This is a genomic window from Kitasatospora sp. NPDC058048 (genome assembly GCF_042885555.1).
Classification (GTDB): domain Bacteria; phylum Actinomycetota; class Actinomycetes; order Streptomycetales; family Streptomycetaceae; genus Kitasatospora; species Kitasatospora lactacystinica.
This window is the reverse complement of the sequence record NZ_JBHVRT010000037.1, coordinates 1-104,111: the sequence shown is the minus strand read 5'-3', so window position 1 is coordinate 104,111 and position 104,111 is coordinate 1. Positions and strand designations below refer to the sequence as shown.

Here is a 104,111-nt window from a genome sequence, read left to right as displayed (position 1 = left end):
CTTGCCCTCCGCCCGGTCGGCGGCACCGAGCGGGCGGAGGGCAAGGGTCGCCAGCCGCCGATGGCCGTCACCCCCGCTGGGTGACGGCCACCGAACAGGGCTCACACCATGGTCACTAGCACGACCACGGCGTGGTGACGTGGCCCGTCACGGTGTCCACCGCCACCGTCCTGCCCTCGCTGGGAATGCAGAAGTAGTAGGTGGGATGCGGGTTCTGCACGACGGGCTCATTGAGGTACAGGGGCTTGAACGCGCCGGTGTGCCCGGCCTTGACGGCCAGATCGTGGGCCTGGACCTCCGTCATGGTGAACGGGGAGATGGCCTGGATCCCGATCGGGACGCTCCACGGCTGCGTGCTCTGGTACTGACCGGTGGTCGAGTACTTGTACTCGAAGGACGGCTCCGAGCCCTTGGCCCGGAAGCGGATCCACCAGGCCTGGACGTCATTGGGGTTGGTCGTGGGTGTCAGCAGGACGGCGTCCGCGTCGTAGAACTGCGAGCCGGGGTGCTCCTGCTGCGCCTTCACCTTGGCCTCCCGCACGATCTGTGTGAGCGGGAGGTGGGGTGCCGCGCTGGCGGTGGACGGGGCGATCGGCAGCAGCGACAGGGCCGTGGCGGTCGCGGCGAGCCCGATCCGTCCCCGAAGGCGGCGGCGTGATGTCCGGCACCCGTTCAGTGCGGGTGTCGCGGGCGTGCGGGCGGTGCGCGTGGTGTTCATGTCCTTCATCTCCTTCGACCCGGACCCTGCGTGGTCACGGTGGAAGTCGACTGCCGGGTTCGGCGTGAGCGGTGGCCGACGGGCGAGAGGTCCTCGGCCGGGCTCCGCGGGGATGCAGCCTCCCGGGGTCCAACGGTAGGAAGGTCTCCGGGCGCCGTCTCCTGGCCGTCATCCTCGCTGAGCCGAACAGGCGAACCTCTCACCCGGAGCGATGCCCGTCCGGGGTTTCGCTGCGCGGTCCCGGCCGGTGGGCCCGATCCTGTGCCGCTCCTTGATCATCACTGACTGTTACAAGGTGGTGGCACGATCTTCTCGAAGTAGGCGTCCCAGCCGACGAGTCTGTAGATCGTCCTTCAGGCTGCGCTCCACCCACTCCAGGGCGATGTAGTACCGCTCCAGAACCGGGTCCCAGCCCGACTCCAGCATCCGCACGATATGAGGGTGCTCGACAGCTTTGAGTGCGGGCGGTCTCCCGTTCCAGGAAGACCTTGATGAATTCGTCGTCGCGCCGCTTGAGTAACTTGATCGCCGCGAACTGCCTGTCACTGTCGCTATTTGCCGTGTCGACGGCCTTGCGCGCCTTCGACAGACCGCCGCTGCGCGCGCCGTCTCCCACCAGCAGGAAAGCGATCGTTGATCACATGCGCTCCCACACATGCTCCTCGTCCAGCACCGGCGTCAACTACCGGTCCGGCCATCCTGCCGGCCCAGGACTCCTCGGTTGGATGATTCGGCAGATCCGGGCTTGATCGTGGCCAACTCCTCGATGACTACAGTGCCCGACGCTCGACCAACTTATTGCTTATCTTCGGCTTGTTGGGGAGAGCTGTAGCCGAGGACGTGGTCGACGGCATCGAAGGCAGCCAGTCCGGTGGCCCGGAGGGTGGCCACTCCGGAGTGTCAGGGTGGCGCACTCGTGGTCGAGGGCATACACGGCGGTGCTACCAGCAGCCGACGGTAGAGGCTAGCGCCGTAGCCGCTCCCCCGCACGGACGCGGCCCGTCGAATCTGTCGATGACGGCCGCCAGTTGCTCGTCCGCTTCGCGATCTACGCCGACCTTCCATCGCGTTGCAATTGCTCTACTCGCGCTTCGAGTTCGGCTGGTAGGTACCAGCCTTCGATGGTGGGTGTCATGTAGAGGCGGGCCTTGAGGCCAAGGAGGAGTTGGCGGCGCCTTTCCTGGTCGGCCTGGGCCCAGGCATCCGAGAAGGTCTGGCCGGTCTCAACTTCCACCCAGGCGGACGGGCGTTGCGGGAGCGCGGCGAGGCGGCGGCGTTCCTCGACCAGGACTTCGAGGGCTTCGGCGTACTCGTCGCCGCCGGGGTAGTCGAACAGGTTGCAGCGCTTCTCCTCGCGCGTGGGAGAAGTGCTGTGTCAGACACAGGTGCTCAACGAGGCATCGCCTGATCGGCGGTCCCGGCTCGAAGGCACGCTCACGCGCGCCTTCGAGCGCCAGGACTCCGGGCCGGCTCACAGCAGTGTGGCCTCGGCGGTGCCCATGGCCTGGGGAACCGCCGGAATCGCGCCGTCGACGTAGTCGATGTCGGCCTCGGCCGCCCACTCGGAGGTCTCCCGGGCCCGGGTGGAGCTCGCCATGGTCAGGTTGACCACGGTCCGGCGGCCAGGGAGGAGGAGGCCGGCGCCCGGCCCATCACCCGCGGTGGACGGTGCACGGCCTGCCCGCCGGGCACGACGTCATGGCCGAGGCCCCGGGGCGACCTGCTGGACGTCCTCCTCGCCACCGGCGAGCCGCCCCTCCCGGTGGGCCGCCGCTGCGAACGGTGGTCCCGTGCAAGCGCATTGGCCGGGCAGGACGAGCTGGACGGGCCGACCGGCCGGTCACCAGCCGTCGGTGAGCCGGAAGGCGTGGGAGAAGGAGGCTCCGCCCGTGTTCATCCATTCGTCGAGGACGCCGTAGGTGTCGTTGCGGGCGATGAGGCCGGCGCGGCCGGTCCCCCGGAAGTCACCGGCGACCGTCTGCGAGAACGGACCCCACCCGTCGGTGACGAGCACCCGACCGGCGAAAGTACCGTCCCCGTTACCGGGCCACATGTACAGGTTGCCCGTCGCGTCCTCCCTCGCCATCAGATCCGCGTGCCCGGTCCCCCGGAAATCACCGGCGACCGTCTGCGAGAACGGACCCCACCCGTCGGTGACGAGCACCCGACCGGCGAAAGTACCGTCCCCGTTACCGGGCCACATGTACAGGTTGCCCGTCGCGTCCTCCCTCGCCATCAGATCCGCGTGACCGGTCCCCCGGAAATCACCGGCGACCGTCTGCGAGAACGCGCCCCAGCCGGCCGTCAGGTCGGTCCTGGCCGCGAAGGACCCGTCTCCCAGCCCCGCCCACTCGTACAGGTGCCCGTCCGAGTCGTCACGGGCGACGAGGTCGCCGATGCCCTTGCCGTGGAAGGCTCCGGCCGTCGTCTGGGAGAAGGTGTGGGAGGGGCTGGTCGGGGCGGGCCGCGGGGTGAGGACCTCGGCGAGGGCCGCGTTCCCGTTGGTGGTGAAGTGCAGGTGGTCGGAGGAGACGTAACCGGCGAACGCGGCGCTCGGGTTGAGCGGGTCGCGGGTCGCCCGGTCGAAGTCGTGGAAGCCGTCGATAGCCGTCGTCGTGCGGATCCAGTCGTTGACGCACTGGCGCACCCGGTCGCGGGCGGCGGTGTAGTCGGTGTAGCCCTGGAAGGCGGGGATGGTGGCAACGGTGAAGCGCAGCCCGGCCGCGTGCGCGCGTGAGGCCAGCTGCTGGATCCCCGACTCGAGCGCGGAGTCGGAGGCGTCGTCCATCGTGATGTCATTGATGCCCTCGTAGAGCACGACGCTCCGCACTCCGGTCTGGGAGAGGACGTCCCGGTCGAAGCGGTTGAGCGCGCTCTGACCGAAGCCGACGCGTCCTCCCGTCCCGTCGGTGAGGATCCGGTTGCCGGAGATGCCCTTGTTGACGATGCCCTCGGGCGTCGGTCGGGCGCTGAGGGCGCGCCCGTAGTCATCGGTCCAGCGGGTGTTGGAGTCCTGGTTGGTGTGCCCGCCGTCCACCTGCGAGTCGCCGAGGGTGACCACCGTCCCGTCGCTGCCGGCGGCCGTGACGTCCAGGCCGTCGAGGAAGGCCCAGTAGGCGTACGGGGTGGAGAGGTTGGCGCCGCCCGTGTCCTGGGTGCGGTCGGCACCGTCGCCGGGGGCGGAGGTGTAGGAGGTGGTGAGCGTGTACGGGTGGTAGGGCGCGGTGGTGACCCCGTCGGGCAGCCAGAGGCTGACCAGCAGGTTCTCGTCTGCGGTGACCGGGAAGGCGACCGGGTCGCTGTAGACCTCGCCGCCGGGTGGGACGACGGTCCGGCCCGAACCGCCGAACGTCAGGGTGACCGGCGCGGCCGCCGCCGTGGCCGGGTTCCCGTTCCGGGCGGAAGTCCCGTCCTGGGCCGCGACGGTGACGTGCCCGATGGTCACCGGGTCCGGGCTGAAGGTGTTCACCAGGTGGATCCGGACGGAGCTGCCGCCGATGCTGGTGTGGACGACCATGCGCAGGGTCTGCCGCCCCGTCACGCCCGAGGATGCCGACGGTCCGGCCAGGCTCATGGCGGTACCCCAACTCCCCGTCCAGGCCGAGGACTCGGGGCGCGGCGCGCCCGGGCCCGACCGGAGCGCGGCGGGGACCGGCCCGCAGCCGGCGGCCGCGTTCGCCGGGGCCGCGGGCGGCAGGGCGGCGAACGCGCCGAGGACGACGGCGGCTGCCGTCATGGCGGACAGGCGGCCCCGCGGTGGGCGGTGGGCGACGTGCACAGGAGTCCTTTCGCCGGGTACGGAAAACCATTCCCGCATGGCTCGGGTGACGAAGAAGTGGCGGCGATCCGCTTCCCGAGGGAGGAGGCCCGAGAATGCGTCGAGAATTCTCGGAGCCGGCTCGCCATCCACCATGCAATCACTGCCGGCCCGGATTTCGCCAGGAGGAACATCAGGCGGAAACCATGGGGAAGTTCCAGCAGAAACCGCGCTGCACAGGCGAGATCGGCGGGAAGCAGACGGAGTGGCTCGATTGTCCGTCAGTCGACTGTCGTACCTGACGGGATTTGCGATATACCGTCTCGGGCACTTCTCGCCCTGCAATCCGCCAATCTCCTCCTGGCGTGATCACCTGCCGACCTCAAATCTCGAATGAGGGGAAATCACATGGCAATCGGACGACGGCAAATCCTCACCTCCCTCGCGCTGACCGCCCTCGCCGCACCCGTCCTGGCCAAGGGGGCCGCGACCCGCGCCTCCGCGGCCACGGGTACGGCCACGGGTACGGGTACGGCCGCACGTATGGCCGCCGGCTCCGGGCCGCTGTTCATGCAGGTCGTCGCCCACGAGGACGACGACATCCTGTTCATGAACCCGGACCTGTCCAACGCACTCGCCAACGGCACGCCGTCCGTCACGGTGTTCGTCACCGCCGGAAACATCACCGGTGACCCGTGCGTGGGCGGCTGCTGGGACCCCGCCGGCGACCCACTGCGCACCTGGAACCGCCAGATGGGCGCCGTCAACGCCTACTCCCGGATGACCGGGGTCGGCGACAACGACCCGGCGACCGACGAGATCGGGCACTGGACGGTCGAGGCGTGGACGGTCGCGGGCAAGCAGGTCGAGCGGTACATGCTCAAGGACCGGCCGGTGCACCTGATCTTCCTCAACCTGCACGACGCCGGGCTCGCCAACGTGCTGAACGGCGGCACCGACACCACGGTCGTCCCGAAGGACAGCCCGCTGTCCGGGCCGTCGACCTACACGGCGGCGGACGTCGTCGAGGTGCTGCGGCAGATCATGGTGACGTACCAGCCGACCGTGCTCCGGGCCCAGGACGAACTCCCGGACACCCGGTACAAGGACGACCACTCGGACCACATCTCCGCCGCGAAGTTCGCGGGCGTGGCGGCGAGCCAGTACGGCGGCTCGCTGATCCAGGTGAACTACCGGGACTACAACATCAGCGACTGCCCGGTGAACCTCGACCCGGCGACGACCGGCGCCAAGGGCGTGTTCGTCTCCGAGTACGCCAGCCACGACCACTCGGGGAACTACGAAACCGCCTGGTTCTCCCGGATGTACTACCGCTGGTCGCGGGGCACCTCCTGGGCCGGACTCAACCAGGACGGCCGGCCGCAGGTCTTCGTCGTCCGGGCGGGCTCCCTCTACACGTACTGGCGCCAGGGGGACGGCAGTTGGGGCGGCCCAGCACGGTTCGCCGACCCGGGCGGGCGGCTCGCACCGGGTATCGCCGTCGGCACCAACGCCGACGGCCGGATGGAGGTCTTCGCCCGCCGCCTCACCGACCACCACATCGTCTCCGTCCCGCAGACCACGCCCAACGGCGTGTGGCGGGACAGCTGGGCCGACCTCGGCAACCCCAACGCCGGACTCGGCAACGAGGCCCAGGTCGGCGTGCCCGCGGTGGTCGCCTCCCAGGACGGCCGACTGGAGCTCTTCGTCAAGAACGGCGGCGGCGGCCTCAGCGCGATCCGGCAGACCAGCCCGAACGGCGCCTGGACGACCACCTGGGATGACCTGCACGGCACCGACATCCAGGACCCGGTCACCGCGATCCGCAACGGCGTCGGGAGGATCGAGGTCTTCGCCAGCACCCGCGACGGGGTCGTCAACTGGTGGCAGACCGCTCCGAACGACGCCATCAACGGCCCGGGGCCGATCCCGAACTCCCGGCCGGCCAGCCCGCCCAGGGCCGCGCTCGACCAGGACGGCCGCATCGAACTCGCCTACCGCGAGGCCGGCACCGGCGCGATGCTCGTCAGCTACCAGACCCAGCCCGGCGGACCGTGGAGCCAGTCCCCGACCGACCTCGGCGGCCACAAGGGCGTGGGCGAGCCGGCGATGGCCAACCTCGGCGGGCGGGTCGTCCTGTTCGAGCGCAATGCCGGCGGCGGCGTGAGCACCACCGCGCAGACCGCCCCGAACGCCGGCTACGGCGCCTGGCAGGACCTCGGCGGCACCGTCCTCGACCACCCGACCGCGATCGTCGACGGCGGCGGTGTCCTGTACGTGTTCGCCATCGGCACGGACGGCCGCGTCTACTACCGCACGGGCACGACGCCCACCAACCTCGGCGGCTGGCAGGGCATGCCCCTGTGACCGCCGGTCCCGTCGGCCGGTCGGACACCCTCCCGACCGGCCGACGGGCCGGGCCCGTGGGAGCGCCGGTGGAAGCGCCGGTGGGAGCGCTCTCACGGCGTGTAGGATGGCCACTCCCGAGAGTGAGCCACACCGGAGTGTGATCATGACCCGAACTGACAGGCCGGGCCCCGGTAGCACCCGGTCTGCCGCGCGACCGACGGTGGAGGACGTGGCCGCCCGCGCGGGAGTCAGCCGGGGAACGGTGTCCCGGGTCATCAACGGTTCGCCCAAGGTGAGCGCCCGGGCGAGGGAGGCCGTGGAGCACGCCGTCGCCGAGCTCGGCTACGTACCCAACCAGGCGGCACGGTCCCTGGTGACCTCGCGCACCGACGTCGTCGCCCTGGTCGTCCCGGAGAGTCTGGCGCGGCTGAGGTCGGAGCCGTACTTCGCGGATGTCATCACCGGGATCTCCGACGAACTCGCGTCGACCGACCTTCAGTTGCTGCTGACCCTGGTCCGCAACGAGGACGAGCGCGAGCGTCTGACGCGCTACCTCACCGCGCGTCGGGTCGACGGGGTACTCCTGGTCTCGGTGCGCCAGGACGACCTGTTGCCCGACCTGCTGGAACAGCTCGGGATGCCGGCCGTGCTGGGCGGTCGCCGGTCCGAGCGCGAATCGCTGAGCTACGTCCACGCCGACAACGCCGGCGGGGCCCGGGCGGCCGTCCGGCACCTGGTCGGGAGCGGCCGCACCAGAGTGGCCACCATCACGGGGCCGCTCGCCATGGAGGCGGCCGGGGCACGCCTGGCGGGGTACCGGGAGGCGCTCACGGAGGCCGGCCTCGCTCCGGAGGACGCGCTCGTCGCCCACGGCGACTTCACCGAGGCGGGCGGCTACGCGGCGATGTGCGAGCTCCTGGCCGAAATGCCCACCCTCGATGCCGTGTTCTGCGCCTCCGACCTGATGGCCGTGGGCGCATTCCGGGCGCTGCGCGAGGCCGGGCGACGTGTGCCGGGAGACGTCGCCGTCGTCGGCTTCGACGACTCCGTCATCGCCCGTAGCACCGAGCCGCCTCTCACCAGCGTTCGCCAACCGACCGAGGCGATGGGGCGGTTGATGGTTCAGCTGCTGATCGAGGAGATCGCCGAACCCGGGCGGCCGCGTCGCCAGGTGATCCTTCCGACCGAACTGACGGTCCGCGCCTCGGCCTGACGGCCTCGGACGGCTTCGAACTGAACGGCCGTCACGTCCCGTTGTTCCGGTATGAGCCACTGCCGCGTGTCGCGGCTGACCTGGGCATGAGGTGCTGCTACGCTCCCGATGGGTGTGGGAGCGCTCCCACGCGCCAAGATCCTGGGGGGTGACGTGTCGAAGGCACAGCAAGGGGATTCGGCATTCGGGGGCATGCTGAGGACGCTTCGTCGTGAAGTGGGATTCACGCATGAGGAACTCGCCCGGCGTTCCCAGGTCAGTGTGAGGACGATCAGCGACATCGAGCGGGGCCGGGTGCGCCGACCACAGCGCCGCTCCGTCCAGCAGCTCGCGGAGGCGCTCGGCCTGGGGACCACGCGATTGGAATGGTTTCTCCGTGCCGCGCGAGCCGTTCCCGACAGCGGGCTCGATCAGCCGGACGGGAGCCGTAGCGAGACGCCGGCCGACGGGGAGGTGGACGGGAGCCGTAGCGAGACGCCGGCCGACGGAGAGGTGGACGAACAGCCGTCCGCGGTGGTCGTGATGGTCCTGCCGTTGACCGCGATCGGCGAAAACGGTCCGTGCTGTCGGCGCCGCCGACGCTGTCCGCAACCCCGCCCGACCGGGCCCCGACACGTGCGCCGGGCCGGTTGACGGCCGTCACGTGCGGCGGGCAGGCGCCGGCGGCCACGCGTCCGCCACGAGGACCCCGAACGCGTACGCCCGCCCCACCAGCGCGGTCCGGTTGGGGACGCGCCACCGGCGGCTCAGCCGGTCGAGGTGGTAGTTGACGCCGCCCGCGGTCAGGCCGCCCTCCCTGCCGATCCGGGCGGTGGTGTCACCCCAGGCGGCCACGGCCAGGATCCACGCCTCGGTCGGGCTCGCCTCGGCACGCGGCGCGGACGCCGGGGCCGGGGGCTCGGCTCGGGAAACGTCCCGAGGCCTCTGAGATCACCGGGTCCGGCTCCAGCGTTCGCCCGCCACCGGGCCGGTCGGCGATCCGGTACCCGTACGGCGGCTGCCCGCCCGCCCACCGGTCCGTCTCGCGCAGGTGCTTGTGCGCCGCGGTGACGCGGGCCTTGATCCGCTTGAGCTCCATCTCCGCGAAGATCGAGGCCAGCATCAGGAAGACCTCTGCCTGGATCAGGTCCGAGACCTTGCCCTCGTTGCCGTGCGTGTCCGAGAGCCGGGGCCAAGGTCTACGTCTGTGGCGATGGCGCCCGCATGGCCTCGACGTACGGGCCGCGTTCCACGCCCTCTACCTGAGCCACACCCCCAACGTGCGGGAGGACGACGCCGAGACGTGGCTCAGTCACTGATCGACGCCGGCGATACTTCCAGGGCGTGTACGCCGCTCGCTCAGGCACGAGGCACCGGCGCACGGTGACATCGGCGGGAGGTGAGTGCGGGGGTGGTCGGCCGGGGACTTGTCAGTGGGACTCACTAACGTTCGTCTCCTGATCATCAGTGCGAGGAGAGGGGCGGGGCTGTGCGGCGCTGGGAGTTCGTCGAGGGCGGCTCGGACAAGTTCTGGGAGGCCGCGGTCGACGGTGTCGCGGTGACTGTGCGGTACGGGCGGTCCGGTACGGGCGGTCGGGAACAGGTCAAGACGTTCCCGACCGTGGAGGAGGCGCAGGCGCACTTCGCCAAGGTGGTCGCCGAGAAGGAGCGCAAGGGCTACCGCGAGATCTGTGCGGGGGCGGATACGGAGCCGGGTACGGCCACGGATTCGGTGCCCGTGGCGCAGCCCGTCGTATCCGCGCCCACGGCCGAGGCTGCCGGTCCCGAGGACGAGGACGTCTTCGTCATGCCGGACGCCTGGCGTCGGGCCCTGATTCCGCGCCGGGGCGGCATTCCCCGGAAGCCGTCCGCGCCGGGGAAGGGCCCGGTGACCTCGTACCGCGACGGGCTGCGGCAGATGGGGGACTGGCTGGAGCAGACGCTCTCCTCGGAGCGCAGTGACCCGGAGCTGGTCGCGGCCGCCCGCGCCCACCAGTCCGGCAGCCGGGATCCGCTCGGTGCGGCAGTGCTCGCCTCCGTGTTCTCGTATCCCGGCAACAACGGGGTCCGCGTGGCCGTGGACGCCTGGGTGGCGGAGTTCGGCCTGCCGTTCGCGGCCAGGGCCACCGTCGAGCTGTTCACGACGGCTGTCGAAACCGACTGGATCCACCAGAGGTCCGTCCACCCCCGCGTCCGGCGCGGGGCCAACCAGAGGCACGGCGCGTACCGTCCCGCCGCGGACCGGGTCCGGTCGCTGCTGGCGGCGTGCGACGAGGAGACCCACCGCGCGGCGGTCGAGGCCCTGGCGGGCTGCCGGAACAATCTGACCCGCCTGGTGGTGGCGGCGTACCTGGTGCCGTCCGAGACCGCCTGGGTCGAGGAGTGCGTCGCGTCGGGCTCCCGTCTGGCCGCCGTCGAGTGGTCCATGTTGCTGTGCTCGCTCTCCTCGGCGAAACCGCTGGAGAATCTCCCCCCGCTGCCGAGCCTGAGCTATAACGGTTGGTCCACCGAGATCATCGCGACCGTGGCCGAGGGCCTCGGCGGCGACGCAGCACCGGTGATGCTGCACGACCTGACCACCAGCTACCACAACAAGGACGGCAAGAAGCGGATCCTGGACGCGCTCGCCGAGCTCCCCTCCGACGAGGGCTTCCGGGGGCTACTGGCCCAGCAGGACGGCATCAAGTCCACCCGCGCCGCCCTCATGGCCGGTCTCCGCCGCTTCCCCCGGCGTGCCCTGCGCCTGCTCGCCGAGGCCGCGGCTACCTCCACCGACCCGGCCGCGCAGCAGCTCGCCCGGCAGCTCCTCACCGGCCACGTCGCCGTCCACCGCGCGACCGCGCTCGAACTGCTGCCGGAGCTGACGCCGGAGCAGGCAGCCCTGGTCGAGCCGCTCACCGACCTCGGCGAGCGGGTGCCGGAGGTCGGCCCCGACTCGCTGCCGGAGCTGTTCACCAGCCCGCCGTGGACGCGGCCGCGCTCCGTCGGCAAGCCCCGCGTGCTGACCGGCCTCAGCGCGCCTCGGGAACCGCAGATGCGGTGGCTGCCGGGTGAGCGCGAGGCGTGGGCGGCGACCTCCGAGTCCTGGTACACGAGCTGGTCGGACGACGACTGGCAGCGGGTCGCGGCCACGATCCGGGCCAGGATCGGGCAACCCGAGGACGCGCGGCTGCGCGGCGGACAGCACGCCGAGCTCGCGCTGTTCGCTTACGGCGACGAGGAGTTGGCCCGGCCCCTGCTCGCGCAGTGGCGCGCCGGTGAGCGTATCTGGCACTCCGGGGACTCCCTGCGCCGAGTCGCCGCCCGCTTCGGGACGGACGCCGTCGACCCGATCCGGGCCGCAGCGGTCGGGAACCCGGCCACGCACGCGTCCCTGCTGCTTCCGTACCTGGACGCCCGGGTGGCCGAGACCATGGCGGACTGGCTGGTGCGTCTCAAGTCGGCCGGGAGCACAGCACGTTCCTGGTTCACCCGGCACGGCGTGGACGCGGCCCGGCTGCTGGTTCCGGCCGCGGTCGGGAAGGCCGGAGCGGCCCGGCGCAACGCCGAGCAGGCCCTGCGAGTGATCGCCGAGGCGCACGGCGCGGCGGCGGTGCACGCGGTGGCCTGCGAATACGGGCCGAAGGCGGAGGAGGCCGTGGGCGCACTGCTGTCGGCCGACCCGCTGGTGACCGCGCTCCCGGCGAAGCTGCCTCCGCCCTGCGACTGGACGGAGCCGGTGATGCTGCCGCAACTGCTGCTGTACGGCAGCGAGGGCGCCCTGCCCGCCGAGGCGGTGCGGCACGTGCTCACCATGCTCGCGCTGTCCGCGCCCGGGGCGGTCTACCCGGGCCTCGACGAGGTGGCCCTGCTGTGCGAGCCGCGGTCGTTGACGGAGTTCTGCTGGGCGGTGTTCGAGCAGTGGCGGATGGCCGGCATGCCTGCCCAGGACGGCTGGGCGCTGCACGTACTCGGCCGGTTCGGTGACGACGATACGGTCTGCCGGCTGACGCCGGTGCTCCGCGCCTGGCCGGGCGAGGGAGCGCACCACCGTGCGGTGGACGGCCTGGAGGTGCTGGCCGCGATCGGCACCGACGTGGCCCTGCTGCACCTGCACGGCATCGCGCAGCGGGTGAAGTTCAAGGCACTCAAGGCGCGGGCGCAGGAGAAGATCGCCGAGGTGGCGGCCGGGCTCGGCCTGTCCGGGGAGCAGCTGTCGGACCGTCTGGTGCCGGACTTCGGGCTGGAGGCTGACGGGACCACCGTCGTCGACTACGGCAGCCGGACGTTCACGGTCGGCTTCGACGAGCAGCTCAAGCCGTACGTTCGTGACGCGGACGGCGCCCGCCGCAAGGATCTTCCGGTCCCCGGGGTGCGGGACGACGCCGAGCTGGCGCCTGCCGAGCGCAAGCGTTTCGCCGCGCTGAAGAAGGACGTGCGCACGGTGGCGGGGGACCAGATCCGCCGCCTGGAGGAGGCGATGATCACCCGGCGGTCGTGGACGGCGCAGGAGTTCGACCAGCTGTTCGTCGGGCACCCGCTGCTGTGGCACCTGGTGCGCCGCCTGGTGTGGCTGTCCGAGACGGGCGGCACGGTGACGGCGTTCCGGGTCGCCGAGGACCGCACCCTGGCGGACGTCCGGGACGAGGCGTTCGCGCTGCCGGCCACGGCCTCCGTCCGGCTGGCGCACCCGCTCCTGCTCGACGACGGCCTCGCCGACTGGTCGGAGCTGTTCGCCGACTACGAGATCCTGCAGCCGTTCCGCCAGCTCGGCCGCCCGGTCTACTCGCTGACCGACGAGGAGCGGGCCAGCCACCGCCTCACCCGCTTCGAGAACGGTCCGGTGCTGCCCACCACCCGGCTGGTCGGCATGGAACGGCGCGGGTGGCGGCGCGGCGAGCCCCAGGACAACGGCGTCGAGCAGTGGCTGTCCCGCCGGGTCGGGCCCGACCTCTACGTGGTGATCGCCCCGGAGGACGGCATCGCCGCCGGCATGTTCGACTCCTACCCCGAGCAGCGGGTGGAAACGGTGTGGCTCGACAGGCGCCCGGGCGACTACTGGACCCACAACCGCACCTTCCCGACCTTCGCCGAGCTCGACCCGGTGATCGCCTCCGAGGTGATCGCCGACCTCACCGAGCTGACCACGCTGTGACCCCTCGCCACCTCACCGACGACCACCCGGGAAAGGCCGCGGTGACCACGACCACCACCGAGGAGGAGCTCCAGCGCCCGCCTGCCGAGGTCCGGTACGCCGAGGAGCTGGCCGCACTGCGCGCCGAGGACCGCGACCACCGCCCGCCGGGCTGGGAGCTTAGCCTGCGCGCCGCCAGCCGGTTCATCGTCGGCGACGAGACGGCCGGCATCGCCCGCAAGTTCGTCGGCGATCCCGTCAGTCCCGCGCATCACGCACCCGACGCCGAGCTTGCAGCGCACTCCAGCTGTCCTGCGCGTGCTTGGAGTTCGGCGGGCAGGTACCAGCCTTCCGTGTCGGGTGTCATGTAGAGGCGGGTTCTGAGGCCGAGGAGGAGTTGGCGGCGGTGTTCCTGGTCGGCCTGGGTCCAGGCATCGGCGAAGGTCTGGTCGGTCTCGGCCTCGACCCAGGCGGAGGGGCGTTGTGGGAGAGCGGCGAGGCGGCGGCGTTCGTCGACCAGGACTTCGAGGGCCTCGGAGTCCTCGTCGCCGCCGCCGGGGTGTGACGGTCGGCCGCCTCGCGGGCGCCGCCGCCTCCTCGGCGATCCCCTCCCGGTCCGCCGCCGTGGACCTGCCCGACCTCGGACTCGCCGCCGCCGGCTACGGCCTGCCCCTGCAACGCCTCGTTGTCGCCGACCGGGTGGGCGACCACGACTTCGGCGGAGCCTGGTTGGCGGACTGCTGCGGCGGGCCTCGGTTTCGGCGGTCGCGGGGCCGGTATCGCTTCCTGGCCGCGTGCCGCTCGGGTGCGCCGTACGCGGTGGCGGTCGACGAGACTGTGCTCGCTCTCGTCCTCGGTTGTTCCGGTCGAGGTCCGCGGCGACGACCCGGCCCGCCCCGGCCAAGAGCTGTCAGCCCCGCAGGATCTCGTACGCGGCCCAGGCGTCCAGCAGGGGCGGCACCACCGAGCGCCGCGCGGATGTGCGGGTGGCGCCGCGGAGCACGGCCGCGCGGACCTCGGCCGGGGCGGCCCGTGGGAAGCAGGACAGCAGCAGGGCGAGGGTTCCGGTGACGAAGGGGACGGCCACGCTGGTGCCCGAGAGCAGGAGCGGGCGCTCGCCGGGGTTCAGGTGCACCACGGCCTGTCCCGGTGCGCCGACACCACGGGCGCCGATCGAGCCGCCGAGGTTGGACAGGCCCATCGGGCGGCCCGGGCCGTCGTACCCGACGACCGGGATGGTCCAGGGGTGCCGGGTCAGCACGGAGCCGCCCAGCCGGCCCTGGTTGCCGGCCGCGACGACGGTGAGCACGCCGCGCGCCGCCGCGTGGTCCAGGGCGGCCGTCAGCTCGCGGTGCCCGCCGCCGGACGGCCGCGCGGGCGCGACGCTCAGGTTGAGCACCCGGGCTCCGGCGTCGACGGCCTGGACTACGGCAGCGGCCAGCTCCTCGGCCGAGGCGCTCAGCGGGGTGGGACAACCGGCCGGTACGGCGGCCGGGTCGGCGCGGTGGCCGGCGAAGACGGGACGGATCAGCAGGGTGCAGTCGGGGCAGATGCCGGGCGACGGCGAGGCGCGGTCGGCGCTCAACACGCCGGCGACGAAGCTGCCGTGTACGCAGGGACCGTCGCCGGCGGTCGCGCAGACCGACCCGGCCCCGGCCGGCCCGCCGGTGGCGTCCGTCCGGCCGGGCAGAACGCGCAACCGCCGCCCGGCGAAAGCGGGTTGTCCGACCGCGACCAGGCCGTCGAGCACCCCGACGGCGACCTCCGGCCGCCCGGCACTGCGCGCCATCAGCGGCGTCAGCCCGACCAGGTCGAGCGGTCTCACGCGCTCGGGTACGGCGGGCAGAGGGCGTAGCAGTCGCTCATGCAGTCGCGGCACTTGCGGCCGAGAGGGTCACGCACGCAGTACGGGAAGCAGGCCCCGCGGCACTCGGGGATGCAGATCGGGTCGATCACACTCCGCGAGCCCCTGCCCGCCCGTGCGGACGGCACCAGGACGTTCGCACGGGCCGGCCCGCCCCGGGACGGCCCCGGGCGGTAGTGCCCGCGGCTCCGGTAGACCGCCGCGTCGGCGGTGAAGCCCGGCGTCCTCATCGGTACACACCTCCTCAGAACGGGCCCACGTCGTCGACGGGGCCCGTACAGGCATCGAAGCAGGGGGAGTAGCACACGTCGCACCCCTCGCTGAGCGGGTTGTGGCAGAACGGTCGGCACCGGTTTTCGCACAGCACGGCGCACCTCTCCCACGTGGCGATGCCACCGTCCCGTCGGACGGCCCGGCCCTGTGGCACCACGCCCGCCCTCCCCCGTGCCGGGGCGCCGCGCCCCGGCCGATACCCTCCACTGCCCCGGTAGGTCACCGTGTCCGCGGTGAATCCCGGAATGCTCATCGTCGCTCACCTCACTTCGGCCCGGAGGCCGGTCAGTGGTCGTAGTAGGGCGCCAGCTTCGTCACCACGAAGGGGAACTCCTCGGTGCAGTCGAGCCGCACGAAGAACTTCTCGGTGACGTCGCTCTGGCGGTGCGTGTAGGAGAGCACCACGTCGAGGATCCGGCGGGCGCCGCTCAGTCTCGAGTCGCAGACCTCGACGGCGCTGAGCGCGGAGTTGGCCGCGAACGCCTCCACGGTCTTGTGGTAGATCCCCTGGTACCGGACGGCCAGGTAGTTGAGCGCGCGGTGCTCATCGGTGTCGCCGGCGTTGTCGCCCAGATGCAGGATCCGGCTGAGGAGTTCGTAGGAGGCGGACTCGAACCGGTCGGCCGGGATCTGTTCGGGCCGCTCGATCGCGCCGATCAGCTCAGCGCTGTCGAAGGAGTAGAGCTGGTCGAAAAAGACCACCGGGAGCGTCAGACCGTTGCAGAGCGACGGCGGCGCCAACGGCCCTCGCAGGCCGATCACCACGTCCAGGTCCGTCGGGCGCGGGTCGGGCCGGACGGCGTCCACCAGCAGCGCGATGTCGGCCGGATCGCGGGGGCGCAGCAGGTAGGTGTCGATGCCCTGGATGTTCAGCACGTAGCACAACTGCCGTGCGAGGTAGCGGTTCTCGGGCTGGGAGATGACCGAGTGCACGGTCTGGCGGTCGTTCAGCCCCGAGGCCTCCATGCGGCCGACGGCCTGCGCCAGCTCCTTCTCGATCCCCAGGCTCGGCAAGCGGAAGTCGATCTGGCCGATCGCGTAGACGAAGGCGGGCTGGTCCGGTGCCGAACCGATGGCCTCCGCCTGTGGCCCTTCGGCCGCGCCGGCGCCCGGACCGCCGCACCCGCAGGCCGGGGCGACCGGCGCGGACGCGGGTTCGAGGTGGCCGGGCGGATCCGTCCAGGCTCCGCCGTAGCCGGGGTCCGGTGCTGACTGCCCTCCGTCCGGCGGCGCTTCCGGCACCGGCCGCTCCGCTCCCGGTGGCTCCACCGCTCCCGTCGCGCGGGCCTGCACCGGCCCCGTCGCGCGGGCCTGCACCGGCCCCCTGACGTCCTGGTCCTGTTCCATCGCTGGCTCCTCGGAGGTCAGTTCCGCTGCCGTCGGCTCGGCCCGCCGGACACGACCAGCCGGCGGTTCAGCGCGGCGGCGCGCCGCTCGCACCCGCCGCAGGGCCGGATGCCCAGCGTCGACGTGACCCGCTTGACGGCGTCGCCGAGCCCGATGTCCTGGTCCGTGACGAAGCCCGGCAGCCGGACCCGCCGCGGCGCACTCCCGGCAGCCCCCTGTTCGCGGCCATCACGCGTCTCGCCCGTCGTCATGCCGGATGCTCCTCACCTGGTGTGGGCGCACGGCGGACCCGCGCGCCGAGACCGCTGCCGAAGACCGCGCCCCGCCGCACCGCACCGCACCGCACGAGCGCGCACCCGCGGCGTCCCGCACTTCCAGGCTGCGCCCGCGCCGCCGCCCGCGCACCCCGGCGGGGCCCGGTGCCATGGCCTGGAAGGTGAGGGGACCGGGCCGCCGTGACGGAGCCGACCGGCTTCGGCCGCACAGCCGCACAGCCGCGCATTCGGTCGTACACCATGGGACGCTCGACCGGTTCCACCCGCACCATGGATGAAGAGCGCCCCTGCGGCAAGGTTCCGCCCGTCCGTGACGAGGGCGAGGGCGAGGGCGTACCCATCCACCCCGAGCTCGGTCGCTGCTGGGTCCGGTCCGCGCACGGGCTCCTGCGTCCGTCACTCCGCGTTCCAACCGGCGATCAGGCGCACCAGAGAGGTACCGAGTGTGACCACGATTGCCTATGTGAAGATCCACCCCGCGATCGGTATCGCGCGGGTCGGCAACAGCGAGGAGTTCTTCTACGGGCCGGAAACGCCGGACGAGGATCCCAGGACCCCGGGCTCCTACAAGGAGGGCACCGGCAAGATCAAGCGGCAGGCGGCGCGCTTCCGCGCCTACGGCTACGACAAGGACGGCAACGTCGTCAGGGAGATCCTGCACGGGCAGGACAAGGCCAGCATCGACTGGACGGTCCAGCTGGCCAACCACAAGGCCGCCTGGTACCAGTTCTCGCTCGCGCTGGACATCCCCGAGGCCCAGAACCTGGCGAAGGACCAGTACGGCCGACGCAATGCCACCTACAAGGGCAAGGACAGGGACAAACTGCGGATCACCCCTGATCCGCGAACGATCTCGGGTACGGGCCGGAGCGGCCAGAAGTTCGACACCGGGAAGATCGCCGGCAAGACCGTCTACCTGGGGGAACTGAGGACCGACGAGAAGGGGCGTCTCGTCGTCCTGGGGGGCAGGGGCGGCTCGGCCTCCTTCACCGACCCCCCGTCCGAGCTCACCACCTTCGGCAACAACGAGGGCTGGCACGACGACATCTCCGACGGACCGGTGACCGCCACCGTCACGATCGACGGCAAGGCGGTCGAGGTGAAGCCGGCCTGGGTGGTGGTCGGGCCGCCGAACTACGCACCGGACGTCAAGGGCATCGTGACCCTCTACGACCTGCTGTACGACCTCTTCGCCCAGGGCGGGTACCCGACCGTCCCCCTGCCCTCCACCGTCGTCTTCGACGAACACATCAAGCCCTTGCTCCAGCGGTTCACCGGTCACCAGTGGGTCAACCAGGGATTCGCCGCGGAGTTCGGCTGGCAGGGTCCCAACGACTTCACCTCGCCCCGACTGCTCGCCGTCCTCGGCAGCAAGAAGGAGCAGTACCGGGAGCTGAGGCAACGCGTGTACTACCAGATGCGCAGCTACGACCGGGACGGCCTGTCCCCGCTGCCCTGGCCCTGGCTCTACGGAGACGCGATGGCCGTCCCCGCACAGTCCCCGCGCCAGTACGGTGTCCTGACCCGGACCCAGGAACAGATGCTGGAACAGTGGGTTCAGGGGAACTTCGACGACAAGACCAAGCACACCACCTACACGTCGCTGGAAGCCGCGCCCCTCGCACAGCAACCCGGGCTGCTGGACCGGGCCGCCCTGGACTACTGCCTCGCCGACGCCTTCCACCCCGGCTGCGAGGTCACCTGGCCGATCCGCCACGACACCCTGTACACGGAGCCGTTCCGCATCCGCCACCGCGCGGCCGGCGAGACCGAACACGACTACGGCGACCACCTCACACCGCAGCTCGCTCTGTCGGCCCATGGCCCCCTGCACGGCCAGGGCCCCGGCGGCCTCACCCGCTGGATGGGCGTCCCCTGGCAGACCGACACCGCCAGTTGCCGCTCCGGCTACGAGCTCCGCGCCAACATCGGCCCCCGCTACAGCCCCTACCTGCCCTCCTTCTGGCCGGCCCGGGTGCCCAACCACGTGCTGAAGAAGACCGACTTCGACACGGTCAACCAGAAGCCCAACGGCACCGTCACCGACGACCGGCGCGCCGAGGCCTTCGAGAGACGCGCCGTGTGGCTGCGGTTCCTGTCCCCGGACAAGAAGACGGGCCTGAAGGACATGGTCGCCGGCTGGTCCAAGTTCGGCGTCGTCGAGACCAACGCCTACACGGTGGACGACAAGTTCCCGGCCGCGATCCTGGTGGAGTCCACTCCCGACCCCTCGCTCCCCAAGGTCGACGACCACCAGAACCGTGTCAACATCCACGTGCGCGAGTCCGGCCACCCCCAGCTCTCCGAGACCCAGCGCACCGCGGTCGACGAGCGGGCCGCCAACGAGATCGCCCGGTCCACCGGGTTCCGGCCCGAGGAGATCTCGGCCGGCTACATCGCCAAGGTCGACCCCTTCCGGGACGCCGGATGACCACGGCGGCGCCCACCGACGACCACTGCGCGCGGCAGCACCCGAGGTACGACGCCGTCGTCGCGGGCGGCGGCCCGGCGGGCGCCGCCGCCGCCCTCACCCTGGCCCGGGCAGGCCGCACGGTGCTGCTCGCCGACGCCGGCAGCGGCCCCCCGAAGACCGGCGAATCCCTCGTCCCCGTCGCCCAGTTGATCCTCCGAGACCTCGGCGTCGACATCCGATCCCTCGACGCGGACCACCGCCAGTGCCACGCCACGCTCTCCGCCTGGGGCTCACCCCACCTGCACCGCACGGACTTCCTCACCGACCCGTACGGGCACGGCTGGCACCTCGACCGGCCCGTCTTCGACCGCCTGCTGCGTACCCACGCCGAGGCCAACGGGGTAAAGGTCACCGAACGGACCACGGTGAGCCACCCCGTACCGCAGCCGGACAGCGGATGGCAGGTGACGCTCCGGGCCGACGGCGCGGAGCACAGCGTGCGGTGCCGCTGGCTGGTCGACGCCACCGGCCGCCGAGCCTCGCTCGCCGCCCGCTGCGGGGCCCGTCGCCGCCGCTACGACCGGCTGGTCGCCGTCCACCTGAGACTGGCTCACGACGCCTCCGACATCGAGGAGGCCTCGCTGGTCGAGTCCGGCCCTGACGGATGGTGGTACACCGCGCCGCACTCCCCCGCCCACCGCCTGGTCACCTACTTCACCGACACGGACCTCTCGCCCCCCGGCCTCCGGGCGACCCGGACGTTCCTCGACCGGCTCGCGGCCACCCGGCACACGGCCGAACGCGCCCGCGGCCGCCAGGCCCTCGCCGGGGCGTCCCCGCGCCGGTGCGCCGCGCACACCGCGCGGCTGGAACCGCTGGCGGGCGAGGGCTGGATCGCGGCCGGGGACGCGGCGATCGCGCTCGACCCGCTCTCCTCGCAGGGCGTCCTCACCGCTCTCTACTCGGGCCTGTGCGCCGGCCGGGCAGTCGAGGCCCTGTTGTGCGGTGAAGCCGACGCGCTCGACACCTACACCGCACAGCTCGGCGAGACCTTCGAGGCCTACGCGTACGGCCACCGCGAGATCCACGTCCACGAAGACCGCTGGTCCGACCGCCCGTTCTGGCAACGCCGCCGATCACCACTGCCGCTCAACGCACTGTAGAGGGCATGTCCTCGCGACGGCTCAGTATTCCGTCAGGCTCTGGTAGTCGAGCCGGCGCGACCTCCCGCCGATCCGTCCGATGACGTGCACGTCATCTCGGTCCTTCGCCCCCAGGAGGGCCGGTACACCGGCGCCCGACCGCATCGACGTTTGTGGCCGGCCGTGATGGCCGCCCACGTGCCGTCCCGGATGACGGTCGCCCGCAGGGCGCCCGGCCCAGGACAGCGCGGCCGATCGGCAGGACGGATGGGCGAGGCCTCACCCTGGTCGACGAGCTGGCCGAGCCCACCGGGGATGCCGGCTCTCGACTCACTGACGCGGGCCGGAAAACGCCTCGTACGACCGGCGTCCCGGAAGCGACCGCTCCGCCGCGAAGGCGGTGGAGGCCCATGTCGCGCGCGCCGCCACCCATGCCGGGCGCCGGTCCGACCCCGCACCCGGCCACCGCCCCGGCCACCGCCCTGGCACGCATGGCTTCGCACGCCGCGAGGCTGGATCGCCTTCCCGCCAAGGGAGATCGGGCGAAGCGACCACCCGCGCCTACAGCCTGCGACCCACGACCCACGACCCGGCCGCGCCCGGCCGCGACCCGCCTCGGCCCGGTAACCACCGGGGCGGCCTCGCCGTCGAGCCGTTCGAGCGCAGAACGACGGAGCAGGCGCACACCCCGACCACGACGGAATCCAGCCGAGGCCTCGGCATGGCGTCGGACCGAAGGTAGTATCGGTTCCCGCACTGACTGACTGTCAAGTGCACGCTATTCATCGGAACTTGCTGGCGGGGGCGTCAGCCGACCCCTCAGGTGGGAGCGACGTAGGAAGTCGCGCCGAGCCGCGCCCCCCCTGTTCCCCACCCTCCGCACCGGAACCGGCCACCGAATCCGGTAAGAACCAGAAAGCGTCCATTGGTTGCCATCGCACATTCCGAGCTCGACGTCTTTCCACTCTGCCTCGGCGGCAGCGTCTTCGGATGGACCGTCGACGAGCCGACATCCTTCCGCGTCCTCGATGCCTACGCCGCCGCGGGCGGGAACTTCATCGACACCGCCGACTCCTATTCCCAGTGGGCCCCCGGAAACACCGGCGGGGAGTCCGAGTCCATCCTCGGCAACTGGCTGGCCGCGCGCGGTCAGCGGGACCGTTTCGTCATCGCCACCAAGGTGGGCCGACTGAACGGACTGTCCGGGCTCACGGCGAAGGTCGTCCACCAGGCGGTGGAGGAATCCCTGCGCCGTCTGCGGACGGATCATATCGACCTCTACTACACGCACGCGGACGACCCGGAAACTCCCCTCGAAGAGACCCTCACCGCACTCGACACGCTGATCACGGCAGGGAAGGTGCGCCACATCGGCGCCTCGAACATCAGCGGCCCCAGGCTGGCCGAATCCCTTGAGGTCTCGAAGAGTTCGGGGCTCGCCTCGTACGTGGCGGTCCAGCCTCCCTACAACCTCATGGAACGCGAGCCCTTCGAGAGTGGGATCGCCCCGGTCTGCGAGCGCGAGGGCGTCTCCTGCGTCCCGTACTTCGCCCTGGCGCAGGGCTTCCTGACGGGCAAGTACCGCGAAGGCGCACCCGCCGTTCCCAGCGTCCGCAGCGACGCGGCACGACCGTACGGCGAAACGCCCCGCGGCCGCGCGGTGCTCCGGACGCTGGACACGATCGCCGCCGAGCACGGCACCGCCCCCGCCGCGGTGGCCCTGGCCTGGCTGAGGGCGCAGCCCCATGTCGTCGCTCCGCTCGCCAGCAGCAGGACGCCCGAGCAGCTCGCCGAACTGATCCCGGGGGCGACCCTGGAACTCTCCCCGGCCGAGGTTCACTCGCTGGATCTCGCTTCACGGACCACCGCGTCGGACCACAGTGCGCATGTCGGCTGAAGGAAGAGGAGCCGCCGTGAACGTCACCCCCCATACCGCCCTGATCGGATTCGACGCCCTCAAGTCGTTCATCTCAGTAGCGCGCGATGAATACGAGGCCTGTACCCCGCAGGAACCACCCTCCTGTTTCGCCCTCCTGCTCGGCACCGTCGACGACGGTGTCGCGGCCGTCACCTCGGTCCAGTTCGCGACCAACGTCCGTGCCACCGACCCGATGGCGCTCGAAGAGTTCTCGAGCTCCATAGCGCCGTGCTTCGGAAGCGCCTACCGAAACCCCCGCCGGGGATTCTGGTGCAGCTCGAAGGATCTGATTCGTATTCACCGGCAGGCGGACCGTGACGGGGCCGAGATCCTGGGCTCCATCCATCTGCATCCCGACTGGCACCGGATCGGCCCGCCCGAAGAGCGAGGGCTGCGAATAAGCGAGGAGCCGACACCGATGGACCGCTACATGTTCGACAACAGTCGGTACCCGGTGAACATGATCTGCTATCTGGAATCCGGCCCGCAGGGGGTTTCCGCCGCGCTCGCGGCCTGGGGCCCTCCTCCTGAGGACGAGGTCGCGGCGCCGTGCCCCCGCCTCCTTCTGAGGTTCAGCGTGTCCTGAGGAACGGCAGGCTCACCCCTCACCACCGGCGGGACTCCGCCCCGGTCACGCTCGCGGATGTGACCGGGGCGGGGGCCGCCGGCCACCCCTGGGCGAGTACCGCCGGGGCGGGGCCGTCGGGGCGGGGCCGTCGGGGCGGACGGCGGTGCTGCTGTAGGCGGCGCTGGTGGGGGTGGGGGAACAGTCCGGTCGGCGTGGTCGCGGTGGCCTCGTGCCCGGCGACCGGCAGGGTGACCCGCTCGTCCCGGATGAACGTGTCGTGCCAGAGCATCATGGCGAAGAGCTGCCGCTCCGGGTCGTGGGAGACATCCAGTATCTCGGAGACATCGATCAGGACCCGGACGGCGGGGTCGTCGACGAAGCCCTCGAAGCAGTGGCCGCCGCTGCGGACCGCGATCCGCTTGCGGCCCCGGGCGGCCCGCTCGACCGCGGCGACCACCTGGCCGGGCGAGCCGACCAGGTGCACCACGTCCGGGGAGCCGGTGAAGCGGCCGTTGTGCCCGCGGGTGGTGAGTTCGGTACAGCGGGGGTCGTCCGGGCTGAGGACCACCGGCCCCAGGGGGCGGGCGCTCCGGCCTCCGGAGTGGCGGCGGCCGGGACACCGAGCAGCGTGGCTCCCCCGGCCATCGCCGATAGCTCCATCAACCGTCTGCGCGTGAGTCCTGCCATGAGGTTCACCGACCTTCCCGTGCGGCCTGCGGCCGATCGTCCGTCGGCGATCAGCCTGGGGTCCGTCGCTGGCCGGGCCGATGGAGGGTCGCTGGTCCGCGGCGCGCTCGAACGGGGTTCCGGAGGCGGGAAGAAGACTGTCAGCAGCACTGACAGTGACGTTATTGACGCTTCTAAGCTCTCAGAAGTCAAGAGCCCGGAGCAGCCGACTTCTCCTCCGCCTGGCCGGGGCCGCTCCGATCGGCCGCCGGCAGCCGTGGCCTCCGTTCCACTCCCCGCTCCGCCCTCCACGCCCCCGTACGGGAGACCTCATGATCCACACCCGCGGACTCACCCGAAGTTTCCGCGCCAAGGGAGAGACGGTCGAAGCCGTCCGCGGTCTCGACCTCGACATCGAGGCCGGCTCCGTGGTGGCCTTCCTCGGCCCGAACGGCGCCGGGAAGACCACCAGTCTGCGGATGCTGACCACACTGCTCCCGCCGACCGCGGGCACCGCCACCGTCGCCGGGCACGACGTGGTGGCCGACCCGGCCGGGGTGCGCCGCCGGATCGGCTACCTCGGCCAGGGCAACAGCGCCGGCACCGGGTTCCGGGTCATGGACGAACTCGTCACCCAGGGCCGCGCCTACGGCCTGAGCCGCGCCGAGTCGCACGCCCGGGCCGAACGCCTGCTGGACGCCCTCGAACTGGAAGGGCTGGCCCGGCGGACGGTCGGCACCCTCTCCGGGGGCCAGCGCCGCCGGCTCGACATCGCCATGGCCCTGGTCCACGAACCGGACCTGCTCTTCCTCGACGAGCCCTCCACCGGGCTCGACCCGCACAGCCGCGCCAACATCTGGGAGCACGTGCTGCGCCTGCACAAGGACCTCGGCACCACCATCGTCTTCACCACCCACTACCTGGAGGAGGCCGACCTGTGGGCCGGGCGGGTGCTGGTCGTCGACCACGGCCGGGTGATCGCCGACGACTCCCCGGAGCGCCTCAAGGCCGAACTCACCGGCGACCTCATCACCTTCACGACCGCCGACCCCGCCGACACCGGCCCGGCCGCCGCCCGGGCCCGCACCCTGCGGGCCGTTCGGGAGGTGACCGTCGAGGACCGGGAGGTGCGGGTCCGGACCTCCGACGGCGACGTCCGGCTGCCGGAGCTGCTGCGCGACCTCGACGCGGCCGGGATCCGGGTGCACAGCACCCGGATCGCCCGCCCCACCCTCGACGACGTCTTCCTCACCCTGACCGGACGCACCCTCCGGGAGAGCGCCGACGCCGGCATCCCGACCACCCCCCACCAGGGAGCCTGACCATGAAGGTGCTCACCGACACCCGCACCGCGTTCGCCCGCGAACTCAAGCCCGAACTGCGCCAACCCGTCGGCCTGCTCTTCACGATGATGCTGCCGTTCCTGCTGCTCGCCCTCTTCGCGCCGCTGCTCTCCAGCTCGGGCCCGGGCGCGGGCGCGGGCGGCGGGCCGGCCGGCGCGGGCTCGCCCTGGCAGTGGTTCGTCCCCGGCATGCTCGTCCTGCTCGGCCTGTCCGCCACGGCGGGAGCGGGCGCCTCGCTGCTCAACGAGATCTCCTCGGGCGCCTTCGAGCGGCTGCTCGTCACCCCGCTCAACCGGGCCGCCATGCTGGTCGGCCGGACGCTGAAGGAGGTCGTGGTCCTGCTCGTCCAGGCCCTGCTGATCCTCCTCCTGCTGCTGCCGACCGACTTCCGGCTGCACCTGCCGGGCGCCCTGGCCGGGCTCGTGCTGCTGAGCGTCTTCGGCGTCGGCATCGGCGCGCTGTCCTTCACCCTGGCGCTCCACTCCCGCCGCCGGCAGACCCTGTTCTACGGAGTACAGCAGGTGGTCTTCTTCCCACTGCTGCTGCTCTCCGGGGTGCTGCTGCCGATCACCGAGGCGGCCGCGCCGACCTGGCTCTACGTGCTGAGCCGGATCAACCCGGTGACCCACGTGGTCGAGGCCGAACGCGCTCTGTTCGACGTGCAGTTGACCGAATCGGTGGTGCTGTACGGATTCCTCGCGGCCGGCGCCGTCGCGACGCTGGGCGTCGTGGCCGGGATCCGCGGCATGCGCAACGCCTCGACTTAGTACCACTTCCGACGGAGCATCGAGTCCTCTGAAGGAGCCACCGTGACCGACCGGAGCGCGCCGGGCCCCGGCGCCCGCACCGTGGACGTCCGGTTCGACCCCGCCTGCCCGGCTGTCCGCCGACCACCTGCACGGCGTCTTCACCACCTGGACGCCGCTGGTGCACCGCAACACGGTGCCGGACCGGATGATCGACGACCTGGTCGCGTTCGCCCGGGACTGGCGGCCGGACCTGGCGGTCTGGGACACCATGACCTTCGCGGGACCGGTCGCCGCCCGGGCCTGCGGCGCCGCCCACGCCCGGCTGATGTTCGGCCTCGACCTGGTGGCCTGCTCCGCGAGCGCTGTCTGGCCGTGCTCGGCCGGCGGCCGGCCGAGCTGCGGGACGATCCGCTGGAGGAGTGGCTGGGGCAGGTCCTGGGGCGGTACGGGATGACCGGTCCGGGCCGCGGCTTCGACGAGGAGCCGGTGGTCGGACAGTGGACGATCGACCCGGTGCCCACCTCCCTGTCCCTGCCGCTCCGTACGCCCCGCGTCCCGGTCCGCTACGTGCCGTACAACGGCCCTTCGGCGGTGCCCGGTTGGCTGGACGAGGCGCCCCGCCGGCGCCGGATCTGCCTCACCCTGGGCGTCTCGTTCCGCGAGGTGGTCGGCGGGGACCAGGCGTCGGTCGGCGACCTCCTCGCGGCCGTCGCCGACCTGGACGTGGAGGTGGTGGCCACGCTCGACTCCGAACAGCTGGCCTCGATCGGGCCGCTGCCGCCGAACGTGCGCGCGGTGGACTTCGTCCCGCTGAACGAGCTGCTGCCGAGCTGCTCTGCGGTCATCCTGGAACACCTGGTCGCCGAGCACCGCTCCGGTCGGAGCCGCAGCAGGACATGACGTACCGTCGGAGGGGAAACGATCACGACACCCCCCGGTTGAGGTGAAACGCCCTTGAGGACCCACATCCCCTATCTCCTGGCTGTGGCCAGCACGGTGGCGACGCGCCGGGTGGACGATCACCTGCACGACTACGACCTGACGGTCCGTCAATACGGCCTGCTCACCCAGCTGTCCCAAGAACCCGGGCTGACCATGGCGGACCTGGCCCGTCAGCTCGGCATCGCCCGGCAGTCGGTGCACCGGCTCGTCGACGAACTGGTCGAGGCCGACCACGTGCGCCGCCGGCCCGGAGCCGACGACCGCTCGCGCCGGCTGGAACTCACCGACACGGCCCGCTACATGCTGACCCGGATCGACGGCCCGCTCGCACGAGTGGAGGCGGACCTGCTCGGCGACCTCGACCTGGACGAGGTCGAGACCCTGCGCGAGCTCCTCCAGCGGGTGCTGGCGCACGCCACCGACGACGAGGCGTGGCTGCCCGCCCGGTGACGTCCCCGACGGACGGAGGCCGGGAACGGGGGTCGAGAACGCGTCGAGGAGGGGTCGAGGCCGCCTTCCTACGCTCGCCCCCAATGGAGGCGGGGCCCGCGATTCGTCCTCGCGAGCCCCGCCCGGTATCACGCTGTCACCTGCACTGGCGGCCATGCTTGTTGCGGTTGACGAGGGTGTGCCCCTCGGTGCCGCTGCGGCATTCCGATCAGGGGGTCACCGTCACGGTGATGGTCTCGGGGTTGGCACTGTTGTCCTGGTACACCGAGTCACCGCTGTAGACGGCGGTGATGGTGTGGGTGCCTACGGTGCGGAAGGCGGTGACCGTCCCGGCGGCGGCGCACCTGCCGAGGGAGAGGGACAGGCGTCCGGTGCCGAGGGTCGTCCCGGTGGTGGTGTCGGTGAAGGTGACGGTTCCGGTGGGCCTGGTCGTGGAGCCCGCGCCGGGGCAGACGATGTCGCTGAGCACGACCGGCGAGCCGATCCGGGTGCGCTGGGGCATCGCGCTCAGGGTCGTGGTGATCGGCTTGCCCACGGTGTAGCTGATGATCACCTGGCCGTTGTGGTTCGCCGTCCCGATCGTGGACAGCGCGGAGGACGTCCCGGTGCCCGACGGGGTCGCGAAGCTGCTCCCGCCACCGCCACCGCCGCCGCTTGCCAGGGTGCCGGTGTTGTTGACGGCACCGCTGCCGCCGCCCCCGCCGGCGAAGTACCCGCCGCCCCCGCCGCCGCCCGCGCCGGTGGCAGTGGCGGCACAGCCGCCGTCGATCGCTCCGCCGGTGCCGCCGGTGCCGATCGTGGTACCGGCGAACCCGCCTCCCGGCCCACCCGCCGTGGCACTGCAGGGCGCGGCGGCGCCGGCGGCCCCGCCCGCACCACCCGTGGTCGTGCTGGTGCTGCCGCCGCCCCCGCCGTGCCCTGCCGCGGCCCCGGGGCCGGTGGCGCTTCCCGTGGTACCGCCGGTGGCATCGGGCGTTGTCCCGCCGTTGCCCCCGTTGCCACCCGTCAGGCTGCCTCCGGTACCCCCGGCGGCACCGCCGCCCCCGGCGACCACCAGGAAGGAGCCCGCGCTGACGCTGGACGCCCCGCCCCCACCCGGCCCTTCCGCCCGGAAACCGGTGACCGGGATGCCCCCGCCCGAAGCGCCGCCGTTGAACCCGCCGGCACCCCCCGTGCCCGTGCCGTTGCAGCCCTTGCCGCCTGTGCCGCCGACGTTGACGGTGACCGTCGTCGGGGCGGTGGTCTGCGGGAGGGTGGTGACGACCCGCGCCCCCGTTCCGCCCGTCCCCGTGACGGAACAGGAGGTGCCGGTGTTGTCGGCGCCGCCCGCGCCGTCGGCGGTGATCGTGACCACCGCCTGGGCCGGGATGGTGAGGCTCTGCGGCGCGCCGGTGTAGCCGAAGGTGAACACCGGGTCGGCTCCTCGGGTCCGCACCGGGGTGGTGGCCGGCGCGGACCCCGGTGCCGCGGCGGTCGCGGGGATCAGCCCGGTACCGGCCAGCGCCACGCACACCCCTGCCACGACCCCGGCCCGCCACCACCGCGCACGAGCCTGGAGGCCTGCCTCTCCTCCGGCGACGGGATGTCCTGGGGCGCGGTGTCCGATCACTGGTGTCTCCCGGTGTGATGGCTTGAGGTGAGGCTTCGGGGTGCTGGATCACGCGACCCGTACGGCGGTGGATCCCTGGTCCGGAGCGTGATCGACAGGCACAGCGTGACAACCGGACGGCCCTTGTGCCCCGATTGCTCCGACAGCGGCGTGCCGCACACCATCGCACTGGGCGGCACACGAACTCTCCGCCCGGGGTTCGACGGCCGGAGTATGTCATCATGTGATGACATCGCATGATGACAACGGGTGGCACCTCCCATCGGACACGGCTGGATTCCGGGGACTTCCAGCCCCCGGTCCGACCACTCGATCTCCGACGAAAAGGACACCCCGATGGAGACCCTGTCGACGCGCCGTGAACGGGCCCTGGTGCCCGTCCTGGTGTTCCTCAGTGCGGTGGTGGCGGTGATCAGCAGTCTCGGCGCGCCGATGATCCCCACCATCGCGGCCGTCGACCACGTCTCGCTCTCCGAGGCCCAGTGGTCCCTGACCATCACCATGCTGGTCGGAGCGGTCACCACCCCGGTGCTCGGCCGTCTGGGCGACGGACCGCACCGCCGTACGGTCACCCTCACCGCCGCCGCCGTGGTGGTGCTCGGCAGCGTGCTGGCCGCGCTGCCGCTCGGCTTCGGCTGGCTGGTCGCGGGGCGCGCGCTGCAGGGGGTCGGGCTCGGACTCACCCCGCTGGCCATCGCCACCGCCCGGGACAGCCTCGGCCCCGCGGCCTCCCGCTCGGCGGTCGCGCTCCTGTCCATCACCACCGTCGCCGGCGTCGGCCTCGGCTACCCGATCACCGGCCTGATCGCCGAATCCTTCGGCATCCACGCGGGCTTCTGGTTCAGCGCCGTGATCAGCGCCCTGGCCCTGCTGCTGGCCGCCCTGGTGCTGCCCCCGACCACGGACCGCGAGAGGCGCCCGCTGGACGTGCCCGGCGCGGTGCTGCTCGGCCTGGCCCTGGTCGGCCTCCTGCTCGTGCTCAGCGAGGGCGAGACCTGGGGCTGGGACAGCGCACGGCTGCGGACGGTGGCGGTCCTCTCGCTCCTGCTGCTGGCCGGCTGGCTGTGGCACGAGCTGCGCACCGCCCACCCGCTGGTCGACCTGCGCGCGCTGCGCAACCCCGTCGTCCTGACCGCGGACGTGGCCGGGCTGGTCGCCGGCGTCGGGATGTACCTGCTGATGTCACTGGTGATCCGCTACGTCCAGACCCCGACCTCCGCCGGCTACGGCCTCGGCGCCTCGGTCGTGGTCGCCGGCCTCGTCCTGCTGCCGTTCTCGGCGGCCAGCCTGCTGTCCAGCAAGGTGGTCCCCGGGCTCGCCCGGCGCACCTCCTCCGCCCTGGTGCTCCCACTGGGCTGCGCGGTCTCGCTGGTGTCGGTGCTGCTCTTCCTGTCCGCCCGCGACCACCTCTGGGAACTCATGGTGGTGATGGCGATCGCCGGACTCGGCGTCGGCTGCACCTTCGCCGTGATGCCGGGGCTGATCGTCAACGCGGTGCCGGCCCACGAGGTCGGCAGCTCGGTCAGCTTCAACCAGGTGCTGCGCTACGTCGGCTACTCCACCGGCAGCGCGCTGTGCGGCGCCGTGCTCCAGGCGCACACCGCGCCGGGACGGCAGCTGCCCACCGACAGCGGCTACCAGGACGCGGCGCTGATCGGCTGCGCGGTGTGGGTGGTGATCGGCCTGGCTACGATCGTCCTGCCGCGGCTCGGTGCCGCGACCGGCTCCCGGAGGGGTGCGCGCGTGGACGAGGGGCTGATCGTGGAAGAGAGCATCGACGACATGGTTGTCGGCGGGAGCGAGGCACCCGTCCTGCGGGCCGGGGCCGAGCGGTGAGCGACGCCACCCCCGAGGCCGGCGCCACCCCCGAGGCCGGCGGGTCCCCCGAGGCCAGCGGGTCCGCCGCCGCGACCGGCAACGGACCGGGGCCCGCGGCACCCCGGCGCCGCGACGCCGCCCGCAGCCGGGAACTCCTGATCCGGGCGGCGACGGAACTCTTCGCCGAGCGTGGATTCGAACGCACCACCATCCGGGAGATCGGCGACCGGGCCGGCGTCGACCCGGCGCTGATCGCCCGGTACTTCGGCGGGAAGACGCAGCTCTACCTGGCCGCCGTCCAGATGGAGCTGGGCGACACGGCACCGGCCGACCTCCTGGAGGAGGACCGGCTGCGCGGCCTGCTGGAACGCTTCTCCCGGCGCGGCCCCGGCCCGACCTTCCAGGCCGCGGTGCTGCCCGGCGACAACACCGAGGTGCAGCGGGCAGCGCGCACCTACCTCCACGAGCGGCTGGTGCAGCCGCTGCAGGACCGCTTCACCGCCGAACGGGCCGACCGGCCGCGGCTGCGGGCCGAACTGGCGGCGGCGGCCTTCGCCGGGATCGTCCTGGCCCGCACCAGCGGCGCGTTCGACGAACTCGCCGAGGCCGACTCCGAGGACCTGCTCCCCCTCCTGCACGACCTGCTGGCCGCGAGCCGGCCCGCCCGGTAGGCCGTCCGCCGCTCCGGACCCCGCCGCTCCGGACTCCGCCGCTCCCTCGCCGCTCCGAACCCCGCCGTGGACGGCCTGCCGGGCCGCCGCGACAGGCGGTCCGGCGGTCGGCCTGTCGGTGGGCCTCGCTACTGTTCCTTCCCTGATCAAACGTGTCGAGGAGAGGGGCGGAGCTGTGCGGCGCTGGGAGTTCGTCGAGGGCGGCTCGGACAAGTTCTGGGAGGCCACGGTCGACGATGTCGCGGTGACCGTGCGCTACGGCCGCTCCGGCACCGCCGGGCGGGAGCAGAGCAAGGAGTTCCCGACCGCGGAGGCCGCGCAGGCGCACTTCGCCAGGACGGTCGCCGAGAAGGAGCGCAAGGGCTACCGGGAGACCGCGGCCGGCGCGGCGCCCGTCCCGCAGCCCGTCGCCCGGCCCGTCGCGTCGACCCCGCAGGCCCCGCAGGCCCTGCCGACCCCGCAGGCCGCCGCCCCCGAGCCGCCGGACGCCCCGGTCGACGAGGACGCCTTCGTCCTGCCGGAGGCCTGGCGGAGGGCCCTGGTCCCCCGCCGGGGCGGCATCTCCCGCCCGCCGGCCGCCGCGGTGAAGAACGCGGTGGACGGGTACCACGCCTCGCTGAGGCGGATGGACGACTGGCTGGAGCAGGCGCTCACCTCGGACCGCAGCGACGCGGACCTGGTGGAGGCCGCCCGCGCCCACCGCTCCGGCAGCCGGAACCCGGTCGGCGCGGCGGTGCTGGCCGCGGTGTTCGCGGTCTCCGCCGACAACAAGGTCCGGACGGCCGCCGACGCCTGGGTGGCGGAGTTCGGCCTGCCGTTCGCGGCCAGGGCCACCGTCGAGCTGTTCGCGGTGGCCGTCAAGACCGATTGGAACGGCTCACGCGCCCTGAACCCGCGCGTCCGGCGCGCGTCCGGCCGGACGGTGGCGGCGTTGCGCCCCGCCGCGGATCGCGTCCGGTCGCTGCTGGCGGCGTGCGACGAGGAGACCCACCGCACGGCGGTCGAGGCCCTGGCCGGATGCCGGACCGACCTGACCCGTCTGGTGGCGGCGGCGTACCTGGTGCCGTCCCAGTCCGACTGGGCCGAGGAGTGCGCGACGTCGGGCGCGCGGCTGGGCTCGGCCGAGTGGTCGATGCTGCTGTGCTCGCTCTCCTCGGCCGAGCCGCTGGAGAAGCTCCCCCAGCTGCCGAACCTGGGCTGGGACGGCTGGACCACCGAGATCATCGCGACCATGGCGGAGGGTCTCGGGGGCGGCGCCGCACCGCTGCTGCTGCACGCCCTGACCAACAACTACCTCTACAGCGACAAGCAGAAGCACCTGCTGAACGCGATCGCCGAGCTTCCCTCCGACCAGGGCTTTCGGGGGCTGCTGACCCATCAGGAGAACGGCAAGGCGGCCCGTGGAGCCCTGGTGGCAGCCATGCGCCGCTTCCCCCGGCGCGCGCTGCGCCTCCTCGCGGAGGCCGCGGCGGCGTCCGCCGATCCGGCCGCGCAGCGGCTCGCCAGTCAGCTCCTCACCGCCCACGTCGCCGCCCACCGCGCGACCGCGATCGAGCTGCTGCCGGAGCTGACGCCGGAGCAGGCAGCCGTGGTCGGGCCGCTCACCGATCCGGGCGACCGGGTGCCGGACGTCCCGGCCGGTTCGCTGCCGGAGCTGTTCACCAGCCCGCCGTGGACCCGGCCGCGCTCCACGGCCAAGCCCCGCGTGCTGACCGGCCTCACCGCGCCGCAGGAGACGCAGCTGCGGTGGCTGCCGGGTGAGCGGGAGGCGTGGGCGGTCTCCGAGTCCTGGTACGCGAACTGGTCGAACGCCGACTGGCAGCGGATCGCCGGCACGATGCGGGCCGCGGACGGGCAGTCCGGCGCCGCACGGCACCGCTCCAACCGGAACGAGGAACTGGCGCTGTTCGCGTACGGCGACGAGCAGCTGGGCCGGCCGCTGATCGCGCAGTGGCGGGGCGAGGAGTACATCTGGGACGCCACGGGCGCGCTGCGCCGGGTCGCCGCCCGCTTCGGCCCGGACGCGCTCGGGCCGATACGGGCCGCCGCGCTGCAGAACCCGGCCGCGCACGCGGCGCTGCTGCTGCCGTACCTGGACGTCCGGGTGGCCGAGACGATGGCGGACTGGCTGGTGCGTCTCAAGTCGGCCGGGGACACCGCCCGTTCCTGGTTCGCCCGGCACGGCCTGGACGCGGCCCCGCTGCTGGTTCCGGCCGCGGTCGGGAAGGCCGGAGCGGCCCGGCGCAACGCCGAGCACGCCCTGCGGCTGATCGCCGCCGCGCACGGCGCCCCGGCGGTGCACGCGGTGGCCGGCGAGTACGGGCCGCAGGCGCAGGAGGTGGTGGGCGCGCTGCTGTCGGCCGACCCGCTGGTGAACGTGCTGCCGGCGAAGCTGCCCCAGCCCGGCGACTGGGCGGAGCCGATGATGCTGCCGCAGCTGCTGGTCCGCGGCGGCGAGGGCGCGCTGCCCGCCGAGACGGTGCGGCACGTGCTCACCATGCTCGCGCTGTCGAAGCCCGGGGCGTTCTACCCGGGCCTCGACCAGGTGGCGGAGGTGTGCGAGCCGCAGTCGCTGACGGCCTTCGGCTGGGCGGTGTTCGAGCAGTGGCGGATGGCCGGCATGCCGTCCCAGGACGGGTGGGCGCTGCACGCGCTCGGCCGGATCGGTGACGACGGGACGGTCCGCCGGCTGACGCCGGTGCTCCGGGCGTGGCCGGGCGAGGGGGCGCACCACCGCGCGGTGGACGGCCTGGAAGCGCTGGCCGCGATCGGCAGCGACGTCGCCCTCCTCCACCTGCACGGCATCGCGCAGCGGGTGAAGTTCAAGGCCCTCAAGGCGCGGGCGCAGGAGAAGATCGCCGAGGTGGCGGCCGGGCTCGGCCTGTCCGGGGAGCAGCTGTCGGACCGTCTGGTGCCGGACTTCGGGCTGGACGCCGACGGCACCACCGTCGTCGACTACGGCAGCCGGACGTTCACCGTGGGCTTCAACGAGCAGCTCAGGCCGTACGTTCGTGACGCGGACGGCACCCGCCGCAAGGACCTGCCGGTCCCCGGGGTGAGGGACGACGCCGAGCTGGCGCCTGCCGAGCGCAAGCGTTTCGCCGCGCTGAAGAAGGACGTCCGCACGGTGGCGGGGGACCAGATCCGCCGGCTGGAGGACGCGATGGTCACCCGGCGGTCGTGGACGGCGGAGGAGTTCGATCAGCTGTTCGTCGGGCATCCGCTGCTGTGGCACCTGGTGCGCCGGCTGGTGTGGCTGGCCGAGGCGGACGGCGCCACGACGGCGTTCCGGGTCGCCGAGGACCGCACCCTGGCGGACGTCGCGGACGAGGTGTTCGTGCTGCCCGCCGGGGCCACCGTCCGGTTGGCCCACCCGCTGCTGATCGGTGCGGAGCTCGCGGCGTGGTCGGAGCTGTTCGCCGACTACGAGATCCTGCAGCCGTTCCGTCAGCTCGGCCGCCCGGTGTACGTGCTGAGCGACGAGGAGCGGGCGGGTCACCGCCTGACCCGCTTCGAGAACGGTCCGGTGCTGCCCACCACCCGGCTGGTCGGCATGGAGCGGCGCGGCTGGCAGCGCGGCGAGCCGCAGGATGCGGGCGTGGAGCGCTGGCTGTCCCGCCGGGTCGGGCCCGAGCGCTACGTGGTGCTCGCACCGGAGCACGGCATCGCGGTCGGCATGCACGACGTGTATCCCGAGCAGCAGGTGGAGACGGTGTGGCTCGACACCCGCCCCGGCGACTACTGGACTCGCAACCGGACCTTCCCGACCTTCGCCGAGCTCGACCCGGTGATCGCCTCCGAGGTGATCGCCGACCTGACCGAGCTGACCGAGCCGACCACACCGTGACGGCGCACCACCTCACCGACAGCCACGCGAACCACCCCGGGAGGGCCGCCATGACCGCCACCGCCGAGGAACAGCTCCAGCGTCCGCCCGCCGAGATCCGGTACGCCGAGGAGCTGGCGGCGCTGCGCGCCGAGGACCGCGACCCGCGCCCGCCGGGCTGGGAGCTGAGCCTGCGCGCCGCCCGCCGGTTCATCGTCGGCGACGAGGCGGCCGGCATCGACCGCAAGTTCGTCGGCGATCCGGCGCTGGTCGAGCGCGCCCTGGTGACCCTGGCGACCAACCGCGGCCTGCTGCTGGTCGGTGAGCCGGGCACCGCCAAGTCGCTGCTGTCGGAGCTGATCGCGGCGGCGGTCAGCGGCACCTCCCGGCTGACCGTACAGGGCGGCGCGGCGACCACCGAGGACCAGATCAAGTACTCGTGGAACTACGCCCTGCTGGTCTCCGAGGGCCCCTCCACCCGCTCGCTGGTGCCCGCGCCGATGCTGCGCGGCATGGCCGAGGGCCGGGTGGTCCGGTTCGAGGAGATCACCCGCTGCCCGCTGGAGGTGCAGGACTCGCTGCTGTCCCTGCTCTCCGAGCGCGTGGTGGCGATCCCCGAACTGGACGGGCCGGAGGGGATGGTCTTCGCCAGGCAGGGCTTCAACGTGATCGCCACCGCCAACACCCGTGACCGCGGGGTGAACGAGATGAGCGCGGCGCTCAAGCGCCGGTTCAACTTCGAGACAGTCTTCCCGATCCCCGACCTGGACACCGAACTCGCCCTGGTGGAGGCCGAGTCCGCGCATCTGCTGCACCGCTCCGGGGTGGCCGCCGCGCCCGACCGGGACCTGCTGGAGGTCCTCGTCACCACGTTCCGCGAGCTGCGGGCCGGTGAGGGCGGTGACCGCCTGTCCGCGGTGATGAGCACCGCGGAGGCGGTCTCGGTCGCCCACGCGGTCGGACTGCGCGGCTGGTACCTGCGCGGCGAGGCCGGCAACGCGGCCGACCTGGTCGCCAGCCTGGCCGGCACCGCCGCCAAGGACAGTCCGGAGGACCTGGCCCGGCTGCGCCGCTACCTGGAGCAGCGGGTCCCGCGGCGGCGCGGCCCGCACTGGCACGCCGTGCACGAGGCCCGCCACCTGCTGGCCGGCTGATGCCCGCGGTCTTCCTCGGGGTCCGCCACCACTCCCCCGCCTGCGCCCGTCTGGTGGCGGACACCGTCCGACGGCTGCGGCCCGCGTACGTGCTCGTCGAGGGGCCGGCCGACCTCAACGGCCGCCTGGACGAGCTGGCCCTCGGCCACGAACTGCCGATCGCCGTGTTCAGCCACTACCGCGACACCGAGCGCACCGCCACCACCTGGACGCCGCTGTGCGACTACTCGCCCGAGTGGGTGGCGCTGCGGGAGGGCCGGGCGGCCGGCGCGGAGGTGCTCTTCGTCGACCTGCCGTCCTGGCACCCGGCGTTCGAGCTGCGCGCCAACCGGTACGCCGACGCGGAGGCCCGGTACGCCGAGGCCACCGCCCGGCTGTGCGGGCGCTTCGGCACCGGCTCGGTGGACGCCCTGTGGGACGGCCTGTTCGAGGTGGCACCGGCGGACGGGCTCGCCGAGCGTCTGGACGCCTACTTCGACCTGGTCCGCGGGGACGCCGAGGCGGACGAGGGCGACCGGGCCCGCGAGGCGTACATGGCGGCCTGGATCCGCGCTGTCCTGGCCGAGGCGGGAACAGCGACCGTGCTGGTGGTCACCGGCGGCTTCCACACCCCCGCGCTCCGCACCCTCGCCGAGCGGCCTGCCCAGGTGCCCGGCCGGCCCGCGCTGCCGGCGCCGCGAGCCGGCGCGGTGTCCGGCAGTTACCTGGTGCCCTACTCGTTCCGGCAGCTGGACGCCTTCGCCGGCTACCAGTCGGGCATGCCCTCGCCCGCCTACTACCAGCGGCTGTGGGAGGACGGCCCCGAGGCCGCCGCCGACCATCTGCGGCAGTCCGTGGTGTCGCGGCTGCGCAAACGCCGCCACCCCGTCTCCACGGCCGACCTGGTCGCCGCCGCCGCGCTCACCGGCGGCCTGGCCGCGCTGCGCGGCCACCCGGTGCCGGCCCGTACCGACGTGCTCGACGGCCTGGCCGGCGCGCTGGTCAAGGACGACCTGACCCAGCCGCTGCCCTGGTCGGAGCGCACCCCGTTGGCGCCCGGCAGCCACCCGGTGGTGGTCGAGATGGTCGCCGCGTGCAGCGGCTCCCGCACCGGGCGGCTGCACCCCGGCACCCCGGCACCGCCGCTGGTCCACGACACCGCCGCCCGGCTCGCCGCGATCGGGGCCACCGGCACCCGCCCGCTGACCTGCGAGCTCACCACCGAGGACGGTCTGACGGCCAGCCGGACCCTGCACCGGCTGCGCGTCCTCGGCGTGCCCGGCCGCCACCGCACCGCCGGACCCGCCCACGGCGCCGACCCGGTCACCACCGAACGCTGGGAAGCCGGACCGGACACCGGTCGCGACGCCGCCCTGATCGAGGCGGGCGCGTACGGCGCCACCCTCGACGAGGCCGCCGTCAGCGTCCTCGCCGAGCGGGCCCGTACCACCGGGCCCACGGACACCGAACTCGCCGCCCTGCTCCTCGACACCGTGCTGTGCGGCGCCACCGCCCTCACCGACCGCCTCCTGACCGCGCTGACCGCCGTCCTCGCCCGCCACCCCGACCCGGCTGCCCTCGGCTCCGTCCTCGCCACCGCGCTCGGCCTGTGGCGGCACGACCGGGTGTACGGCACCGCCCGCAGCCCGCTGCTGGCCGCCGTCATCGACGGCGCGGTCGCCCGCATCCTGTGGCTGGTCGAGGGCGCGCACGGCCGCTCCGGCACCGATCCGGCGCGCCTCGCGGCCCTCGCCGCCGTCCGCGACGCGCTGTGCCACGCCCCCGACCTGCTCACGGTCACCCCCGAGGACGCCGCCGCCCTCGCCCTCCGCATCGCCCGCGACCCGCACGCCCCCGCCGACCTGCGCGGCGGCGCCCACGGCCTCCACCTCGCCCTCACCCCCACGGCCGATCCCGACCTCGCCTCCGCCGCCCTGCACGCCGCGGGCGACCCCGGCGCGCTCGGCGACTGGCTGGCCGGCCTGTTCGCACTCGCCCGGGAGGAGGTCACCGCCGACGCGGGCGACGGCTCCCTGCTGGCCGCCGTGGACTCCGTCCTCGCCGAGCTCACCGACGCCGGGTTCCTCGTCGCCCTCCCCGCCCTGCGCCAGGCCTTCGCCTGGTTCCCGCCGCGCGAGCGCGAGCGGATCGCCCGCCGTCTGATCGAGCGTCGCGGCCTGCGCGGCTCCGCCCGCGCCCTGCTCCGCACCACCGCCGACCCCGCGCACCTGGCCGCCGCCCGCGCCCTGGAGGAGAACGTGACCGCCCTGCTCGACCGCCACGGCCTGCGGAGCGCCCGGTGACCGCGCCCGAGCCCACCCCCGCGACGGCACCCGACCCCGCCCTGGAGCGCTGGCGCCTGGTCCTCGGTTCCCCCGCCGATCCCTGGACCGGCAGCCCGGGCGCCGACGGCGCCGCCCGCGACGCCGCCCTGGAGTGGCTGTACGGCCGCGACGAGGACCTCGACCGCCGCGGCATCCGCGGCGCCGGCGGGGAAGCGTCCCGGGTCACCGCGGTCGACTGGCTGGACGACATCCACCGGCTCTTCCCGCGCGAGACGATCGAGCGCCTGGAGCGCGACGCCGTCGAGCAGTACGGCATCGACGAGATCGTCACCGACCCGACCGTCCTGGAGCGGGTCGAGCCGAGCGCCGCCCTGCTGCGCGCCGTGCTCCGCACCAAGCACCTGATGAACGAGCAGCTGCTCGGCCAGGCCCGCCGCATCGTGGCCGCGGTGGTCCGGCAGCTGATGGAACGCCTCACCCCGGAGCTGCGCCGGGCGTTCACCGGCGCCCGGTCCGCCCGCCCGAGCCGCCGCCCGCTCGCCCGCGACTTCGACTTCCGCCGCACCGTCCGGGCCAATCTCGGCCGCTACCGTCCCGCCGAGCGGCGCATCCTGATCGAACGCCCGCACTTCCACTCCCGCACCCGCCGGCACCTGGAGCAGTGGCAGCTGATCCTGCTCGTCGACCAGTCCGGTTCCATGGTCGGCTCGGTGATCCACTCCGCGGTCACGGCGGCCTGCCTGTGGAGCCTTCCCGGCCTCAAGACCCATTTGGTCGCCTTCGACACCCAGGTGGTGGACCTCACCTCCGACGTCACCGACCCGGTGGAGCTGCTGATGCGGGTCCAGCTCGGCGGCGGCACCGACATCGCCCGGGCCGTCGACTACGCGGCCGGCCTGGTGGAGAACCCGCGGCGTACCGTCCTCGCGGTGGTCAGCGACTTCTACGAGGGCGGCGACCGGTACCGGCTGCTGCGCACCGTCCGCTCGCTGACCGGGCAGGGCGCCACCGTGCTCGGACTCGCCGCGTTGGACGAGGAGGCCGCCCCCGCATACGACCGCGAGCTGGCCGGGCAGCTCGCGGACGCCGGCGCGCACGTGGGCGCGATGACACCGGGAATGCTCGCCGAGTTCGTCGCCGAGCGGCTCGGCCGATGACCGCCGCGACGCGGGCCGATCTGCTCGCCCTGGACACCGACACGCTCGCCGCACTCGCCAATCGCGGCCTGGTGAAGCGCGCCGCCCGCGAAGTCGCCGCGGGCGACGGGCCGGTGCCCGGCCTCGACCTCGACGGCACGCTCCGCGGCACCTGCCCGGACGGCAACTCCGTCGTCCTGCCGCCCGGCACCGGGCTGGACGGTGGCAGCTGCACCTGCGGCGCCCCGGGCGTGTGCCGCCACCGGATCGCCCTGGTCCTCGCCCATCAGCACGCCGCCGCCGACGCCCCGCCGGGTCCTGCCCCCGGCCCCGCCGCTTCCGGCACCCCCGGCACGCCCGACGCCCCCGGCGCGCCCGGCACCCCCGCGCCCGCCCCCGCGTGGTCCCCCGGCGCGCTGGACGACGAGGCGCTGACCGCCGCCGTCGGCGCCCGCGCCGTGGCCGCCGCCCGCCGGACGCTGGAGCGCGGTTATGCCGCGCGGCTGCACCACGCGCGCCCGGACGATCCGCAGCCGGTCGCCGAACTGGCCTCCTGCACCGTCCGGTTCCCCGTCCCCGGCGAGCTGGGCTTCGCGGTGACCGACGCCGCGCAGGACCGCCGCGGCGAGATGATCGCCCTCGCGGTCTGGGCCTTCCGGGCCGCCGACGGCCGCCCGGCCGTCACCCTCGGCGGCCGTCCCGAGCCTGATGCGGGCATCCCGCCGGTCCTGGACGCCGCCCTCGGTCTCGCCCGCGAGCTGCTGCTCGACGGCGCCGTGCACGCCGGGCCGGTCCTCACCGCCGATCTCCACCGGGTGCGCGACGAACTCGCCGACCGTTCCCTGCACTGGCCGGCCGGCCTGGTCGCCGACCTGATCGGCCAGCTCGACGCGTACGCCGCCCGGTCCGCCGACCACCGGCCCGAGGAGCTGGCCCTGCTGCTGGCCGAGCTCCACGCCCGTCACCACGCCGCCGCCCGCCCCGGCGCGTCCCGGTCGGAGGTACTCGGTGTCCGGGAGAGCGCCGAGACCCCACTGCGCCGGATCCGCCTGACCGCGCTGGGCTGCCGGATCCGCGGCACCGCGACGACCCGGTCCGCCGAGGTGTACCTCGCCCACCCCGCCGCCGGCACCGTCCTGGTGCTCCGCCGCAGCTGGGACGTCCCGGCCGACGGCCGTCCGCCGACCGGGCACGCGCCGGCCGCCCGCCGGATCGCCGGCCACCGCCTCGACGCCCTCGCCGCCGGCAACGTGGTCAGCGAAAGCGCCGTCCGCAGCGCCGCGCGTGAACTCCGCCTCGGCCGCGGCCGGACCGCCGCCACCACCGTCACCCCGGTCGGCGGCGCCTGGACCGACCTGCCCGCCCCGCTGCTGCTCACCGACCTCGACGCCCACCTGCGCACCCTGGAGGGCCGGCCGCCGCGGCTGATCCGGCCCCGCATCGCCGCCGAGTCCCTGCACGTGGTGCGGCTCTCCGCCGTCGAGGGGGTCCGGTACGACGCCGCCGAGCAGCGCCTGGAGGCCGCGGTCCGCGACGCCGCCGGCAACCCGGCCACCCTCGCCGCCACCTACGACCCGGCCTGCCCCGGCTCCCTCGACGCGCTCGCCGCGGCGCTCGGATCCGGCGCCGTCACCCACGTCAGCGCCACCCTCCGACGGGCGGCGGGCCGCACCGTCCTGGAGCCCGTCGCACTCCTCGCGGGCGACACCGTCGTCGTCCCCGACCTCGCTCCCGGCTCCGCGTCCACCACCCTCGGCCCCGCCGCGCCGCCGTCGGCCGACCCCGTCGCCGCCGACCTCGCCGAGGCGCTCGCCGCCCTCGCCGACACCGCCCACCGCGGCCTGCGCCACCCGGACGGCCCCACCCTGACCCGCCTGGACCGCACCGCCGCCCGGCTGGACCGCGGCGGCCTGGCCACCACCGCCGGGCTCCTGCGCGCCCTCGCCCACGCCGTGCGCGCGGGCGACCCGGACGCCGCCGCCCGCACCTGGTCGGACGCGGCCGTCCGGCTCGCCGTCACCGTCGAGGCACACCGGGAGACCGCCGGCCGCCCCTGAGCACCTTCGCCGAGGACGCCCCCGAGGTCCGCACCGGACTTCGCACTACCCCTGGGCCCTCCACAGCCTGCGAGTCGAATCGTCCAGCCGCTCCCATGAGCGGAGAAGGCCGGCCCTCGAAGGCCTGTGCGCTGTGCGGGCCCGGGGTCAGAGCCTGGCGTGGGTGCCGATGTCGGCGTGGAAAGCCTCGACCATGGCGGCCGTCACCGTCGGGCGGCTCGCGCCGATCGCGGCGAGGTGGTCCGCGGTGGTCGCCCCCGGTACGGCGTCGTCGCGCTCGAACGCGGTCTGCGCCGCCAGGCGTGCGGCGTGCTCGATGTCGGCGGGGGAGAAGTGCTCGCTCGCGGCCACCAGCGCGGGAACGTCCACGTCGAGGCGGTCGGTGCCGAGCGCGTAGCGCGACCAGATCGCGGCGCGGGCGTCCGGGTCGGGGGTGCCGATCGGGATGACGTAGTCGAACCGGCCGGTGCGCAGGAACGCCGGGTCGAGCGAGCGGACGGAGTTGGTCGCGCAGACCAGCAGTCGGCCGTCACGCTCGCGGAAGCCGGGGATCAGCTTGAGCAGTTCGTTGGTCACGCCGTGCATCGTCCCGGTCCGGCCGGCCTCGCCGCGTACGGGGGCGATCTCCTCCACCTCGTCGATGAAGACCAGCACCCGCTCCAGCTCGCCGATCCGGGCGAAGGCGCTGCGCAGCGCGGCGGCGAGGTTGCCCTCGTCGGCGAGCCGGGAGGGCAGCAGTTCGACGAACGGCCAGCCCAGGCGGGAGGCGATGGCCCGGGCGAAGGTCGTCTTGCCGGTGCCGGGCGGCCCGAACAGGGTGATCGCGCGTGGCGGCCGGACCCCGTGCCGGGCCGCCCGCTCGGGCTCCGCGAGCGGCAGCACGACCCTGCGCTCGATCAGCTCCTTCTCAGCGGCCATTCCGGCCACCCGGTCCCACAGGTCGCCGCTCAGCACCCGCCCGCCGAGCTCGTCCAGCGTGCCGGCCGCGGAGCCCGCGGCGGGCTCGGTCTTCTCGAAGTACGCGGCGGCGGGCCGCCGTTCGTAACCGGCGTTGTGCAGTCCCTCACCGAGCAGTTCCTCCTCCGGCAGCACATAGGCGATCCGCCGCACGCGTGCCTCGACCAGCCGTCGCTCCAGTTCCCGCAGAAGCGCGCTGGCCAGGCCCCGTCCGCGCCACGCCGGGGCGATCGCCACCCGCATCACCCACGCCCGCTCCCCCGCCACCTGCGCGAGCGCGGCACCGATCGGCGTACCGTCGTGCACCGCGACGACGGCGGGCTGGCGCGCGGTCAGCGCGGCGATGCACTCGGCGAGCGAGAACACGGACTCCTGCCCGAGCCCGGCGGTGCTGTCGATCAGGTGGACGACGGCAGCCAGGTCGTCCTCCCGGTAGTCGTGGATCAGCCAGTTCACGTGCGTCGCTCCCTCGGGTCTCCGGTCGTGCCGGTTGCGGAGAACGTAGGCGCGCCGGGCCCGGCCCGTCGTGCACCGCTCGGGACAACGCGGCGTGGACGAACCGTACGCGGCAGCGGGTTGCGCGCCGGGGCTCCGCGGGCCGTCGGCACTCGGGCCCGCCCGCGCTCGGCCGCGGCCCGTCGGTACTCGCACCCCGGCGCTCGGGCCCGGGGACGCTCAGGATCCGCCGCTCCCCCGGCGCCACGCGACGCCCGACCCGGCCCCCTCCCGGTCCTACGCCGTCCGGCGCTCGACGCCGTCGAGCAGCAGGCCGAGCCCCAGCTCGAACCCGCGGTCGTCGAGGCCGGTCGCGCCGCCGCCGCGGGCGAAGGAGCCGTCCAGGGCGTCCGCGAGCGCCGGGTACTGCGGCCGGTACGCGGCCGGTGCGCGGGTGAAGCTGGCGGCGAAGGTCTCCATCGCGGAGCCGAGTACCAGGTAGTCCAGTGCCGCGGCGACCTCGGCCGCGTCCGCGGGGCCGAGGCCGGCCCGGCCGAGGAGGGCGAGCAGCGCCTCGTAGCCGCGCAGCGCGCTGGCCGCTTCGACGCGGCGGCGGGCGAGCAGGGCGACGGCGTTCGGGTGCCGCCGGAAGACCGCGCGGTAGCCGCGCGCGTACGCCGCGAGGCCGGCCCGCCAGTCGGGATCGCCCAGCGGCGCGTGGTCGATCTCGTCGTTGACCAACTCCGAGACGGTGTCGACCAGTTCGTCCTTGCCCCGGATGTGGTTGTAGAGCGACGCCGCCTTGACCCCGAGCCGCTCCGCCAGTGCCCGCATGGTCAGGCCGTCGGCGCCGTCCTCGTCCACGACCTGAAGCGCGGCGCGCGCGATCCGCTCGCGGGTCAGCACTGCCCTGCTCGGTCGGCCCACCGAAATCCCCTCTTCCGCTCTCCGCGTCCGGGAGCTATCGTGCCAGACCGAGAGCAGTTGCTAACAAAGTTAGTTTTATCAGGAGGGCGCAGCCCGTGGCCGAGAGCACCCCGGCCGGCGCCGACCAGGACCATGGAGGCACCCGCATGACCCGCGCGTTCGACGTCGTCGAGACAGGTATCGCCGACCTGCGCACGGCGCTGGAGAAGGGCGAGACCACCGCGGTCGGCCTGCTCGACGCCTACCTCGCCCGGATCGAGGCCTACGACCGGCCCGGCACCACCACGGCACTCAACTCACTCGTCGTGATGAATCCGGACGCCCGCACCGACGCCGAGGCCTCCGACGCCCGCCGCGCCCGCGGCGAGACGCTCGGCCCCCTCGACGGCATCCCCTACACCGCGAAGGACAGCTACCTCGCCAAGGGCCTGACCGCCGCCGCCGGCTCGCCGGCGTTCGAACACCTCGTCGCCCAGCGCGACGCCTTCGCCATCGAGCGGCTGCGCGCCGCCGGTGCCGTGCTCATCGGCCTGACCAACATGCCCCCGATGGCGAACGGCGGCATGCAGCGCGGCGTCTACGGCCGCGCCGAGAGCCCCTACAGCGCCGACTGGCTGACCAGCGCGTACGGCTCCGGCTCGTCGAACGGCTCGGGCACCGCCACGGCGGCCTCGTTCGGCGCGTTCGGCCTCGGCGAGGAGACCTGGTCCTCGGGCCGGGCGCCCGCCTCGTACAACGCCCTGTGCGCCTACACCCCCAGCCGCGGCGTGATCTCGGTGCGCGGCAACTGGCCGCTCGTACCGACCATGGACGTCGTGGTCCCGCACACCCGCACCATGGCCGACCTCCTCGAACTGCTCGACGTCGTCGTCGCCGACGACCCGGACACCCGCGGCGACCTGTGGCGGTCCCAGCCCTGGGTGCGACTCCCCGCGCCGTCCCGGGTCCGTCCGGCCTCCTACCCGGCACTGGCCCCGGCGGACGCGGCGGCGGCGCGCGCGACGCTCGCCGGCAAGCGCGTCGGCGTGCCCGCGATGTACATCAACGCCGACCCCGACGCCGGGACCAACCCCGACGGCGGCATCGGCGGCCAGACCGGGCAGCGGATCGACACCCGCGCCTCGGTCATCGCCCTGTGGCAGGCCGCCCGCCGCGACCTTGAGGCCGCGGGCGCCGAGGTCGTCGAGGTCGACTTCCCCGTGGTGACCAACTACGAGTCCGACCGCCCCGGCGCACCCTCGCTGCCCACCCGCGGCCTGGTCGGCCGCGACTTCCTCGCCGTCGAGATCGAGGACCTGTCCGCCTGGGCATGGGACGACTTCCTGCGCGCCAACGGCGACCCGCGGCTCGCCACCCTGACCGAGGTCGACGGCGACCGCATCTTCCCCAAGCACCAGGGCGAACTCCCCGACCGCTACGCCGGCTTCGACGACACGATCGGCGACTACCCGCGCTTCGTCCGCGAGCGCCCGTACGCGTCCTTCACCGACATGCCGCACCTCGAGGAGGGCCTGCGCGGCCTGGAGGAGACCCGCAGGATCGACCTGGAGCAGTGGATGGACGGACTCGGCCTGGACGCCGTGGTCTTCCCCGCCGTCGCCGACGTCGGCCCGGCCGACATGGACGTGAACGAGGCCTCCGCCGACCTCGGCTGGCGCAACGGCGTGTGGGTCGCGAACGGCAATCTCGTCCCGCGCCACCTCGGCATCCCGACCGTGACCGTGCCGATGGGCACCATGACCGACATCGGCATGCCGGTGGGGCTGACCTTCGCGGGCCGCGCCTACGACGACAACCTGCTGCTCCAACTCGCCGCCGCCTTCGAGACGACCGGGCACCGCCGCACGGAACCGCCGCGCACCCCGCGCCTTCCGGTCGCCTGACGATTCGTCAGAACTGCTTGAAGGGGCCCCGGTTCACCTCTTCGTAATCACGGGATGACGGACCGGGGAGGCCGCTTCCACCAACGGTGGAGGCGGCCTCCCGGGCCTCCCTGGCCTCCCCGCCTCCCGGGAGCCGCTCGCCCGACCCGCTCACAGCCCCGGGACTCCGGCCCGCCGCACATGCAGTTCGGAACGGACGAGTTCGAGGAGGCGGCCCGTCCAGTTGCGGCCCCGGCCGGCGTTGTCGCCCCAGAAGTCCGAGGCCATGTCGTCGTAGATCACGGTGGCGTCGTCCGTCGCCAGGAGGATCTCGGCCAGCTCGGGATGCTGGTCGTACTTCGCGCGCAGCAGACGCGTCATGACGGCGGTCCGGGCGTGCTCCCAGCCCTCGCGGCGCGGCGCCCCGGCCGCGAGCCTGCGTGCCGCCGCGGAGTCGTCCGCCGTCGCGATCGCCGCCCGGACCTCGGGCCGGGCCGCCGACAGGGCCCAGTAGGCATGGGCGACGGAGGGGTAGGTCACGTCCGCCACGGTGATCGGGGCGGGGTAGTCGTTGCGCAGGCCGCGCTTGCCGGGGTCCTCCACCGGCTCCCCCGGGTACCACTGGTAGAGCTGGACCGCCGGGGCGTGCGGGGCCGCCGGTCCGTCCGCCGGGACACGGGTGGGCCGCTCGGCCTGCCGGCGGGCCCGCTCCTCGAAGTACGCGAGGGCGCCGTCGTAGTCCTCCTGCGTGACCGTTCCGTCGAACGACAGGTAGGTCCGGCCGCCGGGCCCGGCCACCAGGATCCGCAGTGGCCGGTCCTTGCTGTCCATGTCGCCCAGGGCGTAGCGGCGCTGCGACTCCGGGACGGCCAGGAAGGCGGCGCGGGCCGCGGCCCGGTTCTCCTCGGTCCGGTCGGCGAGGAAGGTGTCGACGGCGGCGAGGCAGCGGTCGGTCGAGTCGGGGCGCCCGTTCAACTGGTCGATGGTGTCGCGGATTTCGGCGAGCAGCAGCTCGGGTGTCAGCCAACTCTCCGGCTCGCCGAACTTCCAGTCCGCCAGGTCGTGCGCGGAGGCCTCCCCGCCCTCCGGGAGGGTGGTGGCCACCCAGCCGGTGCGCAGCTTCTCCTCGAACTCCTCGACCGTGACGAGTTCCCAGCAGTCGATGAGCCCGTCGGCGTAGATGAAGAGGTCGGTGAGGAAGTAGCGGCCGCCGTTGTGGATGAAGGCGTGCCGCCAGGTTCCGGGTATGCGGACGCCGTCCGCGGTGCGATGGGTGATCTGCTTGCCGATCATCCCGTGATTGTGTCGCGGTGGACGCCTAACGGCTCCCGGTTTTCCTCCGGGCCGGGTGGAGGCCGGGTCGGCGGCCGCAGTCCCGCGCGGGCGACGCGGGTCGGTGTCGGGCCGGCGGGTCAGCGTCGGGCCGGGGCTGCGACCGCCGCGGGCCGGTCGTCGTCGCCCTGCCAGGTGGGCCAGCCGAGCAGGCGGGGGCGCTCGGTGACCCAGGCGCGGGTGTCGGTGCCGATCTCGGCGGTGATCAGGTCCTCCAGCAGGGTGCTGTAGCGGGCGACCAGTTCGCGGTGGGCCGGGTCTGCGGCGAGGTTGCACGTCTCGGTGGGGTCCTCGGCGCGGTCGTACAGGACGACGTCGTTCTGCGCGTACAGGGCCTCGGGGCTGGTCGGTCGGTTCGGGTCGAGCGGGGAGAAGTAGCGGCCGAAGGTGTACCGGATGTCGGTGTAGCCGCGCAGGAACCCGCGCTTGCTCCAGTCCGGCCGCAGGTCACCGGACTGGATCCGCTGGGGCGCCTCGGGGTCGGCGAACTCGAACCAGAAGGAGGCGTCCAGGGCGGTGACCGACTCGATGGCGGTGAGCACGCCGTCGCGGACGGTGCCGCCTTCGAGCACCGGGCGCAGGGAGCGGCCCTTGAGGGCCGGGTGGCGGGTGGCCAGCTCGGACGGGTCGACGCCGGCGAACTCCAGCAGGGTCGGGGCGATGTCGACGGCGGAGCCGAGGGCCTCGGTGCGCGCCCCGCGCGGGAAGTCGGGGTGGCTGAGGACGAAGGGGACGTGGAGGTTCTCGTCGTAGACCAGACCGCCCTTCTGGCGCAGCCCGTGGGAGCCTGCCATCTCCCCGTGGTCGGACGTGAAGAGGACGACGGTGCGGTCGGCCTGCCCGGAGGCCTCCAGCGCGTCGAGGACCAGTTCGATGCTGCGGTCCACGTCGCGGATCGCGTTGAGGTAGAAGTTCAGGCCGTCGTACCAGTGCCGGTCGTCGGCGACCGGGCCGAAGACGGTGTCGAGCATCCGCGCGAACTCGGCCACCGCCGGAGCCGCGCCGGACAGGTCGTCGCGCAGGCTGGCGGGCAGGTCGAAGTCCCAGCGGCGCCGGTACACCGGGATGTCGGGGGCCGGCTTGGTCACGACGGCGTGGGCGAGGCCGAACGGGAGCCGGACCCGGGACGAGCCGCCGGAGTCGAAGCTCATGATGTCGTGCGGATTGACGAAGTTGACCGCCATGAACCAGGGCTGGTCCACCGCCACGGCCGGGGCCCGGTTGCGCAGCCACTTCACCGCCCGGCCGGCGATGACCGGGTCGATCGCGGCGAGGAGGGGATCCCCGGGGCGGCCCGGCAGGCGAAGGAGCCCCGCCGGGGAATCCGGCGGGGCTCCTTCCTTTCCACGGTGGGTCCCGTGCGGCCCGGTGGTCCTTTCCGGCCCCTGGGACGGTGCACGACGGCCGGCGGTTGCCTCAGCCCGCGGTTCCGGTGGGGCCCCCGATTCCAGTGAGGCCGGTGAGGCGTTTCGCGACTGCCAGCGGGCTCGGCATGGCCGCGATCTCGGCGCTGACCTCTCGCGCGGCCCGGGTGAGCCCGGTGTCGGTGAGCAGCCGGGTGAGCAGGGCCGGGCCGATGTCCTCGGCGGCGGCGCGGAGGCCGGCGCCCCGGTCCCGTACCGCGTCCGCGTTGATGAAGCGGTCGGAGCCGTCGGGGAGGACGAGTTGCGGGATGCCCGCGTCCAGTGCGCCGAGGGCGGTGCTGCTGCCGCCGTGGTGGATGGCGGCCGCGCAGGTCTCCAGCAGCGCCCGCCACGGGACCCAGCCGTAGGCGCGGACGTTGTCCGGCAGGGTGTCGAGCGTGCTGAGGTCGAGGTCTCCGGTCGCCAGCACGAACTCCGCGTCGATGTCGGCCGCTGCCTCGATCACCCGCTCGATCCTGGTCAGGCCGTCCGTCTTGGGCGGAACGGTGCCCAGCGTCACCGCCACGCGCGGGCGGTGGGCGGGCACGGCCAGGTCGGCGGGGAGGTCGCCTTCGCCGTTGTAGGCGACGGGCCGCATCGAGCAGCCGTACCGCTCGTCCCCGGCCATGCTCGGTGGCGCGAGGTCGATGACGTCGGCCGGCTCGGGCAGCCGGTCGATTCCGTGCCGGGCGAAGGTGTCCGCCATCTCCGCGAGCATCAGCGCGCGCAGCTTCGGGGTGCGGACGAACCCGAGGTCGTGCTGGACCGCGGGCACGCCAAGGCGGGTCGCCGCGAGCAGGGCCACCGGGAACTGGTAGTCGTACACCACCAGGTCCGGCCGCCACCGCGCGGCGAGCTCGACCACGTCGTCGGCCACCCGGTTGTTGACGAGGGCGGCCAGCGGGACGAACGCCTCGCGATCGGCCGAATTGCTCTCGACCACCCGCTGCATCAGGTCGGGCCGCTGGGTGCGGCCGGCCTCCCTGATCACCTTGCGCCAGTCGAGCCCCGGCGCGATGGGCAGGTACGGCAGACCGGCCCCGGCGACGTCTTCGCCACCGTCCATCGAGGCCATCGCGACCTCGTGGCCGAGCTCGTGCATCGCCCTGGCCAGCGGGACCAGCGGGAAGAGATGGCCGATGCCGGGTACGCCGGCGAACAGTACGCGCATGGAGGAACCTCGCTCGGAGGGATGGGAGTTGGGGACGAGGGGGTTGGCGGGGTTCAGGAGGCGGCCCGGTGCAGGGCGGCTTCCATGCCGTTCAGCACGGCGTTGCAGTCGCGCTGCAGGGTGGCGGCGTCGACGGCGCTCAGCAGGTAGACCCCGAGCCAGTTGCGCGACCCCGCGGACGGGTCGAAGGCGGGGACCGTCCGGCCCGCGGGCATCGCGAAGGCGGGTACGGCCTCGATGGTGCTGCCCGGGGAGAGCAGGCTCTGCCAGTCCACGGCCTGCGGGTTCCAGACCGGGCTGCTCCGCCAGGGCGCTCCCGACGCGTCGGCCGGGACGACGGCCAGCGACGCGGCGGCCCTGACCCCGTCGGTGAGCATGGCCGCCGGGTAGTCCACCCGCTCGCCGAGCAGTTGCCGGACCAGCATGCCGATCGGGTCGAGCCCGAAGACCTCGTGGACCTGCCTGGTCGTCAGCAGGCCGCCGAACCTGGCCGCGGTCTCGATGACCACCAGCTCGCCGTCCTTCATCAGCTTCAGCTCGGTGTGAGTGCCGCAGTTCTCCAGCCCGAGCGCGTCGACGGCCTGCCGCGACACCTCCTCGATCCGGCGCTGCAGCGGCACCGGCAGGACGGAGGGCGAGGTGCTGGCCACCTCGACGAAGGACGGCACGGTCGGCAGCTTGGCGGTCATGGCCAGCGGACGGTAGACGCCGTCCGCGACGATCCCCTCCACGCTGACGTAGTCGCCGTAGCCGGGCTCCTGGTACCAGCCCTCGGTGGAGCCCTGGGCGATCGTCTCGACCAGGCGGTCCCGGTCGGTGTCCTCGGCGTACAGCTCGTTCATGCCGACCTGGCTGCCCGCCCGCAGTCCGCTCTCGATCCCGGCCCATGCCGGGGCGGCCTCCTCGACCGAGTCCAGCACGATCTGGGCGACCGACCCGGCGCCCCAGGCCGGCTTGAGCAGCAGCGGGGTTTCGAGTTCGGCCAGTGCGGAGGTCAGGTCCCCGAGGCTGTCGACCCGGCGGAACGCGGGTATCGGCACCCCGGCGGCGGCCCAGGCCTCCCGCATCAGCCGCTTGTCCCTGGCGCGGACGATCCCCTCCCCCGGACCGGCCAGGTGGAGACGGCTCGCGGCGTGCGCGACGGCCAGGACCGCGAACTCCGAGAGGGTCAGCAGCGCGTCGGCCCCGATGGCCTTCGCGTACTCCACGATCAGCTCGACCAGTTCGTCGCCGCGCGGCGCCTCGGGCACCAGCTCGATGCTGGTACAGCTGGGCCGCCACACGTCCTCCCCGGACGTGGGCAGCGGCGCCAGCGCGAGGACGTGCAGCTCGCCGCAGGCGGCGATCCTCGGGAAGGCGTACTCCAGCGGGGCGCCGCCCTTGACGTAGACGTACAGAATCTTGTTCAACGTACTTACTCCTGAAGGAAGTTCAATCGTTCGCGGGCGTGCCGGAGCCACGCCGTACCGGTCCGCGGCAGGTCTGCCCGCGGCGCGTCGGCCCATGACAGGCCGGGCCGCGGCACGCCGGGCCGGGCCGGTGCGGTGCTCCGGCAGCGTCAGCCGGCGGTGCGGAAGGGGCGCAGCTGCAGCAGGCTGACCCGGTCGCCCTCGATCGCCCACTCGATGTCGACCGGGGCCCCGTACGTCTCGTCGGGCGAGAAGTGCGACTGCAACAGCCTGCTGATCAGGGCCAGTCGGCGCACGAGGTCCTTGGTCGCGGCGTCCAGGTCGGTGGCGGCGGTGCCCAGCGAGACCGTCCGGCTTCCGCCCTCCATGGTGTTGCACAGGTACTGGAGCGGTGCGCCCCGGCCGGTCACCACGTCGGCCACCGAGCACGGCGAGATGTTGAGGTAGACGTCGCGGAAGTCCTGCGGGCTCAGCGGGTTGCAGGTGACCAGGACGCCGCCGACGGTGGATCCGACCTGTTCCTGGACGACCACGCCCATCCGGCAGTGGTCCAGGGCGATGCCCGCCTGGCGCCGCAGCAGCACCGCACGCGGCGAGAACAGCGAGGCCCAGACCTCCCGGACGGCGTCGAGGACCGCGCCCGTGCCGCTGACGTGCGCCACCGATTCGTAGAGTCCGGCGGCGGAGAAGCCGGACAGGTCCTCGGCGTTGGAGGAGCTGCGGACGACCTGGACGGTGGCGCCGTACAGGTGGCGGTCGATCGCCCGGTCGACCTCGGCGCGGATCGGGTCGGGCAGCGGGGTGCTGCGGATCAGCCGCTGCACATCGAGGCAGAGTTCCTCGATCCGCGGCGTCTCCGTGTGGAGCGACGCCCGGCGCGAAGCCCCCTCCCGGGGTGGCGTCCCCTCCTGGGGCGAAGTCCCCTCCCGGAGAAGGGAGTCCAGCCGGTCGACGGCGTCCCGGAGCTCCGCCGAGGAGTCGAGGAAGCGCTGCTGGAGGGAGAACGGCAGCACGATCCCGCGCGGCACCTCGGCGAACTCCTTCACCAGGAGCTGCGCGGCGGCGTTCAGCTCGGCCCCGTCCGCGTCCTCCGGGAGGCCGAGCTGCCTGGCCAGGTAGCGCAGCAGGTCGGCCCGGGGCGGCCGGGGCACCTGGTAGAAGCCGAGCCAGCGGGGAGAGCCGTGCTGCAGCAGGTGGGTGAGTTCACCGAGGTTGGCGGCCTTGGTGCCGAACCGGACGTGGTCCCCCGCGCGCAGTTCGGACAGCGGGGTGATCGGCGTGGGCGTGAGGTCGGGCCGGTCGACGACGATGTGATCGGCCGGCGGAGTTGGCCGGACTCCCCCGTGGCCCTCGCGGCCCTCGCCGCTGCCGTGACCCTCGCAGTCCGCAGGGCTCTCGCAGCCCCCGTCGCCACCGCGGTCCTCCGGCCGGGCGGCCTCGAGGAGGAGGTCCCCGCCCTCGGCCTCGACCCGGTAGCGCACCCACTGGCCGTCCAGCCCGGCGCGGTCGATCCGTTCGACGGCGCCGATGCCGACGGCGTTGGGGATCCGCCACCCGGCGGCCATCACGTTGATGTGGGAGAGCGGCGTGGTGTGCTCGGTGTGGATGATGCCGGACACCCGGGGGATGTCCTCCGGCACCCGGGGCATCACCACGATGTCGTGCCACTCCAGCGGTTCGGCCTCGGCCCGGTACTCCTCCTCCGAGCGGAACACCCGCAGCCGTCCCTGGGTCTCCCCGGGGTTCAGCGGCACGAACGAGGCCACGGAATAGAGCTCGTGGGACAGGATGCGCGGAATCTCGCTCTCCGGAATTCCGGCGAGGTAGCCCTCCTGCTGGTGGCCGGCCGGCTTCAGGACCAGCCGCAGCGAAGGATCGACGTGCTCGCGCACCCGGTGATAGAAGAAGCGCAGCATGTCCTGGGACATGGTGTCGACGTCGACCGTTTCCAGGGACAGGAAATCCTCGGCCTCGTGGCCGCTTTCCGTGGACCGGCCGGCGCGGCCGGTATGGCGGGCGAGCGTGCCGAGATAGAAGCGGCGGTCGGGATTCCGGTAGACGTCGTCGTTGAACGAATCGAGCCTGCCGGCGAGTTCGTCGATCGACATGCCGAGGATCTCGCACGCGATGTAGCGGACATGGAGAGTGCCGTCGGCACTGTCGATGAAGTGAAGCACCGACTCGTCGCAGTCGAGCACGATCTTCACATAGGGATAGCCGCCGACCTGGCCGGCGAGCTCGGAGAACTCCTCAAGGGTGAGCTTTTCGTCCAAGAAGCGGGGCCGCGTGGTCGCGTCGTTGCGATCCGAACGGGTCATGCGCACAGAGTTCAGCCATTCGTCATCGTGTACACGATCCGTGCACACCTGTTGCAGAAGGGTCGGGTACGACCACGCCCACACTGCCATTGGGTATGAACGTTTGACGAATGATCATGCGACATCTGGCCATCATGCATCGATCCGGCCATAAGAATCCCGTCAAGGAAGCCACGACTCCGCATAAAGCTGTGGCAAAGGTCACAGGCCGAGAAGGCGGGCGCATGACGGGCAATCGGGGATTTCCGGAAGTGTTGATTCCTGAACGACTGCAGGACCTCGAAGGGCCGCATACTCGCCCACCTCACCCGTCGGCAATGCCGACAAGTGGATCGAATCATTCCCCCGAATTCCGGGCTTCCCGCCGCGCCGAATGTCCGCCGTTCCGGACGGGACGCCGCATTCGTCAACCGAGCGTGCGGTCCAGGTTGAACGCGGCGCTGATCAGCGCGAGATGGGTGAAGGCCTGCGGGAAGTTGCCGAGCTGCTCACCGGTCGGCCCGATCTCCTCGGCGTACAGGCCGAGGTGGTTGGCATAGGTGAGCATCTTCTCGAAGGCCAGCCGGGCCTCCTCCACGCGTCCGGCGCGGGCGAGGGCCTCGACGTACCAGAACGAGCAGATCGAGAAAGTACCCTCGGCCCCGCGCAGACCGTCCGGGCTGGCCTCCGGGTCGTAGCGGTAGACCAGCGAGTCGGAGACGAGTTCCGCGCTCAGCGCGTCCAGGGTCGCCAGCCACTTGGGGTCGCTCGGCGAGATGAACTTGGCCAGCGGCATCATCAGCACGGAGGCGTCGAGGACGTCGCCGCCCAGGGTCTGGGCGAACGCCCTGCGGTCGGCCGACCAGCCGCGTCGCATGATCTGCCGGTAGATCGCGTCCCGGCTCCGCTGCCAGCGCGGGAGGTCCGCCGGCAGCCCGCGCCGGTTCGCCAGCCTGATGGCCCGCTCGATCGCCACCCAGCACATCAGCCGTGAGTACAGGAAGTCCTTCCGGCCGCCCCGGGTCTCCCAGACGCCTTCGTCGGGCTGGTCCCAGTGGTCGCAGAGCCAGTCCACCACGGCACCGACCTCGTCCCAGTGATCGCTGCTGATCGGCCGTCCCCACTTGTCGTACAGGTAGACGGAGTCGATCAGCGCTCCGTAGATGTCCAGCTGGAGCTGGCCGGTGGCCGCGTTCCCCACCCGCACCGGGGCGGAGCCCAGGTATCCCTCCAGGTGGGACAGTTCGCGCTCGGGCAGGTCGCCGCGCCCGTCGATCCCGTACATGATCTGCAGCGGTCCCGTGGCGCCGGCGCCGCCCCGCAGGATGCCCCGGTCGGAGAGGAAGCCCATGAAGGCCTCGGCCTCCGCGGTGAAGCCCAGCCGGAGCATGGCGTAGACGCAGAAGGCCGCGTCCCGGACCCACACGTACCGGTAGTCCCAGTTGCGCTCGCCGCCGATCCGCTCGGGCAGGCTCGTCGTCGGCGCGGCCACGATCGCACCGGTCGGCGCGTAGGTGAGCAGTTTCAGCACCAGCGCGGAGCGGTGCACCATCTCGCGCCACCGCCCGTGGTAGCGGGACCCGGCCAGCCAGCGGCGCCAGAACCGCACCGTCGCCTCGAACTGCTCCTCCGCCTCGGCCCGGGGACACGCCCGCGGGGCCAGGTCGCCGCCGACCCGGTCGAGGGCGAACACCGCCGACTCGCCTTCGAGGAGCTTGAAGTGCGACCCCACGTCCACGCCCTCGCGTTCGAGCGGCACGGTGGCCGTCAGCGCGAGCGCCATCGAGGGGGACTCGAAGACGGCCTCGTGGGCCCGGACACTCACGGTGTGCGGTTGGGATCCGTAGTCGAAACGGGGAGCCACCCGCGCCCGGAACGGAAGCGTTCCCCGGGCGCAGACCACCCGCCGGATCAGCCGGTGCCGACCGGCCTCGCGCGACTCGTCCACGACCGGCATGAAGTCCTGGATCTCCGCCACCCCGTCGGTGGCGAAGAACCGGGTGATCAGGACGTTGGTGTCGGGGAAGTAGAACTGCCGGGTGCGCGTCGGCACATCGGCGGCCAGCTCGAACGACCCGCCCCGGTCGGCGTCGAGGATGGACGCGAAGACGCTGGGGGCGTCGAAACGCGGGCAGCAGTACCAGTCGATCGTGCCGTCGGTCCCCACCAGCGCGGCGGACCGGAGATCGCCGATCAGGCCGTGCTCGGCGATCGGCAGATAACGCGAGCCGTCCGCCGGCCCGAATCCGGTGCCCTGCAGTGCCATACCGGCCTCCCTACCGCCGCGGCGTGGACGCCGGGCAGAGCCGTGCCCGTTGACGGTGGAACACCGTCGTCGCGGACCTTGTTCCGGCTCACCCTGCGTATCGGGGGGCGGGAGCGGCCACGGGCCGGTCCCCAGGGGTCCACTCACGCAGGGGTCCACTCACGCAACGGTCCGCTCACGCAGGGTCGGTGAACACCGCGAGCGCGGCGTCCCGGACGTCCGGCCGCGGGTGGCGGCGCAGCACGTGCAGCACCTCCCGCCACTCGGCGGGCCAGCCGAGCTGCGCCCCCGTGTTCGTCAGTGCGACGGCGAACAGGCCGGGCGCGAGTCCGTCGTCGGCGGCCAGTCGGCGGGCGGCCGCCAGCGCGTGCTCCGGTGCCTCCCGTCGTCCGTTGCCCTGGCGGTTCAGTGCGTCGGCGGCGGCCACCGCCAGCACCGGACGGTCGGCGACCAGGACGGCCAGCTCGGCGGCGCGCTCGCCCAGGTCCGGTGCGTCGAGGTCGAGCGCCTCGACCAGTTGGCGGCTGGCCTCGGGCAGCAGCGCGGGTTCGGTGAGCAGAATCGCGGCGACCTCCCGCCGGGTGGCGCGGACGGCCCGCTCGGTGGCGTTCGGGCTCCACATCCAGCCGGTGAGCGCGTCGATCCGCCGCCGGGCCGGCTGGTCGCGGCCGGGAAACGCCGGTTCCCCGGCGCGCAGGGTCTCGATCAAGGCGGTCAGGGCGTCCGCCAGGACGCTGCCCGGCGCGCAGCCGCCGAGCGGGTGCGGGGCGTCCGACAGGGCCGTCCCGGTCAGCGCGCGGGCCGCTCCCCGGCAGCGGTCCTGCTCGGCGAGGTCGGTCACCAGCGGGACGAGTGCCCGCACCGCCTCCGGCGCGTACCGGCCCCAGGAGACGAGCTGCCCCTGGGCGGGTGAGGCGGTGAGGAGGTCGGCGTCGACCGCCAGCCGGGCCATCAGGCCGGCGAACGCCGGGCGGTGCTCCGCGGCTGTCCGTTCCCCGCTCAGGTGCAGGACCAGTGCCTTCCGCAGTCCCTCCGGCCCGTCGGCCGCGTCGGTGAGCACGTCCCACAGCGGCAGGTCGGCGATCCGGTCACCGACCGTCGCCGGCACCGCGGCGCGGACGTCGTGGTGCTGCCCCGGCGCGGTGTACACCTCGCGCAGCAGGGCGGCCGCCTCGTCCAGGACCAAGTGCGCGGCGGCGAGCCGGACGGCCTGCTTGCGGCTGGTCACCTTGGCCGCCGGATCGAGCGCGATCCGCCGCAGCGCGGGGCCCAGTTCGGAGCTCCGCGCGAACCGGGCGGCACGGCCGGCCGCGTGGAGGGCGACCCGGGCGCGGTCGTCGGCGGCGTGGGACAGCAGTTCGGTCAGCGCCCCGGCGGGGCGCTCGGTCCAGGGCAGCGCGGCGAGCGCGGCCTCGGCGAGGACGGTGTCGGCGGAGCCCGCGTACCGGCGCAGCAGGGCCTCGCCGTGGACGGGGATCTGTGCCGCGGCGCGCAGGGCGGCGGCACGCTCGGCCAGGGCCCGGTTCGGGTCGCCGACCGTGCGGGCGAGCTGTTCGGCGGCCGCGTGCTGCTGTGCGGGGAGCCAGCGGTCCGCGTCGGCCAGGTCGGTCGCGGTCAGGGGGGTGTCGAGCAGGGGCCCGAGCAGATCGGTGCGGATCCGGGTCAGGACGGCCCGCACCGGGGCCAGGGTGACGGCCGACGGCCTGAGCGCGAGCAGCCGGGCCACGCGTTCGCCGCCGGTGGCGGGGTCGCGCAGCAGCGGTGCGGCGGCCCGTTCGACGGCACGGTCGCCGCCCGAGTGCAGGACGCGCTCCAGGAGTTCGGCGAGGGCGGGAGCACGTCGTGCCCGGTCGCCGAGCGTCCCGGCCAGCGCGAACAGCAGTGCGGCGTCACGGGATCGGGCCGAGCGGTCCAGGGCGGCCCACAGCGCGTCGACCACCGCCGCCTCGCGCCGGGGCGGGACGGTGAGGCCGGCGCCGTCGGTCCGTTCGAGGGTGCGAACGGCCCAGGCGAGCAGTTCGCGGGCCGGCCCGCCCACGTGCTCGCCGAGGACGGCGCCGGCCAGGCGGCCGAGTGCGGTGCGCGTGCGCGCCGAACAGTCCCGGGCGGCCAGGGCGTCCTCGGTGAGCCGCTCCAGCGGGCCGGCGGTGGCGTCGTCGAAGAGCCGCGGCGGCACGTCCGCGACCTCCTCCAGCGCCGTGCCGCGGACCGGGTCCTGCTCGTTGCGCAGTCGGGTGAGCAGTTCGAGCGCCTCGGGCAGGGCGCCCGGTTCGCCGGAGAGTGCGGCCTGCCGGACCAGCTGTGCCCAGGCCCAGCCCCGGTCCCAGGCGTCGGCCACGCGGGTCTCGGCCAGCAGCCCCGGCCGGGCCTCGGCGACCGGCAGCAGGACGAGCGGGACGACGTCCTCGCTGTCCGCCGCCAACCGGGCCCGCGCCCGCACGTGCCGCTCCTTCGCGGGCAGCACGGCGAGGACCTCGACGGAGTACCAGGAGCGGTACGGCCCGGGCTGCGCCGCCACCTCGTCGTAGAAGGCGGCCCGCCGGGCCAGGGGCAGCTGCCGCAGCAGCGCGAGGTGGCTCCCGTGGTGGCGGTGCGCGAGCGCGGCGAGTCCGTCCGGCCGGGCCGCGGCCAGCCGACGGGCCACGCCGGCGCGCAGCGGCGGCTCGTGGCGGTGCCGGTCGATCGCGAGCAGCAGGCGGACCGTCCGCTCGGCGGAGACGGCGGCGAGGCCGGCGAGCCGGTCGCGCAGCGGGCCGGGCAGGCCGGCCACGGGGTGGCGCTCCAGCAGCTCCAGCATCCGGGCCGGTTCGCGGCCGGCGGCGGCGGCCAGGCCGAGGGCGTGCCGCTGCCAGAAGGCGCTCCTCAAGCCGTAGGGCAGGTCGGCGAGTTGACGCTCGGCCTCGTCCAGCACCGCGCCCGGGTGACGGTGTCCGAGCGAGGTGGAGAAGGCGATCGCGTGGGCCAGCGCGGGCAGTTCGGCGGCGACGACCTCGGCCGAGCAGACCGGCAGCAGCCGAGCCGCCTCGGCGGCGCCCCAGCGCTCGCGGACGACCGGCACCAGCCGCTCGGCCACCGCTGTGCGCCCGGCCCGCAGGACGGCGCGGGCCAGCTCGTCACGGACCGCCTTCGGGGCGGTGAGCATCGCGGCCTCGAGGTCGCCGTCCGGGAACGGCAACTCCCCGATCGCCCGGTGCGCGTAGCGCCGCACGACGGGGTCGGGGTCGTCGATCCGGTCGATCAGATGGCGCGCCTGCCGTCCGGCGAGGGCGGCCAGCGCGGCGAGTCGGCGTTCGTACGGGCCGCGGCCGTCCAGCTCGGCGAGCAGGGCCGTCAGGTCGGAGGGGGCGAGGGCGGCGGCGGTACGGGCCGCCTCGCGCAGCCGGAGCGAGTGGGGCAGTGGTTCGACGGCGGCGAGCAGCCGGTCGGCAGTCAGGTGAGGCATCGGCGCCGATTGTGCCCGACGGACGCGGCCCGGGCATCCGGTTTTGCACGGCGGTGCGCCAGCCGGCGGCCCGGACCGGTCCGGGTCGGGTTCGGGCCGGGTTCAGGCCGGCCCGGGTTCAGGCCGGCCCGGGTCCGGGGCGGTTCGGCGGGGGTCGGTTCGGTCCGGGGCTGCACGCCGACGGGCGTCCGGTCATTCCGGCTCGGTCGGCAGGGTCCGGGCGAGCCACTCCCGGACGGCCTTCGCCGTCGTGCTCACGTGCTCGTCGAGGATGGAGTAGTGGTCGCCCGGCACGTCGCCGACGCGCAGGTGCAGGGTCGGGACGGTCGGCTCCGGCTCCTGGCGGTCGAGGAAGATGCGGGCGTAGGCACCCATGGCGGCGAGGGCGGGCTCGTCGAGCCTGGTGGCGCTGCGGACGGCCAGTTCGGCGAGCCGGCCCTCGTCGCGTACGGGGTGGGTGTCGAGCAGGACCACCGCCTCGGCGCCGACGCGTTCCGCGACGGCTCGGGCGACCAGCCCGCCGGTGGAGCGGCCCAGGAGCACGACCGGGCGGTCGAGCAGCCCGATCGAGGCGGCGTGCGTCCGGACGAGGCTCTCCACGTCCTCGGGGACGGGACCGCCGTCGTACCCCGGGTGCGGGAGCAGCCACAGGCCGGGCAGGTGCCGGGCGAGGAGGGCGTACTCCCCGGGCGGAGAGGCGAGAGCGGGGAAGCAGACGACGGCCGGGCCTTCGCCGGCGCTGAGCCGCTGCGGGGCGACCGACGGGAGGGTCGCCGCCGACGGCAGCGCCCAGGAGGCGGAGACGAGCAGGTGCATGGCCTCCCGGGGCCGGCCCAGCTCGCACAGTGTGCGGTACAGGTACGTGAGCGTCCCCGGGGCCGGCGGTGGGCGCAGCTGCTCGGCGAGGGCCCTGGGCGTGGCGGCGTCGAACACCACCGTGGCGGGGAGGCGCAGGCCGGTCCGTTCCTCCAGTCGGTTGCGCAGTTCGATGGAGGTCAGCGAGTCGAAGCCGAGGTCGGGGATCGGGGTGTCCGGGTCCACGTCCGGGTAGCTGAGGACGGCGGCGACCTCGGCGCACACCATCTCCAGGGTGCCGGCCGGCGGGGTCGGTTCCGGTGTGCTCCGCGGTTCCGCTGTGCTCCGCGGTTCCGGTGTGCTCCGCGGGTCCGGTGTGCTCCGCGGGTCCGGTGTGCTCCGCGGTTCCGGACGGTGCGATCGGTATGGGTGGTGGGGATGCTCGGGCTCGTTCGGACGGTTCGGGTGGTCGAAGGCGATCGGCACCAGGACGGGTTCGTCGGTGCCCAGTGCCGCCTCCAGGAGTGCCAGGCCCTCGGCGGGCGCGAGGGGCAGCAGGCCGGCGGCTGCCGTCCGGTCGGCCATCATGCCGATCGTCCAGGGGCCCCAGGCCAGGGAGAGCGCGGGGAGGCCCAACCGCCGCCGGTGGCGGGCGAGTTCGTCGAGAGAGCTGTTGGCCGCCGCGTAGTTGGCCTGCCCGGCGTGGCCGAGCACACCGGACGCCGAGGAGAACAGCACGAAGGCGTCCAGGTCCCGGTGTGCGGTCAACTCGTGCAGCTGCCAGGCGGCTTCGGCCTTGGGGCGCCACACCGTCGCCAGGCGGGCCGGGGTCATCGATGTCAGGACGCCGTCGTCGAGCACCCCGGCGGTGTGCACGACGGCCCGCAGGTCCTCGATGGAGTCGACCAGTGCGGCCAGCGCCGCCCGGTCGGTGACGTCCAGGCGCGTCTCGCCGCTGCGGCAGGCGACGACGACACGCACTCCCCTGCCCCGCAGGTGCTCGGCGACCGCCCGGCCCAGTGCGCCGCCGCCGGTGACCAGCACGGTGCCGCGCCAGGTGAAGGTGCCGCCCGGCACGGGGACCAGGTCCGCGCGTTCGGCCACCATGTCGGTCTGCCCGTCGCCGAGTTCGGCCAGGGTGAACCGGCCCGGGTGCTCCGTCTGCGCGACCCGCACCAGGCCGGCCACCGCCGCTCCGGCCGGATCTCCCGGCCGTACCAGGACGGTGAGGTGCTCGTGGTCGGCCTGCAGTTCCCGCAGTGCGAGCGCCAGGGCGGCGGGGGCGTCGCCGGGCCGCACCTCGTGGACCCGACCGTGCGGCCGGCCCGGGGTCCGCTGCCACTCCGGGCGGAACAGCGCGCCCCGGCCGGCCCCCGGCACGAGGTGGCCGGTCGGACGCGGTCCGGTCGGACGCGGTCCGGTCGAGCCGGTACCGAGCGGACCGGTGCCGGCCGGAGGGATGCTCGTCGAACGGGGCCCGAGCGCGCGCACGGTGAGTGATTCGACGCAGGCCACCGGCCGGCCCTCGTGGTCGGCGACGGCGATCCGCCCGTCGCGGATGCGGACCCGCAGCCCCGTGGCCCCCCGCGCCAGCAGGTGCACCCCGCGCAGGGCGAACGGCACTCCCCCGCCGAGCAGCCGCGCCGGGTGCAGCGCCGCGTCGAACAGGGCGGGGTGGAGCGCGAAGCGCCCCGCGTCCGGGAAGTCCCCGCGCACCTCGCCGAAGAGGTCGTCGCCGCGGCGCCACACCCTGGACAGCCCGCGGAACGCCGGTCCGTACTCGGCGTGGTCGACGTCGAGCTCCTCGGCCTCCGGCGGGGGCCACGGGCCGATGTCCACCGGCGGCACGGGGCGGGAGTCCAGCCGGCCGCTGGCACAGAGGACGCCGTTCGCGTGCACTTCGAACGGCCGTACGCCGTCGGTCCCGGGACGTACGACGATCTCGGCGCGCCGAGTCTCCGGCAGGCGCATCACCGTGTGCAGGACCAGGTCGTCGACGGTGCCGCAGCCGGCCCGCTCCCCCGCGTACAGCACCAGTTCCAGGATCGCCGTGGCGGGCACGACCGCCGTTCCGTCGACGACGTGGTCGAGCAGCCACACGGGGGTGAGGTCGGCGGTGCACACCACCTCGCCGGAGCCGGGCACGACGACGGTCGACTCGATCAGGGGGTGCTCGGCGGCGCGGTCGAGCCAGTAGCGCCGGCGCTGGAAGGCGCGGGTACCCCGAAGCCGGGCCGCCGTCCGCTCGGGGTCGGTGGTGGGGATGACACCCTCGATGCCCTCGATGCCCTCGACGTCCTCCATGCCCTCCAAGTCCCCGACGCCCGGGCCCAGGTCGACGAGGGTGACGCCGTCGACCGCGGCCACCTGCTCGGCGAGGCCGACCGTCTCGTGCCGGCGCCGCACCCAGTGCTCCGGATCGTCCGGGCGGGCGCCGATGACCGGAATGAGCGGCGGGCGGTACGTCAGGCTCCGTGCCGTCTCCGCGAACTCCTCCGGGCCACGGGCGGTGAGCAGCCTCGCCGCGTCGGGCAGGGACAGGACGCCGGCCACGTGAGCCGCCGCGATCTGCCCGGCGCCGTGCCCGATCAGCGCGTCCGGACGGTACCCCCAGGACTCCAGCAGGCGGAACAGCGCCACCTCGTGGGCGAACAGGGCCGCCGGGGCGAGGTCCGTCCGGTGCGCCGGGTCCGGTGCCGTGTTCAGCACCGGACCCAGCCGGGCGCGCGCCTCCTCGAACGCGGCGGCGAACACCGGGTACTCGGCCGCCAGGTCCCGGGTCGTCCCGCGCTGCCGCGCCCCCTGCCCGGGGAACAGGAACGCCACGCGCAACTGCTCGTACTCCTCGACGATCACATGCGCGTTGGTCCCCGAGATCCCGAAGGCCGACACCGCGGCCCGGCGCGGACGGTTCTGCGTCGGCCGGGACGCCGACCGACCCACCGACCGGGGCGCCGACCGGCCCGTCGGCCAGGGCGTCGGCTCGGTGACCAGACGGACGGCCCCGGCGGACCAGTCGACGCGGGGGCTGGGCTCGTCGACGTGCAGCGTGGCGGGCACGGTGCGGTGCCGCATCGCCATCACGGTCTTGATCACGCCGGCGACCCCGGCGGCCGCCTGGGTGTGCCCGAGGTTGGACTTGACCGTACCGACCAGGAGCGGCGCCGACCGGTCCCGGTCCTGGCCGTAGGTGGCGAGCAGCGCGGCCGCCTCGATCGGGTCGCCCAGGGCGGTGCCGGTTCCGTGGGCCTCGACCACGTCCACGTCGGCGCCGGTCAGCCCGGCATCGGCCAGGGCCTGCTGAATCACGGCCGCCTGGGCGGGGCCGCTGGGCGCCGTGAGGCCGTTCGACGCCCCGTCCTGGTTGACCGCGGAGCCGCGCAGCAGGGCCAGGACCGGGTGACCGTTGCGCAGCGCGTCGGACACCCGCTCCAGGACCAGCAGTCCCACCCCCTCCGACCAGGCGGTGCCGTCGGCGGCGGCGGAGAACGGCTTGACCCGTCCGTCCGGGGCCAGGCCGCGCTGCCGGCTGAACACGACGAAGCTGTCCGGCGTGGCCATGACGGTCGCGCCGCCCGCCAGGGCCAGGTCGCACCGGCCGTCGCGCAGGGAGTCCGCTGCGAGGTGCATGGCGACCAGCGACGAGGAGCAGGCGGTGTCCAGGGTGAGCGCCGGGCCGTGCAGCCCCAGGTGGTAGGCGATCCGCCCCGAGGCCACGCTGCCCGCCGCGCCCAGCGCGATCTGGGCCTGGAGAGGGTGGGCGCTGCCCCGGAAGCGGCCGGCGTAGTCGTTGTACATCAGGCCGACGAAGACGCCGGTGTTGCTGCCCCGCAGCGATTCCGGCGCGATGCCCGTCCGTTCGAACGCCTCCCAGGCCGTCTCCAGCAGCAGCCGCTGCTGCGGGTCGGTGGCCAGGGCCTCGCGCGGCGACATGCGGAAGAACGCCGCGTCGAAGTCGGCCGCGTCCTGGAGGAAGCCGCCGCGGGTGACGTAGCTGGTGCCGATGTGGTCGGGGTCGGGATGGAACAGCTCGTCCAGGGGCCAGCCCCGGTCGGTGGGGAACTCCGTGATCGTGTCCTGGCCGGCGGCGACCACGCGCCAGAGGTCCTCGGGGCTGCTGATCCCGCCGGGGTAGCGGCAGGCCATGCCCACGATCGCGATCGGCTCGGTGGCCGTGGCCCTGCGGGCGGGCGGTGGCGGGCCGGCGGCCGCGCCGGTGAGGTAGTCGGCCACCGCGCGGGGCGTGGGGTGGTCGAACACCAGGGACGGCGGCAGGGCGACACCCAGGTCCGCGCCCAGCCGGTCCCGCAGCCGTACGGTGCCGAGCGAGTCCAGGCCGGCTTCGGCGAACGGCTGGTCCGCCCCGGGCGGCCGGCCGGTGATCCCCGCGGTCTCCCGCCGGACCACGTCGAGCAGGTACTGGTGGCGCAGCCGCCGCCGCGCCGGCTTGCCCGAGGAGGTCTGCGGGATCCGGCTGACGGGACGGATCTCCTGCGGCACCCGGTGCGGTGGCAGCAGGCCGCGGCAGAAGGCCAGGAGCGCCGCCGGATCCGCGTCGCCCACCACGTAGGCGACCGGCACCTCGCCGAGCACCGCGTCGGGCTCTCCCGCCACGGCCACCTCCCGGACGCCGGGGTGGCGGGCCACGATCTGCTCGATCTCGGCCGGGTGGACGTTCTCCCCGGCCCGGATGATCACGTCGCCCGCCCGCCCGGTCACCACCAGTCGGCCGCCCTCCTCGTGGCCGAGGTCCCCGGTCGCGTGCCACCCGTCGGCGCCGGGCATCCGCAACCACAGCTCGCCGTCGACGAACCGGGTGTCGATCCCGGGCAGCACGACGCCGTCGACGGCGACCTTCCCGGACGCCTCCGTGCTGCCGTAACCGTCGTGCAGCTCACGCCCGAACGTACGGCGGAACCGGTCCCGCAGCTCCTCCGGCAGCGGGGCACCGGCGGACAGGCAGCGCGGCGGCAGCGGCGCCCCGGCGTCCAGGAGCTGGGTGAAGACCGTCGGCACGCCGCCCAGGGCCGTGAACGGCGTCCGGCGCAGCAGGGCGGCCGCCCGGTCCGCGGAGAAGCGGTCCATCACGTAGGCGCTCGCGCCCAGGGCCAGCACGCCCACCACGCACATCGAGTGCCCGAACGCGTGGAACAGCGGCAGCGGCCAGAGCAGGCGGTCGTCGCCGGACATGCCCAGCAGGCCCCGGTAGGCGAGATCGGCCGACCGCAGCCAGGCCCCCTGCGCCGACAGCACGCCCTTCGGGTCCCCGCCGGTCCCCGACGTGTAGTGCAGCCAGGCGGGCTCGTCCGGTCCGAGGTCGTCCCGTGGCGGCGTACGGGTGGCCCCGAGCAGCTCGTCGACGGTCACCGCGCGGGCGCCGGCCACCCGCCGGACCCGCGCCAGGTGCTCGCGGTCGGTGACCACCAGCTCGGCGCCGCTGTCCGCCACCCGGAACCGGAGGTCGTCCTCGCCGCTTCGCGGGTCGAGCAGGACGCCTACCGCGGCCGCGCGGGCGACCCCGAGGGTGGCCGTGACGGCGGGCACCCCGCCGGCCAGGCACAGCGCCACCCGGCCGCCGCGCCCGACCCGGAGGTTGCCCGCCACCCGGGCGGTGCGGCGGGCGAGTTCGCCGTAGTCCACCGAGCCGTCGGCGTCGGCGAAGGCGGTCTTGGCCCCGCGATCCGCTGCGTGACGGAGGATCAGTTCATGCACCTTGCACCCCTGCGGTCGGTCACGTGGCTACTCCGTCACTCGGTAACCCGGTGACGCGGCAACGGTGTTCACCGTAGCGAATTCGGCGTCCTGGTCACTGCGCACGCCGAGCCCGTGTCTCCCGGCGGCCACCACGACGACATACGGGAAGGCGAAGCCGTCGGCCCCGCGGCCCGATCAGGCCCGCAGGCCCGCGAGTTCGGCCGCGACCGACGGCGCCTCCCGGGCGCCGCTCCGCCCGCGACGGGGCGGACGGGGTCAGGGGGCGCCGCCGGCCGATCAGCCTTCGCCCCGGGCCCAGGTGCGGTAGGCGGCCACCGCCGTGGGCAGGGTGGGGAAGATCCGGTCGGCGCCGACGGAGGTACTCAGGCCGTACGCGTCGAGTTCGTCGCGCAGGTCCTGCTTGACCCGGGCCAGGGCGAACACGATGCCGCGGGCTTCGAGTTCGAGGCGCAGGGCGTCCAGCGAATCCAGCGCGGTGATGTCCACCTCGACGTTCGCCTCGGTGTTGAGGACGAACCACCGCACCGGCTCCGGCTGTTCGGCCAGGGCGGCGAGCGCCCGGCGGCGCAGGTTCTCCGCGTTGGCGAAGAACAGCGGGGAGTCGTAGCGGTAGACGAGCAGGCCGGGGACGGTCCGCGCCTCGGGGTAGTCGTCGACGTCGTGCATCCCGGCCACGCCCGGCACCAGGCCGAGCACCGCGTCGTGCGGCCGCGCGACCCGGCTGAGCAGCTCGATCACCGACAGTCCGACCGCGACCAGGACGCCGTAGAGGATGTCCAGGGTGAGCACGCCGACCATGCAGCCGAGCGCCAGCAGCAGTTCGCGGCTCCGGAAGGAGGCCAGCCGGCGGAAGCCGGCGAGGTCGATCATCCGGAGTGCGGCGAAGACGACCAGGGCCCCGAGCACGGCGTCCGGGGTGTCGTGCAGCAGCGGGCTGAGGAACAGCAGCACGGCGACCACGCCGAGGCCCGCCGTGAGCGCGTACAGCTGGGTGCGTCCGCCGGCCGACTCGGCGAGCGCGGTACGGCTGGCGCTGCTGCTCACCGGGAAGCCCTGGAAGAAGCCCGCGCCGAGGTTGACCGCGCCGAGGCCCAGCAGTTCCTGGTTGGCGTCCAGCCGCCGTTCCTCCCCCGATCCTTCGAAGGCGCGCGCGGTGAGGATGAAGTCGGTGTAGCCGACCAGGAGGATCCCCAGTGCCGGCAGCAGCAGCCGGTCCAGCTCGGTGAGGTCCGGCAGCACGGGACGGGGCAGCCCGGCGGGGATCTCGCCGATCACCGCGAGGCCGTGGTCCTTGAGCGAGAACGCGGCCGAGACCGCGGTGCCGAGCACGACGGCCAGCAGCGGGCCGGGCAGGCGCGGGAGGAAGCGGGCCACCAGGAGGAGGAAGAGCAGAGTGGCGGCGCTGAAGGCGACCGTCGGCAGGTGGGCCTCGGTGAGGTTCGAGGCGAACGACGTCAGCTGCGGGAAGAACCCCTCTCCCCGCACGTCGATCCCGGTGAGTTTGGACAGCTGGTCCACGATCATGATCAGTGCCACGCCCGCGAGGTAGCCGATCAGCACCGGTCGGGAGAGCAGGTCGGCGACGAAGCCGAGCCTGGCCAGCCAGGCCAGCACGCACAGCAGGCCGACCACCACGGCCAGGCTCGCGGCCAGGACGGCGTAGCGGGCGGTGTCGCCGCCGGCCAGCGGGCCGATCACGGTGGCGGTCATCAGCGCCGTGGTCGACTCGGGCCCGACCGACAGCAGCCGGGACGAGCCGACCAGGGCGTACAGCACGATCGCGGGCAGGATCGCCCACAGCCCGGTGACCGGCGGCAGCCCCGCCACGCTCCCGTACGCCATGACCTGGGGCACCAGATAGGCCACCACCGTGGCGCCGGCCACCAGGTCGCCCCGCAGCCAGTCGCGCCGGTAGGCGCGGAGCACCGCGAGTCCCGGCAGGGCCGGCACGACGCGATGCCGTCGTCGTTCGGGGGGAGCACCGGCGGCCATGGATCTCCTCAAGGGCTCCGGAACGCCGTCACGGACGCGGGCCGGCCGTCGCGGCGCCGCGGGCGGCCGCCGCCCCGCCGCCGGCGCCGGACACTCTGCGGGCGACGAACTTGCCCAGTTCCCAGAGCAGCAGGAGCGCGACGGCGGCCAGCAGGGCCCAGCCGAACTGCCGGGCGGTGATGTCGGTGGTTCCGAGGAGGCGGTGGAACGCGTCCATCTGGGTGACCAGCACCGCCAGGACGAACTCGCCGAGGGCCGCCCTGTTCATCTGCTTGCTGTCGAAGGTGCTGACGCTCAGCGCGGAGCCGCGCTCGCTGCGGCACTCGAAGGCCGCCACGATCAGGCAGAGCGCGAAGGCGGTGAACGCGATCGAGTTGCCGGTCTGCGCACTGTGGTAGTGCGCCTCGCCCAGCTTGGTCAGCCCGAGCAGGGCGACCGTGACGGCCAGCCCGGCGAGCCCGACAGTGATCATCACCGGTCGGGTCAGCACCGTCTCGCCGCGCGGGCGCGGGGTGCGCCGCATCAGGCCGGGGCTCTCCTGGTCGAAGCCCAGGGCGAAACCGAAGGGGGCGTTGACCACGAAGTGGACCCACAGGACCTGCGCCGGGGTGAACGGCTCGCCGGCGGCGATGTTCAGGAGCGCGGCACCGAGGAAGGTCAGCACGAACGTCACCAGCAGCACCAGGACGAACCGGATGTACTTGGTGAGGTTGTCGTAGAGCTTCCGGCCCTCCTCGACGGCGTACACGATGGTGGCGAAGTTGTCGTCGGCGAGGACCATGCGGCTCGCGTTCTTCGCCGCGTCGGTGCCGCTGCCCATGGCGATGCCGATGTCGGCGGCCTTGATCGCCGGCGCGTCGTTGACGCCGTCGCCGGTCATGGCGACCACGTCGCCCTTGCGCTTGAGCGTGGCGGCGAGCAGCACCTTGTGCTCGGGCGCGACCCGGCCGAGGACTCCGATGCCGTCGATCCGGGACAGCCGCTCCTGCTCCGGCAGGGCGGCGAAGTCGGCACCGAGGACGGCCTCCCCGTCGATGCCGAGCTGACGGGCGATGGCCGCTCCGGTGGTGACGTCGTCGCCCGTCACCATGCGGACCCGGATGTGGGCGGCCTGCGCGCTGGCGATCGCGGCCCGTGACTCCTCGCGCGGCGGGTCGACCATGGCCACCAGGCTGGTCATCCGCAGGTCCTCGACGAACGCCAGCAGGTCGCCGTCCGGGTCGAAGTCCGCCGGGTCCAGGTCGCGGACGGCCCCGGCCATCACCCGCAGCCCTTCGCCGCCCATCCGCTCGGTCTGCGCCCGGGCGCGTCCGCCGAGCTCCGCGTCCCAGGGGACGACCACGCCGTTCGAGTCGGCCGAGGAGGCCCGGGCCATGACCGCGGGGGCCGCGCCCTTGACGAAGCACCGCACCACCGCCCGGCCGTCCGCGTCCTTCGCCTCGTTGAAGCTGGCCATCAGCTTGTAGGTGGGGTCGAACGGCAGTGTGGCGAGCCGGGGGAAGCGCTCCCGGGTGGCCTCGATGTCCAGCCCGGCCTTGTGGCAGAGGACGAGCAGCGCGCCCTCGGTCGGGTCGCCGACGACCTCGCCGTCGACCAGTTTCGCGTCGTTGGCGACCAGGTGGGGCAGGACGGCGTCCTCGATGCTCGGGGCGGAGCCCGCGGCGTGGTGGATCCGCCCGTCGAGGCGGTAGCCGGTGCCGGAGACGGTGTAGCGGTCGGCGGGGGTGAGCACCTCGACGACCGTCATCTGGTTCATCGTGAGGGTTCCGGTCTTGTCGGAGTTGATGGCCGAGGTGAAACCGAGGGTCTCGACGGACGGCAGTTCCTTGACGATCGCGTGCCGTTTGGCCAGGTTGAGGCTGCCGACGGAGAGGATGACCTGGCTGACCGTCGGCAGCGCCTCCGGGATCGCCGCGATGGCCAGTGAGACCGCGCTGACGAAGAGGGCGTCCCACGCCTGGTCACGGCTGCGGCCGAGCGCGAACATCACGACCATGGTCAGGCCGGCCGCCGCCGCGATCCACAGCGTCAGCGTGTTCAGCTCCTTGGTGAGCGGCGACTGCTCCTTCTCGGTGGCCGACAGCATCCCGGAGATCTTGCCCAGTTCGGTGCCGGAGCCCGTCGCGGTGATGACGAGCAGTCCGCTGCCGTGGGTGACCGGGGTGTCCATGAACGCCATGTTGGTCTGGTCGCCCGGGCTCAGCGCCCCGGCCGGCAGGGTGCCGGTGTCCTTGGCGGCGGGGACGCTCTCGCCGGTCAGCGCCGACTCGTCGATCTGCAGCGCGCTGGCCTCGACGATCCGTCCGTCCGCCGGGACCTCGTCGCCCGCCCTGACGAGCACCACGTCGCCCACGACCAGCTGTTCGGCCGGGATCTGCGCCTCCGTCCCGTCCCGCCGCACCCGCGCGGTGGCCTTCATCATCGACCTCAGCGCGTTCATCGCGCTCTCGGCCTTGCCCTCCTGCCGCAGGCCGACCACGGCGTTGAGCAGCGTCAGGACGATCAGCAGGATCCCGGTGGTCCATTCCTTGATCGCCAGGGAGACCACCGCCGCCGCCAGCAGGATGATCTGCATGTAGCTGCGGTACTGGTCGAGGAAGCGCAGCCAGTCGGGCCTCGACTTCTCCTCGGGCAACGCGTTCGGCCCGTTCGCGGCGAGCAGTTCGGCCGCCCGGGCGGCGCTGAGCCCGGTCGCCGGGTCCACCCCGAGCGAGGACGCGACCTCGCGGGGAGGTCGCGCGTACCACGGGTCCGGGGACTCCTGCGGGCCGGACGGCCCAGCCTGCTCCGCCATTCTTCACTCCTCGGGATCCGGGAACGTCCCCCCTTGGACGTCGGACGGTCCGACGCGTCGACACGGACGGGTCACGCCCGGACGGGTCGCGTCCGGACGGGCCACACGCGAACGGGTCACGCGCGGCCGCCGGATCACGTGCGGCCGCCCCGGGGGGCCTCCGCCTCCAGCAGGCGCTTGGCCGTGCGCAGGTCCTTGCGGATCCGCTCGTCGACCGTGGGGAACTGCGGATCGATCCCGATCAGCGTGTGCGCGAGCACCGCCGCCGCGCAGATGCGCGCGAACCACTTGCGGTCGGCCGGTACGACGTACCAGGGCGCCCACGGCGTGCTCGTGGCCGACAGCATGTCGGAGAACGCCTCCTGGTAGTCGTCCCAGCGCTCGCGCTCGCGGATGTCCGCCTCGGAGAACTTCCAGTTCTTCTCGGGCAGGTCGATCCGCGCCAGGAAGCGCTTGCGCTGCTCCTCCTTGGAGAGGTTCAGGAAGATCTTCACCACCTTGAACCCGTTGTCGGTGAGGTAGCGCTCCCAGTCGTTGATCTCCCGGTACCGGCGGTGCCAGACCCCGGGGCCCTTCGCCTCCTCCGGCAGCTTCTGCCGGTCGAGGTTCTCCGGGTGGACGCGCACCACGAGGACCTCCTCGTAGTGCGAACGGTTGAAGATCCCGATGTCCCCGCGCGCCGGGAGTCGCTGCGCGTACCGCCACAGGAAGTCGTGGTCGAGCTCCTCCGAGGAGGGCACCTTGAAGCTGCTCACGTGGACGCCCTGCGGGTTCACCCCGCTCATGACGTGACGGATCGTTCCGTCCTTGCCGCCGGCGTCGAGCGCCTGGAGGCAGAGCAGCACGCCGTAGGTGTCCTGGGCCGCCAGCCGGGCCTGGTACTCCGAGAGCAGCGACACGCCGGTGCGCAGCAGTTCGACGCCCTCGCGCTTCTTCATGCCCGCCTTGTACCGGGGGTCGAAGTCCTCCGCGAGGTCCACCCGCGACCCCGGTTTCACCCGCAGCGGCTTGATGAACTTCGCAATGCGCCTGGCCGACCGTCCGTCCGACATCGCCTGCTCCTCTCGGGTCCGGCGGGCATCGGGAGGCCTGCCGTGCGTCCCGTCCGCGCGGGCGTCCTCGACGCGGCGCGGACCGGGACCGACCAGCACGGAAGAGTGCTACCTGCCACGCTGTGGCCGCCGGTCGGCCGTGTCAATCCGACGGTGTCCTTCCGGGGCGGGCCCACCCGCGCCGCCCGGCCGGGGCGGCCGGCCGGGACGCTTGCGGCCGGTTCGCCCGTCCGGCGTCCGCGTGTGGCAGCGCCCGCGGCCCGTGCCGACGATGGGGCTGCCGGTGCAGTACCCCCGCGATCGGAGGCCGTGATGGCGACCCTGACGGTATGGCGCTTTCCCACCGCGAACGGAGCCGACGAGGCCCTCGCCACACTGAGGAGGCTGGGGCGCCAGGAGCTGATCAAGGTCCAGGACGGAGCGGTGGTCTCCTGGCCGGAAGGGGCCAGGAAGCCGAAGACCCGCCATCTGAGCGACATGACCGGCATGGGCGCCGTGGGCGGCGCCTTCTGGGGCTTCTTCCTCGGAATGGTCTTCTTCGTGCCCGTGCTCGGCGCGGCCCTGGGCGCGGCCGGCGGCGCGCTGGGAGGCCACCTCGCCCATGTCGGCATCGACGAGGACTTCGTCAAACGGCTGCGGGAGAAGGTCACCCCCGGCACCTCGGCCCTGTTCGTGCTCAGCTCAGACGCCGTGCTCGACCCGGTCAGGTCGGCGTTCGAGGGCCTGCACGCAGAGCTGCTGGAGACGAACCTCTCCGCGGACGAGGAGGCCCGGCTGCGCGAGGCGTTCACCGAGGGCGAGTGAAACGGTTGGCGCGCCTTCGGGAACGGCCCTGACCACTCGGAGAATCGAGCAGACCTGTCCCCGCGGCCGTGACCGGCCCGGTCAGCCGTTCCAGGAGCCGGCCGTGGTGGTCGTCCCGGAGGTGCCGGTGGTCCGGCTCGCGCCTCCGGTGCCGGTGACCCGGCCGCCCGGGGCGGCGGCGGGCCGCAGGAAGTCCGCCCCGGCGCCCGAGGTGGTCGTCCGCACGCCCGGCGACGAGTTGCCGGTGGTGCTCGTGGTGCCGCTCGCCGGACCGGCCGAGGTGCGCGGCGCCGAGCCGGCCGGGACCGCCGGAGCGAGGTGCGCCGCGGTGGTCCGGCGCGCGGCCGGGGCGGCGGGGGCGGCCGACGGGTCGTCACCGGCCGGCGAGACCCGCTCGATCCGCAGCACCAGGTTGCGGTCCTGCCGGTCGCCGGCCAGGTCGCGGTTGCGGCTGTGCACGACCTGCGTCAGCACACCCCGGATCTCCTGCCACCGCCCTTGCACCGCACGGATGTTGGGGCACCACTCGCCCTGGTCCAGGTGCTCCAGGTCGAGCTGCCAGCGCTCCGCCTCGACGTGGTGGACGGCGCCGACCTCGCAGGGGATCTCCACCGGAGCGGCGCCCCGGACGGTCACCACCGCCCGCTGCGGAAACCTTCCCTCCACCGCCGTCACCGTGATCCGGCTCGACCCCTGGTACCAGGCCATCGCTGTCCTCCCTCGTCCGTGCTCCGGGCCGGCTGCCGACCGTCCTCACCGGTAGCACGGACGGCGCACCCTCCGGGGTTCGATCCGCCCGTGTGCGGCCTGAACCCGGCGGCCCGCGCCTTCCGTTCAGCGGGGCGGGTCCTGGCCCGGGCACCGCCGCGGCTCCGGCCTCCGGAAACCGGCGCGGGCCGGCCCCCGGGTGGGGCCGGCCCGCGGACGGGGCGGGGTGCGGACGGGGCGGGGTACGGCGCGGTGGTCCGACGGTCAGTCGGCGGCCCCGACCCGCGGGGCGGAGCCGCCCGGGCGGGCGTCGTCCCGGCCCTCGACCCGGCTCTCGTCCCTGCCCTCCACCAGGACGGCGGGCTCCAGCGGCGAGGCGATCTCCTGCGGCTTGCTGCGGGACGCCCAGTCGCGGATGCCGAGCAGCACCATCACGAAGAAGATCCCGTAGACGATGCCGGAGAAGTACAGCTCGGAGTGGACGGCGAGCGGCACCCCCACCAGGTCGACGGCCAGCCAGACGAACCAGAACTCCACGTAGCGGCGGGCCTGGCTGTACATGGCGAGGATCGAGCCGACGAAGATCCAGGCGTCCGCGAGGACCATCCACCACGGCGCTCCGGGGTAGAACGAGGCGTCCGTCCCCTTCAGCACCGCGCCGAACGCGGCCGTCCCCGCCACCATCGCGGCGACCAGCACGGCGCGTTCCCGCCCCGACGCCCAGCGGACGTTGATGGTGCCTTCCTGCTCGCGGCTGCGCTTCCAGGTCGCCCAGCCCCAGGACGCCGAGACGATGATCACGATCTGTCGGGCGGCGTTGCCGCCGAGGTGCACGTTCAGGCTGGCGATCAGCAGCAGCACCGAGCCGAGGATCTGCACCGGCCAGGCCACCAGGGACCGCCGCAGGGCCAGCCAGACGGTGGCGAGCGCCAGGATGTTGCCCAGGAAGTCGGACCAGTAGACGGGGAGACCGAAGAAGTCGAACTGCTCGTTCAACCAGTGGAACGCGCTCATGACTCACACCTTTGTTCGTGCGGAGCGAGGTGGGGGAAGGGGCGGTCGGCCCCGCCGAAGCGGGGGGTGCGGGGCCGACCGGGCTCGGGGCGCAGGGCGCGCGGCCGCGTGGGGAGCGGGTGTGCGCGCCGGCAGGTGAGGGCGGTGCCGGTGGATCGGGAGGGGAACGGCAGTGCCGGTGGGTCAGGAGAGGGCGGCCAGGACGTGCCGTCCGCGCGCGGAGTCCAGCAGGGCCTCGGAGCGGCGGACGTCCTCCCGGGCGGCGAGCAGCAGCTCGTCGACGGAGGCGAACCTCTCGGTGTCCCGGATGCGGGCGACGAACCACAGGTCGACGCGCTCGCCGTACAGGTCGCCCGGGGCGTCGTGGCAGTACACCTCGGTGTGGATCTCGGAGGTGTCGCAGAAGGTGGGGTTGGTGCCGATGCTGATCGTCGCGCGGTGCACGGTGCCGGTCGCGCGGCGGGCCAGCCAGCCGCTGTAGATCGCGGGCGGCGGGACGGGCGTGCCGGGCTCGGCGGCGATGTTGGCGGTGGGGAAGCCCAGCCCCCGCCCCCGGCCGGCACCGTGCACCACGGTGCCGGACAGGGGGGTCGTCGGAGCGTCAGCCATGGGGGGTGAGCTCACGGAACTGGCTGGTGTGGAAGACCAGCGGCTCCACCCCGGGGAACAGCTCGACGGTGAGCAGCTCCATCAGGACGATCTCGTGGTCGCCGCCGTCGTAGACCGCGCTCACCCCGGCGGTCAGCCACAGCGCCGCGTCGTGGATCAGCACCGCGCCCTCCGGCGTGGCCTGCCACCCGGTGCCGTCGAAGCGGTCGCCCTCGCGGGAGGCGAGCCGCCGGCAGAGCGCGCCCTGGCCGTGGCTGAGCACGCTCAGCCCGAGTTCCGGTGCCTGCGTCAGCCTGGGCCAGGTGGTCGAGGTGCGGGCCACGCTGACCGCGACCATCGGCGGCTCCAGCGAGATCGACACGAAGGAGCTCACCGCGAGCCCGACCGGTTCGCCGTCGCGCAGCGCGCCGAGCGCGACCACTCCGGTCGGGTAGGCCCCGAACGCCTGGCGCAGCGCCGCGGCGTTGGGCTCCGCCCCGGTCGGCCGCTCGGTGTGCGGCCGCCCCGCGGTCGGCGGCTGCGCGGACGCGGCGGCGGGCGGGTTCGGGTGGTGGGCGGGAGTGACCATGGTCGTCGCCGTCCTCTCGTCGCGAGTGTGGTTCAGTGCCGGTACTGCGCGGCCGGGTGGCTGGCCGGCAGGGCCCGGTCGGACGCGCCGGTGAGCCGCTCGCGCAGCGACTCGCCGTCCGCGTACGCGCCGCGGAAGACGCCGCGGGCGCGCAGGATCGGCAGCACCGATTCGACGAACTCCGTGGTGGAGGCCGGCTGGACGGTCGGCGAGAGCAGGAAGCCGTCCAGGTCGGCGCCCTGCGCCAGGGCGCAGATCTCGTCGGCGATCTCCTCGGCGGTGCCGACCACCGGACGGGCGCCGACGCCGTGGGTGTGCCAGTCGGCGAGCACGTCGCCGACGGTCCGGCCGGCGAACCGGGCGACCTGGGTCTGGGACATCTCGGTGGACAGCTCCGACATCGGGGTGTCCGGCGCGTACGAGGACAGGTCGAGGCCGGTGAACATGGCGTAGCTGGCGACGGTGACCTCCGGGCGCTGGGCGTCCAGGACGCGCTGCCAGCGGCGCTCGGCGTCCGCGGTGGTGGCGCCGACCACGCAGGAGAACGCCGACATCACCTTGACCTCGTCGGCGCGGCGGCCCGCCCGTACGGCCTCCTCGCGGATCGCCGCGGTGTGCCCGGCGAGCTGTTGCACCGAGCCGCTGCCGACGAACATGCACTCGCCGTGCCGCCCGCCGACCCGCCGCCCGGCCGGGGAGGCGCCGGCCTGGAACAGCACCGGGGTGCCCTGCGGGGAGCGGGCGGTGTTGCCGTAGCCGTGCGAGCGGAAGTACGGGCCCTCGTGCTCGACCGGGTGCACCTTGGCCGGGTCGGCGAAGCGGCCGCCCTTGTCCTTCTCCAGGGCGTCCGGCTCCCAGGCGCCCTCCCAGTACTTGTAGACCAGGTCGAGGAAGTCCTCGGCCATCTTGTACCGGTCGTCGTGCGCCACCATGTCCATGCCGAAGGCCTTGACCGCGGTGTCGGCGGTGCCCGTGGTCACGATGTTCCAGCCGAGCCGGCCGCCGGACAGCTGGTCCAGGGTGGCCAGCCGGCGGGCGAAGGCGTACGGCGGCTCCACCAGCACCGAGCCGGTCACCACCAGGCCCAGGTCGGTGGTGCTCGCCAGCAGCGCCGAGGCGATCACGAACGGGTCCAGGCGCGGCAGGTCCAGGGTCTCCTCGGTGGCGATCGGCGGACGCACCCCGTCGATCTCCGACCAGCCCCAGGCGTCGGCCAGGAACAGGAAGTCGAGCTTGGCGTCCTCGCAGACCTGCGCGATCTCGCGCCAGTACCCGAGGGTGTCGAACAGGTGCCGGCGGCTGTCGGGGTGGCGCCAGGTGGCGGTGCCGCTCGCGTTGGTCTGGGCGTTCTCGAACAGGCCGAGCTTGAGGTTGCGCATGGGGTGTTCTCCGTTGAACTGGTGATGCGGGGGGTGGGGGGGACCTGGGGTCCGTCACAGCACGGGGGAACGCGGGGGGAACAGGGGGACGGCGAGGGGTCCGTCAGGATGCCGCGGGGACGGCGGGGGTGTCGAGGACCGCGGCGGGAGCGTCGAGGACCGCGGCGTCCGCGTCGAGCTGCGCCGCGGAGGGCATGGAGGACTGGGCGCCGAGTCCGGTCACGGCCAGCGAGGCCGCGCGGACGGCGCGTCGGGCGGCGGCGAGCAGGTCGGCGCCCCGGGCGAGGGAGTCGGCGAGGGCCCCGCAGAAGGTGTCGCCGGCGCCGACGGTGTCGACGGCGTCCACGACGGGGGCGGGCAGGTGCACGGCCGGGCGGCCGGGCTGTTTGACCAGCGCCCCGTCCGCGCCGAGCGTCACCACGACCGCCCGGCAGGGCAGCGCGGCCCGCTCCAGCAGCTCGCGCGCGCCGTCCGGGCCGTCCGGCGGCTCCGCGCCGAGCAGGGCGGCGAGTTCACCGAGGTTGGGCACCAGGACGTCGACGGCGGACAGCACCTCCGGGGCGACCGGCCGGGCCGGCGCCGGGTTGAGGACGACCGTGCCGCCCTGTTCCCGGGCCCGCAGCACGGCGGCGGCGACCACCTCGGCGGCGATCTCGTGCTGCACCAGGACCACCTCGCCGGCCGAGCGGGCCAGCCGCTGCGGCAGGTCCGCGACCGTCAGCGCGGCGTTGGCTCCCGGGTTGACCACGATGGTGTTCTCGCCGGCCCGGTCGACCACCACGGAGGCGATCCCGGTGGTGCTCTCCGGCGCCGGGCGCACCGCCCCGACGTCCACCCCTTCGGCGGCGAGCGCCCGCAGGATGGGGGCGGCGTCCGTACCGACCCGGGCGACCAGACGCACCCGCGAGCCGAGCCGGGCGGCCGCGACGGCCTGGTTGGCGCCCTTGCCGCCGACGCCCTCCACGAAGCCCCGCGCGAGCACGGTCTCGCCGGGTCGCGGCAGGTCCCCGACGGTCAGGACGAGGTCGCGGTTGATCGAACCGACGACGGTGATGAGCGGCATCCGCACTCCTTGGGAGATCGATCTCCCACACTGTGGACCAGCCCCCGGAAACCGTCAAGTACCCTCGTGCTGCGCATTGCGCCAGCTCAGCCGAGCCCTCTCCGACCGCGAAGGACCACCCCACGTGACTGCGCCCCGACTCCTCGACGTGGCCGCGGCCGCGGGCGTCTCCCGCGCGACCGCCTCACGCGTCCTGGCCGGCACCCCGCGCAACGTCGACCCCGAACTCGCCCGCCGCGTCGAGGAGGCCGCCCAGCGCCTCGGCTACCGCATCAACCACTCCGCGCGGGCGCTGCGCACCGGCACCACGGGCACCATCGGCGTGGTCGTCCCCTCGCTCGCCAACCCCTACTTCGTCCAGCTCGCCGACGCGCTCGCCCAGCAAGTCCGCGCCGCCGGAGGGCAGTTGGTGGTCTCCGACGCCGCCAACGACACCGCCGTCGAGGCCGAGCAGATCGAGACCCTGCTCGGCGGCCGGGTCGACGGACTGCTCGTCGTCCCCGTCTCCGCCGGCGCCTCCGGCCCCGCCGTCCGGGCCGCCGCCGAACGCACCCCCGTCGTCCTCTTCGACCGCTGGGCCACCGGCTCCGGCACCGTGGCCGTCACCCTCGACAACACCGCCGCGATGCGGCTGCTCCTCGACCACCTCGAAGGCCTCGGCCGCCACCGGATCGCCCTGGTCGCCGCCGACCAGGCCTCCTCCTCCGGCGCGGAACGCCTCGCCGCCTTCACCGAGGCCCGCGGCGCCGACGCCACCACCGTCCTGCTGCCCAGCTTCACCACCGACGCCGGCCGCACCGCGGGCCGGCGCATCGCCGAGCGGCACACCGGGATCGACGCCGTCGTCTGCGGCGCGGACGTCCTCGCGGTCGGCCTCGTCAGCACGCTGCAGCGCTCGGCGGTCCCCGTCCCCGGGCGGATCGCCGTCACCGGCTTCGACGACACCGAGATGCTCGAACTCCTCGACCCGCCCATCACCTCCATCCGCCACCCGCTCACCGCCATGGCCGAACGTGCCCTGACCCTCCTTCAGGCCCCCGCCCGCGAACGGACGGAGCGCGTGGAGCGCTTCGCCCCGCAGCTGGTGGTGCGCTCCTCCACCGACGCCGACGCCTGACACCTGGTACCCGGCGCCGGGAGTCCGGGAACGGCCGACGGCCGGCCCCGGGCGGACCTGAGTCCGCCCGGGGCCGGCCGTCGGGTACGGCTCAGCGCTCCTTGTCCACCGCCGGCAGCCCGGCCTGACCGGCGGTCAGCCGGCCCTCGGCGTACAGCCAGCGCACCGTGTCCGCCATGGTCTCGGCGGTCGGCCTCGGCGTCAGCCCCCCGGTGCTCGCCGCCGGGTCGACCGGGGTCGCACAGGCGCAGGTGTAGACAGCGCCGTACTCGGCGGGGATGTGCCAGGGCCATCCGCGCTGGAGCAGGGTGGCCAGGGCGCCGACCGGCAGCATGGCCCGGGCGGGGAGGAAGGCCGCGGGCAGCCGCCGCCCGGTGACCTCCCGCAGGGTCCGCACGTACTGCCGGGTTGGCAGGTGGTGGCCGGGTCCGAAGTGCCGGTCGGAGCCCGCCCTCGGCGTGGTCAGCAGCCGGGCGTGCAGCTGCGCGGTGTCCCGGACGTCGCCGACCGGGAAGCCGCCCAGCGGCCAGATCGGCATCAGTCCGCGCAGGGTGTTGCGCAGCCGGGCGTTCTGGTCGCCCAGCCCCGGGTCCTGCGGGCCGAGCAGCGCGGGCGGGTAGCTGATGACCACCGGCGCGCCGTCCCGCTGGTGGCCCCGCGCGATCCGCTCGGCCGCCGCCTTGGTCGCCATGTAGGTGTCCCGGGGACGGCCGACCGGGGAGTGCTCCCCGAGCGGCCGTCCGGGGGACGGCAGCAGCGCGACGATGCTGGAGACGTGGACGACCGGGTCGGCGCCCGACCGTCGGGCGGCGGCCAGCACCAGTTCGGTTCCCCGCTCGTTGGTCCGGCGCATCTGCGCGTTGCGCCGGCTGTCGAAGGAGTACACCGCGGCCGCGTGCAGCACGGCGTCGGCGCCGCGCACCGCGCGGGCCGCGTCGCCCTCGTCGGTCACGTCCCCGACGACCAGGTCGACGGCGCCCGGGTCCACCTCCAGCAGGCCCAGGACCCGCCCCGCGGCGGCCGGGTCGCGGACCAGCATCCGCACCCGGTGGCCGCCGCGGACCAGCGCCGCGACCGAGTGGATGCCGACGAATCCGGTGCCGCCGGTCACGCTCACCAACATCGGACCATCCCCCCGCTCAGCCGATCTCTTCCGGTTTCCCGCCGATGCCCCGGTGGAAGGCGCCGCCGTAGAACAGCAGCGCCTCCCGGTGGTCCGCCCAGTCCGAGGCGAGCACCTCGCCGAGGAAGATGGAGTGGTCGCCGCCGTCGTACTGCTCGGCGAGCTTGCACTCCAGCCAGGCCAGCGAGCCCGCCAGCAGCGGCGCCCCGGTGAACGGGCCGGGCTGCCAGTCGAGGCCGTCGAACTGGGCGGCCCCGCGCGGCCTGCTCCTGTTCGCGAAGTACCGTGCCAGGTGCTCCTGTTCGGAGCCGAGCACGGAGACCGCGAAGGACCTGGTCGCGGCGATCGCCTCGTGCATCGTCGCGGAGCGGGCCACGCAGCACAGCACCATCGGCGGTTCCAGGGAGACCGAGCTGAACGCGTTGGCGGTCATCCCGTGGACGTTCTCGCCGCCGGTGGTCAGGACGGTGACCCCGGTGGCGAAACGGGCCATCGTCTCGCGCAGGGCGCCCGGCAGGACGGCGCGGTTCGCCGCGGCCGCCGACGTCGCGCCCGGCGCCTGGGCGGGGGCCGGGGACCGGCCGTTGCCGGTCACAGCGCCCGCCCCGTACCGACCGGCCCGCCGGGCAGGGCCTGGGCGGCGAGGGCCCGCGCGACGGCCGGCCCCTCGGCGTACGGCACCAGCGCCAGGCGCAGCTCCTCGGGCACCCGGGCGGGGACGGTGGCCGTGTTCGGCCCGCGCATGCACGCGATCCGCTGCCGGCCGCGGGCGACCAGGTTCTCCTGCTCGCCGTCGATCCGCAGGTAGTCGAAGCTGAACTGGATCTGGGTCTGGGTCAGCTCCTCCAGCCGCATCCGGACCGACAGCTCGTCGAACGAGGTGATCTCGGCGAAGAAGTCGCACTCCACCTTGAGGGTGAACAGCTTCAGGTCGTCCCGCAGCTCGGCGAGCACCCCCGGCGCCTTGTCCTTGAGGAACATCTCCCGGCAACGCCCCTGCCAGCGCAGGTAGTTCACGTAGTAGACGTTGCCGACGAGGTTGGTCTCCTCGAAGCCCACGGTGTGCCGGATCTCGTAGTAGGCCGACATCAGTTCTCCTTCCCGACGAGCACCGCGAACAGCACCGGCTCCGTCCGGTCGTTGACGGTGGTGACCCAGGTGGCGACGGCCGCGTCGCCGGCGGACAGGACGACCCAACCGCCCGGGTGGACGCGGTCGAGCGTCAGCGCCTGGGTGGTCGCACCGGACTTGCGCAGGCACTCCAGCGCGCTCCAGACCCTGGTGCCGGCCACCGCCGGGCTGCAGCCCGCCTCGGCCACCAGCAGGTCCCGCAGGGCGAGTTGACCGGCGCCCAGCAGGGCGTCCCAGTCCTCGGCGCTCCGCTCCAGGACGGTCTCGACGTCGCAGGCGAGCCGCCCGGGTCCGGCCACCGCCAGGGTCAGGCCGGGGCCGTGCGAGGCCGAGACCGTGATCCCGTCGAGTCCGGGCCCACCGGCGAGTTCGGGCTTGCCGTCCGGCCGGTGGCGCAGGTCCACCGGCCGTCCCAGCGCCCGGCCGAGAGCGGTCGCGGTGCGGGCCCGGCGGTCCCCGTCGGCGGACTCCGCGGTGGAGTCCGCGGCGGGCTTCGCCGCGGGCTCGACGACCACCGCGCGGCTGCCGCCCAGCACCCGCTCCAGGCCGCGTTCCAGGTACGAACCGAGCATCGCGGGCACCCACGGTCCGGCTCCGTCGCGCTTGCGGACGGCGACCAGGGTCAGCCCCTCCCAGCGCTCGACGACCTTTCCGGCCGGGGTGCGCACGTCGAGGTCGTAGACGTAGCTGTCCCCGTCCTGGGAGCGCTCCCTGGCGTCGAGCACCACGTACTCGGCGTCCTGGTCCGCCGGGTCGGCCAGCCAGAGCCGCTCGATGCTCTGCGGCAGCAGGGTGGCGTCCGGCACGCAGCACTGGATGGCGTGCATCATCGCGTCCCGGGTGCCGGGGTCGGCCAGTTGCTGGTCCTGCGGCAGGAAGGCCGCGAACCACGGCGCCGGGGCGGTGGTGGAGATCTCCGCCAGCGCGTGCCGGGCGCTCGCCCGCCGGTACTCCAGCAGGCGCTGGAACCGCTTGCCCTGGAAGAGCACGCTGCCGTACAGCTCGGTCACCGGGTCCACCGGCACCGCCGGCAGGCCGAACTCGACCGGCACCGGCGTCCCGGGCAGCTCGGGCCGCGGGTAGCGCAGCCGGGCCCGGAAGTGGTCGGCCGCGAACTCGGTGCCCTCGCTGCGCAGCACCACGTCCACCGTCCCGGGCTCCCGGACCAGCGCCGCGATCCGGATGGTGGTCGAGCCGCCCGGCCGGACCACCACGGGCCGGCGGAACTCGACGTCCTCCAGCAGCGGCGGACCCTGGTGCCCGCTCACCGCGGCGGCGACCTGGGCCATCGCCTCCATGCCGAGCACGGCCGGGAAGAGCAGGTCGTCCTGGAGCCGGTGGTCGGTCAGATAGGGGTCGCCGCCCTCGGTCAGCTCGGTCTCGGTGATCAGCTCGATGCCCGGGTGGTGCGCGACCACCCGCTCGACGAACCTGGTCAGCGGCAGCTCGCGCCGCTCGGTGGTGAGGGTGGGCAGGCCGCCGGCCCGCCCGCTGACCACCAGGACGGGGCCGGCCGAGGGGTCCGCGAGCACCTCGCGGAGCGCCTGGATGCCGTTCTCGGTGGAGATCGGCGTGATGCCCTCCCGGATCAGCGCCTCGACGACGCCGAGCCGTTCGCCCATGCCCGCGCCCGACCAGACCGACCACTCCAGCGCGACGGCCCGGGCCCGCGGGTACCGGTCCTGGAAGCGGAGGGTCAGCTCGGTCATCCAGTCGTTGGCGGTGGCGTAGTGCGCCTCGCCGCGCAGTCCGGCCCGGCCGATGATCGAGCCGAAGGTGATCAGCAGCTTCAGGCGTTCCGGTTCGACGGCCGCCAGGACCGCCTCCAGGCCGTCGGTCTTGGGCGCCAGGGTCCGGCGGAAGTCCTCGGCGCTCAGCGCCTCCAGGGCGGCCGGCTGGTTGAAGCCCGCGCCGTGCAGCACGGCGGTGACCGGGCCGAGGCCGTCCTCCAGCAGGGCCACCGCGGCGGCGATCTGCTCGGCCGAGGTCACGTCGGCGCGGGCGTAGCGGTGGCGCAGGCCCGCGGCCTCCATCCGGGCGAGGTTCCCGGCGAGTTCGGGGTCGGTGGCCGGATCGGCGCGGCCGATCAGGGCCAGGGCCGCCCCGGAGTCCTGGGCCATCGCGATGGCGCACTCGGCGGTGATGCCCTTGCCGCCGCCGGTGACCAGGAGGACGTCCCCGGCGTCGAGCGGGGACCCGCCCTCGGTCGCGGGACGCAGCTGCAGCGGCCGGAGCACCGGGACGGTCCGGCGCCCGTCCGGCTGGTAGCGGACCTCCGCGAAGCCGGCCGTGGCGGCGGTCTCGGCGACCACGCGGGCCACCGCCTCGTCACGGGCCGCGCCCTCGGGGGCGGTGTCGGCCAGCTCGACCACCGTGACCGGGACCGACGGGTGCTCCAGGTGCAGGGTCTTCGCCAGGCCGGAGGCCCCCAGCCGGTGCTGGACCACGACCAGCCGGGTGCCCTCGGGGGCGGCCAGGACGGCCCGCCCGGCGGTCAGGAAGAGCTCCGCCTCCTGCGGTCCGCACGCGTCGGGGAGGCAGAGCAGCACGCCGTCCCCGACGCCCGCCGCGGCGAGCGCGGTGCCCAGCGGTTCGGCGAGCGGGTGGCCGGGGGTGCTGTGCACCGTCCAGCGCCCGGCCGGGGCGGGGTCCTCGGCGGGCCGCGGCCGGGCCGGCAGGACGGCCTCCCGGTGCTCGACCGCGAAGGGCCGCACCCACGGGGCCACACCGGCGACCTCGCCCGCCGACTGGCCGCCGTCCTGCGCGGTGTCCGCCAGCTGGTCGATCAGTTCGGCGATCCCGCCCAGGTTGACGGTCGCGTAGTTGGGCGTCGCGGCGAGCACGGGCCGGCCGAGCGCCCGGGTGACGTCGTTGACGATCTGGCCGATGGTGATGGAGCTCAGGTGCAGGTCGTCCATCGGGTGGGTCTGCGCGGTGACGGAGTCCAGCGGCAGTTCGACCCGCTCGGCCGCGAGCCTGCGCAGCAGTTCCAGGGTGGAGTCCGTGCCCTCGCCGGTGTCCGCGGACACCGCCGCGCCGGCCCGCTCGTCCCGGCCCGGCCCGCCGTCCGCCGCCAGCTCCGCGTCGATGGCCGGGGCCGCCTCGCAGGGGTTGGCCAGGAAGGTCATCGCACCGTCCGCCGGCAGCTGCCGGATCAGGCGGTCGCCGAACAGGACCGCGGTCCGCAGCGGTACGCCGAGCACGAACGCGGCGCCGGCGACCCTGAGCAGCGGGCCGAGCGAGGCGCTGTCGGTGTCCACCGCCAGGGTGGTGAGGTTCGGGGCGATCTCCGCCAGCAGGCCGGACAGCACCCGGCCGGGGCCGACCTCCACGACCAGGTCGGCGTCGGCGACCGCCACGGCGGCGGCCTCCTGGAACCGGACCGGGAGCAGGACCTGTCCGCGCAGGACCTCGCGCAGGTCGGCGGACGGGTCCAGGAGCCGTCCGGTGACCGTGGAGGCGATCGGGCGGACGGGTTCCTGGAAGTCGAACCGCGCGAGCTCGGCGGCCATCGCGACCGCGGCCGGCTCGACCAGCGGCGAGTGGAAGGCGTGCGACACGTTCAGCCGGGTCGCCGTGACGCCCTCGCCCGCGGCCCGGCGGCAGACCTCGTCGACCGCCTCGGCGGGGCCGGACAGCACGGTCTGCCGGGGCCCGTTGTAGCCCGCGATCACCACGTCCTGTCCGGCGGACAGCCGGGTGGCCTGCTCCGGGGTCGCCGCCAGTCCGGCCATCGCGCCGCCGCCGTGGCTGGCCTGGGCCATCACCCGGCCGCGGATCGTGGCGAGGCGCACCACCTGTTCCTCGGTCATCGCACCCGCCCAGTGCAGGGCGGTGAGCTCCCCGAGGCTGTGGCCGACGGCGGTGTCGGCCCGGATGCCGACCGCGTCCAGCACCCGCAGGGCGGCCAGGGAGCCGGTGACGATGCGCGGCTGGGCGACCTGGGTGGCGACCTGGTCGTCGCCGGTGGGCAGGGCGGCGGCGCGGAACACCTCCTCCGCCGCGGCGAACCGGCGCCGGATCGCGCCGACGGCGCCGCGGCCGGAGCCCTGGCCCGGGAAGAGGTAGGCGATCCGGGGGGCGGTCCGGGCGTGGCCGAGGAAGATCCCCTCACCGGCCGAGGACACCTCCCGCGCTCCGGAGTCGAGCAGGGCGAGCAGCCGTTCGAGGCCGCGCACGGCGTCGTCCGGGCCGGTCGCCACCACGGCGGCCCGCACCGGGCCGTCGGCGAGCCGGTCGGCCAGGGTGCCGGCCAGGTCCGCGAGTTCGGCCTGGGCCAGCTTGGGCACCAGGTCGAGCAGCCGGGTCAGCTCCGCGCGCAGCGCGGCCGTGTCCGCCGCGTCCAGCAGCAGGAGTTCGGCGTCCTGGCGGCCGGCGACCAGCCGAGTGGTGCGCGCGTCGAGCGCCTCGCGCCGGGTGCTGCCGGGTGCCTCGGCGAGGGTGACGTGGGTGTTGATCCCGCCGAAGCCCATGGCCGACACCCCGGCCCGGACCGGGTGGCCGGCCGGCCAGAGTTCGGCCTGGCGCGGAACGTACATCGCCGCCTCGTCACCGAGCAGGCCGGGGTGCGGGTCGACGTGGCCGGTGGCCGGGGGGATCACCTGGTGGTGCACGGCGAGGGTCGCCTTGATCAGGCCGGCCACGCCCGCGGCGGCCTTGGTGTGCCCGAAGTTCCCCTTGACCGTCCCGAGCGCGGCCGGACGGGCCGTCGGGTCCGCGGCGCGGCGGGCGGTGGACAGCGCCTCGATCTCGGTCGCGTCGCCGAGGGCCGTGCCGGTGCCGTGGCCCTCGAAGTACGAGACCGTCTCGACGCCGTAGCCGGCCCGCCGGTAGGCGCGGGTCAGTGCCAGCCGGTGGCCGCTCGCCTCGGGCCGGGTGATGCCGCCCTTGCCGTCCGAGGAGACGCCCCAGCCGCTGATGCTCGCGTAGATCCGCCGCCCCTGCGCCAGCGCGTCCCGCTCGCGCATCAGCACGAGCATGCCGGAGCCCTCGCCGGGCCAGAAGCCGTTGGAGTCCCGGTCGTAGACCTTCATCTCGCCGGTGGCCAGCGCGCCCGTCTTGGCGAAGCCGATCACCTCGAACGGGTCGATGGACAGGTCGACGCCTCCGGCGACGGCCACGTCCAGTTCGCCGTCGGCCAGTGCCTTCGCCGCCGTGACGACGGACAGCAGGGAGGAGGAGCAGGCCCCGTCGACCGTGTAGCCGCCGCCGCGCAGGTCGAAGTGGTTGCAGATGCGGCCGGCGATGGTGTTGGCGAGGCCGCCGGCCAGCGAGTCCTCGTCGATGGCCGGGAAGGGCGCCTTGTACTGCGGCTCCAGCTCCTGGAGGAGCTTCGCGACGTCCTCCTCGGACCAGCCCTGGCCGGTGAGCGCGGCGGCCACCGTGCGGCGCACGTAGGGCCACCGCAGCCGCATGATGTTGGCCCGCGAGAATTCCCCGGTGAGGCTGTTTCCGACCACCACGCCGGTGCTCTGGTGGGGAAGTCCCGAGCCGTCCGGGAATCCGGCGTCGGCAAGTGCCTCGGCGGCCACGTCGAGGGCCAGCCAGTGCGTCAGGTCGGTCGCCCGGTACGTGCTTCCGGCGACGCTGTATTTGATGCGGTCGAACGCGTAGTCCCGCAGGACCGCGGCCTTTTTCGTGTAGTGCCGGTCCGGCGCACTCCGGTCCTCCGACCAGTAGTCCGCCTGGTTCATCCGCTCGTCCGGCAACCGCCGGAAGGCTCGACGGCCGCCCAGTACGTTGTCCCACAGTTCGCTCGCCGAATTGGCGTCCGGATAACGGAGGCCAATTCCTACGATAGCGATCCGCTCACTGCTCACGTATTCACCACCCATGGAGATGAATTGACGGCGAATCTCCTCGCCGACTCGACTCGCCTGCACTGTCGTCAAGAATGCATCTGCGGCCGCCCCGATGTCTTCTCCGAGTTTGCTTTCCGCCTGGTGGGGGGCGCTGCTTTTCCATAACGGTGTGATTTCTCGGCGCCGCTGTTCAATAACGCCGTCATTTCCGGAACGGGCCGCGCCCGTACGGGCGGCCGTACGGACGACCGTGCCGGTGGATGTGCCGGTGGACGTGCCGATGCCCGTGCGGACGGCTGTGCGGGCGGTCGTGCGGACGGCTGGGCGGGCAACCGTGCCGACGCCCGTGCCGATGCCCGTGCGGGCGGCCGGGAACGCGCCGAGGCTCCCGCCGGTCGGCGGGAGCCTCGGTCGTGCGGGGCCGTGCGCGGGGTCAGCCGTCGGCGGCCTTGGGCAGGCGGGCACCGAGCCGGGCGCCCAGCTCCCGGGCTGCCGTCAGGGCGGCCCAGGAGGTGAGCTCGATCAGCGCGGTGTCGCCGGGCCGGTCGCTGCGGAACTCGGCGACGAGGCCGTCGTCGACCTGATAGGAGGCCTGGGCGGTCAGCAGGGCCAGCCGGCCCGCCGCACGCTGGTCCCCGGGCAGGGCCGACACCGCGTCCTCGACCCAGGCGCGGCTGATCCCCGGCGGTCGGCCGTCCCACCCGGCCAGCCGGTCCGTCACCAGGGCGCGGACGCCGTCCGGCACCGACCGGGCCCCCGCCGCGTCGATCGCGGCGGCCGCCCGGGCGAACGCGCCGGCGACGCTGGGGGTGCCCGCCGCCCAGCTCAGGTCCCCGGGCAGCGGCGCGGAGGGCAGCAGGTCGAGGGAGGTCCCGGCCGGCGGGGCGAGGCGCGCGCTGCGGCGCATCAGCCGGCCGAGGACCGCTCTCGCCGCCGACCGCGCGGCCGGCGGCAGACCGGCCGGCAGCGGGCTCTGCGCGAGGAACAGGTTGACCATGCGGTTCAGGTAGTGGAAGGTGACGGCCACCCCGACCAGCTCGGGCGCCGCCTGCGCGGGGAACGGCGGCCCGTCGTCCGGCGCCTGCCCCCGGTCGCCGTCCGACCGGAACCAGTCGGCCCACCCCTCGGCCGTCGCGCGGGCCGTGCCCGGGGCGGCGGCCCCGGGCAGCAGCGCGGCCAGCGCCGTGCCGTGCACCTCCACGCAGTACGGGCAGGCGTTGGCGGCCGAGACCGCCGCGGCCACCGCCTCCTTGGTCGCGCGGTCGACCCGCCCGCCGGCCACCAGGGTCTCCCGCAGCATCACCCAGGAGGCGGCGAGCACCTCCGGCGCGGCGGCGTGCAGCCCGATCGGCGGGGCAAGCATGCCGAACTCCCGCTCGACCTCGGCGAAGACGCCGGCCACCTCCTCCCCCGCGTCCGCCGGCCGCACCGCGGCGACCCGGCGGATCTGCGCCATCGACCTCCGCAGGGCCGGCCGCAGGAACGGTGTCGTCATGTTCCCCCTCCTCGATGGCTCGATCCGGTGCCGGGTCCGGCTACCGGCGCATCAGGCCGGGCAGCTGCACCTGCACGCCGCGCCGTCCGCTGGTCGCACCGTCCGGCGCGGGAGCGCCGTAGACGACGTCCACGCCGCGCTCCCGCGCGGCCCGCACGATGCCGGGGATCGCGCGTTCGGCGAGCGCGGAGATGGTCAGCGCGGGGTTGACCGTGAGCGCTCCCGGGACGGCGGAGCCGTCGGTGACGAAGATGCCCGGGTGGTTGCGGAGTTCCTGCCGGTCGTCGAGCGCCGAGGCCTGCGGGTCGTCGCCGATCCGGCAGGACGCCAGCGGGTGCACGGTGTAGGCGCCCACCAGGTCGTTGGTCCACGGCATGACGCGGGCGAGTCCGTCGCGCTCCAGGATGTCCTTCACCACGGCGTCCGAATCGGCCCAGGCGCGCAGGGTGTTGGCGGTCGGCCGGTACGAGATCGACCCGCGCCCGAGCATCTGCTGGGAGATCCGGACGGCGTTGCCGGTGGGCGGCGGCGGCCCGAAGACGCCCTCGTTGTCGTCCTCGATCATGGTGAAGACGGTCAGCCAGGACTGCCACTGCCGGACCAGTTCCTTCTTCTCCACGCCGAACCAGCTGGGCCCGGTCGCGTCGGGCACCTGCGCCAGGATGGTGCCGAAGCCCGGCGGGAAGTAGAGCTGCTCCAGGGAGAACCGGGAGTGCTCCGGCAGCGATCCGTCGAGGTTGTCCCAGCTCGCCACGACCGGGCCCTTGCCGATCTGGTTGGCCTTGAACGCGCGGCCGTCGGAGCGCTTGAGCCCCAGCAGGTCGCGGGCCTTCTCCTCGTCCACGATGGCCGTGTTGAGGCGTTCGCCGTTGCCGGAGAAGTAGCGGCCCACGGCGTGCGGCATGGTGCCCAGGGTCGCCTCGGAGCGCTGGAGGATGACCGGGGTGGCGCCGGCGCCGGCGGCGAGCACGACGATCTTCGCGTCGATGGTGCCGCTGCCGACGTGCACCCGGTAGTCCACGTCGTCGACGACGTCGTAGTGCACCCGGTAGCCGCCGTCGTCCGTCCGGGACAGCTGCTGCACCTCGTGCAGCGGCCGGATCTCGGCGCCGTGCGCGAGGGCCGCCGGAAGGTAGTTCAGCAGCAGGGACCGCTTGGCGTCGAAGCGGCAACCGGACATCATCCAGTTGCAGTTGGTGCACTTCGCCCGGTCGATGGCGGCCGGGACGGGGTTGGCGGTGCGTCCCGCGTGCTCGCAGGCGGCGGCGAACAGCCCGCCCGCGTACGTGACGTCGTTCCAGTCCTGCTGGGTGATGGGCAGCGCCTCGGCCACCCGGTCGTACCAGGGGTCGAGGACGTCCCGGTCGATGGCGGCCGGCCACATCCGGCGGCCGATGCTGCCGCGGCGCTCGAAGACGAACTTCGGGGCGCGCGGCATCGCGGCGAAGTACACCACGCTGCCGCCGCCGACGCAGTTGCCGCCGAGCAGGCTCATGCCGTCGCCCACCACGAAGTCGAAGATCCGGGTGTACGAGGAGCCGAGCAGGAAGTCGTGGTCGAAGTCGTCCGCCTTCAGCCACGGGCCGCGCTCCAGGATGGTGACCTTCGCGCCGCCGGCCGCCAGGTGGTACGCCGCGATCGCGCCGCCGAAGCCGCTGCCCACGATCAGGACGTCGGTGCTCTCGGTACTCGTCATGCGGGACTCCCTGAAGGCGTGGTGTCCGGGTGGGGGTCTGCCAGTTGCTTGCCGTACGAGAAGTCGGGGAACCGCCACAGGCCGTCCTCGTCGGGCTTCATGAACCCCATCGCCGTGAGGCCCGGGTGGCCCGACGCGAGCGCGTCCGCGGTGGGCATGTGGGCGGCGGTGTCGAAGGCCATGTTGGCGAACAGCGCCAGCAGGACCCACAGTTCCCGTTCCTGGTGCTCCGTTCCGGTCAACTCCTGCACCAGCCTGGTCCGGTCCGCGAACGGCAGGGCGACGAACGGCGGCACCGAGTCGTCGAGCCGCAGGCCGTGCTCGTCCGCGTACGTGCTCGCGTGGCGGTTGAGTGCCTGCTGGTAGTCGTCCAGGGCGTCCGACAGTCCGGTCGCGGGGGTTTCGAGCAGTTCGATGGCGCCCGCCTGGACGGCCCCGCCGCCGGTCGAGGCGCCGGCGACCGCCCGGTCGTCGGGCGAGCGTTTCTCGCCCGGGACGATCGTGTCCGCGAAGGCTTCGAGTGTCATGGTCCGGTCATGGTTTCGATCTGAGGCAGGCGATCCCACCGGCATCTCCTCAGCTACTTGTCGAAAAGCGGGGACGGCGCACACCGGCCGATCCCGATTCGCATACGCGACTGTGGCATCGTGCGCCCAATGCGCTCCCGCCCGCATCTCTCGCGTTGCTGAGCGCCCCCACCGCCGTTCAAACCCGACTTCCGGGATGTCTCACCGCTCGGGCATGCCAACGGCACGTGCCGCCCGGCCCATTGCGGCTGTCATGTGCCTGCTGCTACGGTCGTCACTTGCTATGGCGGCGACACTTTTCAGCTTCGCCTTCCGAAGGGGGTTCTCCCTTCGCTTGCCCTGGCGCCTTCGACAGTCGGCCTGTCACCGCGGCCGTGACTTTCGTTCCCGATCATCGCAAGGGTGGAATTCTGTTCATCCGCAGGTGCGGCGGAGAAGCTGGAGTCTAAAGATGACATCTGCCATCGAGCAGGCTGTTTCCCGGGCCATCGAAACCATGCACGACAACATCGGCGAGTTACTGACCATCGACGATATGGCGCAGGCGGCCATGTACAGCAAGTTCCACTTCTCCCGGGAATTCCAGCGGATGACCGGGGTGTCACCACGGCGGTTCCTCTCCGCCCTCCGGCTCGAAACGGCCAAGCGCCTCCTCGTCGAGACCTCGTTCACGGTGACCGAGATCAGCCACCGCGTCGGGTACAACAGCGTCGGCACCTTCAGCTCACGGTTCGCCAACAGCGTCGGCGTGCCCCCCACCACCTACCGTCAACTCGGGGGCTTCACTCCCCGGATCGAGATCGACGCGCGCGGCCTGGCCCGGAGCACCGAGCTCTCGACCTTCCGCGGCGAGGTCCGGGCCCCGGTCGCGGGGCACCTCGGCCTCGTGTACATCGGACTGTTCCCGACCCGGGTCCCCGAGGGCCGGCCCGCCGCCTGTACCGTCCTCCCCCGCCCCGGCGTCTTCTTATTCGACCAGGTGCCGGCCGGCACCTGGTACCTGCTGGCGCACTCCGTCCCGGCCGCCTTCGACGAGGTGCTGACGGGTGACCATCCCGTCTCGGTGGGATCGGTCGGACCGATCGAGGTGCGGCCGGACGTGCCGCTGCTGCCGATCGAACTGCGCCTGCGCCCGGCCCGCGTCCTCGACCCGCCGGTCCTGCTCGCGCTGCTGGACGCGCGGACGATCGCGCAGACCGTGCGGACCCCGATCACCGACACCGCCTGATCAGGCCCGGGCCCCGGCGGCGGGCCACAACGACAGGGGCCTCCGCCGCGGCGGAGGCCCTCCGCACGAAGCCCCCGCGACGTCGTCGCGGGGGCTCTGCCGTGTGCCGGGCGGGTGGCCGCTCAGCCGGCGGAGTGCACCGTCATCGGCAGGCCGCCGCGCACCCGCAGCGACAGCATCGGCTCGGCCACCACCCGGTACCCGGGCACCTTCCTCAGCCGCAGGTCCCGGGCGACCATGGCGATCGTGAACGTGGCCTCCAGCAGCCCGAGGTGGTTGCCGATGCAGAAGCGCGGACCCGCCCCGAACGGGATGTAGGCGTAGCGCGGCCGGTCCGAGGCCCGGTCCCGGTCGAAGCGCTCCGGGTCGAACTGCTCCGGGTCGTCCCAGAACCGGGAGTGGCGGTGCAGGGTGTACGGGCAGATCAGGACGTCGGAGCCGGCCGGGACGTGGTACCCGCCGACCTCGTCGTCCGCCTGGGCCTGCCGCGGCAGGATCCACACCGGCGGGTAGAGCCGCATGACCTCCTCGACCACCATCGAGGTGTACCGCAGGCGGTGCAGGTCCTCGAACTCGGGCAGGCGGTCGCCGAGCACCTCGACGGCCTCGGCGTGAAGCCGGTCCATCACCTCGGGGTGCCGGTCGGCCAGGTAGAAGGTCCAGCCCAGGGTGCTCGCCGTGGTCTCGTGGCCGGCCAGCAGCAGGGTGACCAGTTCGTCGCGCATCCGCTGGCGGGCGACCTTGTGGTCGGGCTCCTGCCGGGTGGCGACGATCAGGCGGGACAGCGCGTCCTCCCCCACGATCTCCCCGGCGTCGCGGGAGACCCGCTCCGCCACCAGCCGGTCGACCACCCCTTGCAGGTCCTGCCGGGCCTGCCGGAAGCGGAGCTGCTTGGACAGCGGCACCCAGCCGGGCACCATGCCCATGGTGACCATGTCGAACATCGCCTGGTCCTGCACGGCCTCGAAGTCGTGGCCGACCGCCTCGAAGGCGCTGAGGTCGACGTCGAGCAGGGTGCGGCCGAGCACCCCGAGGGTGAGGGCCGTGACCTCCTTGGTCACGTCGACCGGCGCGCCGCCCTCGTGCGCCCGCAGCCGGCCGACCAGCTTGGCCGCCTCCTCCGCGACGGCACCGGCCTGTTGGACGATCCGCTTGTGCTGGAAGGCGGGCTGGATCTGCCGGCGCTGCTTGCGCCAGAGCTCCCCCTCGCTGGTCAGCAGGCCGTTGCCGAGGGCCCGCCGGGCCTGGGCCAGGCCGATCCCCTTGTGGTAGTTGGCGGCGTTGTCCGCGAGCACGTGCTTGGCGTGGTCGGGGTGGTTGAAGAAGTAGAGCGTCTTGGGGCCCATCGAGATCCGGACCGCGTCGCCGTACTCCGCGGCGGCGGAGCGCATCATTTCGAGCCGGTCTCCCACCAGCCTGCGCAGCAGGACGGGGGCGGCCCGGCGCGGCGGGCCCGGCGGCACCCGGCGGGTGGCGGCCACGGTCAGCACCCCCCGACGGTGGCGAAGCGGTCGGCGATGGCCTGGCGCCACACCTCGTACGCGGGCAGCGCGCCGGGCACCGGCCCGCCGGGCCGCACCTCCTGGGTGACCGCGGCGGCCTGATCGGGCGTCATGCCGCAGAAGACCCGGGTGGCCAGCTCGGTGTGCGGCACCAGCAGTCCGGCCCGGATCCGGGCCTCGGCGGCGAACGCGCTGCCCTGGGCGACCATCGGCGCGTGGATGCCGGCCCGGTCGCGGAACGCGCACAGCTCCGACTCGTCCTCGCCGCCGGCGTAGGTGGCGGCCAGTCCGGCGCCGCCGTAGAGGTCGGACCGCCGGGACTCCGGGAACTTCTCGATCATGGTCGCGACCAGTTCGGCGTCGGTGCCGCCGACGAACCACAGGGCCCGGCCGATGCCCTGGTCGATCGCGCGGCCGGCGTACGACGGGGAGTCGTGGGCCGGCCAGGGGAAGGCCGGGTCCCGGTACTGCTGGTGGACGTACCGTTCGGTGCGGAAGTACGCCTGGTGGAAGCCGTACCCGTCGAGCACCAGCCAGCGCAGCAGCGGGTCGAGCTTGTCGATGTCGGGCCAGCAGAACCTCGGCAGCCGGGCCATCGCCCAGCCGATGCCGACGTAGACCATGTAGACGTGGTCGGCGCCCCGGCCGGTGAGGCAGCGGGCCACCGAGTCGCGGCCGGACAGCCGCAGCCCGTCGAGCATGGCGAACCCCATTCCTGCGCCCTCGTAGGCGAAGCCGCGGAACCGGTCCGGGATTTCCTCCAGCGGGTATTCCGCCTCCGCCGGGTTCCGGGCCTCCACGGCGTGGGCGTAGCCCTCCAGGAACCGCGCGCCGACCGTCTCCAGGAGGTCCTGGGCGGCCGGCGACTTCCGGTGGAAACCACGCGTTTCCAAGAGCGTTTCAGAGGTGCTCGGAGTGAGAACTCGACGTCGGAGCGTCCGCCATGCACTGGACACGCCATACTCCTCTCGGGTTTCCCGCGGGGCGGCCGGTCCGCCCCGCGGATGACTTCGCACCGGTCCGGCCCGGGGCTCGTCGGGAAAGCACTCAGGCCGCCGGCCCCGGCGCGGGCCGGGGCGAGGGCCCGGCCTCGCGGAAGTGCTCGCGCACGTTCGCCCGCCAGAGCTCGTACGGGGGCGGCCCGCCGGCGGCGCCCGGGGTGCGGTCGTCCACCGCGCAGGCGTCGGCCACCTTCGCCGCCGCCTCCACCGACAGGCCGGTCAGGCCCGTCGAGGCGACCTCGGAGTGCGCGGGCACGAAACCCGCGTACGCACGGGCCTTGGAGGCGAACACCGACCCCTGGGCGAGCTCCGCCCGGTGCGGGCCCGCCGCGTCGCGCAGCCCGGCCAGGCCCTCGGCCGTGCCGCCGCCCGCGAAGGTCGAGGCCAGCCCCACGCCGCTCCACAGGTCGCCCTGCCGGTCCGCGCCGAACCTGCGCACCGCGGCCGCGACGTTCGCCGGCGATCCGCCGTGGATGAACCACAGCGCCCGTCCGACGCCCTGGTCGACGGCCCGCTGGAAGTACTCGGGCGCGCCCTGCCACGGGTACGGCTTGGGCCTGCGCTGCCCGTCCACCCAGCGCCGGGTGTGGAAGTAGGCGAGGTCGAAGCCGTAGCCGTCGACGGCCAGCCAGCTCATCGTCGGGTGGTAGGGCGTCCCGGTGAGGTCCGGCAGCACCTTGGGCCACAGCGACCTCGGCAGCCGCGCCATGGCGAAGCCGATGCCGATGTACGCCAGGAAGATGTGCGGCTGCCCGGACCCGGCCAGCAGGTCACGGGTGCGGTGGCCGCGGCCCATCGCGTCCAGGACGGTGAAGGCCATGGTGGCGCCCTCGTACGCGAATCCGCGCTGTTCGGGTTCGACCAGGCCGAGTCGGCGCTCGACCTCCCACTGGCTCCGGGCGTCGATCCCCCACTCGAAGCCGCAGACCACCGCCTGGGGCACCGCCTCCAGCCGTTCGGTGCTCTCCGTCGGTGTCACCGGGAAGCCGCGTCCGGCGAAGGTCACCGAGGCCAGTGACGGTGTCAGTACCAGTCGGCGCAGCGATCCGAAGGTCGTCGGCACGATCCCTCCCAGGCTCACGTCCCGCAATTGACGGTCCTCCCCATGGTCCTGAGGTGGCGTCACGGCCCGCATCTCCACGGTTGCGTTTCTGAACCCGCCCGGCCGCCGGGCGTCTTCGGGCGTGCTCCGCCCGCCGTCCCGTCGGCCGTCGCCCGGAACCCGGGCGCCACAATGGAACCGGCCCGCGCGAGACCGGGGTTCCGGCACCGTCGGTCCGTCCCCGCAACGTCGTCCAACCGAAGGAGAGCCCGTATGAGCACGTATCAGCGCAACGCCGAGGCCACGACCGGGTCGCTCTGGGACCGCTCACCGGACCATCTCGCCTACCGCGGCTCCCGGGAGAACATCACCGGGCTGCTGGGCGGCCGGCCCGCGGTGGCCGACGTCCCCGTGCCGGCCTGTCCGGGGTGGACGGTCCTGGACCTGGTCGGCCATCTGCTGGAGGTCTGCCGCACGGTGGCCGCCGACGCGCCGGGCAACCTGTGGGAGGTGCCGCACGCCGACTCCGGCGACGGCCTCGCCGGTCTGCTCACCGAGTGGTCACGGCTGGACGGCGGGGTCGAACGGGTGCTCACCGAGTCCCCGCAACTGCGGCACACCATGCTGATGATGGACGCGTTCACCCATGAGATCGACCTCCGGGTCGCACTGGGGGAACCGGTGCTCCCGGACCACCCGTCCTACCCCTCGTCGCTGGACCTGGTCGTCCGGGGCTTCTCCGCCGCGGTGCGCACGCTGGGGCTTCCGGCGCTGCGCATCGAGACGCCGGGCGCCGAGTGGCGGGCCGGTGACGGCGAGCCGGCCGCGGTCGTCCGCGGGCACCGGCACGACCTCCTCCGCTCGCTCACCGGCCGGCGCTCGCCGGGGCAGATCGCCGGACTGGACTGGAGCGCCGCGCCCGAGGCCTGGCTGCCCGCCTTCACCTGGGGCCCGTTCCGGCCGCCGGCGCAGCCCGTCGAGGACACGGCCGCCGGGCGGTAGGCCCCGGGCCCGACCGGTCCTCGGCGGGCCGGGAAACGGCGCTGTGGCGCTGCCCCGAGCGGGCAGCGCCACAGCGCCGTTGCGGTGTCGTGCGCGGTGTCGCACGCGGGTGCCTCAGGCCGCGACCGCCCCGACCTGCTGCGGCTGCGCGGCCGTCCCGTCCGGGGCGCCCGCCCCGGCGGAGTCCGCCTGCCGGGACCGCTTGATCAGGTGCGCGACCCACCATCCGATCCCGCGCAGGGCGCAGACGATGGTCGTGGCGTAGAAGAGCGTGTAGACCACGTTGAACACCATCAGGACCGCGTAGACCATGGCGACCGAGGAGCCGAACATGAACTGGGCCTTGGCCTTCATCGGCGTCGTTCCCGGGTCGCTGATCATGTAGTTGGTGAACAGCACGAAGGCGACGCCGGTCATCGCGCCGAGCGCGGAGTACAGCGAGACGTCCCAGATCCAGTGCCGGACGAACGCCTGGATGGCGAACGCGCCGAGCCAGCCGACGATCAGCGGCGTCCGCTTGGTGAGCAGCGCGTTGATCACCGTTCCCGCGGTGGCGATGATCAGCGGGATCATGACCCGGAAGAAGGTGTTCGCGTTCTCCGTGAACTGGTACGGCGGCGCGATGCTGAACCAGGACCCGAAGCACACCAGCGACATCGTGATCCCGAAGTTGGACGGGTTCATGTAGTGCCGCATCCGGCCGGCGATCGGCGCCTGCAGGGCGTGCTTGCCGCCGACGCCGATGACCACCCCGAAGAACATCGGCAGCAGCTGGTTGTTCCCGTAGGTCAGCATGTTGACCGCGAGCGCCGTGATGTGGGCGGGCAGCAGGAACTCGTAGACCCCGCGCACCCCGTTGCCCAGGAAGCGCGGCGGGCGCCGCTGGGCCCAGCCGCTGACCAGCTCGAAGCAGATCTCGCAGGTGTAGGCGGTGATCACCGCGATGAACGGCCACAGCCAGGGCTGTTCGAAGCCGAGCAGGGTGTAGCCGAAGGTGTTGAACACGCTGATGGAGATCGCGAAGTTGCGCAGGGCGAGGTAGCGCGGATCCTTGGGCTTCGCGGGGGCGGCGGGCGCGGAGGGCGCGGCGGCCGGGGCGCCGCCGGGGCGGGACTGCGCGGTGGCGCTCATCGGTTCGGGACCTCCTGGGCGTCGCTGGTCAGCATCAGGGTGTGCGTACCGGCGGTGAGCTGCTCGGTCTTCTTGTGCATCCCGCCGTTCGCGTCCCGCCACCGCAGCTCGACGGTGACCGGACCCTGGTGGGAGCCGAGGCCGAAGCGCGTGTCGAAGCTGCGGAAGCCGCCGTGGCCGCCGCCGCCGTCGAGCTGGGAGATCTGGGTGCCGTCCGGGGTCATCACGCACACGGTGGCGCCGTACGCCGGCGACCCGGAGTTCACCAGGCCCTCGCCCGCCCCGCCCTCGGCGGTCGGCCGGTAGAGCCGCAGGTTCAGCTGGTTGCCCAGGTTGGGCGAGGTGTTGGCGTAGAAGGCGGGCGGGCCCCACTGGCGGGCCACCGCGAAGTCCAGCCGGCCGGTCCCGGTGGTGTCGCCGGTGGCGAGGCCGCGGGTCGGGGTGGGCACGGCGATGCCCAGTTGCTCGCTGATGTTGACGTACGGGCCGTCGGGGGTCTTGGCGTAGAAGGCGATCGCCTCGTCCCCGGCGATGTCGTCACCGGGCTGGACGTTGGGCCACATCGCGGGGTTGGACAGCAGGTCGTCGTTGGTCATGGCCATCTCCTGCAGCCACGGCCAGCGGTTGATCTTGCCCTTCACGAAGCCGGTGGCCTGGAGGACGTTGAGGTCGCCGCTGTTGAGGAAGTCGCCCATCTTGGCGTCCCAGCCCCAGCCGGTCCAGGCCATGCCGTGCTCCTGGGCCTCCTGGGTGAACGGCGCGATGCCGGCGTCGAGCTTGTTCCGCATGTCGGCTTCGTCCTTGGCCTTGTTGATCCAGACGAAGTTGCTCTCCTCCAGGCCCCAGGCGACGGTGATGTTGCTGACCATCATGTCGAACTTGCCGTCGTGGCCGAGGTCGCCGAAGTCGACGCCCATGCCCTTGAAGGAACCGTTGCCGAGCACGAAGGACTTGGGCGTGGTCGGGGTGCGCTCGCCCTTGGCCTCGGTGAGCTCGATGTGCCCGGGCGTCGACCGGTTGTACAGCAGGTGCCCGTGGCCGAAGTCGTTGGCGACGTACAGCTCGGGCAGTCCGTCACCGGTCAGGTCGGCGCCGGAGATCGCCAGGGTCCATCCGGTCGACGCGTCGAAGGGGATGGCGCCCTTCTCCTCCACGTACGACGCCGTGGGCTCGGGCCCCGAGGTGCTCTGCTGCCAGCGCAGGACGTGGTCGCCGCCGGCGTTCTTGGCACTGGACAGCGAGTCGTTCATCACGACGTTCTTCAGACCGTTGGGGTCGAGGACGTCGGAGTCGGGGAAGTAGTTGCCGATCACGATCGACGGGTGTCCGCTGCCGTCGAGGTCGCCGACGTAGTCCGCGTCGGTGTTCCAGCGCGGGCCGTGGTACTTCCCGTCCAGCGACTCCGAGGGCACCAGCTCGCGCGGCACGTAGGAGCTCGCGGCGGGGGTCGTCGCGTCCGACTTGGCCATGAACAGGATGGGCGTGCGGCCCCAGTACGTGACCAGGAGGTCCATCCGGCCGTCGCTGTTGAAGTCGCCGGGTGTGCAGCCGGTGGGCGCCATGGTGTCGTCCATCGGCAGCGGCTTGCCGTCCAGCACGAAGGGCGTGAACCGGTCGGCCTCCCGGGCGGTCGGCGTGTACGTCACGACGACGCTGTCGGTCCTGGTGTCGACGATGCACATGCTGTTGGCCACACCGTGCCCGGTGAGGTCGTTGATCGCGATGCTGGCCCCGACCGAGGAGATCCACGAACGGATCTTCTGGTAGGCCGGGTTCACCTTCCGGACCGTCTTCATCGGCTGCTGGTCGTAGCCGGGCGGCATCGCGATGGGCATTTCCTTGAAGCCGTACTGCTTCGCGACCCCTTCCGCCCCGGCCACCGCGACCGAGCTCCGCGCCGCGAAGAACAGCGAGGCGGCCACCATGATCACCACCAGGCCCGGTACCAGTCTGCGGAATCGTTCACGGTTTGTCACCGAAATTCCCCTCTCGGCAGATCGCGTACGACCCTGCTTTCGCATCGAGTGCACTCCCGCGGCCGACTCCTGCGGGCCGAAAAGGCCCGGGGTCCTGGTGCCGCGGTCCCGAAATGCGACGGTGAATCCCACTTCACTCGCAGGTCTACTGCACGAGCATGAACGCCGGACGCCCGCAAAGGCATCTCTCACATTGCTCACCGGCCGGGAACGGCTTTTGCCAATTGTTTTCTCGCCGAAATAATCTCCGGCGGCGTGATCGGAAACGGGTGATCCGCCGTCCGCGATCGGCGAGTGGCGGACGGCGGACGGCGGACGGCGGTCGGCGGTCGGCGGGCAGCGGGCGCCGGCCGGCCGGGAACACGCCGAAGCGCCCTCCGAACGGACGACGGAGGGCGCTTCGACAGCAGGTGGTTCGACGGCGGGCGCCCGGGCGGGCGCGCCCTGGACCGCCGGGCGGCGCGCGCCCGGCGGCGGTCAGTAGCGGGCGGAGGCCCCCGGTGGCACGTCGTGGCGCAGCCACCCGGCGGGGTCCACCCGGCGGCGCACCCGGTCCACCCGTTCGACGTCGGCCGCGGACAGGTGCCGCTGCGGCTGCTCCAGCCGCTCGACCAGGGTCGGCGCGGTGCGGCCGGTGTCCCAGGGCGTCAGGGCGGAGCGGACCTCGGCGCAGTGCGCCCGGGCCGCCGCCGTCGCGGCCGGGTCGAGCGCCAGGCCGCCGGCGGTGAAGGCGAAGGCGGCGTCGAGGTGGCTCAGAGCCCCGCCGTCCGGATCCGGAACCGCGAGCGCGCCGCCGAGCTGCCGGAGTTCGGCGTTGACCAGTGGCGATCCCGAGCCCTCGCCGAGCACCCGGAGGAACGCCTCCGCGCCGTCCGCGCCGAGGTCGGAGAGCAGCATGTGGTCCCCCACCACCGGCACCGGATCGGTCGGGTCCATGTGGGTGCGGACCACGGCCGGCGGGGTGGTGGTCTCCCAGGTGTCCAGCACCGGCTCGGCCACCGAGCGGAACCGGCCGAGCAGGTCGGCGGCCTGGCGTTCGGCGGTCGCCAGGCCGTCCTCGGTCGGGCTGAGCACCACCCCGGCCAGGCACAGCACCGGACCGCCGGTCAGGACCGGCGGGATCTCCGGCACGGCCGGCAGGTTCATCACCCGGAACACGGTGGTGACGGCCTCCGGGGCGTCCCGGGTCCAGCCCAGCCAGCGGGACAGCAGCTCGGGGCCGTACGCGGCGGGCCAGAAGGCGGCGCCGGTGACCACCCGGGCCGCCGGGAAGAGCGCGATCTCGATCGCGGTGACGACGCCGAGTCCGCCGCCGCCCCCGCGCAGGGCCCAGAACAGCTCGGGGTCGGCGGTCGCCGAGACGCGGCGGAACTCGCCGTCCGGGGTGACGAGTTCGATCGCCCGGACGCTGTTCACGGCGAGCCCGGCGCGGCGGCCGTAGAAGCTGATCCCGCCGCGCAGCAGGTAGCCGACCACGCCGACCGTGGGCGAGGTGCCGTGCGGCGCGGCCAGCCCGTACCCGGCGGCGGCCTCGACCACCGCGCCCCAGCGCGTTCCCGCCGGCACGCGGGCGGTGCGGGCCACCGGGTCGATCACGACCGGGCCCGCGGGCTCGGTGCGCAGCAGCAGGGCGTCGTCCATCGGGCGGGCCGAGCCGGAGGCGTGCCCGGTGGTGTGCACCCGGACCCACCGGCCCGCGCGCTGGGCGTGGCGCAGCGCCGACCGGACCTGTCCGACGGTGCCGACCGTCACCGCCGCCGCCGGCCGCACCGGCGCGGCCAGGTTGAACACGGCGGTCGCGGCGGCGAAGGCGCGCTCCCCGGGCAGCGCGACGGCGTGCTCGGTCTCGGTCATGGCAGGAGCTCCTCGGCTCGTCGACGGGTCACTTGACACCGAACCGGGCACGGGCCAGCTCCCGGGTGGTCACCGCGGACAGGAAGACCCCGATCCCGGAGTGGCTGTGCAGGGTGGACAGGTCGCGCCAGATCCGCTCGATCCGCTCCCCCTGCCGCACCGCGCTCGAACCGGCCGTCGGGAAGAGCTGCCCCTCCACGGCGTGCCAGCACAGCCGGATCACCTCGCGGCAGATGGTGGCCAGGCGCAGGTCGTGCTCCCGGGTGAAGGCGCCCGGCCCTGCGGCGCACAGCTCCTGCCACTGGGTGATCGCCTGCAGCACGGCCGCCTCGGCCGTGGCGATCATGCCGGCGGCCTCGCCGTACCAGAACTGGTAGTCCGGGTCCTCGGCGCGGGTGACCACGGGCGGGAACAGCGTCGTGCGGGAGAGCATCAGCTCCTCGTAGGCGTCCAGCGCGCCCTGGGCCATGCCCACGGCGAGCGAGGCCACCTCCAGCACCATGAAGCTGAGCGAGCCGCCGCCGTACTCCGGGTTGCCGTGCAGCCGGTAGCCGGGCGTTCCCCCGTCGACGACGACCTCGCTCATGTGCGTCCGCGGGAGCGTCAGGTGGTCCGGGACCCGGCCGTCCTCGATCACGATGCTGTGCGAGCCGCTGCCCTTGAGGCCCAGCTGGCCGCCCCAGTCGTCGAGCCGGCGGAACTCGGCCCGCGGGGCGACGAAGAGCATCGGCGCGGGCGGTTCGCCGTCCTCGCCGGGCACCGGGACGTGACCCATGAAGTGCGTCGCGTACGGCGAGCCCGAGCAGTAGTTCCAGGTGCCGTCGATCCGCCAGCCGCCGTCCTCGGCGCGCTCGGCCTTCCCGTTCGGCACGATGGTGGCCGGGCAGATGAAGTCGCCGCCGGCGAAGAGCTCGGCCTGCGCCCGCTCGTCGAACAGCGAGGCCGCGGGCAGGGCGTGGGTGGCGCCGAGGCAGTACATCCACCCGGTCGACGGGCAGCCGCGGGCCAGCGTCATCGCGACCCGCAGGAAGGTGTCGATGCCGAACTCGTAGCCGCCGTAGCGCTTGGGCACGAGAATCCGGTAGAAGCCGGCCCCGGCGAACGCCTCGTGGGTGTCCTGGGCGTAGTAGGTGCGCTGTTCGGTCTCGGCTTGCCGGGGCACCAGGAGCGGCGCGATGGCCTCGGCCCTGGCGATGATCTCCCCGGGTGTCAGACCGGGCTCGGGCGGCTGCGGCGAGCCGGACCCTGCGGCGTTCATGGCGACCGTCATTGCGGCGCAGCTCCTCTACGGTTCGGGCGGGCGTTCCACCGAAGCTGGACGGACTTTCCCGGCCAGCCTGGCCCGCGGCCCGGCCGGTTCGCATCTCCCGGATTGCCAGCACGATCGAAGAACCCACGGCCGCGGGGCCGTTGCTACGGTTCCGGGGCGAATTCGCCCCGGACTCCGTGAGAGGAATTCCCCATGAGCCCCAATGGAAAGCCGCAGTCGAACGCGCCGGCGAACAGGACGCCACTCTCCTTCAACCAGGAATTCCTCTGCGGCTTCGACCGCGGGGACGACGAGGGGCCGTTCGGCCCGAGGTTCCACATCGTGCACGGCTGGCGCCTGCGCGGGAAGGTCGACGCCGCGACGCTTCAGCTGGCCCTGGACGACGTGGTGGTGCGGCACGAGGCCCTGCGCACGGCCATCGTCCGGGGCGAGGGCGAGCGGTACCAGGAGATCCATCCGCCGACCCCGGTCCGGCTGGAGCTGCGGGAGCTGGCCGGGGCGGATCCGGCGGCGCGCGAGCGGGCGGTGGAGGACCTGATCACCGAGGTGGAGTCGGGCACCATCAGCGCGCGGGAACTCCCGCTGCTGAAGGCCACCCTGCTCCGCTTCGACGAGGAGGACGCGGTCCTGGCCCTCGTCGTGCACCACACGGCGGCCGACGGCTGGTCGGTGCGGCTGATCATCCGCGATCTCGCCGTCCGCTACGCCGAGCGCCGCGGGCACACTCAGCCGGAGCTGCCGGTGGCCCTGCCGTACCACGAGTTCTCGGCGTGGCAGCGGGAGTACGCGGCGGATCCGGCACTGGAGGAGTCGCGCGCCTTCTGGCGGGAGCAGCTGGCCGGCGCCGAGATCTACTCGGTGGCCACCGACCGGCCGAAGTCGGCCGGCCTGCCGGAGTCCACCGCCATCCACCGCTTCACCGTCGACGCCGAACTGACCGCGCGGGCGGTGGAGATCGGCCGGGCGCTGCGCAGCACGCCGTTCATGGTGCTGATGGGCGCGTTCGCGGTGATGGTCGCGCGCTCCTCCGGAACGACCCGGGTGGTGGTGCCGACCTTCTCGCCGGGCCGCGGCGAGGACCGCTTCCACCACACGGTCGGGCCGTTCTTCAACTTCCTCCCGCTGTGCACCGAGCTCGCCGGGTCCCGCGACTTCGCCGAGGTGGTCGCCCGGATCCGCACCACCAGCCTGGAGGCGTACGCCCACGACATCCCGTTCGGGCAGATCCTCGCCCAGGCACCGGAGTTGATGCTGCCGACGCTGGAGGACGGCCGGGCGGCCTGTGTCTTCCAGGTCTTCCCGTTCCCGTTCCTGCTGGACGGGGAGCTGATCGGGGACCTGGAGTACACGGAGGTGCGGCGCCGGCTCACCTCGCAGCCGGTGGGCTCGGACGTGCCCAACGGCGCGCTGTGGACGCTCAACCTCGACCCGGCCGGGGACGTGGTCGCGGGCATCCAGTACAACAGCAACCTCTACGACGAGAGCTCGGTGGCGGAGCAGGTGGACCGCTTCCGCGCGGTGCTGCGGGAGCTGGTCGGCGCGCCGGACGCGCCCCTGGACCTCCGTACCGGGCGTTCCTGAACCACTGGGGCCGACGGTCCCCGCCG

Annotated in this window: 71 protein-coding genes and 1 pseudogene; 28 read left to right on the top strand and 44 right to left on the bottom strand. The window is 73.6% G+C overall.

From position 1 onward, the window contains the following. Nucleotides 1–115 precede the first annotated feature (115 nt). The 3 genes from ACFVVA_RS31595 to ACFVVA_RS31585 form a co-directional block, all read right to left on the bottom strand. Nucleotides 116–718, bottom strand: a complete 603-nt coding sequence (locus ACFVVA_RS31595) for a hypothetical protein (RefSeq protein WP_387694183.1) — start codon at nucleotides 716–718, stop codon at nucleotides 116–118. A 1,471-nt stretch (nucleotides 719–2,189) separates the two neighbouring features. Further along, the gene (locus ACFVVA_RS31590) at nucleotides 2,190–2,315 is read right to left on the bottom strand and encodes a hypothetical protein (RefSeq protein ID WP_387694182.1); all 126 of its coding nucleotides are present in this window, start codon (nucleotides 2,313–2,315) and stop codon (nucleotides 2,190–2,192) included. Between the two features lie 243 nt (nucleotides 2,316–2,558). Next, complete coding sequence (locus ACFVVA_RS31585) at nucleotides 2,559–4,454, bottom strand: SGNH/GDSL hydrolase family protein (RefSeq protein WP_387694181.1); 1,896 nt, start codon at nucleotides 4,452–4,454, stop codon at nucleotides 2,559–2,561. A gap of 429 nt (nucleotides 4,455–4,883) precedes the next feature. On the opposite strand from ACFVVA_RS31585, the gene ACFVVA_RS31580 reads away from it, so the two are divergent. The 3 genes from ACFVVA_RS31580 to ACFVVA_RS31570 all read left to right on the top strand — a co-directional run bounded on the left by ACFVVA_RS31580 (nucleotide 4,884) and on the right by ACFVVA_RS31570 (nucleotide 8,670). Continuing rightward, complete coding sequence (locus ACFVVA_RS31580; protein WP_387694180.1) at nucleotides 4,884–6,842, top strand: PIG-L family deacetylase; 1,959 nt, start codon at nucleotides 4,884–4,886, stop codon at nucleotides 6,840–6,842. A 145-nt stretch (nucleotides 6,843–6,987) separates the two neighbouring features. Further along, complete coding sequence (locus ACFVVA_RS31575) at nucleotides 6,988–8,037, top strand: LacI family DNA-binding transcriptional regulator (RefSeq protein ID WP_387694179.1); 1,050 nt, start codon at nucleotides 6,988–6,990, stop codon at nucleotides 8,035–8,037. A 153-nt stretch (nucleotides 8,038–8,190) separates the two neighbouring features. Next, the gene (locus ACFVVA_RS31570) at nucleotides 8,191–8,670 is read left to right on the top strand and encodes a helix-turn-helix domain-containing protein (RefSeq protein WP_387694178.1); all 480 of its coding nucleotides are present in this window, start codon (nucleotides 8,191–8,193) and stop codon (nucleotides 8,668–8,670) included. A 6-nt stretch (nucleotides 8,671–8,676) separates the two neighbouring features. On the opposite strand, the gene ACFVVA_RS31565 is transcribed toward ACFVVA_RS31570, so the two are convergent. Then, nucleotides 8,677–8,871 carry a hypothetical protein gene (locus tag ACFVVA_RS31565; RefSeq protein ID WP_387694177.1) on the bottom strand — a complete coding sequence of 65 codons (195 nt, stop codon included), beginning with the start codon at nucleotides 8,869–8,871 and terminating at the stop codon, nucleotides 8,677–8,679. Next, a complete protein-coding gene (locus ACFVVA_RS31560; RefSeq protein WP_387694176.1) occupies nucleotides 8,855–9,139 on the bottom strand; it encodes a hypothetical protein in 285 nt (94 codons plus the stop codon). The genes ACFVVA_RS31565 and ACFVVA_RS31560 overlap by 17 nt, the downstream gene beginning before the upstream one ends. Before the next feature lie 366 nt (nucleotides 9,140–9,505). Between ACFVVA_RS31560 and ACFVVA_RS31555 the strand changes: the two genes are divergently transcribed. From ACFVVA_RS31555 to ACFVVA_RS31545, 3 genes are read left to right on the top strand one after another with little or no spacing between them, the layout of a single operon-like run. Next, nucleotides 9,506–13,150, top strand: a complete 3,645-nt coding sequence (locus tag ACFVVA_RS31555; RefSeq protein ID WP_387694175.1) for a DUF4132 domain-containing protein — start codon at nucleotides 9,506–9,508, stop codon at nucleotides 13,148–13,150. Beyond that, nucleotides 13,147–13,500 (top strand): hypothetical protein, encoded by a 354-nt coding sequence (locus ACFVVA_RS31550; protein ID WP_387694174.1) that lies wholly within the window; start codon nucleotides 13,147–13,149, stop codon nucleotides 13,498–13,500. Before ACFVVA_RS31555 ends, ACFVVA_RS31550 begins: the two co-directional genes overlap by 4 nt. A 35-nt stretch (nucleotides 13,501–13,535) precedes the next feature. Next, nucleotides 13,536–13,694, top strand: a complete 159-nt coding sequence (locus tag ACFVVA_RS31545) for a hypothetical protein (RefSeq protein WP_387694173.1) — start codon at nucleotides 13,536–13,538, stop codon at nucleotides 13,692–13,694. Nucleotides 13,695–14,039: 345 nt separating this feature from the next. Here the strand turns inward: ACFVVA_RS31545 and ACFVVA_RS31540 are convergent, their stop codons facing one another. The 4 genes from ACFVVA_RS31540 to ACFVVA_RS31525 all read right to left on the bottom strand — a co-directional run bounded on the left by ACFVVA_RS31540 (nucleotide 14,040) and on the right by ACFVVA_RS31525 (nucleotide 16,864). After that, nucleotides 14,040–14,954, bottom strand: coding sequence for a S8 family serine peptidase (locus tag ACFVVA_RS31540; protein WP_387694172.1), 915 nt, complete (start codon nucleotides 14,952–14,954; stop codon nucleotides 14,040–14,042). After that, nucleotides 14,951–15,223 (bottom strand): hypothetical protein, encoded by a 273-nt coding sequence (locus tag ACFVVA_RS31535; RefSeq protein ID WP_387694171.1) that lies wholly within the window; start codon nucleotides 15,221–15,223, stop codon nucleotides 14,951–14,953. The genes ACFVVA_RS31540 and ACFVVA_RS31535 overlap by 4 nt, the downstream gene beginning before the upstream one ends. A 328-nt stretch (nucleotides 15,224–15,551) precedes the next feature. Beyond that, the gene (locus ACFVVA_RS31530; protein WP_387694170.1) at nucleotides 15,552–16,613 is read right to left on the bottom strand and encodes a hypothetical protein; all 1,062 of its coding nucleotides are present in this window, start codon (nucleotides 16,611–16,613) and stop codon (nucleotides 15,552–15,554) included. A gap of 17 nt (nucleotides 16,614–16,630) precedes the next feature. After that, nucleotides 16,631–16,864 carry a hypothetical protein gene (locus tag ACFVVA_RS31525; RefSeq protein WP_387694169.1) on the bottom strand — a complete coding sequence of 78 codons (234 nt, stop codon included), beginning with the start codon at nucleotides 16,862–16,864 and terminating at the stop codon, nucleotides 16,631–16,633. A 469-nt stretch (nucleotides 16,865–17,333) separates the two neighbouring features. Between ACFVVA_RS31525 and ACFVVA_RS31520 the strand changes: the two genes are divergently transcribed. From ACFVVA_RS31520 to ACFVVA_RS31505, 4 genes are all read left to right on the top strand, one after another. Further along, nucleotides 17,334–19,319: a LodA/GoxA family CTQ-dependent oxidase gene (locus ACFVVA_RS31520; protein WP_387694168.1), complete on the top strand. Its 1,986-nt coding sequence runs from the start codon at nucleotides 17,334–17,336 to the stop codon at nucleotides 19,317–19,319. Further along, nucleotides 19,316–20,464, top strand: coding sequence for an NAD(P)/FAD-dependent oxidoreductase (locus tag ACFVVA_RS31515; protein WP_387694167.1), 1,149 nt, complete (start codon nucleotides 19,316–19,318; stop codon nucleotides 20,462–20,464). Before ACFVVA_RS31520 ends, ACFVVA_RS31515 begins: the two co-directional genes overlap by 4 nt. A gap of 904 nt (nucleotides 20,465–21,368) precedes the next feature. Further along, nucleotides 21,369–22,340 carry an aldo/keto reductase gene (locus tag ACFVVA_RS31510; RefSeq protein ID WP_387694166.1) on the top strand — a complete coding sequence of 324 codons (972 nt, stop codon included), beginning with the start codon at nucleotides 21,369–21,371 and terminating at the stop codon, nucleotides 22,338–22,340. Between the two features lie 16 nt (nucleotides 22,341–22,356). Then, nucleotides 22,357–22,947, top strand: a complete 591-nt coding sequence (locus ACFVVA_RS31505; protein WP_387694165.1) for a hypothetical protein — start codon at nucleotides 22,357–22,359, stop codon at nucleotides 22,945–22,947. Between the two features lie 19 nt (nucleotides 22,948–22,966). Here ACFVVA_RS31505 and ACFVVA_RS31500 read toward each other — a convergent pair whose 3' ends face one another. After that, nucleotides 22,967–23,497, bottom strand: a complete 531-nt coding sequence (locus ACFVVA_RS31500; protein WP_387694164.1) for a hypothetical protein — start codon at nucleotides 23,495–23,497, stop codon at nucleotides 22,967–22,969. Between the two features lie 430 nt (nucleotides 23,498–23,927). Here ACFVVA_RS31500 and ACFVVA_RS31495 point away from each other — a divergent pair, with 430 nt between their 5' ends. The 5 genes from ACFVVA_RS31495 (at nucleotide 23,928) to ACFVVA_RS31475 (ending at nucleotide 27,079) form a co-directional block, all read left to right on the top strand. After that, on the top strand, nucleotides 23,928–24,917 hold the full coding sequence (locus tag ACFVVA_RS31495) for an ATP-binding cassette domain-containing protein (RefSeq protein ID WP_387694163.1): 990 nt from the start codon (nucleotides 23,928–23,930) through the stop codon (nucleotides 24,915–24,917). Between the two features lie 2 nt (nucleotides 24,918–24,919). Continuing rightward, nucleotides 24,920–25,705 (top strand): ABC transporter permease, encoded by a 786-nt coding sequence (locus tag ACFVVA_RS31490; RefSeq protein WP_387694162.1) that lies wholly within the window; start codon nucleotides 24,920–24,922, stop codon nucleotides 25,703–25,705. A gap of 160 nt (nucleotides 25,706–25,865) precedes the next feature. Next, nucleotides 25,866–26,141 carry a hypothetical protein gene (locus tag ACFVVA_RS31485; protein ID WP_387694161.1) on the top strand — a complete coding sequence of 92 codons (276 nt, stop codon included), beginning with the start codon at nucleotides 25,866–25,868 and terminating at the stop codon, nucleotides 26,139–26,141. Beyond that, nucleotides 26,060–26,587, top strand: coding sequence for a nucleotide disphospho-sugar-binding domain-containing protein (locus ACFVVA_RS31480; protein WP_387694160.1), 528 nt, complete (start codon nucleotides 26,060–26,062; stop codon nucleotides 26,585–26,587). Before ACFVVA_RS31485 ends, ACFVVA_RS31480 begins: the two co-directional genes overlap by 82 nt. A 54-nt stretch (nucleotides 26,588–26,641) precedes the next feature. Further along, nucleotides 26,642–27,079, top strand: a complete 438-nt coding sequence (locus ACFVVA_RS31475; RefSeq protein ID WP_387694159.1) for a MarR family winged helix-turn-helix transcriptional regulator — start codon at nucleotides 26,642–26,644, stop codon at nucleotides 27,077–27,079. Between the two features lie 208 nt (nucleotides 27,080–27,287). Here ACFVVA_RS31475 and ACFVVA_RS31470 read toward each other — a convergent pair whose 3' ends face one another. Next, on the bottom strand, nucleotides 27,288–28,586 hold the full coding sequence (locus tag ACFVVA_RS31470) for an Ig-like domain repeat protein (protein WP_387694158.1): 1,299 nt from the start codon (nucleotides 28,584–28,586) through the stop codon (nucleotides 27,288–27,290). A 438-nt stretch (nucleotides 28,587–29,024) separates the two neighbouring features. On the opposite strand from ACFVVA_RS31470, the gene ACFVVA_RS31465 reads away from it, so the two are divergent. The 7 genes from ACFVVA_RS31465 (at nucleotide 29,025) to ACFVVA_RS31435 (ending at nucleotide 41,614) form a co-directional block, all read left to right on the top strand. Beyond that, complete coding sequence (locus tag ACFVVA_RS31465) at nucleotides 29,025–30,524, top strand: MFS transporter (protein WP_387694157.1); 1,500 nt, start codon at nucleotides 29,025–29,027, stop codon at nucleotides 30,522–30,524. Next, nucleotides 30,521–31,177, top strand: a complete 657-nt coding sequence (locus tag ACFVVA_RS31460; RefSeq protein WP_387694156.1) for a helix-turn-helix domain-containing protein — start codon at nucleotides 30,521–30,523, stop codon at nucleotides 31,175–31,177. Before ACFVVA_RS31465 ends, ACFVVA_RS31460 begins: the two co-directional genes overlap by 4 nt. A gap of 175 nt (nucleotides 31,178–31,352) precedes the next feature. Next, nucleotides 31,353–35,024 (top strand): DUF4132 domain-containing protein, encoded by a 3,672-nt coding sequence (locus ACFVVA_RS31455; protein WP_387694155.1) that lies wholly within the window; start codon nucleotides 31,353–31,355, stop codon nucleotides 35,022–35,024. 50 nt (nucleotides 35,025–35,074) lie between these two features. Next, on the top strand, nucleotides 35,075–36,157 hold the full coding sequence (locus tag ACFVVA_RS31450) for an AAA family ATPase (protein WP_387694154.1): 1,083 nt from the start codon (nucleotides 35,075–35,077) through the stop codon (nucleotides 36,155–36,157). Beyond that, on the top strand, nucleotides 36,157–38,439 hold the full coding sequence (locus ACFVVA_RS31445) for a DUF5682 family protein (protein ID WP_387694153.1): 2,283 nt from the start codon (nucleotides 36,157–36,159) through the stop codon (nucleotides 38,437–38,439). The genes ACFVVA_RS31450 and ACFVVA_RS31445 overlap by 1 nt, the downstream gene beginning before the upstream one ends. Then, nucleotides 38,436–39,578, top strand: coding sequence for a VWA domain-containing protein (locus ACFVVA_RS31440; RefSeq protein ID WP_387694152.1), 1,143 nt, complete (start codon nucleotides 38,436–38,438; stop codon nucleotides 39,576–39,578). Before ACFVVA_RS31445 ends, ACFVVA_RS31440 begins: the two co-directional genes overlap by 4 nt. Next, on the top strand, nucleotides 39,575–41,614 hold the full coding sequence (locus tag ACFVVA_RS31435; protein ID WP_387694151.1) for a hypothetical protein: 2,040 nt from the start codon (nucleotides 39,575–39,577) through the stop codon (nucleotides 41,612–41,614). The genes ACFVVA_RS31440 and ACFVVA_RS31435 overlap by 4 nt, the downstream gene beginning before the upstream one ends. Nucleotides 41,615–41,761: 147 nt before the next feature. Here ACFVVA_RS31435 and ACFVVA_RS31430 read toward each other — a convergent pair whose 3' ends face one another. Further along, nucleotides 41,762–43,027: an ATP-binding protein gene (locus tag ACFVVA_RS31430; protein WP_387694150.1), complete on the bottom strand. Its 1,266-nt coding sequence runs from the start codon at nucleotides 43,025–43,027 to the stop codon at nucleotides 41,762–41,764. Between the two features lie 276 nt (nucleotides 43,028–43,303). Continuing rightward, nucleotides 43,304–43,933: a TetR/AcrR family transcriptional regulator gene (locus ACFVVA_RS31425; protein WP_387694149.1), complete on the bottom strand. Its 630-nt coding sequence runs from the start codon at nucleotides 43,931–43,933 to the stop codon at nucleotides 43,304–43,306. A gap of 146 nt (nucleotides 43,934–44,079) precedes the next feature. Between ACFVVA_RS31425 and ACFVVA_RS31420 the strand changes: the two genes are divergently transcribed. Further along, nucleotides 44,080–45,816 carry an amidase gene (locus ACFVVA_RS31420; protein WP_387694188.1) on the top strand — a complete coding sequence of 579 codons (1,737 nt, stop codon included), beginning with the start codon at nucleotides 44,080–44,082 and terminating at the stop codon, nucleotides 45,814–45,816. A gap of 150 nt (nucleotides 45,817–45,966) precedes the next feature. Here ACFVVA_RS31420 and ACFVVA_RS31415 read toward each other — a convergent pair whose 3' ends face one another. The 11 genes and pseudogenes from ACFVVA_RS31415 to ACFVVA_RS31365 all read right to left on the bottom strand — a co-directional run. Next, nucleotides 45,967–47,088, bottom strand: coding sequence for an NADAR family protein (locus ACFVVA_RS31415; protein WP_387694148.1), 1,122 nt, complete (start codon nucleotides 47,086–47,088; stop codon nucleotides 45,967–45,969). A gap of 119 nt (nucleotides 47,089–47,207) precedes the next feature. Continuing rightward, complete coding sequence (locus tag ACFVVA_RS31410; protein ID WP_387694147.1) at nucleotides 47,208–48,365, bottom strand: sulfatase-like hydrolase/transferase; 1,158 nt, start codon at nucleotides 48,363–48,365, stop codon at nucleotides 47,208–47,210. Nucleotides 48,366–48,543: 178 nt separating this feature from the next. After that, complete coding sequence (locus tag ACFVVA_RS31405; protein WP_387694146.1) at nucleotides 48,544–49,701, bottom strand: nucleotide disphospho-sugar-binding domain-containing protein; 1,158 nt, start codon at nucleotides 49,699–49,701, stop codon at nucleotides 48,544–48,546. A gap of 53 nt (nucleotides 49,702–49,754) precedes the next feature. Further along, on the bottom strand, nucleotides 49,755–51,110 hold the full coding sequence (locus ACFVVA_RS31400) for an acetyl-CoA carboxylase biotin carboxylase subunit family protein (protein ID WP_387694145.1): 1,356 nt from the start codon (nucleotides 51,108–51,110) through the stop codon (nucleotides 49,755–49,757). Between the two features lie 149 nt (nucleotides 51,111–51,259). Further along, nucleotides 51,260–53,428 (bottom strand): PEP/pyruvate-binding domain-containing protein, encoded by a 2,169-nt coding sequence (locus ACFVVA_RS31395; RefSeq protein ID WP_387694144.1) that lies wholly within the window; start codon nucleotides 53,426–53,428, stop codon nucleotides 51,260–51,262. Between the two features lie 406 nt (nucleotides 53,429–53,834). Next, nucleotides 53,835–55,673, bottom strand: coding sequence for a glycoside hydrolase family 15 protein (locus ACFVVA_RS31390; RefSeq protein WP_387694143.1), 1,839 nt, complete (start codon nucleotides 55,671–55,673; stop codon nucleotides 53,835–53,837). Between the two features lie 175 nt (nucleotides 55,674–55,848). Beyond that, on the bottom strand, nucleotides 55,849–59,115 hold the full coding sequence (locus ACFVVA_RS31385) for a hypothetical protein (protein ID WP_387694142.1): 3,267 nt from the start codon (nucleotides 59,113–59,115) through the stop codon (nucleotides 55,849–55,851). 192 nt (nucleotides 59,116–59,307) lie between these two features. Further along, nucleotides 59,308–65,622 carry a beta-ketoacyl synthase N-terminal-like domain-containing protein gene (locus ACFVVA_RS31380; protein ID WP_387694141.1) on the bottom strand — a complete coding sequence of 2,105 codons (6,315 nt, stop codon included), beginning with the start codon at nucleotides 65,620–65,622 and terminating at the stop codon, nucleotides 59,308–59,310. Nucleotides 65,623–65,901: 279 nt separating this feature from the next. Next, nucleotides 65,902–67,617, bottom strand: a complete 1,716-nt coding sequence (locus ACFVVA_RS31375; RefSeq protein WP_387694140.1) for a SulP family inorganic anion transporter — start codon at nucleotides 67,615–67,617, stop codon at nucleotides 65,902–65,904. A gap of 28 nt (nucleotides 67,618–67,645) precedes the next feature. Next, nucleotides 67,646–70,411 carry a cation-translocating P-type ATPase gene (locus ACFVVA_RS31370; protein ID WP_387694139.1) on the bottom strand — a complete coding sequence of 922 codons (2,766 nt, stop codon included), beginning with the start codon at nucleotides 70,409–70,411 and terminating at the stop codon, nucleotides 67,646–67,648. Between the two features lie 118 nt (nucleotides 70,412–70,529). Beyond that, nucleotides 70,530–71,463: pseudogene (locus ACFVVA_RS31365) on the bottom strand (polyphosphate kinase 2 family protein); the annotation flags it as partial. Nucleotides 71,464–71,775: 312 nt separating this feature from the next. On the opposite strand from ACFVVA_RS31365, the gene ACFVVA_RS31360 reads away from it, so the two are divergent. Then, on the top strand, nucleotides 71,776–72,267 hold the full coding sequence (locus ACFVVA_RS31360; RefSeq protein WP_387694138.1) for a DUF1269 domain-containing protein: 492 nt from the start codon (nucleotides 71,776–71,778) through the stop codon (nucleotides 72,265–72,267). An 81-nt stretch (nucleotides 72,268–72,348) separates the two neighbouring features. Here ACFVVA_RS31360 and ACFVVA_RS31355 read toward each other — a convergent pair whose 3' ends face one another. The 6 genes from ACFVVA_RS31355 to ACFVVA_RS31330 form a co-directional block, all read right to left on the bottom strand. Continuing rightward, nucleotides 72,349–72,975 carry a hypothetical protein gene (locus tag ACFVVA_RS31355; protein WP_387694137.1) on the bottom strand — a complete coding sequence of 209 codons (627 nt, stop codon included), beginning with the start codon at nucleotides 72,973–72,975 and terminating at the stop codon, nucleotides 72,349–72,351. Between the two features lie 264 nt (nucleotides 72,976–73,239). Beyond that, nucleotides 73,240–73,989 (bottom strand): nicotinamide riboside transporter PnuC, encoded by a 750-nt coding sequence (locus tag ACFVVA_RS31350; RefSeq protein ID WP_387694136.1) that lies wholly within the window; start codon nucleotides 73,987–73,989, stop codon nucleotides 73,240–73,242. 183 nt (nucleotides 73,990–74,172) lie between these two features. Continuing rightward, nucleotides 74,173–74,598: a riboflavin kinase gene (locus ACFVVA_RS31345; RefSeq protein WP_387694134.1), complete on the bottom strand. Its 426-nt coding sequence runs from the start codon at nucleotides 74,596–74,598 to the stop codon at nucleotides 74,173–74,175. Then, nucleotides 74,591–75,166, bottom strand: coding sequence for a flavin reductase family protein (locus ACFVVA_RS31340; protein ID WP_387694133.1), 576 nt, complete (start codon nucleotides 75,164–75,166; stop codon nucleotides 74,591–74,593). Before ACFVVA_RS31340 ends, ACFVVA_RS31345 begins: the two co-directional genes overlap by 8 nt. A 32-nt stretch (nucleotides 75,167–75,198) precedes the next feature. Further along, complete coding sequence (locus tag ACFVVA_RS31335) at nucleotides 75,199–76,545, bottom strand: NtaA/DmoA family FMN-dependent monooxygenase (RefSeq protein ID WP_387694132.1); 1,347 nt, start codon at nucleotides 76,543–76,545, stop codon at nucleotides 75,199–75,201. A 103-nt stretch (nucleotides 76,546–76,648) separates the two neighbouring features. Continuing rightward, nucleotides 76,649–77,608 (bottom strand): ribokinase, encoded by a 960-nt coding sequence (locus ACFVVA_RS31330; RefSeq protein ID WP_387694131.1) that lies wholly within the window; start codon nucleotides 77,606–77,608, stop codon nucleotides 76,649–76,651. A gap of 124 nt (nucleotides 77,609–77,732) precedes the next feature. Between ACFVVA_RS31330 and ACFVVA_RS31325 the strand changes: the two genes are divergently transcribed. Next, a complete protein-coding gene (locus ACFVVA_RS31325; RefSeq protein WP_387694130.1) occupies nucleotides 77,733–78,725 on the top strand; it encodes a LacI family DNA-binding transcriptional regulator in 993 nt (330 codons plus the stop codon). 91 nt (nucleotides 78,726–78,816) lie between these two features. Here ACFVVA_RS31325 and ACFVVA_RS31320 read toward each other — a convergent pair whose 3' ends face one another. From ACFVVA_RS31320 to ACFVVA_RS31290, 7 genes are all read right to left on the bottom strand, one after another. After that, on the bottom strand, nucleotides 78,817–79,848 hold the full coding sequence (locus ACFVVA_RS31320) for an NAD-dependent epimerase/dehydratase family protein (RefSeq protein ID WP_387694129.1): 1,032 nt from the start codon (nucleotides 79,846–79,848) through the stop codon (nucleotides 78,817–78,819). Between the two features lie 16 nt (nucleotides 79,849–79,864). Next, complete coding sequence (locus ACFVVA_RS31315; protein WP_387694187.1) at nucleotides 79,865–80,341, bottom strand: flavin reductase family protein; 477 nt, start codon at nucleotides 80,339–80,341, stop codon at nucleotides 79,865–79,867. Between the two features lie 98 nt (nucleotides 80,342–80,439). Further along, nucleotides 80,440–80,937, bottom strand: a complete 498-nt coding sequence (locus ACFVVA_RS31310; RefSeq protein WP_387694128.1) for an acyl-CoA thioesterase — start codon at nucleotides 80,935–80,937, stop codon at nucleotides 80,440–80,442. Continuing rightward, nucleotides 80,937–86,813, bottom strand: a complete 5,877-nt coding sequence (locus ACFVVA_RS31305) for an SDR family NAD(P)-dependent oxidoreductase (protein ID WP_387694186.1) — start codon at nucleotides 86,811–86,813, stop codon at nucleotides 80,937–80,939. Before ACFVVA_RS31305 ends, ACFVVA_RS31310 begins: the two co-directional genes overlap by 1 nt. Nucleotides 86,814–87,213: 400 nt before the next feature. Continuing rightward, nucleotides 87,214–88,275 carry a carboxymuconolactone decarboxylase family protein gene (locus ACFVVA_RS31300; RefSeq protein ID WP_387694127.1) on the bottom strand — a complete coding sequence of 354 codons (1,062 nt, stop codon included), beginning with the start codon at nucleotides 88,273–88,275 and terminating at the stop codon, nucleotides 87,214–87,216. Between the two features lie 40 nt (nucleotides 88,276–88,315). Further along, the gene (locus tag ACFVVA_RS31295) at nucleotides 88,316–89,971 is read right to left on the bottom strand and encodes a GMC family oxidoreductase N-terminal domain-containing protein (protein WP_387694126.1); all 1,656 of its coding nucleotides are present in this window, start codon (nucleotides 89,969–89,971) and stop codon (nucleotides 88,316–88,318) included. After that, a complete protein-coding gene (locus tag ACFVVA_RS31290; RefSeq protein WP_387694125.1) occupies nucleotides 89,968–90,498 on the bottom strand; it encodes a DUF5987 family protein in 531 nt (176 codons plus the stop codon). The genes ACFVVA_RS31295 and ACFVVA_RS31290 overlap by 4 nt, the downstream gene beginning before the upstream one ends. A gap of 451 nt (nucleotides 90,499–90,949) precedes the next feature. On the opposite strand from ACFVVA_RS31290, the gene ACFVVA_RS31285 reads away from it, so the two are divergent. Continuing rightward, on the top strand, nucleotides 90,950–91,726 hold the full coding sequence (locus ACFVVA_RS31285; RefSeq protein WP_387694124.1) for a helix-turn-helix transcriptional regulator: 777 nt from the start codon (nucleotides 90,950–90,952) through the stop codon (nucleotides 91,724–91,726). Nucleotides 91,727–91,848: 122 nt separating this feature from the next. Here ACFVVA_RS31285 and ACFVVA_RS31280 read toward each other — a convergent pair whose 3' ends face one another. The 3 genes from ACFVVA_RS31280 to ACFVVA_RS31270 all read right to left on the bottom strand — a co-directional run bounded on the left by ACFVVA_RS31280 (nucleotide 91,849) and on the right by ACFVVA_RS31270 (nucleotide 95,292). After that, nucleotides 91,849–93,207, bottom strand: coding sequence for a cytochrome P450 (locus ACFVVA_RS31280; protein WP_387694185.1), 1,359 nt, complete (start codon nucleotides 93,205–93,207; stop codon nucleotides 91,849–91,851). Nucleotides 93,208–93,209: 2 nt separating this feature from the next. Next, nucleotides 93,210–94,184, bottom strand: coding sequence for a DUF1702 family protein (locus ACFVVA_RS31275; RefSeq protein ID WP_387694123.1), 975 nt, complete (start codon nucleotides 94,182–94,184; stop codon nucleotides 93,210–93,212). 91 nt (nucleotides 94,185–94,275) lie between these two features. Beyond that, nucleotides 94,276–95,292, bottom strand: a complete 1,017-nt coding sequence (locus ACFVVA_RS31270; RefSeq protein ID WP_387694122.1) for a DUF1702 family protein — start codon at nucleotides 95,290–95,292, stop codon at nucleotides 94,276–94,278. A 252-nt stretch (nucleotides 95,293–95,544) separates the two neighbouring features. On the opposite strand from ACFVVA_RS31270, the gene ACFVVA_RS31265 reads away from it, so the two are divergent. Next, complete coding sequence (locus ACFVVA_RS31265; protein ID WP_387694121.1) at nucleotides 95,545–96,273, top strand: maleylpyruvate isomerase family mycothiol-dependent enzyme; 729 nt, start codon at nucleotides 95,545–95,547, stop codon at nucleotides 96,271–96,273. A gap of 114 nt (nucleotides 96,274–96,387) precedes the next feature. Here the strand turns inward: ACFVVA_RS31265 and ACFVVA_RS31260 are convergent, their stop codons facing one another. The 4 genes from ACFVVA_RS31260 to ACFVVA_RS31245 form a co-directional block, all read right to left on the bottom strand. Next, entirely contained in the window at nucleotides 96,388–97,404 is a 1,017-nt protein-coding gene (locus ACFVVA_RS31260; protein ID WP_387694120.1) for an enediyne biosynthesis protein, read from the bottom strand. Further along, entirely contained in the window at nucleotides 97,401–99,329 is a 1,929-nt protein-coding gene (locus ACFVVA_RS31255) for a CRTAC1 family protein (RefSeq protein WP_387694184.1), read from the bottom strand. The genes ACFVVA_RS31260 and ACFVVA_RS31255 overlap by 4 nt, the downstream gene beginning before the upstream one ends. 528 nt (nucleotides 99,330–99,857) lie before the next feature. Then, nucleotides 99,858–101,234, bottom strand: coding sequence for an FAD-binding oxidoreductase (locus ACFVVA_RS31250; RefSeq protein ID WP_387694119.1), 1,377 nt, complete (start codon nucleotides 101,232–101,234; stop codon nucleotides 99,858–99,860). Between the two features lie 28 nt (nucleotides 101,235–101,262). Next, the gene (locus ACFVVA_RS31245) at nucleotides 101,263–102,504 is read right to left on the bottom strand and encodes an acyl-CoA dehydrogenase family protein (protein ID WP_387694118.1); all 1,242 of its coding nucleotides are present in this window, start codon (nucleotides 102,502–102,504) and stop codon (nucleotides 101,263–101,265) included. A 192-nt stretch (nucleotides 102,505–102,696) separates the two neighbouring features. On the opposite strand from ACFVVA_RS31245, the gene ACFVVA_RS31240 reads away from it, so the two are divergent. Beyond that, nucleotides 102,697–104,085, top strand: coding sequence for a condensation domain-containing protein (locus ACFVVA_RS31240; protein WP_387694117.1), 1,389 nt, complete (start codon nucleotides 102,697–102,699; stop codon nucleotides 104,083–104,085). Nucleotides 104,086–104,111 lie beyond the last annotated feature (26 nt).

Excerpts from the sequence above, each read along its gene's own strand:
- ACFVVA_RS31295 (WP_387694126.1), bottom strand. The coding sequence starts at position 89,971 with ATGACGAGTACCGAGAGCACCGACGTCCTGATCGTGGGCAGCGGCTTC.
- ACFVVA_RS31305 (WP_387694186.1), bottom strand. The coding sequence starts at position 86,813 with ATGGGTGGTGAATACGTGAGCAGTGAGCGGATCGCTATCGTAGGAATT.
- ACFVVA_RS31255 (WP_387694184.1), bottom strand. The coding sequence starts at position 99,329 with ATGGTGGCCGCCTCGCTGTTCTTCGCGGCGCGGAGCTCGGTCGCGGTG.
- ACFVVA_RS31395 (WP_387694144.1), bottom strand. The coding sequence starts at position 53,428 with ATGACCCGTTCGGATCGCAACGACGCGACCACGCGGCCCCGCTTCTTG.
- ACFVVA_RS31435 (WP_387694151.1), top strand. The coding sequence starts at position 39,575 with ATGACCGCCGCGACGCGGGCCGATCTGCTCGCCCTGGACACCGACACG.
- ACFVVA_RS31580 (WP_387694180.1), top strand. The coding sequence starts at position 4,884 with ATGGCAATCGGACGACGGCAAATCCTCACCTCCCTCGCGCTGACCGCC.
- ACFVVA_RS31285 (WP_387694124.1), top strand. The coding sequence starts at position 90,950 with ATGACATCTGCCATCGAGCAGGCTGTTTCCCGGGCCATCGAAACCATG.
- ACFVVA_RS31310 (WP_387694128.1), bottom strand. The coding sequence starts at position 80,937 with ATGTCGGCCTACTACGAGATCCGGCACACCGTGGGCTTCGAGGAGACC.
- ACFVVA_RS31450 (WP_387694154.1), top strand. The coding sequence starts at position 35,075 with ATGACCGCCACCGCCGAGGAACAGCTCCAGCGTCCGCCCGCCGAGATC.
- ACFVVA_RS31465 (WP_387694157.1), top strand. The coding sequence starts at position 29,025 with ATGGAGACCCTGTCGACGCGCCGTGAACGGGCCCTGGTGCCCGTCCTG.
- ACFVVA_RS31330 (WP_387694131.1), bottom strand. The coding sequence starts at position 77,608 with ATGCCGCTCATCACCGTCGTCGGTTCGATCAACCGCGACCTCGTCCTG.
- ACFVVA_RS31245 (WP_387694118.1), bottom strand. The coding sequence starts at position 102,504 with ATGACGGTCGCCATGAACGCCGCAGGGTCCGGCTCGCCGCAGCCGCCC.
- ACFVVA_RS31420 (WP_387694188.1), top strand. The coding sequence starts at position 44,080 with ATGACCCGCGCGTTCGACGTCGTCGAGACAGGTATCGCCGACCTGCGC.
- ACFVVA_RS31445 (WP_387694153.1), top strand. The coding sequence starts at position 36,157 with ATGCCCGCGGTCTTCCTCGGGGTCCGCCACCACTCCCCCGCCTGCGCC.
- ACFVVA_RS31300 (WP_387694127.1), bottom strand. The coding sequence starts at position 88,275 with ATGACGACACCGTTCCTGCGGCCGGCCCTGCGGAGGTCGATGGCGCAG.
- ACFVVA_RS31415 (WP_387694148.1), bottom strand. The coding sequence starts at position 47,088 with ATGATCGGCAAGCAGATCACCCATCGCACCGCGGACGGCGTCCGCATA.
- ACFVVA_RS31290 (WP_387694125.1), bottom strand. The coding sequence starts at position 90,498 with ATGACACTCGAAGCCTTCGCGGACACGATCGTCCCGGGCGAGAAACGC.
- ACFVVA_RS31495 (WP_387694163.1), top strand. The coding sequence starts at position 23,928 with ATGATCCACACCCGCGGACTCACCCGAAGTTTCCGCGCCAAGGGAGAG.
- ACFVVA_RS31560 (WP_387694176.1), bottom strand. The coding sequence starts at position 9,139 with ATGCTGGCCTCGATCTTCGCGGAGATGGAGCTCAAGCGGATCAAGGCC.
- ACFVVA_RS31370 (WP_387694139.1), bottom strand. The coding sequence starts at position 70,411 with ATGGCGGAGCAGGCTGGGCCGTCCGGCCCGCAGGAGTCCCCGGACCCG.
- ACFVVA_RS31375 (WP_387694140.1), bottom strand. The coding sequence starts at position 67,617 with ATGGCCGCCGGTGCTCCCCCCGAACGACGACGGCATCGCGTCGTGCCG.
- ACFVVA_RS31350 (WP_387694136.1), bottom strand. The coding sequence starts at position 73,989 with ATGAGCGCGTTCCACTGGTTGAACGAGCAGTTCGACTTCTTCGGTCTC.
- ACFVVA_RS31315 (WP_387694187.1), bottom strand. The coding sequence starts at position 80,341 with ATGGCCCGTTTCGCCACCGGGGTCACCGTCCTGACCACCGGCGGCGAG.
- ACFVVA_RS31345 (WP_387694134.1), bottom strand. The coding sequence starts at position 74,598 with ATGGCTGACGCTCCGACGACCCCCCTGTCCGGCACCGTGGTGCACGGT.
- ACFVVA_RS31260 (WP_387694120.1), bottom strand. The coding sequence starts at position 97,404 with ATGAGCGCCACCGCGCAGTCCCGCCCCGGCGGCGCCCCGGCCGCCGCG.
- ACFVVA_RS31490 (WP_387694162.1), top strand. The coding sequence starts at position 24,920 with ATGAAGGTGCTCACCGACACCCGCACCGCGTTCGCCCGCGAACTCAAG.
- ACFVVA_RS31575 (WP_387694179.1), top strand. The coding sequence starts at position 6,988 with ATGACCCGAACTGACAGGCCGGGCCCCGGTAGCACCCGGTCTGCCGCG.
- ACFVVA_RS31240 (WP_387694117.1), top strand. The coding sequence starts at position 102,697 with ATGAGCCCCAATGGAAAGCCGCAGTCGAACGCGCCGGCGAACAGGACG.
- ACFVVA_RS31360 (WP_387694138.1), top strand. The coding sequence starts at position 71,776 with ATGGCGACCCTGACGGTATGGCGCTTTCCCACCGCGAACGGAGCCGAC.
- ACFVVA_RS31405 (WP_387694146.1), bottom strand. The coding sequence starts at position 49,701 with ATGCGCGTACTGTTCGCCGGCGTACCCGGCATCGGCCATCTCTTCCCG.
- ACFVVA_RS31335 (WP_387694132.1), bottom strand. The coding sequence starts at position 76,545 with ATGCGCAACCTCAAGCTCGGCCTGTTCGAGAACGCCCAGACCAACGCG.
- ACFVVA_RS31585 (WP_387694181.1), bottom strand. The coding sequence starts at position 4,454 with ATGACGGCAGCCGCCGTCGTCCTCGGCGCGTTCGCCGCCCTGCCGCCC.
- ACFVVA_RS31590 (WP_387694182.1), bottom strand. The coding sequence starts at position 2,315 with ATGGCGAGCTCCACCCGGGCCCGGGAGACCTCCGAGTGGGCGGCCGAG.
- ACFVVA_RS31385 (WP_387694142.1), bottom strand. The coding sequence starts at position 59,115 with ATGCCTCACCTGACTGCCGACCGGCTGCTCGCCGCCGTCGAACCACTG.
- ACFVVA_RS31530 (WP_387694170.1), bottom strand. The coding sequence starts at position 16,613 with ATGGAACAGGACCAGGACGTCAGGGGGCCGGTGCAGGCCCGCGCGACG.
- ACFVVA_RS31515 (WP_387694167.1), top strand. The coding sequence starts at position 19,316 with ATGACCACGGCGGCGCCCACCGACGACCACTGCGCGCGGCAGCACCCG.
- ACFVVA_RS31535 (WP_387694171.1), bottom strand. The coding sequence starts at position 15,223 with ATGAGGACGCCGGGCTTCACCGCCGACGCGGCGGTCTACCGGAGCCGC.
- ACFVVA_RS31340 (WP_387694133.1), bottom strand. The coding sequence starts at position 75,166 with ATGGTCACTCCCGCCCACCACCCGAACCCGCCCGCCGCCGCGTCCGCG.
- ACFVVA_RS31250 (WP_387694119.1), bottom strand. The coding sequence starts at position 101,234 with ATGACCGAGACCGAGCACGCCGTCGCGCTGCCCGGGGAGCGCGCCTTC.
- ACFVVA_RS31525 (WP_387694169.1), bottom strand. The coding sequence starts at position 16,864 with ATGACGACGGGCGAGACGCGTGATGGCCGCGAACAGGGGGCTGCCGGG.
- ACFVVA_RS31355 (WP_387694137.1), bottom strand. The coding sequence starts at position 72,975 with ATGGCCTGGTACCAGGGGTCGAGCCGGATCACGGTGACGGCGGTGGAG.
- ACFVVA_RS31265 (WP_387694121.1), top strand. The coding sequence starts at position 95,545 with ATGAGCACGTATCAGCGCAACGCCGAGGCCACGACCGGGTCGCTCTGG.
- ACFVVA_RS31595 (WP_387694183.1), bottom strand. The coding sequence starts at position 718 with ATGAACACCACGCGCACCGCCCGCACGCCCGCGACACCCGCACTGAAC.
- ACFVVA_RS31390 (WP_387694143.1), bottom strand. The coding sequence starts at position 55,673 with ATGGCACTGCAGGGCACCGGATTCGGGCCGGCGGACGGCTCGCGTTAT.
- ACFVVA_RS31320 (WP_387694129.1), bottom strand. The coding sequence starts at position 79,848 with ATGTTGGTGAGCGTGACCGGCGGCACCGGATTCGTCGGCATCCACTCG.